Source organism: Cytobacillus pseudoceanisediminis (assembly GCF_023516215.1).
Taxonomy (GTDB): domain Bacteria; phylum Bacillota; class Bacilli; order Bacillales; family Cytobacillaceae; genus Cytobacillus; species Cytobacillus pseudoceanisediminis.
In genome coordinates, this window is sequence record NZ_CP097350.1 from 173,015 (window position 1) to 288,357 (window position 115,343).

Annotated in this window: 104 protein-coding genes and 19 pseudogenes (2 of these 123 running past the window's edge); 56 read left to right on the plus strand and 67 right to left on the minus strand. The window is 36.1% G+C overall.

Going from position 1 to position 115,343, the window contains the following annotated elements; translation table 11 throughout:
- The 5 genes and pseudogenes from M5V91_RS29325 to hutH all read left to right on the plus strand — a co-directional run.
- Positions 1-158 (plus strand): annotated as a pseudogene (locus M5V91_RS29325) (ABC transporter permease) (its annotated part extends 698 nt beyond the left edge of the window); the annotation flags it as partial.
- Between the two features lie 43 nt (positions 159-201).
- A complete protein-coding gene (locus tag M5V91_RS29330) occupies positions 202-1,224 on the plus strand; it encodes an ABC transporter ATP-binding protein (protein WP_009336038.1) in 1,023 nt (340 codons plus the stop codon).
- 120 nt (positions 1,225-1,344) lie between these two features.
- The gene (locus M5V91_RS29335; protein ID WP_009336039.1) at positions 1,345-2,331 is read left to right on the plus strand and encodes an ABC transporter ATP-binding protein; all 987 of its coding nucleotides are present in this window, start codon (positions 1,345-1,347) and stop codon (positions 2,329-2,331) included.
- A 68-nt stretch (positions 2,332-2,399) separates the two neighbouring features.
- Positions 2,400-2,852 carry a histidine utilization transcription antiterminator HutP gene (gene hutP, locus M5V91_RS29340; RefSeq protein WP_009336040.1) on the plus strand — a complete coding sequence of 151 codons (453 nt, stop codon included), beginning with the start codon at positions 2,400-2,402 and terminating at the stop codon, positions 2,850-2,852.
- A 178-nt stretch (positions 2,853-3,030) separates the two neighbouring features.
- Positions 3,031-4,560, plus strand: a complete 1,530-nt coding sequence (gene hutH, locus M5V91_RS29345) for a histidine ammonia-lyase (RefSeq protein ID WP_009336041.1) — start codon at positions 3,031-3,033, stop codon at positions 4,558-4,560.
- Positions 4,561-4,831: 271 nt separating this feature from the next.
- Here the strand turns inward: hutH and M5V91_RS29350 are convergent, their stop codons facing one another.
- Positions 4,832-5,707, minus strand: coding sequence for a LysR family transcriptional regulator (locus M5V91_RS29350; protein ID WP_009336042.1), 876 nt, complete (start codon positions 5,705-5,707; stop codon positions 4,832-4,834).
- A gap of 313 nt (positions 5,708-6,020) precedes the next feature.
- Between M5V91_RS29350 and M5V91_RS29355 the strand changes: the two genes are divergently transcribed.
- The 8 genes and pseudogenes from M5V91_RS29355 (at position 6,021) to M5V91_RS29390 (ending at position 15,799) form a co-directional block, all read left to right on the plus strand.
- Positions 6,021-6,989, plus strand: coding sequence for a pyridoxal-phosphate dependent enzyme (locus tag M5V91_RS29355; RefSeq protein ID WP_232292561.1), 969 nt, complete (start codon positions 6,021-6,023; stop codon positions 6,987-6,989).
- Between the two features lie 87 nt (positions 6,990-7,076).
- Positions 7,077-8,326 (plus strand): annotated as a pseudogene (locus M5V91_RS29360) (dicarboxylate/amino acid:cation symporter).
- Between the two features lie 979 nt (positions 8,327-9,305).
- Positions 9,306-10,712 carry a fused MFS/spermidine synthase gene (locus tag M5V91_RS29365; protein ID WP_009336045.1) on the plus strand — a complete coding sequence of 469 codons (1,407 nt, stop codon included), beginning with the start codon at positions 9,306-9,308 and terminating at the stop codon, positions 10,710-10,712.
- A gap of 341 nt (positions 10,713-11,053) precedes the next feature.
- Positions 11,054-11,509: an SRPBCC family protein gene (locus M5V91_RS29370; RefSeq protein WP_009336046.1), complete on the plus strand. Its 456-nt coding sequence runs from the start codon at positions 11,054-11,056 to the stop codon at positions 11,507-11,509.
- A 535-nt stretch (positions 11,510-12,044) separates the two neighbouring features.
- Positions 12,045-12,527 (plus strand): hypothetical protein, encoded by a 483-nt coding sequence (locus M5V91_RS29375; RefSeq protein ID WP_009336047.1) that lies wholly within the window; start codon positions 12,045-12,047, stop codon positions 12,525-12,527.
- Positions 12,528-12,654: 127 nt separating this feature from the next.
- Positions 12,655-13,338 (plus strand): hypothetical protein, encoded by a 684-nt coding sequence (locus M5V91_RS29380; RefSeq protein ID WP_009336048.1) that lies wholly within the window; start codon positions 12,655-12,657, stop codon positions 13,336-13,338.
- Positions 13,339-13,537: 199 nt separating this feature from the next.
- Positions 13,538-14,827 carry an IS110 family RNA-guided transposase gene (locus M5V91_RS29385; protein WP_009336049.1) on the plus strand — a complete coding sequence of 430 codons (1,290 nt, stop codon included), beginning with the start codon at positions 13,538-13,540 and terminating at the stop codon, positions 14,825-14,827.
- Positions 14,828-15,313: 486 nt separating this feature from the next.
- Positions 15,314-15,799, plus strand: coding sequence for a DUF4871 domain-containing protein (locus tag M5V91_RS29390; RefSeq protein WP_009336050.1), 486 nt, complete (start codon positions 15,314-15,316; stop codon positions 15,797-15,799).
- Positions 15,800-16,048: 249 nt separating this feature from the next.
- On the opposite strand, the pseudogene M5V91_RS29395 reads toward M5V91_RS29390, so the two are convergent.
- Positions 16,049-17,283, minus strand: a pseudogene (locus tag M5V91_RS29395) (IS110 family RNA-guided transposase).
- Positions 17,284-17,594: 311 nt separating this feature from the next.
- Here M5V91_RS29395 and M5V91_RS29400 point away from each other — a divergent pair.
- The 10 genes and pseudogenes from M5V91_RS29400 (at position 17,595) to hepT (ending at position 25,369) form a co-directional block, all read left to right on the plus strand.
- Positions 17,595-17,828 carry a YczI family protein gene (locus tag M5V91_RS29400; protein ID WP_009336051.1) on the plus strand — a complete coding sequence of 78 codons (234 nt, stop codon included), beginning with the start codon at positions 17,595-17,597 and terminating at the stop codon, positions 17,826-17,828.
- Positions 17,829-18,494: 666 nt separating this feature from the next.
- Positions 18,495-19,250 (plus strand): F510_1955 family glycosylhydrolase, encoded by a 756-nt coding sequence (locus M5V91_RS29405; protein ID WP_284522324.1) that lies wholly within the window; start codon positions 18,495-18,497, stop codon positions 19,248-19,250.
- A 517-nt stretch (positions 19,251-19,767) separates the two neighbouring features.
- Positions 19,768-20,475, plus strand: coding sequence for a response regulator transcription factor (locus M5V91_RS29410; RefSeq protein WP_284522325.1), 708 nt, complete (start codon positions 19,768-19,770; stop codon positions 20,473-20,475).
- A 2-nt stretch (positions 20,476-20,477) separates the two neighbouring features.
- Positions 20,478-21,542 carry a HAMP domain-containing sensor histidine kinase gene (locus tag M5V91_RS29415; RefSeq protein WP_284522423.1) on the plus strand — a complete coding sequence of 355 codons (1,065 nt, stop codon included), beginning with the start codon at positions 20,478-20,480 and terminating at the stop codon, positions 21,540-21,542.
- A gap of 204 nt (positions 21,543-21,746) precedes the next feature.
- Positions 21,747-21,959 carry a hypothetical protein gene (locus M5V91_RS29420; RefSeq protein WP_009336056.1) on the plus strand — a complete coding sequence of 71 codons (213 nt, stop codon included), beginning with the start codon at positions 21,747-21,749 and terminating at the stop codon, positions 21,957-21,959.
- On the plus strand, positions 21,959-22,483 hold the full coding sequence (locus M5V91_RS29425; RefSeq protein WP_198286744.1) for a DUF2269 domain-containing protein: 525 nt from the start codon (positions 21,959-21,961) through the stop codon (positions 22,481-22,483). Before M5V91_RS29420 ends, M5V91_RS29425 begins: the two co-directional genes overlap by 1 nt.
- A 508-nt stretch (positions 22,484-22,991) precedes the next feature.
- Positions 22,992-23,630, plus strand: a complete 639-nt coding sequence (locus M5V91_RS29430; RefSeq protein ID WP_009336058.1) for a class I SAM-dependent methyltransferase — start codon at positions 22,992-22,994, stop codon at positions 23,628-23,630.
- 277 nt (positions 23,631-23,907) lie between these two features.
- Positions 23,908-24,081, plus strand: coding sequence for a hypothetical protein (locus M5V91_RS30800; RefSeq protein ID WP_369426013.1), 174 nt, complete (start codon positions 23,908-23,910; stop codon positions 24,079-24,081).
- Between the two features lie 487 nt (positions 24,082-24,568).
- A pseudogene (gene mntA / locus M5V91_RS29435) lies at positions 24,569-24,865 on the plus strand (type VII toxin-antitoxin system MntA family adenylyltransferase antitoxin); the annotation flags it as partial.
- 99 nt (positions 24,866-24,964) lie between these two features.
- Positions 24,965-25,369: a type VII toxin-antitoxin system HepT family RNase toxin gene (hepT, locus tag M5V91_RS29440; RefSeq protein ID WP_009336060.1), complete on the plus strand. Its 405-nt coding sequence runs from the start codon at positions 24,965-24,967 to the stop codon at positions 25,367-25,369.
- Positions 25,370-26,013: 644 nt separating this feature from the next.
- On the opposite strand, the gene darG is transcribed toward hepT, so the two are convergent.
- Together darG and M5V91_RS29450 are read right to left on the minus strand one after the other, a co-directional pair.
- Positions 26,014-27,054: a type II toxin-antitoxin system antitoxin DNA ADP-ribosyl glycohydrolase DarG gene (gene darG / locus M5V91_RS29445; RefSeq protein ID WP_019380941.1), complete on the minus strand. Its 1,041-nt coding sequence runs from the start codon at positions 27,052-27,054 to the stop codon at positions 26,014-26,016.
- 32 nt (positions 27,055-27,086) lie between these two features.
- Entirely contained in the window at positions 27,087-27,680 is a 594-nt protein-coding gene (locus M5V91_RS29450) for a DarT ssDNA thymidine ADP-ribosyltransferase family protein (protein WP_019380942.1), read from the minus strand.
- A gap of 464 nt (positions 27,681-28,144) precedes the next feature.
- On the opposite strand from M5V91_RS29450, the pseudogene M5V91_RS29455 reads away from it, so the two are divergent.
- Positions 28,145-29,341: pseudogene (locus M5V91_RS29455) on the plus strand (IS110 family RNA-guided transposase).
- Positions 29,342-29,633: 292 nt separating this feature from the next.
- Here the strand turns inward: M5V91_RS29455 and M5V91_RS29460 are convergent.
- The 8 genes and pseudogenes from M5V91_RS29460 to ccsB form a co-directional block, all read right to left on the minus strand.
- Complete coding sequence (locus tag M5V91_RS29460) at positions 29,634-30,005, minus strand: ubiquitination-like system serine protease family protein (RefSeq protein WP_019380943.1); 372 nt, start codon at positions 30,003-30,005, stop codon at positions 29,634-29,636.
- Positions 29,995-31,161, minus strand: a complete 1,167-nt coding sequence (locus M5V91_RS29465) for a ThiF family adenylyltransferase (RefSeq protein ID WP_019380944.1) — start codon at positions 31,159-31,161, stop codon at positions 29,995-29,997. The genes M5V91_RS29460 and M5V91_RS29465 overlap by 11 nt, the downstream gene beginning before the upstream one ends.
- Positions 31,136-31,423 (minus strand): multiubiquitin domain-containing protein, encoded by a 288-nt coding sequence (locus M5V91_RS30805; RefSeq protein WP_369426014.1) that lies wholly within the window; start codon positions 31,421-31,423, stop codon positions 31,136-31,138. Before M5V91_RS30805 ends, M5V91_RS29465 begins: the two co-directional genes overlap by 26 nt.
- Before the next feature lie 529 nt (positions 31,424-31,952).
- Positions 31,953-32,531, minus strand: coding sequence for a MarR family transcriptional regulator (locus tag M5V91_RS29470; protein ID WP_019380947.1), 579 nt, complete (start codon positions 32,529-32,531; stop codon positions 31,953-31,955).
- 63 nt (positions 32,532-32,594) lie between these two features.
- Entirely contained in the window at positions 32,595-33,467 is an 873-nt protein-coding gene (locus M5V91_RS29475) for an ATP-binding protein (RefSeq protein ID WP_019380948.1), read from the minus strand.
- 761 nt (positions 33,468-34,228) lie between these two features.
- A complete protein-coding gene (locus M5V91_RS29480; RefSeq protein WP_019380949.1) occupies positions 34,229-34,369 on the minus strand; it encodes a hypothetical protein in 141 nt (46 codons plus the stop codon).
- Positions 34,370-35,046: 677 nt separating this feature from the next.
- A complete protein-coding gene (locus M5V91_RS29485) occupies positions 35,047-35,673 on the minus strand; it encodes a cytochrome (ubi)quinol oxidase subunit III (RefSeq protein ID WP_019380950.1) in 627 nt (208 codons plus the stop codon).
- Positions 35,674-35,802: 129 nt separating this feature from the next.
- Positions 35,803-36,977 (minus strand): annotated as a pseudogene (ccsB, locus tag M5V91_RS29490) (c-type cytochrome biogenesis protein CcsB).
- A 976-nt stretch (positions 36,978-37,953) separates the two neighbouring features.
- On the opposite strand from ccsB, the gene M5V91_RS30810 reads away from it, so the two are divergent.
- Both M5V91_RS30810 and M5V91_RS29495 read left to right on the plus strand, forming a co-directional pair.
- Entirely contained in the window at positions 37,954-38,259 is a 306-nt protein-coding gene (locus M5V91_RS30810; RefSeq protein WP_439649978.1) for a zinc dependent phospholipase C family protein, read from the plus strand.
- Positions 38,260-38,267: 8 nt separating this feature from the next.
- On the plus strand, positions 38,268-38,504 hold the full coding sequence (locus M5V91_RS29495; RefSeq protein WP_284522326.1) for a hypothetical protein: 237 nt from the start codon (positions 38,268-38,270) through the stop codon (positions 38,502-38,504).
- A 118-nt stretch (positions 38,505-38,622) separates the two neighbouring features.
- On the opposite strand, the gene M5V91_RS29500 is transcribed toward M5V91_RS29495, so the two are convergent.
- The 3 genes from M5V91_RS29500 to M5V91_RS29510 form a co-directional block, all read right to left on the minus strand.
- Positions 38,623-39,495: a peptidylprolyl isomerase gene (locus tag M5V91_RS29500; RefSeq protein WP_019380953.1), complete on the minus strand. Its 873-nt coding sequence runs from the start codon at positions 39,493-39,495 to the stop codon at positions 38,623-38,625.
- A 548-nt stretch (positions 39,496-40,043) separates the two neighbouring features.
- Positions 40,044-42,170, minus strand: coding sequence for a heavy metal translocating P-type ATPase (locus M5V91_RS29505; protein WP_019380955.1), 2,127 nt, complete (start codon positions 42,168-42,170; stop codon positions 40,044-40,046).
- Positions 42,148-42,546 carry an ArsR/SmtB family transcription factor gene (locus tag M5V91_RS29510; protein ID WP_019380956.1) on the minus strand — a complete coding sequence of 133 codons (399 nt, stop codon included), beginning with the start codon at positions 42,544-42,546 and terminating at the stop codon, positions 42,148-42,150. Before M5V91_RS29510 ends, M5V91_RS29505 begins: the two co-directional genes overlap by 23 nt.
- A 156-nt stretch (positions 42,547-42,702) precedes the next feature.
- On the opposite strand from M5V91_RS29510, the gene M5V91_RS29515 reads away from it, so the two are divergent.
- Genes M5V91_RS29515 through M5V91_RS29530 form a run of 4 tightly spaced genes read left to right on the plus strand, consistent with a single transcriptional unit; the run spans position 42,703 to position 45,519 of the window.
- On the plus strand, positions 42,703-43,266 hold the full coding sequence (locus M5V91_RS29515) for a copper resistance CopC family protein (RefSeq protein ID WP_019380957.1): 564 nt from the start codon (positions 42,703-42,705) through the stop codon (positions 43,264-43,266).
- A gap of 3 nt (positions 43,267-43,269) precedes the next feature.
- On the plus strand, positions 43,270-44,364 hold the full coding sequence (locus M5V91_RS29520) for a CopD family protein (RefSeq protein ID WP_019380958.1): 1,095 nt from the start codon (positions 43,270-43,272) through the stop codon (positions 44,362-44,364).
- A gap of 52 nt (positions 44,365-44,416) precedes the next feature.
- A complete protein-coding gene (locus tag M5V91_RS29525; RefSeq protein WP_019380959.1) occupies positions 44,417-45,097 on the plus strand; it encodes a DsbA family protein in 681 nt (226 codons plus the stop codon).
- Entirely contained in the window at positions 45,097-45,519 is a 423-nt protein-coding gene (locus M5V91_RS29530; RefSeq protein WP_019380960.1) for a disulfide oxidoreductase, read from the plus strand. Before M5V91_RS29525 ends, M5V91_RS29530 begins: the two co-directional genes overlap by 1 nt.
- A gap of 312 nt (positions 45,520-45,831) precedes the next feature.
- Here M5V91_RS29530 and M5V91_RS29535 read toward each other — a convergent pair whose 3' ends face one another.
- Positions 45,832-46,038: a capping complex subunit for YIEGIA gene (locus tag M5V91_RS29535; protein ID WP_019380961.1), complete on the minus strand. Its 207-nt coding sequence runs from the start codon at positions 46,036-46,038 to the stop codon at positions 45,832-45,834.
- Between the two features lies 1 nt (position 46,039).
- Positions 46,040-46,951, minus strand: coding sequence for a YIEGIA family protein (locus M5V91_RS29540; RefSeq protein ID WP_019380962.1), 912 nt, complete (start codon positions 46,949-46,951; stop codon positions 46,040-46,042).
- A 267-nt stretch (positions 46,952-47,218) separates the two neighbouring features.
- On the opposite strand from M5V91_RS29540, the gene resA reads away from it, so the two are divergent.
- Complete coding sequence (resA, locus tag M5V91_RS29545) at positions 47,219-47,740, plus strand: thiol-disulfide oxidoreductase ResA (protein ID WP_019380963.1); 522 nt, start codon at positions 47,219-47,221, stop codon at positions 47,738-47,740.
- 125 nt (positions 47,741-47,865) lie between these two features.
- Positions 47,866-48,576 carry a cytochrome c biogenesis CcdA family protein gene (locus tag M5V91_RS29550; protein ID WP_019380964.1) on the plus strand — a complete coding sequence of 237 codons (711 nt, stop codon included), beginning with the start codon at positions 47,866-47,868 and terminating at the stop codon, positions 48,574-48,576.
- 575 nt (positions 48,577-49,151) lie between these two features.
- Here the strand turns inward: M5V91_RS29550 and M5V91_RS29555 are convergent.
- The 5 genes and pseudogenes from M5V91_RS29555 to qoxA all read right to left on the minus strand — a co-directional run bounded on the left by M5V91_RS29555 (position 49,152) and on the right by qoxA (position 54,931).
- Positions 49,152-50,576, minus strand: coding sequence for an N-acetylmuramoyl-L-alanine amidase (locus M5V91_RS29555; RefSeq protein WP_019380965.1), 1,425 nt, complete (start codon positions 50,574-50,576; stop codon positions 49,152-49,154).
- A gap of 530 nt (positions 50,577-51,106) precedes the next feature.
- Positions 51,107-51,391 (minus strand): cytochrome aa3 quinol oxidase subunit IV, encoded by a 285-nt coding sequence (gene qoxD / locus M5V91_RS29560; protein ID WP_019380967.1) that lies wholly within the window; start codon positions 51,389-51,391, stop codon positions 51,107-51,109.
- 2 nt (positions 51,392-51,393) lie between these two features.
- Complete coding sequence (qoxC, locus tag M5V91_RS29565) at positions 51,394-51,990, minus strand: cytochrome aa3 quinol oxidase subunit III (RefSeq protein WP_019380968.1); 597 nt, start codon at positions 51,988-51,990, stop codon at positions 51,394-51,396.
- A pseudogene (gene qoxB, locus M5V91_RS29570) lies at positions 51,987-53,935 on the minus strand (cytochrome aa3 quinol oxidase subunit I). The gene qoxC and the pseudogene qoxB overlap by 4 nt, the downstream one beginning before the upstream one ends.
- Before the next feature lie 78 nt (positions 53,936-54,013).
- The gene (gene qoxA, locus M5V91_RS29580) at positions 54,014-54,931 is read right to left on the minus strand and encodes a cytochrome aa3 quinol oxidase subunit II (protein WP_019380970.1); all 918 of its coding nucleotides are present in this window, start codon (positions 54,929-54,931) and stop codon (positions 54,014-54,016) included.
- A gap of 438 nt (positions 54,932-55,369) precedes the next feature.
- Between qoxA and M5V91_RS29585 the strand changes: the two genes are divergently transcribed.
- Positions 55,370-56,230, plus strand: coding sequence for a cation diffusion facilitator family transporter (locus M5V91_RS29585; protein WP_019380971.1), 861 nt, complete (start codon positions 55,370-55,372; stop codon positions 56,228-56,230).
- A gap of 87 nt (positions 56,231-56,317) precedes the next feature.
- Here M5V91_RS29585 and M5V91_RS29590 read toward each other — a convergent pair.
- Positions 56,318-58,170 (minus strand): annotated as a pseudogene (locus tag M5V91_RS29590) (LTA synthase family protein).
- Positions 58,171-58,359: 189 nt separating this feature from the next.
- On the opposite strand from M5V91_RS29590, the gene M5V91_RS29595 reads away from it, so the two are divergent.
- Positions 58,360-58,641: a COX15/CtaA family protein gene (locus M5V91_RS29595; RefSeq protein WP_284522329.1), complete on the plus strand. Its 282-nt coding sequence runs from the start codon at positions 58,360-58,362 to the stop codon at positions 58,639-58,641.
- Between the two features lie 372 nt (positions 58,642-59,013).
- Here M5V91_RS29595 and M5V91_RS29600 read toward each other — a convergent pair whose 3' ends face one another.
- Positions 59,014-59,157, minus strand: coding sequence for a hypothetical protein (locus M5V91_RS29600; protein WP_284522330.1), 144 nt, complete (start codon positions 59,155-59,157; stop codon positions 59,014-59,016).
- A gap of 149 nt (positions 59,158-59,306) precedes the next feature.
- Between M5V91_RS29600 and M5V91_RS29605 the strand changes: the two are divergent.
- Positions 59,307-60,182 (plus strand): annotated as a pseudogene (locus M5V91_RS29605) (cation diffusion facilitator family transporter).
- A 59-nt stretch (positions 60,183-60,241) separates the two neighbouring features.
- Here M5V91_RS29605 and M5V91_RS29610 read toward each other — a convergent pair.
- Entirely contained in the window at positions 60,242-60,640 is a 399-nt protein-coding gene (locus M5V91_RS29610; protein WP_019380976.1) for a FixH family protein, read from the minus strand.
- 57 nt (positions 60,641-60,697) lie between these two features.
- A complete protein-coding gene (ctaG, locus tag M5V91_RS29615; protein WP_019380977.1) occupies positions 60,698-61,621 on the minus strand; it encodes a cytochrome c oxidase assembly factor CtaG in 924 nt (307 codons plus the stop codon).
- Positions 61,622-61,954: 333 nt separating this feature from the next.
- Between ctaG and M5V91_RS29620 the strand changes: the two genes are divergently transcribed.
- Complete coding sequence (locus tag M5V91_RS29620) at positions 61,955-63,484, plus strand: alpha-amylase family glycosyl hydrolase (protein ID WP_019380978.1); 1,530 nt, start codon at positions 61,955-61,957, stop codon at positions 63,482-63,484.
- A 188-nt stretch (positions 63,485-63,672) separates the two neighbouring features.
- Positions 63,673-65,241 carry an IS1182 family transposase gene (locus tag M5V91_RS29625; RefSeq protein ID WP_284522331.1) on the plus strand — a complete coding sequence of 523 codons (1,569 nt, stop codon included), beginning with the start codon at positions 63,673-63,675 and terminating at the stop codon, positions 65,239-65,241.
- A 361-nt stretch (positions 65,242-65,602) separates the two neighbouring features.
- Here the strand turns inward: M5V91_RS29625 and M5V91_RS29630 are convergent, their stop codons facing one another.
- From M5V91_RS29630 to M5V91_RS29645, 4 genes are all read right to left on the minus strand, one after another.
- Positions 65,603-67,003 (minus strand): nucleoside recognition domain-containing protein, encoded by a 1,401-nt coding sequence (locus M5V91_RS29630; RefSeq protein ID WP_019380980.1) that lies wholly within the window; start codon positions 67,001-67,003, stop codon positions 65,603-65,605.
- Complete coding sequence (locus M5V91_RS29635) at positions 66,963-67,694, minus strand: FeoB small GTPase domain-containing protein (RefSeq protein ID WP_019380981.1); 732 nt, start codon at positions 67,692-67,694, stop codon at positions 66,963-66,965. Before M5V91_RS29635 ends, M5V91_RS29630 begins: the two co-directional genes overlap by 41 nt.
- 1 nt (position 67,695) lies before the next feature.
- Positions 67,696-67,938 (minus strand): FeoA family protein, encoded by a 243-nt coding sequence (locus M5V91_RS29640; protein ID WP_019380982.1) that lies wholly within the window; start codon positions 67,936-67,938, stop codon positions 67,696-67,698.
- A 138-nt stretch (positions 67,939-68,076) separates the two neighbouring features.
- A complete protein-coding gene (locus M5V91_RS29645; RefSeq protein WP_019380983.1) occupies positions 68,077-68,814 on the minus strand; it encodes a ZIP family metal transporter in 738 nt (245 codons plus the stop codon).
- 812 nt (positions 68,815-69,626) lie between these two features.
- Here M5V91_RS29645 and M5V91_RS29650 point away from each other — a divergent pair.
- The 5 genes and pseudogenes from M5V91_RS29650 (at position 69,627) to M5V91_RS29670 (ending at position 73,872) form a co-directional block, all read left to right on the plus strand.
- Entirely contained in the window at positions 69,627-69,932 is a 306-nt protein-coding gene (locus tag M5V91_RS29650; RefSeq protein ID WP_019380984.1) for an ArsR/SmtB family transcription factor, read from the plus strand.
- A gap of 16 nt (positions 69,933-69,948) precedes the next feature.
- Complete coding sequence (locus M5V91_RS29655; RefSeq protein ID WP_019380985.1) at positions 69,949-70,881, plus strand: cation diffusion facilitator family transporter; 933 nt, start codon at positions 69,949-69,951, stop codon at positions 70,879-70,881.
- A gap of 227 nt (positions 70,882-71,108) precedes the next feature.
- A pseudogene (locus M5V91_RS29660) lies at positions 71,109-72,502 on the plus strand (HAMP domain-containing sensor histidine kinase).
- Positions 72,480-73,205 carry a response regulator transcription factor gene (locus M5V91_RS29665; RefSeq protein WP_284522332.1) on the plus strand — a complete coding sequence of 242 codons (726 nt, stop codon included), beginning with the start codon at positions 72,480-72,482 and terminating at the stop codon, positions 73,203-73,205. The pseudogene M5V91_RS29660 and the gene M5V91_RS29665 overlap by 23 nt, the downstream one beginning before the upstream one ends.
- 496 nt (positions 73,206-73,701) lie before the next feature.
- A complete protein-coding gene (locus M5V91_RS29670; protein ID WP_019380988.1) occupies positions 73,702-73,872 on the plus strand; it encodes a DUF2759 domain-containing protein in 171 nt (56 codons plus the stop codon).
- Between the two features lie 220 nt (positions 73,873-74,092).
- Here the strand turns inward: M5V91_RS29670 and M5V91_RS29675 are convergent, their stop codons facing one another.
- Positions 74,093-74,686 (minus strand): C39 family peptidase, encoded by a 594-nt coding sequence (locus tag M5V91_RS29675; RefSeq protein ID WP_019380989.1) that lies wholly within the window; start codon positions 74,684-74,686, stop codon positions 74,093-74,095.
- A gap of 328 nt (positions 74,687-75,014) precedes the next feature.
- Positions 75,015-75,827, minus strand: a pseudogene (lgt, locus tag M5V91_RS29680) (prolipoprotein diacylglyceryl transferase).
- A gap of 284 nt (positions 75,828-76,111) precedes the next feature.
- On the opposite strand from lgt, the gene M5V91_RS31045 reads away from it, so the two are divergent.
- From M5V91_RS31045 to M5V91_RS29690, 3 genes are read left to right on the plus strand one after another with little or no spacing between them, the layout of a single operon-like run.
- Positions 76,112-76,513 (plus strand): response regulator transcription factor, encoded by a 402-nt coding sequence (locus M5V91_RS31045; RefSeq protein ID WP_439649979.1) that lies wholly within the window; start codon positions 76,112-76,114, stop codon positions 76,511-76,513.
- Between the two features lie 40 nt (positions 76,514-76,553).
- Positions 76,554-76,784, plus strand: coding sequence for a winged helix-turn-helix domain-containing protein (locus M5V91_RS31050; protein ID WP_439649980.1), 231 nt, complete (start codon positions 76,554-76,556; stop codon positions 76,782-76,784).
- A 25-nt stretch (positions 76,785-76,809) separates the two neighbouring features.
- Positions 76,810-77,136, plus strand: a complete 327-nt coding sequence (locus M5V91_RS29690) for an AbrB/MazE/SpoVT family DNA-binding domain-containing protein (protein WP_251264586.1) — start codon at positions 76,810-76,812, stop codon at positions 77,134-77,136.
- 233 nt (positions 77,137-77,369) lie between these two features.
- Here the strand turns inward: M5V91_RS29690 and M5V91_RS29695 are convergent, their stop codons facing one another.
- From M5V91_RS29695 to M5V91_RS29720, 6 genes and pseudogenes are all read right to left on the minus strand, one after another.
- A complete protein-coding gene (locus tag M5V91_RS29695) occupies positions 77,370-78,008 on the minus strand; it encodes a TetR/AcrR family transcriptional regulator (protein WP_019380994.1) in 639 nt (212 codons plus the stop codon).
- A 159-nt stretch (positions 78,009-78,167) separates the two neighbouring features.
- Complete coding sequence (locus tag M5V91_RS29700) at positions 78,168-79,340, minus strand: D-alanyl-D-alanine carboxypeptidase family protein (RefSeq protein ID WP_082919479.1); 1,173 nt, start codon at positions 79,338-79,340, stop codon at positions 78,168-78,170.
- A gap of 327 nt (positions 79,341-79,667) precedes the next feature.
- Positions 79,668-79,853 (minus strand): annotated as a pseudogene (locus M5V91_RS29705) (YdhK family protein); the annotation flags it as partial.
- Between the two features lie 365 nt (positions 79,854-80,218).
- Positions 80,219-81,256 (minus strand): flavin-containing monooxygenase, encoded by a 1,038-nt coding sequence (locus tag M5V91_RS29710; RefSeq protein ID WP_019380997.1) that lies wholly within the window; start codon positions 81,254-81,256, stop codon positions 80,219-80,221.
- Between the two features lie 53 nt (positions 81,257-81,309).
- Positions 81,310-83,445 (minus strand): heavy metal translocating P-type ATPase, encoded by a 2,136-nt coding sequence (locus M5V91_RS29715; RefSeq protein ID WP_082919471.1) that lies wholly within the window; start codon positions 83,443-83,445, stop codon positions 81,310-81,312.
- Complete coding sequence (locus M5V91_RS29720; RefSeq protein WP_019381000.1) at positions 83,438-83,806, minus strand: ArsR/SmtB family transcription factor; 369 nt, start codon at positions 83,804-83,806, stop codon at positions 83,438-83,440. Before M5V91_RS29720 ends, M5V91_RS29715 begins: the two co-directional genes overlap by 8 nt.
- Positions 83,807-83,991: 185 nt before the next feature.
- On the opposite strand from M5V91_RS29720, the gene M5V91_RS29725 reads away from it, so the two are divergent.
- From M5V91_RS29725 to M5V91_RS29735, 3 genes are read left to right on the plus strand one after another with little or no spacing between them, the layout of a single operon-like run.
- The gene (locus M5V91_RS29725; protein WP_019381001.1) at positions 83,992-85,005 is read left to right on the plus strand and encodes a multicopper oxidase domain-containing protein; all 1,014 of its coding nucleotides are present in this window, start codon (positions 83,992-83,994) and stop codon (positions 85,003-85,005) included.
- Between the two features lie 15 nt (positions 85,006-85,020).
- The gene (locus tag M5V91_RS29730) at positions 85,021-86,190 is read left to right on the plus strand and encodes a ZIP family metal transporter (protein ID WP_019381002.1); all 1,170 of its coding nucleotides are present in this window, start codon (positions 85,021-85,023) and stop codon (positions 86,188-86,190) included.
- Positions 86,191-86,202: 12 nt separating this feature from the next.
- A complete protein-coding gene (locus tag M5V91_RS29735; RefSeq protein WP_019381003.1) occupies positions 86,203-86,379 on the plus strand; it encodes a twin-arginine translocase TatA/TatE family subunit in 177 nt (58 codons plus the stop codon).
- Positions 86,380-86,506: 127 nt separating this feature from the next.
- Here the strand turns inward: M5V91_RS29735 and M5V91_RS29740 are convergent, their stop codons facing one another.
- Positions 86,507-86,731 (minus strand): hypothetical protein, encoded by a 225-nt coding sequence (locus tag M5V91_RS29740; protein ID WP_019381004.1) that lies wholly within the window; start codon positions 86,729-86,731, stop codon positions 86,507-86,509.
- 942 nt (positions 86,732-87,673) lie between these two features.
- Here M5V91_RS29740 and M5V91_RS29745 point away from each other — a divergent pair.
- Positions 87,674-87,978, plus strand: a pseudogene (locus tag M5V91_RS29745) (JAB domain-containing protein).
- A gap of 427 nt (positions 87,979-88,405) precedes the next feature.
- Here the strand turns inward: M5V91_RS29745 and M5V91_RS29750 are convergent.
- The 3 genes from M5V91_RS29750 to M5V91_RS29760 all read right to left on the minus strand — a co-directional run bounded on the left by M5V91_RS29750 (position 88,406) and on the right by M5V91_RS29760 (position 89,286).
- Positions 88,406-88,582, minus strand: coding sequence for a hypothetical protein (locus tag M5V91_RS29750; protein WP_019381005.1), 177 nt, complete (start codon positions 88,580-88,582; stop codon positions 88,406-88,408).
- A gap of 306 nt (positions 88,583-88,888) precedes the next feature.
- Entirely contained in the window at positions 88,889-89,074 is a 186-nt protein-coding gene (locus M5V91_RS29755) for a hypothetical protein (RefSeq protein WP_369426024.1), read from the minus strand.
- Complete coding sequence (locus M5V91_RS29760) at positions 89,008-89,286, minus strand: hypothetical protein (protein ID WP_284522333.1); 279 nt, start codon at positions 89,284-89,286, stop codon at positions 89,008-89,010. Before M5V91_RS29760 ends, M5V91_RS29755 begins: the two co-directional genes overlap by 67 nt.
- A gap of 907 nt (positions 89,287-90,193) precedes the next feature.
- On the opposite strand from M5V91_RS29760, the pseudogene M5V91_RS29765 reads away from it, so the two are divergent.
- Positions 90,194-90,732 (plus strand): annotated as a pseudogene (locus M5V91_RS29765) (tyrosine-type recombinase/integrase).
- Positions 90,733-90,941: 209 nt separating this feature from the next.
- On the opposite strand, the gene M5V91_RS29770 reads toward M5V91_RS29765, so the two are convergent.
- From M5V91_RS29770 to M5V91_RS29780, 3 genes are all read right to left on the minus strand, one after another.
- Complete coding sequence (locus M5V91_RS29770) at positions 90,942-91,148, minus strand: SRPBCC domain-containing protein (protein WP_311316060.1); 207 nt, start codon at positions 91,146-91,148, stop codon at positions 90,942-90,944.
- 97 nt (positions 91,149-91,245) lie between these two features.
- Positions 91,246-91,431: a hypothetical protein gene (locus M5V91_RS29775; protein WP_284522334.1), complete on the minus strand. Its 186-nt coding sequence runs from the start codon at positions 91,429-91,431 to the stop codon at positions 91,246-91,248.
- Between the two features lie 208 nt (positions 91,432-91,639).
- Positions 91,640-92,107 (minus strand): hypothetical protein, encoded by a 468-nt coding sequence (locus M5V91_RS29780; protein ID WP_019381011.1) that lies wholly within the window; start codon positions 92,105-92,107, stop codon positions 91,640-91,642.
- Positions 92,108-92,289: 182 nt separating this feature from the next.
- On the opposite strand from M5V91_RS29780, the gene M5V91_RS29785 reads away from it, so the two are divergent.
- The gene (locus tag M5V91_RS29785; RefSeq protein ID WP_284522335.1) at positions 92,290-92,421 is read left to right on the plus strand and encodes a hypothetical protein; all 132 of its coding nucleotides are present in this window, start codon (positions 92,290-92,292) and stop codon (positions 92,419-92,421) included.
- Positions 92,422-92,893: 472 nt separating this feature from the next.
- Here M5V91_RS29785 and M5V91_RS29790 read toward each other — a convergent pair whose 3' ends face one another.
- On the minus strand, positions 92,894-93,373 hold the full coding sequence (locus M5V91_RS29790; RefSeq protein WP_019381013.1) for a restriction endonuclease: 480 nt from the start codon (positions 93,371-93,373) through the stop codon (positions 92,894-92,896).
- Between the two features lie 306 nt (positions 93,374-93,679).
- On the opposite strand from M5V91_RS29790, the gene M5V91_RS29795 reads away from it, so the two are divergent.
- Complete coding sequence (locus M5V91_RS29795; RefSeq protein ID WP_019381015.1) at positions 93,680-94,351, plus strand: SOS response-associated peptidase; 672 nt, start codon at positions 93,680-93,682, stop codon at positions 94,349-94,351.
- Positions 94,352-94,732: 381 nt separating this feature from the next.
- On the opposite strand, the gene M5V91_RS29800 is transcribed toward M5V91_RS29795, so the two are convergent.
- The 3 genes from M5V91_RS29800 to M5V91_RS29810 form a co-directional block, all read right to left on the minus strand.
- Positions 94,733-95,650, minus strand: coding sequence for an Abi family protein (locus M5V91_RS29800; protein WP_284522336.1), 918 nt, complete (start codon positions 95,648-95,650; stop codon positions 94,733-94,735).
- 248 nt (positions 95,651-95,898) lie between these two features.
- The gene (locus tag M5V91_RS29805) at positions 95,899-96,342 is read right to left on the minus strand and encodes an ArsI/CadI family heavy metal resistance metalloenzyme (protein ID WP_019381018.1); all 444 of its coding nucleotides are present in this window, start codon (positions 96,340-96,342) and stop codon (positions 95,899-95,901) included.
- Positions 96,343-96,380: 38 nt separating this feature from the next.
- Entirely contained in the window at positions 96,381-96,545 is a 165-nt protein-coding gene (locus M5V91_RS29810) for a hypothetical protein (RefSeq protein WP_157888620.1), read from the minus strand.
- A gap of 305 nt (positions 96,546-96,850) precedes the next feature.
- Between M5V91_RS29810 and M5V91_RS29815 the strand changes: the two genes are divergently transcribed.
- Positions 96,851-97,177, plus strand: a complete 327-nt coding sequence (locus tag M5V91_RS29815; RefSeq protein ID WP_019381019.1) for an ArsR/SmtB family transcription factor — start codon at positions 96,851-96,853, stop codon at positions 97,175-97,177.
- A gap of 52 nt (positions 97,178-97,229) precedes the next feature.
- A complete protein-coding gene (locus M5V91_RS29820) occupies positions 97,230-97,409 on the plus strand; it encodes a hypothetical protein (protein ID WP_284522337.1) in 180 nt (59 codons plus the stop codon).
- A gap of 383 nt (positions 97,410-97,792) precedes the next feature.
- Here the strand turns inward: M5V91_RS29820 and M5V91_RS29825 are convergent.
- From M5V91_RS29825 to M5V91_RS29860, 8 genes and pseudogenes are all read right to left on the minus strand, one after another.
- Positions 97,793-98,211 (minus strand): annotated as a pseudogene (locus tag M5V91_RS29825) (protein-tyrosine phosphatase family protein).
- A 14-nt stretch (positions 98,212-98,225) separates the two neighbouring features.
- Positions 98,226-99,173, minus strand: a complete 948-nt coding sequence (gene trxB / locus M5V91_RS29830) for a thioredoxin-disulfide reductase (RefSeq protein WP_019381023.1) — start codon at positions 99,171-99,173, stop codon at positions 98,226-98,228.
- A 13-nt stretch (positions 99,174-99,186) separates the two neighbouring features.
- Positions 99,187-100,958, minus strand: a pseudogene (arsA, locus tag M5V91_RS29835) (arsenical pump-driving ATPase).
- Positions 100,959-100,979: 21 nt separating this feature from the next.
- A complete protein-coding gene (gene arsD / locus M5V91_RS29840) occupies positions 100,980-101,333 on the minus strand; it encodes an arsenite efflux transporter metallochaperone ArsD (protein ID WP_019381025.1) in 354 nt (117 codons plus the stop codon).
- Between the two features lie 90 nt (positions 101,334-101,423).
- Positions 101,424-101,843 (minus strand): arsenate reductase (thioredoxin), encoded by a 420-nt coding sequence (arsC, locus tag M5V91_RS29845; protein WP_019381026.1) that lies wholly within the window; start codon positions 101,841-101,843, stop codon positions 101,424-101,426.
- 28 nt (positions 101,844-101,871) lie between these two features.
- Positions 101,872-103,166, minus strand: a pseudogene (locus M5V91_RS29850) (arsenic transporter).
- A 14-nt stretch (positions 103,167-103,180) separates the two neighbouring features.
- Complete coding sequence (locus M5V91_RS29855; RefSeq protein ID WP_019381028.1) at positions 103,181-103,525, minus strand: ArsR/SmtB family transcription factor; 345 nt, start codon at positions 103,523-103,525, stop codon at positions 103,181-103,183.
- Between the two features lie 250 nt (positions 103,526-103,775).
- Positions 103,776-104,186 (minus strand): MerR family transcriptional regulator, encoded by a 411-nt coding sequence (locus M5V91_RS29860; protein ID WP_284522338.1) that lies wholly within the window; start codon positions 104,184-104,186, stop codon positions 103,776-103,778.
- A gap of 317 nt (positions 104,187-104,503) precedes the next feature.
- On the opposite strand from M5V91_RS29860, the gene M5V91_RS29865 reads away from it, so the two are divergent.
- Together M5V91_RS29865 and M5V91_RS29870 are read left to right on the plus strand one after the other, a co-directional pair.
- Entirely contained in the window at positions 104,504-104,836 is a 333-nt protein-coding gene (locus M5V91_RS29865) for a hypothetical protein (protein WP_019381030.1), read from the plus strand.
- Positions 104,837-105,023: 187 nt separating this feature from the next.
- Positions 105,024-105,995, plus strand: a complete 972-nt coding sequence (locus tag M5V91_RS29870; protein ID WP_019381031.1) for an arsenic resistance protein — start codon at positions 105,024-105,026, stop codon at positions 105,993-105,995.
- 215 nt (positions 105,996-106,210) lie between these two features.
- Here the strand turns inward: M5V91_RS29870 and M5V91_RS29875 are convergent, their stop codons facing one another.
- The 10 genes and pseudogenes from M5V91_RS29875 to M5V91_RS29920 all read right to left on the minus strand — a co-directional run.
- On the minus strand, positions 106,211-106,411 hold the full coding sequence (locus M5V91_RS29875) for a hypothetical protein (protein ID WP_019381032.1): 201 nt from the start codon (positions 106,409-106,411) through the stop codon (positions 106,211-106,213).
- Between the two features lie 338 nt (positions 106,412-106,749).
- The gene (locus tag M5V91_RS29880; RefSeq protein WP_019381033.1) at positions 106,750-107,247 is read right to left on the minus strand and encodes an arsinothricin resistance N-acetyltransferase ArsN1 family A; all 498 of its coding nucleotides are present in this window, start codon (positions 107,245-107,247) and stop codon (positions 106,750-106,752) included.
- A 59-nt stretch (positions 107,248-107,306) separates the two neighbouring features.
- Entirely contained in the window at positions 107,307-108,566 is a 1,260-nt protein-coding gene (locus M5V91_RS29885; protein WP_019381034.1) for an MFS transporter, read from the minus strand.
- A 32-nt stretch (positions 108,567-108,598) separates the two neighbouring features.
- Positions 108,599-108,808 (minus strand): hypothetical protein, encoded by a 210-nt coding sequence (locus M5V91_RS29890; RefSeq protein ID WP_019381035.1) that lies wholly within the window; start codon positions 108,806-108,808, stop codon positions 108,599-108,601.
- Between the two features lie 62 nt (positions 108,809-108,870).
- Positions 108,871-110,262, minus strand: a complete 1,392-nt coding sequence (locus M5V91_RS29895) for an NAD(P)-binding domain-containing protein (protein WP_019381036.1) — start codon at positions 110,260-110,262, stop codon at positions 108,871-108,873.
- A gap of 105 nt (positions 110,263-110,367) precedes the next feature.
- Positions 110,368-111,433 (minus strand): annotated as a pseudogene (locus tag M5V91_RS29900) (NAD(P)-binding domain-containing protein).
- Between the two features lie 52 nt (positions 111,434-111,485).
- Entirely contained in the window at positions 111,486-111,935 is a 450-nt protein-coding gene (locus M5V91_RS29905) for a MarR family winged helix-turn-helix transcriptional regulator (protein WP_019381038.1), read from the minus strand.
- A 330-nt stretch (positions 111,936-112,265) separates the two neighbouring features.
- Positions 112,266-112,646 (minus strand): DUF6262 family protein, encoded by a 381-nt coding sequence (locus M5V91_RS29910; RefSeq protein ID WP_019381039.1) that lies wholly within the window; start codon positions 112,644-112,646, stop codon positions 112,266-112,268.
- Positions 112,639-114,744: a site-specific integrase gene (locus M5V91_RS29915; protein ID WP_019381040.1), complete on the minus strand. Its 2,106-nt coding sequence runs from the start codon at positions 114,742-114,744 to the stop codon at positions 112,639-112,641. Before M5V91_RS29915 ends, M5V91_RS29910 begins: the two co-directional genes overlap by 8 nt.
- Before the next feature lie 14 nt (positions 114,745-114,758).
- A pseudogene (locus tag M5V91_RS29920) lies at positions 114,759-115,343 on the minus strand (tyrosine-type recombinase/integrase); it runs 520 nt beyond the window's last position.

Sequence of the window (115,343 nt, forward strand, 5' to 3'; positions counted from 1 at the left end):
GCTGGGGAACAATGACGTCAGAAGGTCTTGTCACCTTATTAACAGGTGAGATATGGCGCTTATTTTTTCCAGCTTTATTTATCTCATTAACCATGTTTTCTTTTAACGTATTGGGAGATGGCTTAAGGGATGCACTAGATCCAAAACTTAAAAAATAAGAACCTCTAAATTTTAACTTTCATCAAAGTAAGGAGGATAAAAATGAACAAACTTCTAGAAGTAAAAGATCTTCACGTTCAATTTCACTCTAATAACCGGCATATCCAAGCGGTCCGCGGGGTTTCTTTTCATATCAATAAAGGGGAAGTTCTTGCTATCGTCGGGGAATCGGGATGCGGGAAATCAGTTACTGCAAAAAGTATTATGAAATTGCTGCCTGAGAAAACTTGCACCATCCCCAAGGGATCCATATTGTTTAACGGGAAAGAAATAACCACAATGAAGAAAAAACAGCTATCTAAGATTCGTGGGGCAAAGATAGGAATGGTATTTCAGGATCCGATGACTTCATTAAATCCGACAATGAAGGTTGGCGATCAAATTGCTGAGGGTCTTATTATTCATAAGGGCTATAATAAAAAGTTAGCAAAGGAACAAACAATTGAAATTATAAAGCTAGTAGGAATACCGAACCCTGTACATTGCTTTTCAAAATATCCTCATCAACTTAGCGGTGGAATGAGGCAGCGAATTGTCATAGCTATGGCGCTGATTTGCAAACCTGATCTTTTAATTGCAGACGAACCCACAACAGCTTTAGATGTCACCATTCAATCTCAAATTCTAGATCTATTAAAAGATCTACAGCAAAAAATGGGCATGGCGATTATTCTTATTACACATGATTTAGGGGTAGTGGCAAGATTTTCGGATCGAGTCAATATTATGTATGCTGGAAAAATAGTCGAAAGTGGTACAAAAAATGAAATCTTTTACAAACCTAAGCACCCCTACACTCTTGGATTATTAGAGTCTGTACCTAAACTTGATCACAACCGAACCCAAAAGTTAACGGCCATCGACGGTACTCCACCGGACCTTTCAGAGCCTCCAAAGGGCTGCGCCTTTTCTCCGCGATGTCCTTTTGCAATGGAAGTTTGTGATGAACATAATCCGGATAAAACAGTACTTTCACGCACACATCATCTAAATTGCTGGTTAATGGATCCGCGAGCCCCCAAAACTGCATCTAACAAAGCAGCACCTATAGCGGCTAATGAATAAGAAACCGTACATTCACTAAATTTCGATAAATATGTATTTTTCCTAATCAATGAAAGCCTATTAGCCTTGCCGATGCAGAGATTATCTATTATCTCGACTTAGAAATGAAGGGAGCACTTGATGGAAAAAATCCTGGAAGTAAAAAACCTAACAAAACAATTTCAAATAGGGAAAGGATTAGAGTTAAAAGCGGTTGATGATATTTCGTTTGATATTTATGAAGGAGAAACACTTGGATTGGTAGGCGAATCCGGATGTGGTAAATCAACACTTGGAAGGACCATCATTCGTTTATATCAGGCAACATCAGGTAACGTAGTTTATAAAGGAAAAGATGTGCATATGTTATCTAATAACGATAAAAAAGACTTTCACAAAAATATGCAAATGATATTTCAAGACCCATACGCTTCCTTAAACCCGCGGATGACGGTTGCAGATATTATAGCAGAAGGCCTCGATATTCATCGTATTAAAAAAGGTGAGGCAAGAAAAGAGGAAGTGTATCAATTACTTGAAACTGTAGGTTTAAAGCGAGAGCATGCTAATCGTTATGCTCATGAATTTAGCGGTGGTCAGAGACAAAGGATTGGCATTGCAAGGGCATTGGCTGTAAGACCACAGTTTATCATAGCGGATGAACCTATATCAGCCCTTGATGTTTCCGTCCAGGCACAAATTGTTAATCTACTAATGGAACTCCAGAAGAAGAAGAAGCTAACGTATATTTTTATTTCACATGATTTATCGATGGTGAGATTAATCAGTAATCGCATCGGTGTGATGTATTTAGGAAATATGATGGAATTAGCACCTAGTAATAACCTCTACGAAAACCCGCTTCATCCATATACTAGTTCTCTTCTAAAAGCAATCCCGATTCCTGACCCAAATATAGAGGAATCCAAAGATCAAATGACCATTTCAGGAGATTTACCAAATCCAACCGATCCTCCCAGCGGCTGTGTTTATCGAACAAGGTGTCCATATGTAACAGAGGAGTGCTATAGGGAAAAACCCATTTTAAAACAGGTAGACGATCAACATTTTGTAGCATGCCATTTAGTGGGAATGAAATTATTAGAAAATTCAGTATTGACAAAATAATGATCTGTTAATAAGATTAATATATTCCTTTAGTCATACAATTTAACAGAATTGTGAGTGTCTGCCTAATGAACGTAAGACCTGATTCAAGAATCGGAAGAAACGCAATGCTTTTGGCTCTATTGGGCCAAGAGAAGCTAGAACCAGAGTTCATCAAGGATTTAAGATTACAAGGTTATATATATTGTCAAGGAAAGACGGGATCCATGGAAACGCAGAAGGTGGTTGCCTCTATTGAAACAGCAGCCAGGCAAAATCAAGTTATTGAAAAAGACATATACCGTGAAACGCATGCACTATATCACGCAATTATGGAAGCACTTCACGGTGTCACAAGAGGGCAAGTATTATTAGGAACTGTTTTACGAACGGTTGGATTAAGTTTCGCAGTAATTAGAGGCAAGCCATATAGTTCAGAGGAAGAAGGGGAATGGATAGCAGTGGCCCTTTATGGGACAATAGGTGCTCCGGTGAAGGGTTCTGAACATGAAGCCATTGGTTTAGGCATTAATCATATTTAATTAGTCCATAGTGATCAGTTATCAGGGGACTATATCAACAGATTTCTACGCTTAGAATCTGTTGGTATAGTCCCCTATTCTTTTAAAGAATTCTATCTATTGATGCACATTTTTTTAGTTCGCAAATTCGGAGTAGCCGTATCTTATTGAAATTAATTTTCCAAAAGGGTGGTTTGTTATGATTGAATTAACAGGAAATTCGTTAACCATGGAAAAAGCATTTAAAATTGTTTTTGAAAATGAACCTATTTATGTTCCTGATTATATTTGGGACAAAGTGAAAGTAAGCAGGAAAGCTGTTGATGATATTGTTGCAAACCAACAAGTAATATACGGAATTACAACAGGGTTCGGTAAGTTCAGTAATGTTTATATACAACAAAAGAATGTAGAGGAGCTGCAATTAAATTTAATCAGAAGCCATGCTTGCGGCACTGGCAAACCTTTTTCAGAAACTGTAACAAGAGCTATGGTCTTATTTCGCATTAATGCTTTGCTGAAAGGTTTATCTGGTATCCGAAGGAACGTTATTGAATTATTAATAAACTTATTAAATTATCAAATACATCCCATTGTACCTCAACAAGGCTCATTAGGTGCAAGCGGGGATCTTGCACCTCTTTCACATATAGCACTTGTTTTAGTTGGGGAAGGTGAAGTTGTGTACCAAGATAAAAAAATGGAGACTCTAGAGGCATTTGATAAAGTAGGGCTGCAGCCTATTTACTTAAAAGCTAAAGAAGGTCTGGCGCTTATCAATGGCACGCAAGCAATGACTGCAATGGGTGCGGTTGCTTATATTGAAGCAGAAAATCTTGCATTGCAGGCAGACTATATTTCTTCACTTACAATTGAAGGACTTCATGGGATTATCGATGCATTTGATGAGGATATACATTTAGCTAGAGGGTACAAAGAACAAATAGAGGTAGCTGCAAGAATCAGGAAGATTTTGAATGGTAGTCAGCTCGTTACAAAGCAAGGGGAGTTAAGAGTTCAAGATGCTTATTCACTGCGCTGTATCCCACAGGTCCATGGAGCAACATGGCAAGTATTGTATTATGTAAAAGAAAAATTAGAAATTGAAATGAATGCAGCCACAGATAACCCGCTTATCTTCGATAATAAAATATTATCCGGCGGAAACTTTCATGGACAGCCAATTGCCTTTGCAATGGACTTTTTATCTATTGGAATGGCAGAGCTGGCAAACATTTCAGAAAGACGTGTTGAACGATTAGTGAATCCCCAATTAAATGATCTGCCGCCTTTTCTTAGTCCTGAGCCTGGGTTACAATCTGGTGCAATGATCATGCAGTATTGTGCTGCTTCTTTAGTATCTGAAAATAAGAAATTAGCTCATCCGGCTAGTGTAGATTCAATCCCTTCTTCTGCTAATCAAGAAGATCATGTAAGCATGGGAACTATAGGTTCCCGATATGCATATAAAATTATTAATAATACAAGAAAGGTTCTATCAATTGAATATATTTGTGCTATGCAGGCAGCTGAATATAGAGGTATGTCAAAACTAGCGCCAATTACTCACCAGTTATATAAATTTGGTAGAAGTATAGTTCCATCAATTAAAAAAGACCGGATTTTTTCCAAAGATATAGAGAATATGGAAGTCAGACTAAAAGCTTTAAACTTTGAACAAAACTTTGTTATGCAGGTAGAGGATGCTGTGGCAGTAAAAAGGTTTTAGCGTTTGTCCCTCCGGCATAGGTTCTTTTCTGAAACTTAAAGAATATCTAGAGTATTAATTGAATCTGTTCTTCTTGGAAAGAATTAAAAAGCAAAGAAACTAACAAAAGGAGATCTATCTGAGAAAAATATATAAAAATTCACCCTGTAGGAATGAAGTGTTTTTCTTACAGGGATTTGATTTTTAAAAAGGATGCTCTTTAGAAAATCAATAAGGTGGTTTAACCATTATGACCTCATTAAATACTAGATTGAGCACCATCAAAAATAAATCACAAAAAAGTTGCCTTTAATACCTTTATGAGTAATTCAGAGTTCTCTATTGATTTTGTCATTTTTCTTTTCAGTAGATAGATAGACCTTTTCGGCATGGCAATTTCCGTAAGAAAAGGCACATTAATTACATTCTCTTGCTGGATTAAACGTTTAGCAACTGTATTGGGAAGAAAACCAAGTCCGGTTCGTGTTTTCAAGAACTTTAATAAAAGTGAAACATGATCAACTTGTATATGGTAAAAATCTTGATTAGAAGAAATTCCTCTAAACCACTCCGTAAATGTTCCTCCCCAATTTAAATGAATGTAATTGCAGTTCCGCAGGTCTTTGTCTAAAACGAAATTATTAGGAACAGGAAAACTCGGATCGGCAACCAGAACAAAAGAATCCTCAATAATTAGCTCCATAGTAATACTGGCATGATTAATTGGATAGAACACTATAGCGATATCGATTAATCCATCAATCATTTTTCTAATTAAAATATCAGAATGCTCCGTGACTAAAGATAATGAAATTTTAGGATGTGTTTGTTGAAAATTCTCCATGGATTCAAATAGTACGTAATCCCATAGTGCGTGTGTAGTGCCTATTATTAGATGTTCACTAAAGCTATTTTCTAATTGAACAGCCTTTATCCCTTCATTGTTTAATTCCAATATTCTCTCCGCATATGCGAGAAAAATTTTACCTGATTCTGTTAATTTGATGTTTCTCTTGTCCCTTTCAAATAAGTCTTTACCCAATTGTTTTTCAAGCATTTGAATCCTGGTTGTAACAGTTGACTGTACAACATTTAGTAATTCTGCTGTACGCGTAAAGCTTTTTGTATTGGCAACAAATATAAAGGCTTTAAGCTGTTCAATATCCATTAGAGCCCTCCTTAAATATATTCAAAAAACAAATTACTGTAATTAAAAATATTCGTTTTACAAATAAATTGTCGTCCATTAATATTATCATATATTTTAATAATTCTAAATATTTTAAATTTTAGGGAGGGGTATTGTGCATATTTGGAATAATACTGTGAAAGTTTTTGAATGCATTAAATGCAACCAGCATTTTTCACCAAATGATTACTTTACGGGTTGCCCTCTATGTTTGGAAAAACATGAACCTTCAAGTCTCAGAGTTTTGTATCAAAAAGACATACCATGGAACATAAACAAGTCAGCAAAAGGTATGTTTCGGTACGCAGAACGATTGCCCTACAAATCTTTTCCTACTCTTGGTGAAGGGGAAACGCCGATTATTAATATAAAAGGCCTTGGAAGTGAACTAGGTATACCCGAACTTTGGTTGAAAAATGAGGGACAAAATCCCACTGGATCCCATAAGGACAGGATGAGCCCACTAATAGTTGCAAGAGCTGCTTCCTTGAATCGATCAACGGTAATTGCTGCTTCTAGCGGCAACGCGGGTGCATCATTGGCAGCTTATGCAGCTGCTGGAGGATTACACTGCAAAATTGTGACAACCCCAAAAATTAATGTAGCTTGGGAAAAAGCAATTCGCCTTTATGGTGCTGAAATTATTAAAGTACAAAGTTCATTCGAAAGATGGGAAACAGTCCGAAAGATGGTGGAAGAAGGCGACTATCCAGCCACAAACTACAGCATTCCTCCGGTGGGAAGCAATATGTTTGGAGTTCAAGGATACACAACGGTGGCATATGAGATCGTTGAGCAAATGAGAGAATATCAGCCTACTGCTGTTATTATACCTTGTGCAAGAGGGGACCTGCTTTGGGGGATTTGGGAAGGATTTGTTGAATCGCTACGGCTAGGATGGATTGAATCCTTACCTCGTTTATATGCCGTGGAACCTTTTCCGCGCTTGGCTCATGTTCTTCAAGGGAGGGATTACAGAGGGAAATTTAGAGGCGATTCAAGTCTTTTACCTTCTATTGGTGGAGAAACGGTTACGTACCAATCTTTAGAAGCAATAAGATCTTCAGGAGGTGGAGCTGTAGTGGTTACCAATACTGAAGTTGAAAAGGCTCAATTGGAGTTAGCTAAAAGAGGGATTTTTGCTGAAGGGTCTGCAGCTGTAACATGGCCTGCTGTCTCAAAACTGGTCAAAGAAGGGAAAATGGACGAAAGTGACCGTGTGCTTTTGATGATTACATCACATGGCTATAAAGGAGTGTAATTTAGAAGGTTGTTAATATTATTTAAACAACCTTAATCTAAAGGGGAACAAGGGGTGAAATTAGCAACCAAAACTCTTATTGCTATTATGTTGGGAGTCCTTACTGGTTTAGGTTTAAGCATCTTTGCTCCAAATCTATACGGAATTTTAAATTCCTATATTTTTAGTCCAATCGGTGAATTGTTCATAAAAGCAATAAAAATGATTGTGATTCCTCTAGTATTTTCGGCAGTTGTATTAAGTATTACCTCAATTGGAAGTCCAAAGAAATTAGGACAGTTAGGTGGGAAAACAGTTATTTTATTTGTAGTGACTACCATGATAGCCTGCTCCATCGGAATTATTGCAGCAATCATAATTGGACCTGGTAAAAATGTCGTAATCCCTGAATCTTCATCTATATCACAAAATGAGAACCATAATGGACATGGGGCTTCAGCAACTGACACTGTAGAAATACCAACACTTAAGGACACTATTTTGAACATTATACCCAGTAATCCCTTTGAAGCTTTTACTTCCGGGGATATGCTGCAAGTCCTAACATTTTCAATTTTTTTGGCATTGGCTTAGCTCTGCTAGGGGATAGGGCAGGAACTATTAATCAGTTTATAAATCAACTTAACGAGCTCATGATGAAACTTGTCCAAATAATCATGAAAGTTATCCCTTACGCGGCTTTCTCACTTGTTGCTACTTCTATTGGCACCGCAGGATTGGAGCTGGTTGGGTCAATGGTGAAGTATCTTGTTGTCATTGCTGTTGGATTGATTGTTCATGTTGCCTTTACTTATGGATCGATGATTTCTCTTTTCACAAAAATTAAGCCGGCTCATTTCTTTCATAAAATGATACCCGCTGTAGGAACCGCCTTTGCAACAAGCAGTAGTGCTGCCACACTCCCAGTCACAAAAAGCTGCTGTGAAAATGAGCTGAAAATATCTAAAGATGTAAGTTCTTTTGTTCTCCCGCTTGGAATGACCATAAATATGAACGGTGCCTCTATGAGCCATGGAGTAGCTGCCGTTTTTGTCGCCCAGCTTAACGGGATAGAGTTAGGCCTTGCTCAATATTTAACTATAGTCTTAATTTCTTTGCTAGCTTCAATTGGGGCACCTGCGATACCCGGTGGAGGAATAGTCTCCCTGTCAATGGTATTCCTTGCAGTAGGTTTACCGATTGACGGGGTAGGCATAGCAATTATCTTGGGATTATTTAGATTAGTCGATATGGCATTAACCTCTGTAAATGTACTGGGTGATGCTGTTTGTGCAAGTATAGTTGATAAGAGTAATAGGAATTCCAGTGAAGTCATTAAGCAAAATTTTGTATCTTAATTCCCCGATGAATTGAAACCCATATATTATTTTTATACCTCAAAGGAATCGGTGATTTCTAATAATATAGGAACAACGTAAAGCTAGCCTTCAAAATTATATTATCTTGGCAATCTTGGATAATCTAAAAATATTATTTCCATCACTTCTTCCTCTTGGACATTAAATGTCCAAGAGGATTTTTGGTAAGCACTGAACAAATTTAACTAGCATTTGTTACCTAGTAGGATATGACCCCAGGGAATCAATGAGTATTACAAGCTGATTTAGAGTTTTTTATCATATGTCACTTATATTGTGATGAAACTAACTCGATAATAAAAGATTTTTTCCTTCATCTCCATACTTTCTCCAAACATATATGAAATAATATTTACTTTAATATAAAGAAGAGGAATGATGTACCAAACCTTTGGGGGAATACAGCTTAACAGAGCTTGGAAATTCCATTCTCGCTTGTTCTTCACACGATTATAACTCTGAAAGGCTTATATAAGGGATAAGCAAAACAAAGAATAAATTTCTGTTATTATTGCTGATTACCATTAGAAGTGTTTTTTCAATTTTTATAGGTGCACATGCTATTAAAAAAGCGGTCACAATGAAAAGGGCAAAGAACATTTAACGCTGGGATTTTTGCGATTTAACCTAGTTAAAAGAAGAGAAACTGATATTTTATTATCAGGCTACACAAATAAATGATACCACTGAAAACTTGAACCAGATAGAAGGTTTAAATGTGGTAAAGGAAGTAATTTAACCCTTACAGCAACAAACAACAATGGAGAGATTACTTCTATTGATCCGGAGAAGTGAACCAAACAAAAAAACTGAAATTCTTTTAGGACTTAGAAGTGTTAGAAGGCAGGCTCTTTGCGTTTTTGTCATACGAAAAGATGATGGTATGCCAGAGTTTTATTTTTTAAAACTAAAAGAATTGAATACATATGAACATTATTACGTTGGAACGGAGATCTGTATGAAGTCAAAAATCTATTTAACGTTATTTGTTGTCAGCTTTGTAATAATGGGATTGGAAATGACAGCCACAAGACTTATTGCCCCGTCATTTGGAAACACTGTTTACACATGGGGAATTATTATCTCTGTTTTCCTGATTGGTTCGAGTGCAGGATACATAGTTGGCGGGTATCTAGCTGATAAAGCAAATATTCGAGAAATCATGTTATTTATCTACCTTATTGGTATTCTTTCGATAGCTATTATTCCCTGGATTAAAACTACACTCTTTCCATTACTTGAATCGCTTTCAAGTACTCCTGGTACAACGCTAGGTGTCCTCTTGCTTTATTTAATCCCCAATTTTCTTCTCAGTATCATCGGTACTATCCTTATGAAGGATGGTTTAGGAGAATTGGCAAGCGGGAAAATGATTGGCAGCTTACATTCAGCATCAGCCATCGGAAGCGTTCTTGGAACACTTGTGACGACTTTCTGGCTAATACCATGGATTAATATTAACTCCATTATTGGGCTCCTGGCTGGACTTATATATTTAACAAGCATTTTTTATTGTGATACTAAAACAAAGAAACAAGGTTTTTTATTGATCATTCCAGCTCTGTTTATTGCCCTTCCTTTTCTTCCAGTTGGAGAGAAATCCCAAGACATTCTTTTGAAAAAGACAAGTCTTTACCATGATATTTATGTATTCGAAAAGGATTTCTATCAAGGTAAAGAAGGAAGGTTTCGCTCACTTACCTTCGGCAATGAAACAACTATTCAGGGAATGATGGATATGGAACAGCCTGATAAACTTCTCTTGGATTATTCTAAAAGCGTGTGGGAGGTTTCTAAGAAATTTGCTCCAGAGAGTAAAGAAGTCTATATGATTGGCCATGGTATAGGAACATTAACACGAAAGTTTGAAAATGCGAATAAAAATGTTCTTGTAGCGGAAATCGATGAAGAGGTATTAGAGATTAGCCGTCAATATTTTCAATACAATGGAAATAGTGTAGAGATAGGGGACGGAAGAAAAATCCTGAAAGAGCAGCAAAGTAAATTTGATCTAATCTTTTTAGACGCCTATAACAACACAACTCAAATTCCGTTTCATCTAATATCAAAAGAGTTTTTTGAGCTTACAAGTGAGAAGTTAAACAGTAAAGGTATTATAGTTATTAATGCAATTGGTGAACAGAAAGGAGATTTGTTGATTGAATCGATGAATAGCACATTAAAATCAGTTTATCCCTATGTTTACATCTATGGAATGGATGATGGTAAAGGAATTCAGAACATGACGATTGTTGGAAGTAAACATCCGATTGAGGATAAAAAAATAAAGGGACACAACCTTATCAAGGTAGGAAAAGGGAAAGTGATTTTAGATGGAGACACTAAATTAATTAACCTAAATTAATTATTTTATAATTATTTATTGAGATCCAGTCATAAACCAAGAAAATTAAACTTAGTCGCCTATATATAGCCGCAAGCTTATATGGTTTGCACCTTTTCCTGAATTTACTCCGATACATGCTCTCTAACTAATAGGCAATTAGGTGATGTATGTTGTGACAGTATGTTTATTATTTTTATGAATTTTCAACAGAAACTGTATAGGTGCTATTACTTAATATTATTGTAAGAAATTATGAAGGAGAGTACTTAAACAATAGGGAAGGTTTCTTAATAAGAATAGTTAATATCGACTCCAACGAATTATAATATGTTATTAAGTGTTTGTAAAAGGAGATATCTATGCCTGTTATTGATCATCAACAATTTATTAAAGCACCGATAGAAATATGTTTTAACCTTGCAAGAAACGTCCATATTCATACTCAAACGACCTCTAATACAATGGAAAGAGCTATTGATGGAGTGACAGAAGGGTTATTAGAACAAGGCGATACCGTTACCTGGGAAGCCATTCACTATGGAATAAAACAAAGGCTAACAGCCAAAGTGACATTAATGGAAAAACCTTATAAGTTTGTAGATGTTATGGTGAGAGGAGCTTTCCATTCCTTTGTTCATACCCATCAATTTATTGAAGATACTGGCGGAACTATAATGATTGATATATTCCAGTATAAATCACCCTTTGGTCCAATTGGCATTGTAGTGGATAAGTTATTTTTGGAGAAATATATGACGGCATTTATTATTTCGCGAGCAAAGGCACTTAAAAAGATTGCAGAAAATATGGATTAACCTTCATCAACAAAAAGGTGTTTATGTTCAAGATCAGCTGCTAATCAGGCAGCTTTTTTCCTTTTCAACTTAAGGGCCAGGATGCCTACATTTCCAGAAGAAAACGACTTTCTTTCGCTATTCTAATCGGATAATGGTATTTGATTCTACTTTAAAAGGCTTACCTTTATTATAATGAAGCAACCTACAGATTCTCCAATGGAGAGGAAGCTTTTATTGTTAAGCTCTCTCCTTCCTTTGGTGAAGTTAAAATACAGGTAACTCAGCGTAGTTCAAATAGATTGATAAACTTATGAATCTAAAACGAGTCGAAAACTTTGAAAGTAAGGCAGATAAAAAAGATCGTGTTAGTGTGCTATTAACAGTAGTTAATGAGGATTCTCAACAAACTATTGAAATGATTTTAAGCCATATTTTAAACAGATTATTAAAGAACATTTAACTCGGTAACAAGAAATCTTAATTAAGCTTAACGGGTGGAAGAGTTGAAAAAAGTGTTGCCATTCCAGGCAGCACTTTTCTTAATGAACAAACGGTGCAGGTTTGTTGGATAAAGAATGAAAAACTTGGGATATTAACTGGGAAATCTAAAAATGGGGTGAATTTTATTTTTAAACAATACTTAATCATATTGGGTATTTTATTATTTGCTTTTGCTCATTTACAAACGGTTACAGCAGAATCTGTTCCAAATGCAGAAGATATCTATATTACAACAGAAGATATTGTTTCAGACCTTGTGTTTCCCATTATCGATAAAAGAATAATTAGAGAGTATGGTGGCGATTCTCTTTTTGACTGGCAATGGCAAAGAATCATCGGTATAAATTACAATGATAATCATTCTTATGATGTTACCGTAAGAATTCTTATTCCTTCAAAAAATAATGATAATGATACAGAAGATATAGTTAAGGTTAGAATATCCCCATCCTGTAACAGTGGAAAGCTGAATAAGTTGAAATGTAATCACGATTTTAAGATTGAGATATTAGATTACAAACATTTGTCAAAATAAGTAATGACCATAACAAACAGGTGCTTATGTACATGCTGCTATTCAGGCAATTTTTTCTTTTTAAACTAAAGGGGCAGTAGCTGAATAAAGTAAAGGGCTAGGAAACACTAAAAAAGAGGTGATGCCTATGAAGATCTATATTGGATTAATTTTGTCAGTTGTTCTTATAATTCAACCTACCATTGTAGGAGGAGAGATTGAAGGGTATGAAATTGTTAGCAGGAACGACAAAGAAAATATAACCCTTTATGCTAAGAAAATGAATGGATTATTTAGGGACTTCAAAATTAATTTCAAAGGGGGATTATACTCTAGACCTTTTTGGATTAGCGAAACAAACCCTACCTATGCTCCACAGATTATATACGAGGACATCAACAAAGACCAAAAGAAAGAATTAATCATAATCTTGACAAAGGGTTATGGAACGGGTGTCTTATGGGAAGATGTTTATGTTTTTCACGCACTAAATAATAGTGGTTTAAACGTAAATGAAGTGATTGTTGAAAATCCTTTAGTTATTATTCATAAGCACGTGAAAACAAAGTTAACTGTAAAAGATGCCAAGGTCATTATCGGTGACAAAGAATGTACAGTTGATATAACCGCTTTAGAAATAAAACCCGAAAACCTGTTTGATGATGTTGGTTTTGGTAGTATTGTCGACTATGAAGTTAGAAACAATCACCTGATTGTAAGTGTCGCTGGACAAATATCTCCTTCCAGCTTTGTTGGAAATATTGTAATTGTTTATGAATATCGAGATAAAATGTTTCAAGCAAAATCCATTGAATTTCAACCATGTAAATAAACATGTACTTAAATAAAAGGGTTCTTATGTACTAGATCAGTTGCTAATCAGGCAGCTTTTTCTTTTTAAACAAAAGGGGCAGCATTCCTGTAATGAAGGAAAATGGAGTTTGAACAAAAAAATAACCTCTTGGTAGAATGAGAGAGTCCTGAAGCCGGGAAGCGAAAAGGACATTACTCAAATACCAGGAGGCTTTAAAATGAATTATAACCAGAATAAGAAGATTGCTCAAATTACTCCTTACACCCTGATTATAGGGGTGGATATCGCGAAATTCAAGCATGTGGCACGTGCCCAGGATTTCAGGGGAATCGAGTTTGGATCCCCTTGTTATTTTGAAAATACAAAAGAAGGTTTTGAGCATTTTCTTCATTGGATTTCGGAAACGAAGAAAGCACATAGTATGGAGAAAGTGATTGTCGGTATGGAGCCAACAGGTCATTATTGGTTTAACCTGGCTCACATTTTAAAAGAGAACGAGATTAAAGCTGTGAACCCCTTGCACGTCAAGAAAAGCAAGGAACTTGATGATAATTCCCCAACTAAAAATGATGTAAAAGATGCCAAGGTGATTGCCCAATTGGTCAAGGATGGAAGATACGCCGAACCTACCATACCGCAAGGTGTTTATGCCGAACTCCGTGTGGCAAAGAAAATACGCGATCTTTTAACCGAGGACCTTCAAACGGTCCAGGGCCAGGTGCATAACTGGATTGACCGGTATTTTCCGGAATTCCTTAAGGTCTTTAAGAAGTGGGAGGGCAAGGCTGCCTTACAATTCTTACGGCTTTATGCTCTACCGCATGAAATAGCCAATTTCACTGAAGATCAATTGCTTATCCATTTAAGAAAATCCGTAAAAAGAAGTGTAGGTGCTAATAAGGTTCGGGAGTTAAAGCAAGCAGCGAGTCAGTCCATCGGACTTCGCCAAGGCTCTGAGATGGCAAAAATGGAGCTGAAAACTCTTCTGGCTAAATATGATTTGATTCAGAAGGAATTCGAAGAATTGGACGGAAAAATAGATTCCCTGCTTGATGAAATTCCAGGTGTAGCCCAAATGTTAGCGATCAAGGGTGTTGGAAGAGATACAGTCGCTGGTTTCTTTGCGGAAGTGGGTGACCTGCGTGAGTACACTCACCCCCGACAAATTATTAAGCTGGCTGGCTTGAGTCTGAAGGAAAATACGCCTGGAAAGCATAAGGGAAAAACCACCATCTCCAAGAGAGGACGGAAGAAGCTAAGGGCTCTGTTGTTTAGGGTTTGCATGATTCTCGTTGCCAAAAATTCAGCTTTTAAGGCCCTGCATGCTTACTTTACACAACGGCCAGACAACCCGCTAAAGAAGATGCAGTCCCTTATCGCTTTGTGTAATAAATTGATTCGTATTTTCTTTAGTATAAGTAAAAAGCAATTTGAATTTAGTGAAGAAAAGATGTTAAAAGATATCCCTCACTTGGCAGGATCAAAGAAGGCAGAACTGGCCGCTTAATTCTGGTTTCGTTTAGATTAGAAATAGGTCTTGGCTTATAGTTTTGGAGACCATTTGAAGCACGGATTAGTCGGCAAAGCAACTAAATTACGGGCATGGACCCTGTGGGGCAGCATGGCCGACATCCACCTCATGGAAAGGTTGGACGAAGGAATTTGAGAGCAAAGACTCTGTGAGGCATGGGAGGGTTGACCTCCATGAGATATGTGGACATCTACCAGTGCGGTCATATTCTTACTATTCCACCAATTTATGTAATAGATTGGTTAGTGGGTTGTAGCTCATTTTTCTCGGTGTGTCCAAATATATCCTTTTCAGTGACTATCCTCCAATTGAAACCCATTTACCGGCAGGTAAATAGCTATGAAAATCTAAGAAATCAGGAGTAATTGGGTGTGTACGCTTCTTTTATTGAGGGAGGTTAGTTAATAAAGGATATTTGAAGTTGACTGGGAATATATTCATAAAAAGAGTGGGGTGGTGTTTATGTTTATAAAAAGTTTTGTTTCAATTATTTCGATTATTGTTATCTTAACTACTGTAGGGTGTACAAATAAGAATGAGGAAAGCGTAACTACAAATGTGGAAAATAAAAATCTAGCACAAAAGTGGAATCAAAGTCCTCTATTCAAATCTGGTAATTACACTATGATTGGTGAAAAAGGGCGCTTAGGTTTCATTTATGATGATAGTGAGGCTGTTAGATTTTATCCAAATAAAACTCAAAAGTATATGTGGCATTTTTGGGGAGAAGACCAAGAGTTTAATGGAAAACTTAAAGTAGTTGCTATACATGAGAATGATGAAAAGCAAATAACTGTGGTAGAAGGCGGACTAGGTGGTGATAATAACGGAGCAGACCGACACGCCCCATCTAATATGTCATTACCAAAGAGTGGAATGTGGAAATTAGATGTTTATATTGGAGATAAACTATTCGGAAGTGTGTATGTAAAGGTCCATAAGAAATAAACTTCTAACTTAAAAAAGTGTCGGTGTTGTCTTAAAAAAGCAAAAGTTATCATCAACTAATGGGTGCACTGCTTAAAGAACGGCTGCCATTTCAACAATCCTTTTTCTTCAACAAAACCAGCTAATAGTTTGTCAATATTTTTCAATAAAAACTTAAAATATCTCATGCTATACTAAAAATGCGCATGCCAAATAACCTTCCATTATTCTGTTGTTGGAAGGTTTTGTGATATTTAGTTTAATTTGGTTTTAAGCTATATCTTGGAAAGTTGTTTTGCTTTTTAAAAGGGCAAATATCCAGTGTAAGAGCTTATTTACACAAGCAATTACAGCTACCTTAAAAGGTTTTCCTTCTTCACGTTTTTTATCATAGAACTCTCGTAATTTCTTATTTCGAGGAATAATTTCATCGCTTGTTTTACTCTTGCGACAGTCACGAATCGCACAACGAACAGCCATATATAAGGCGTGACGAAGCCTACTGGATCCTCTTTTCGTGATTCGGTTTCTGGTGGCTGTAAACTTACCAGATTCGAATACACTAGGATCAACTCCAGCGAAAGCTACGAGCTTTTTAGGATCATTAAATCGATCTATCTCCCCAATTTCTGAAATGATCGTTGCAGCGATCTTTTCACCGATACCAGGGATAGATTTGATAATATTATATTCTTCAACTTCTTTAGCGAGGGCATCTATCTCTGACTCTAACTTGGATAGGTGCTCTTTGTATTGAAGAATAATGTTTATATACATACCAAGACTCAAAATATGACTCTGATACAAAGTCTTTTCAAACGGATTTCGGTCTGCGGCAGCTTTGAGTTGAATAGCTTTTTCATTAGCCCATCTGTATGAACGGCTTTTACATAATTGAGCGATTTTGTCAGCTATGGTTTCAACGCTTGCCTCTAATATATCTTCAGATGAGGGAAACTCTGAAAGAGTTAACAGTGATACTACCGAATATAAGTCACCAAAAACCCCTCTATATTCAGGAAAGACCTGGTCCAGAATGGCTTGAAATTGTAGCTTTGTTTGGATTAATACCCCCGTTATATTCTCGTGCTGTCTGGTAAGATTTCGAAGGTTTAAAAGTTGAACTCCACGCTTTTTATATGGCTCAAGATCCTCTTTATAAAACAGCTCGCAGAGATGGTAAGCATCGACCGCATCTGTCTTTACTTTCCGAAGACTTGAACTTTTCGCCTTATAAGAAATCAGTGGATTAATGATGATCAATAAATATCCACGGTCCTCCAAGTATTGAACAACAGAGGAATGATAATGTCCTGTTGCTTCTAGGACGATAGGTGGTTTCTTACCTGTTTCTCTCTTTACGACCTCCAGAAACTCTACAAGTAAATCAAGACCTTCAATAGTATGAGAAACTTTAAAGCTCTTACGATATGGTTTGCCTTTATCCAAAAATGCCTGAACCTGACTTTCCCCTTTGAAACATCCAGACCAATGACTGGATTCATTTAAAATCCTCCTCCTAAACTAGTAATTTGCCAGTACCCCTAATTCCTCCATGCAGTGTCACAGCTTCGCTTGTTATACGAGATCTATGTCCCAACCAGCCTCAATCATGTTTCTACAAGCAGGGGGCGAACCGTTTAGTTGACGGGGTCGAAGGCCCCACGGGCAGTTACGTTCTACCCTGGCTACTGATATAATAAGACCAAATAAAAATGGTCAACCAGAAATATCTGGTGACCTTATAATACGAAAGGGCAGGATAGTTTAATAATGAATTAGGGATATGTGGTAACTTGGTTAAAGGGGTTTTTAATTGATAAAATTACTGCAAATTATATTATCAATAACAGTTATTTCACTTGCAGGGTATGGATTGATTACTGAGGATTTTAAGTTTCAACCATATATGATGTTGTTTTTAGGTTTAACGATGTTGGTAATGGGATTAAGAGAATTTCAAAAGGGACAAAAAGGTTACGGCTGGCTAAGTATAGTTGTATTTATATTTATTTTATTTGTATCTATCGAAAGTTTCTTATTGAAGTAACGGGTGCTTTCCTTAAAGATCAGGCTGGAAAAAAGTTAGCCTATTGGTCATTGAGCTAAAGGGCAGTGATTGGAGAAGGAGAGAAAGCCCAGTGTGTAGAAAACTATACTCGACTGAAATTAAAATTTAGAAGAGGTATCTAATATGGATAGTAAACACTGGGTGATAATTTATAGGCTTGCTGTGGTTGGAATTTTGATTTATATTGCTACTCGATTAAATTTATTAATTGACCTTACAAGAGTCCTAATTGAAGTTTTGTGAAAAAATGCACTTAAACAATAGGGTGCTTTTGTTCAATAATCTAAATCAATAGTGAGCTAATAATATGCAAGTTCTTAATCAAAAGTACATATTTCTGGCTTTATTTCATATAAAAAACATACTTCCATAATCAGCATTTTTGTTATGTCAGATATACTAACTACTAATAAAAAACATGTAAAACTGAAGGTCTTCATATTTTCTTGACATCTTTTTAGTAAATTTAAGTCTTAAAGCTGCGCAAAGTATTTTTTTATATTCATGCCCTCACACTCCTGCTGAAAACTTCCTTATAAAATTAATCATAAAATCACGATAAATATTGTGATATCGCCTATTTTCAGAAAGATTAAATGTATTTAGGAGGCGTTCAAAATCAATGTACTGAAATGGAGTATACTTGTGTCGGGATTAGGGGTAATGCTATTAGGGTGCTCAAAAGACCAGAATTACAATGAAGGATTTAGTTACACTGAAGTTACTGATAGAAATATAGAGCATATTCACGGTATAGGGTACACAGAGGAAAAAGAGGAACTCTTTGTTGCTACTCATTCAGGTTTATTGAAATTTTCAAAGGGACGCTGGAATGAATCCACAACCAATAATCATGATTATATAGGATTCCAAGCAACGTATGATGGATTTTACTCGAGTGGTCATCCAGATTCGGATTCTGATTTTAAGGATCCTCTTGGCCTAATCAAAAGTACGGATAATGGAAAGACATTAGAAAAATTAGCATTTTACGGGGAATCGGATTTCCATCATATGGCGGTTGGGTATTACAGCCGTGCGATTTATGTAATAAATGAAGTCCCCAATTCTAAATTATACACAGGTATCTTTTTTTCGAAGAACAATGGTGAAACTTGGGAGTTAAGTGAACTGAATGGTCTAACTTCTAAATCAATTTCTAAAATTGCCACCCATCCAAAGGAGGCTGCACTGGTTGGTATTTCTACAAAAGATGGCCTTTTTTATTCGACAGACTTTGGTGACAACTTTCAGCTAATAAGTAAAAAAGATATGATAACATCCCTATACTTCGAAGAAGAGACTCTTCTCTTTTCCTTAATAGAAGATGGGAATGCTCAATTGTATGAGTTAGATTTAGCTACTAGAATGAAAAAAATTCCTGTTACCCGAAATAAGTGAAAACGATGCAATCATTGAAATAACTTCTAACCCCTTAAATAGAAACGAAGTAGTGTTAATTACACAGACAAATGATATGTTCCTAACAATAGACAGAGGGCTTAAATGGCAACAAGTTGTGACCAAAGGAAAATTGGATGGTATCAGCTGAAAGTAGGCAAACGTACCTTTTGAGTCTAAGAAATAGAAACATCCAACCACAGAAAATAGCAATAGAAATAATATTCAGAAAGATTCAAATGCTTGAAGTGGAATTGAATCTGTGTTCCTTACTATAAACATACTGGAAGAATGCATTTCCTAGATTCCCGTCGTTTCTCCCTCAAAAAGGGTTGGTGACTATTCCTAAATTTTAGTGCTTTTTCTTAAGTCCCCTAGGAGACAAACTGAAATTGATACGTCTTAGCGAATTCGATAGATTTCAATAAAGATCCAATTAATATAAAGTGCCACATAAGTTAAATTTTTTTGTTACCATGAAAGAAAAATGAAAAAAGGAATAAAGCTGGTGAAAAAAATGGAGAAAACGATTTTAGTGGTCGATGATGAGCGTGACATTGTAAAACTAATTACAGAAAGCTTAAAGTTTGAACAATTTAATGCAATACGAGCTTACTCTGGAAAAGAAGCTTTATCTATACTGAAAGAAAACAAGATTGATTTTATTGTTTTGGATATCATGATGCCAGAAATGGACGGTTTAGAAGTATGCCGAAAAATTAGAAAGGAATACAACATTCCCATTCTATTACTAAGTGCACGCAACAGAGATATGGACAAGATTATTGGACTGGAAATTGGTGCAGACGATTATATGACTAAACCTTTCAGCATTCAAGAGCTTACCTCACGCATAAAAGCTCATTTCAGAAAGGTTGACCGTCTATTTCAGGAATGGAGTGGTCTTAGGCACGAAAAGGATATGAACTTTCAAAGTTCAAACTCGCCGCTCATATTAAATGATAAGTCGTTTGAAGCTTTTTTGAATCATGAAAAGCTCGATTTATCGACAAAAGAATTTCAAATTTTATCCTTTCTGATGAATCATCCAAATAATGTCCTCACACGTGAACAAATTTATGATAGCGTCTGGGGAGACGAGTACGGAGAATTAAACACTGTCACGGTTCATATAAAAAATATCCGCAAAAAGATTGGCGTAGAGTATGATTTTATCAAAACCGTCTGGGGTGTCGGGTACAAATATATTGAAGGGAATAGATGAACATGAAGCTAAAAACCAAGCTTCCGTTACTGTTTCTCTTAATATTTTTGCTAATGTTTCTGCTGATTGCAGCCTTTTTTGTCTTATATATAAAATCGTTATTTTCAGATGAAGGGCACGCGTTGCTAGGAAATATTTTTAGTCCGGTTCATTTTCAAATGCTTTTACTTCTTAGTTTTTTAATGGGATTGATATTTGTTGTTTTAACCATATTTTTTCACTTTAACATCACTAAACCGATCGAAACCCTCAATTCGAGGCTAAAAAAAGTAAATATCGGTAACTCCCGAACCCCATTGCATTCAAGAAGAAAGGACGAAATCGGGGACCTGTATAATCATTTCAATGAGATGGAAGAAAGATTATACCAGGCTCATAGGGAACAGGTTGATATGATCGCTGCTATCGCTCATGATTTGAAGACCCCATTAACTTCGATAACAGGATTTGTGGAACTACTCTCCATGCAAAAGAATCTAACTAAAATGGAAACACAGGATTATTATGAGCTTATTATGAAAAAATCAAGACACACGGTGGAGCTGATAGAAACTTTCTCTATGTATACCAAGAATGAGGCTATAGTTGAAACCATTGATATGAGACCGATGGAGGCTCATAGATTGTTTGAAAATATTGCAACTGAATATGAAACCGAATTATCCGGATTCAATTTCAGACTTACATGGAAGCAGAGGTTCAATTCGAACCAAATCATATGTATTAATGAAAACATGATACGGCGCGTATTTGGTAATCTTTTTAGCAATGCTGTCAGATACGGTAACAAGAAAGACCTTCATGTCTATTTGACCGGTTATGCGCAGGATAGTTATTCATATTTTCAAATAGAGGATAATGGTGTTGGAGTGCCATCTAAGGATCTATCATCGCTGTTTCTTAAATTTTTTACAGTAGATAAGTCTAGACAAATGGATAATCAAGGCTCCGGATTAGGTCTTTCCAGTTGTAAATTAATAATTGAACATCATGGCGGGCAAATTCATGCTTTTCAAGCAAATCATGGAGGATTGGGAATCCGTTTTACACTTCCACTTAAAATATAAGAATCTTTTCTGGAAAACTTTCGGTTGAAACTGAAAGTTTTTTTGGTAAGTAACTTCATACTTTTTTATATTTTTTATAACTTTTTATTTTCATATTATCAGCGTTTTAGTTTTCTCATTTACAATAAGTTTGCAAGTATGGTTATGGAACTAAGTAGGATTTTAGAAAAAGAATTCATTACATCTAAGCAGGAGGAAACCTAAATGAAAAAATCACCAGAAAACGATAATGGCCGGAATGTGACTAAAGAGCCGCCGCCAATGCCACGTTGGGTAAAGGTATCTGGGATCATCGTCATCGCCCTGGTACTATTGTTTGTTATAAAGGTGTTTTTTGGAAATGGTGACCACGGCCCTGGTCGCCACTTACCTATGGGTGAACCAACCGAACAGACAGAGCAGGGGACGGCCCAGTGATGACCATGACACCCCGCATCCGTAAATTCGCGCTTACCACACATATCACTGCGTCTGTCGGGTGGCTCGGAGCGGTCATTGCTTACCTAGCTCTCGCAGCCGTTACTCAGATCAACCACGATGCACAGATGGTGCGTGCAGCCTATCTAGCATTAGATCCGATCACCAGCTACGTCATCGTCCCAATGTCCTTCGCTTCGCTGTTAACGGGAATTGTCATGTCCCTTTTCACGCATTGGGGATTGTTTAAGCACTATTGGGTGGTTTTCAAACTTCTTTTAACTGTCTTCGCTACCATCATTTTGCTTGGTTTCACACAGACACTTAATAAAATGATCAGTTTAGCAGCAGATCCGACAACATCGATTCTTGACCTCCGTACAATGGGGGCTGGTATGAATCATGCTGTTGGAGCCCTATTGGTGTTGCTCATTATTACAATATTATCTGTCTACAAGCCTAGAGGCACAACCCGATATGGGTGGCGTAAGGAGCAGGAGAAGCGCAATTTGCCAAAACCGTGATGTAGTCTAGTAGGTGCTACCAACTTAAGTCAAATTTATTTAGTTGTTAGATAAAATGTTCAACATAAACCATTACTAGATAGGCAATCTAAAAACCTAACACAGGCAGTGTTAGGTTTATCTATAATATAAACCAATACCTAAAGGGGTTAGTGAAATTTCTTGAATTGCTCATTTCCATTCAACTCATTCTGTGAGTCTGCCGCTCTGTTATTGAAAATGTTAAATCCTCATCCCAACGCCTCTCAGTCAAATAAAAAATCTCTTATTAATAAAGTAAAATTCACCTTTCATATTCTTATGCAAATTCTCCATTGCGGGTAGATATATAGGATTCTCCTATCGACTAATGCAGGGAGTATAGAATCTGGCATAGAGATGCATTTTTTTAAATAGTAGTAATGTTGAAATAAAATCTTAATTATAATTAGAATGAGAATTGAAAATAAAAAAAGAGGTAAGTACTAAATTTGATTCCCCAAATAATACACCATTTGGAGGGGTATGTATGGGATTTAAAAAATACTTTGCTTGTCAATCTAGAAGTCCCAAAGGTTTCATTGGTAAGTTAATGGGTAAGTTGATGAATAATATCAATGCTCCGATGAATGAAAAGACAATCCAATTACTCGATATTGAAGAACAGGATCATATACTAGAAATAGGTTTTGGTAACGGAAAATATATTGCAGATATTATTAAAAGAATAAAGGGAACTCATGTGTGCGGTATAGATTATTCTGATACAATGGTCCAGGCTGCAACCAAACTCAATAAGGCTTTCATCAAGCAGGGGAGAGTACAGATCAAACAGGGAGATATAGAAAAAATTCCTTTTGACGATTCGATGTTCAATAAAATATTTTCAGTGAACACGATTTACTTTTGGTCTCGTCCAATTCTTGCCCTACGCGAGATAAGAAGAGTGCTCAAGCCGGGAGGTAGGTTGGTCATTTCGTTTCGTTCCAGGGAGATAATGACGGAAAGAGCATCTGATGACTATGATTTTAAATTATATACTCCAGCAGCAGAGGAAATCGAGAACTTACTAACAAAAACCGGTTACTCAAGTATCAGGATAGAACATTTTATCGACAAGTCCATAGACTATTATTGTGTAATAGCGGAAAAGCAAGGTACCGACTAGTCAAAAGTTATTGGCGATCCAGCTGCTAGGTGGGTAAGAGAGTCTAGATAAGGATGCGAAACCTATTGAAGCAGGCCTATATTCCGTACTTTTCAATTTGGTATATTTAATTACAATTTGTATTTATGGGTAAAATACAAATAGATAAGTCGAATATAAAGGAGAGATAAACTTGCAAAAATTGCAAATAGAATTATATTCAAGACCAACATGACTGGATTGTAAAGAAGCGAAGGAGTTTCTTTCGCAGCACGATATTAAATACATTGAATATGATTTGACCCAGGTCCCTGATAAAGAGGAGGAAATGATAGAAAGAACGGGTTCACGAATTGTACCTACTTTTGTAATAAAAGATAAAAGACTTCCCGGTTTTATTAAACGCCCTGAGATTTTTATTGGTTTCGAGGTAAATAAGGACAAAATTGTAAAGTTACTAAATGTGCAATAATATAAATTAAAAAACAGATAAGCATGTAGATAAGGATTTAGAATTATAAGTTTTTGACTGAAATTAGAAACTAATAAATTTTATTTAACCTCAAGCTCTTTTATTCAAAATTTTAATAGTTACACAAACAAGTTAATATATTATAAAGGACCGCCAATAGGTGGTCTCATTTATTTTGTTTAGTGTTGAGTTTAATTTAGTTAGGCATTTAAGATAAAAAACATAATGTTTCTATTCAATTAAGGCAATGGGGGATTACCATACAACTATTCGTATAATAACTATTTTACGAATAGTTATAATCGACATGTAAACAAGGGCCTGCTATAATTAATATACTTAGTATTCTTTATATTTTTGAATAAGAAATTAATTAGTTTATTATCACGATGAAATTATACATAATTGGAGTTATACCATCCGACATTTTCCACCTTTAAAGTTAAAGATCAATCTCAGGATTTTTAGTAAAGGAGCGGTTTAAATATTGAATCCACACCTTGAAGAAACCATTATAGATGTACTACGTGAAAAATTATCCCCCGATTGGATAGTTATATTTGGTTCAACTGTCAGTGGAAATACCCATAAGGAAAGTGACATTGATATTGCATATTTGGGTGACACAATAAAAGCGGATAAATATCAAATATTCATGATTGCTCAGGAATTAGCAGCAAAACTCAACAAAGATGTGGACCTCATTGATTTAAACCAGGCCAGCACAGTATTTCAAGCCCAAATAGTTCAATCCGGAACAACTATTTATTGTACCAATGAGCACAAAAAAGCTGAATTTGAAGTTAGAGTATTAAAAATGTATGCGAAGCTAAACGAGGAGCGATCAGAAATTTTAAAAAAATTGACGAAAGCGGGACAATTTATGAAAAGTGATGTAATTTTAAACAAAATAAATATAATTGAACGCTGTATTAAACGAATACACGAAGAATACGACAAGAACCCAAAAAATCTAGAGAATTATACAAAGCAAGATTCCATTATTTTAAATCTACAGCGGGCTTGTGAGGCAAGTATTGACTTGGGTATGCACATAGTAGCTGTTAAAAAGCTGGGACTCCCACAGCAAAGCCGGGATGCCTTTACCCTATTGGAATCTGAAGGTATTATTCCCTCCTCTCTTTCAGATAAGATGAAAGCTATGGTTGGATTTCGTAATATCGCGGTTCATGATTACCAAGAAATCAATTTAGTGATCCTTCAAAAGATACTTGATAATCATTTAGTGGATTTCTTTGAATATACAAAAACCATTTTAATGCACTGATCTAGTTTTAGATAATATTATTATGTAAATTACTATTCGTAATAATTGTATTATACGAACATTAGTTCCATTATTTTACACCCATAATCATACAGTTCTTTTCTTGCCTCATGATTTAAACGAGCATACAGCTGCGTTTGTTGTGGGCCATTATGCCCTAAAAGAACCTGTATACAGGCTAACGGCATTCTATTCCGTGCTAAATGCAGAAAAGGTAGGGCGAAATATAAACAATTCGCTCTTTTTTACGTTTCCCTTTTGGTATTGTTATCATACGTTCCGGTCAATTAATATCCTCTTTTTTCATGTCAACTAACTATATAAGGCACACAGTCCTGGCATATTGTCATAATGATAGTAAGTTGCACTCTAGAATAACCAAAGGAATGTCTCAATTCTGAAGACATTCCCTTTTCTATCAAGATATATTTAGTTCTTACCATTTTTATTTAAATACAACTCTTCACAATCTTTAAACTCATTTTCAATAATTACAGGAATGCTGATCTTATTGTCAAAAAAGCTGTCTTCTGACTGCTCTTAGAGTTTTCCCATTCAAACATTTTTATAAATCAAACTTTAGCTTCACATCTTACTAAGTCATAAAATAGCACCTCATGTGAGATGCTAAAAAGTTTTGCTATTTAACTATGATGGGAAGTACGCCTTTGGCTAAGCGTGAACCCCATTAACGTTTTTTCAATAATATCCGTTTCGAATAACTTTTCAATTCCATTGATGATTTCCTCTTTAGAAAACCTATTTGCCTTATCTTCTGACCAGCACTTAAACTCATCGACAATTTCTTCCTGAGATAGTTCTCCTTTCTCCTTTAATAAATAAGTAATTGTCGATAAGCATTCCAGTTCATGGTTAGAACTTAAATTGTTAACGTACTCTGCTGCTATTTTGATAAATGGCACTAAAGTTCCCAATTTAAATTCTACCTGACCGCTCACAATTTTATTGTAGAGAATCCCATATGCTTCTTCAGTATTCATCACACCATGATATTTCTGAAATTCTTTGATATTCCTGCTAATGATGGCAATAGAGTTATCGTATGGACCGTATTTATGTCTAGTGAAATTGAAGTAACTTTCCCTAGAAAACACATCCATATAGAAAGCTGTTTTTTGAAGTCTTAACGTATCAAATTTATTAAGGTGATGTTTAATACTCATTAATATAAGCGCTGATAAACTTAGATTAGGTTCTGCTTTTGGTTGTGATACGTAATTTTGAGATGGTTCAAAAATGTAAATTTGAACCTTTTCATCTACTACTGCCAATTTTTTCTCGATTATCGTTTTCACTTCGCTCCAAACTAGTCCTCCATTACCAGCTCCTAAAGGCGGAATAGCTATGGATTGAATACCTAAATTATCAATTAATGGTATGAGTTCATCCAGTCCTTTTTCTACATATTCTATTTTGGATTTTGCTCTCCATTTATTTTTAGTTGGGAAATTCACTATAATTTTACCGTCTTCTATAAAATAGTGAAGCTTTCCAATCTGTAGCTCACCTGTCTTACAAGCTTTGACATAATCCTTATTGTTCTCCGGAAATTTCAACTTAAATTGATATGCAATACCTTTTCCCATATACCCTTCACAGTTTACAGTATTAACCAGAGCCTCAGCTGACGATTTTAGTAAGTCACCTGTTGTATAAATAATCACGTTTTCACCTCACTTTCTTTTAGCAGATTTTTCTATAACCACCGTCCAACATCCACAAACGGTGGCGTTTTGTTAATACCTTTAGAATGCAATTTATTCATAACAACCGACCTTGTTCCTTCATTTTTCACATAAATGCAATGAAAGAGCTTAGCAGGAACAGTTAAAGGCGTCAAACATTCAGCCATTTTTACATTCTTAGTATATCGATCTTCCGTACCTAGTTTGTGCATCGTATCCCAATCGATTGCTTCAAAACCTTCTTCATAGTCATATAATTGATAATTTTCTTCAATATTAAGTGGATGTCTTGGTAATATTTTAAACTTATTATGTTTAGCTAATTCTCTTGTAATACAAATATACATAAAGTCTTCATCTTCATATGTGCTTTTTACAGCAACATCAAATGAAGAATAGGGATGAAAGTGAAATGGAGTATATACATCCAGTCCAAGTTCTGTACGTTTAGAAATAATCTTTGAATCTGCAATATCAAAGAAACGAACATCATTATCCTTAACTAATTTCCTTGATATTAAACCATGCTCCAATATGGAGTCTAAATTCGACAATCGAGTCAAATGATATAAGAGTTTTCCCTTTTTTATATTCCCTATCGCCATGTTAAAATTCCACCTTAATATAATACTATCAATATAGCAAGCATGTTAGTTTCATTCTATAATTATACCATATTGTGGAATAGCCACATTAGCAATTTTATAATAAAGCTAAGTACATTCCTTCCAGAAATAATTTTTTTGCACAGTATAGGTCTAATACGCCATAACAGATTAATTTATCTTATTCAACAAACCTGCCCCGTTAGCCATCCATGAAGCACAAAAATCAGTGCTTCACCACAGAGAATGAAAATGGTTTTGAACCGTCAATACTTATTCTACGGCTGGAGAGGAAGGTCGCTGAACTATAGTGCGTTAGAGCCCATCCGTTAGTCTAACTCCACCGACCACGGTGCACCACTGACTGTAGCTCCCTTACGGGAAGCACACATGGTAGATTAATCCTATTTCTGGTTGATGCACCAGCCTCTACTTTAATGATTGCCGTAGAAAGGATGTTTTCAATGGATGTAGTCAATGAAAGAGCTTGTGGTATGGATGTCCATAAGGACAACATTACTGCCTGTATTATCACGCCTGAAGGAAAGGAGGTTAAAACTTTTTCTACTAAGACTGTATTTCTATTGAAGTTGATTGACTGGGTTAAGCAATATAACTGTACACATGTAGCATGGAAAGCACGAGCGTTTATTGGAAATCGTAAAATTACTGGAAGCTGAGGATATCGAGTTTTTAGTGGTGAATGCCCAACACATGAAGGCTGTTCCAGGACGTAAGACAGATGTAAAAGATGCAGAATGGATTGCCAAACTGCTTCGCCACGGGCAGCTTAAAGCCAGTTATATTCCCGACCGGAATCAACGTGAACTTCGCGAGCTCGTTCGTTATCGCCGAAGCATCATTGAGGAGCGTGCAAGACAACATAACCGGATTCAAAAGGTGTTAGAAGACGCAAACATTAAGCTGGGATCAGTGTTTCGGGTGTACTAGGTGTTTCGGCGAGACATCCTTGACGCAATCGCAGATGGCGAAGAGGATCCTGAGAAACTAGCAAACTTCGTACGACGCACCATGAAAAAGAAGAAGGAAGAATTGAAACTAGCTTTAAAAGGCTATATTAACTCACATCAACGGTTAATGTTGAAAACCATTTTGGGCCACATTGATTTTCTGACTGAACAGATCGAGATGCTCGATCAAGAAGTTGCGAAAAGAGTAAGCTCTCATCAAGAGGATGTGGAAATACTTGATTCAATTCCTGGCATTGCGACAAGAATGGCTGAACAAATCCTTTCTGAAATCGGAACTGATGTAAAAAAGCAGTATCCCACTGCAGCCCATATGTGTTCCTGGGCAGGCTTGGTTCCAGGACAGAATGAAAGTGCAGGAAAAAGGAAATCGGCTAAAACTAAAAAAGGAAACAAGTATTTAAAGTCCGCTTTGACTGAGGCAGCTCATTCGGTAAGGGGATCCAAAAACTATCTCGGAGCACTGTATAGGCGTACAGCCTCAGGAAAAGGCAAGAAACGCGCTGGTATTGTCGTCGCTCACGCCATATTACGTATCTCTTATTATCTTCTAACTCGTAAAGAATTGTATGTAGACTTGGGCGAAGACCACTTTGATAAACAGAGACAACAATTAGACGACTCGAAAGCTTAGGATACACAGAAACGTTGGAAGAGCCTAAAGCATCCTAATTCCAGTCAAACTAATTACCATAGATCCTAATGTGGCGCTCTCCCCTTAAAAAAAACAAATGAGCTGCGTCTTCTTCAGTATTGCCTTTTTTTGAGAATTGCAGAAGTTAATTTCATGGTAGTGCATAATTCTATAGTACTATTTAGCGAAGAGTTCACTGTGAACACATCTTGTCTTTACCCTTAGCTGTAACAAAGATAGGTATATTTCATTTTTAACTTTCTTCAATTTAAAAAGACCTGGTAACATAACCAAGTCTTTAAATTGTTCTTATTAAAATAACATGAAGAATTAAAGCTTAAAAAGTCTTTTAATCTTATCAATTAGACGATTACTCTTTTGAACATGCTTTTTTACAGACTCTTGATCATTATTTATAACTTCTTGAATGGCAGTTTTTGATATTGATCCTGCCCAAACTATCTTATCATTTGTAATAAAGTAATGTGATTGACAAGGGTGACTCCAATTTCCTATAGATGGGGAAAGTGATACCGTTTCGCCGTCATATGTTAATTTCCATCTCGATGGTGAAAGCGAAGTGACAATGTTAGCTCCGCATCCACACGCACATTTATGTTTCGCGATATCATACTCAATCGAAATATATAATACATTTTGTTCAATTTCTGATGGGATAAACTCAACAAATTTATGTTGCATGACTTACAGCTTCTTCATCAAGAATGAATGTTGAATGATAAATTGTTTCATCGCTAAGATAAAAACCAAACATCTTCTTCCATGTAACTATACCCATTACAGCATTTAGAGCATTCAACTCCGAAATTTGAATGTTTTGAGCATACACATCATCATCTGCTGCTTGTCCCATTGCAATTTTATTCAATGATGAGCTATTGTCAGGGGTAATCAGTGTTTTTCTAACGGTTCCCCTAATGGAATCTCCTACAACTGTTAGCCCTATGCCCAAGTCAACAAACGGAATATTAGTCTTGGTAAGATATTCAGTAATAATCCTTTTAGGTTCTGCTAGGTCCAGAGCAAGAAAAACAAAATCATGTTCACCTAACATATGCACATTTGACTCATCAAGATACTCCTCATGTGCAATGATGCCATTTCTTAGTTGATCATACTTACTCTTAAGAAATGCAACTTTACTTGGTTTTTGCTGAAGCTCATCTATAGCTACTGCACCCGGCATTCTAAAGACATTATGATTGAATAAAGTATCACCGTCAAAGAGAGAAATCTGTTTTACCGGTGTTTTGCTAACAAAATCCAAAATAAATGATCCTGTGCCTCCTAATCCTACAATCGCAATTTTCTGTTCCTTAAATTTATTGGCAATATGAGATAAACCTGCTCTGGCTGTATTGGTATCAGGATACAGAAATACACTTTCGTTGTTATAGTCCTCAAAATCAAAGTTCTGTGCTGTTACGCTTGAATCGATGGACTTTGCTGGGGCAGATAACAGGTTTGCGTACTTTAGAATTTTTGTATAGAAATCCGGATATTGACCGCTTGGTGGTTTTGCCGAGAAATAGTAATTTCCCACAATATCTTGATTTAAAGGATAATGCGACTGTGAATTTACGTATGATTTGTCTTCGTTTCCAAATTGATCGCAAGGATGCTCCCCTGCGAATCGAACTGTGTGATCTTGGGGAGCTACTGTATTTAATCCAGATAGCGTCAAAGGACAAAAAATTGTCCCAAACAGGACTTTTTTATCCTTGTTAACATAAGGAATTCCTTTTACGACAAGATTATCTTTTACGAATGATACGTTATATCCTTCATCAACCAACCTTTTCAAATCTTGATTATGATCTATTAGTTGAGTCGACATTTATCCTCATTCCTTCCTTCATCTTTATTGAATCTCCGAAGGAATAATCCCGGCTGTGTTTTTCACCTTTATCGTTTTTTAGCGTAGACACCATAGTGTATGATTTTTGTGAATCATCGTAGCTTCCATATGCAAGAGTAACTATCTCTTGAAAGGAATAATCTCTTTTCTCAACTTCCTTTGGTTCACCGTTAATAATGACAGTAAAATTTTTTTCATTTTGCTTGCTCCTTCTCAATTTATTAGAAGAAAGAAGCTCCACTTTTTAGAAGATATGAATTTGATTTACATCAAAATTTACGATATAATTTAACCGACTAAAGTTTTTATTTCATATCTTTCTAAGGTGGAAAAGCTATTTTTAGCTTCTTTCCACTTTTTTCATTATATGAATTTTTATTCAAAAATACTAACAATTTTACTTTTTTTCATTAATTGTTCGTGTTTAGTCAATAAAAGATCCGTTGATGATCTTGAATGTTGGTGTAATATCGATTCCAATAGTTTTTAAAGCTTCGTGAAGAAATAGTAAACATAGAACAAAACCGGTTAGTTTCTTTACTACATTCTCATACAAAACAGTCATTTACCAAATCACCCCTTTAAATTGTAAAATACTGCTTGTTTTTTGATCCATAAATCGACTGGTAAAGGCTTTTATTTTATCCAATTTCCATTACTACGCCAATACGACCATTTCCTGTTTTTCCTTCGTTTCCATGTTTCTCACCTTCTTCTATGACCCGTTTTCAATTTCAAAATTGAAGTCCTCTTTTTAAAAAGCCTGCTATTTAAAACAAGCTTTTGTAAACAAATTGTCTTCCGCCTTCAGGCATCTGTATCTCTTCCCGTGCAATCAAACGTTTTTCATATAATTTTGAAAGTTGAGTGCTTGCGGTATTAATCTGTTTGTCAAATGCATCCACAACATCTCTGGCAGTAACTTCTTTTCTCGTATACACAAATTCTAGAATTTGCTTTAATGATCCCTTAGATCCACCGAGATAGCCTAGTATGGAGAAGGAATCCTCCTCTTTCGCCATAATACATAACTGTTCGATGTTTAACGTACTATCAATGTTATAGGCATGATCATGTACTTCTTCTGGACTTAAATTTACTAGATAAATATATTTCTCAACTTTTTTATCTATAAATTCACTAATAAGCCACTTTAATGGTTTAGCGATTACTTCGTCGATACCAGATCCATTCGTATCCCCAATATAAGACATGTCCAATACAAAGACTGTATTTATTTCTGCGTCATTCATCTTATTCATTATTGACTCTTTGAGATTTTTTAGTTGAGTACGATTTAATAATTGAATAGGTTTTTCATGAATTCTTAATAGTAATTCAGTTTTCATGTTTTTCGCCCTCTCGATTTCAATTTCAATTTTGAAATCTATAATGTTATTAAAAACTATTGTTTAAAGCCTGTCAATACTATAATTTACTTTTATGGAAAAAAAGGTTCCAAATGAAGTTTTGCCTTCTAAAGTAGGATTTACTTCATCCTTTGTAATTTCATATACAGAATTATTAGTTCGTAATGCAACTGATGCTTCAGACCACCTGAAAGCTCTTTGTTTTATATCCATTAATCCTTTACCACGATCTTCTTCACTAAGTCTAGAAGCTTTGGTAGTGATGGCCGCTTTTACGATATCATGAGGAGAATTTTCGGATAAAACATCTTTTAAACTATTGTAAATTCCTTCTCCACGATCCGCGACTGCTATTTCTATTTCGTTTTCATCTTCATTGTTTTTTACTGCAATGAAACAACTAGAATTTGTATGATCAATCACATTGTTGCCCAACTCAGTAATAAAAGATTGAATATCTGAAATACGATTCCCCTTTAGACCTTTGTTTTTAAAAATCCTTTTAATCAATGTACTTATTTCTACAATTTGAGGGTGGGTTGTTGCTACTCTAATCTCTAGCAATTTATCCTCTAGGCTATTACGGTGTCGATTATACAAGGTTGTCATATCCTTTTGTTCTTCAAATTGTTCTTTTACATTTTTACTGCAGACTTTAAAGAAATTCATTCGTTCCATATATTTAATAGGACTGATATTAAAAGGAGCGACAATACCAACTTCAAAATGGTCTTCAAGATAATCTAGCACTGACAAAAGTCCGGTGAAGCCAATAGGCGTAATATACCTCAATCTCTTCATATTTAAGGTTACAGCAGCACGTGAGTTTAATTGATCAACTACTTCCATTGTTTTATTTAGCAATTGATGAATGTCATCTATTGTTGATAATGTTCTATTTATCATTATTTCCATCTACATCAAACGCCGCCTTTAGCCTTTAGCTTTTTGTTCCAATAATTATATCACGAGTTGATAATCTGGTTAATATTTCTCATAAAATTCGGGTTAAATATTGAACCAGCCCCCAATTTAAAACATATCTAAGTAGTTGAGCTATTTTACAACCCTACCTTAGTAACACGTATGGAACTGTCGTATTTGGCTTGTTCATACTGCCCAATAATTAAAACTTACTTATTTAATATTAGCAACGAGATTGTTAAAGATTTTGTTATTATACAAATTCCTTAATATTGATACACAGTATTAGTCAAGAATGCATAAAGCAGTTTACCCTGGAAAAAGCATGGCCAATCTCTTGTCCAGAGATTACCTCAATAAGGTCCTTGCTCGCAACACCAAGCTTATTTTGTTTGGCCAAAAGTGTCAACAATGCACATAAAGCAACTTAAGCTAGGCAAACTCTTAGGAGATTTCCACAATACTAACTCTATGCTGAACATTAAATCCTTTATTTTGCAAAAAGATGATGATAAAACACTTCTTTTATTAGTACAATACACCCCGGAGAAATCGGATTTTTTATTAGAACGACTATCCGGGATATATTCTTATCTCACTCATTAGTACCCTAGTGTAGAACTTCGTCCTTTAGAATTGGTTTTACACTTTCTTCAAGTTTATGAACCCAAGTAACCCCGTAACTATATAATTACCTTTGCCCAGTTTTCTCCCTATAGGTATGTACTTAAATACTATTCAGCATAATCCACCTAATACTCCCGGAAATGAATTACCCTTAAATCTACCCCTTTAACTCTTGTTTCAGGATCTCTAATCTCCATATAACCAGATGGGTAGACAAAAAGTATCTTGTAGACTTTATCTTTATGTATCACTCTATAATTCTTCATAACTCCTCCATGTTTGTTATCAAGGTCTTATGTCTTTTTTTCATTATACTATTGATAGCCAAGTGACTTTCGTATGGACGAGTAAAATTTCATGATCAACTTCCAATGTGCTCATAAATCTATAGAATGATTAGGTGAATATTCGAAAATTATAAAGAGGATTACTGGGTACCAGAAGGATTATTACCTGGAGAAAATATGTTAATAAAACTACTTGAAATAAAAAAGACGGTTGAGATATTTCTTAAATAAGAAGAACCCACAAATTGTATCGTTAAGGTGGATTTTGTGTCGAGCTTGTAAATGTTACGGATATTCAAAAAATAAATGATGATGAAGCCCCTCTCGATTGAGGAAAGCTTCTTCATCTATTCATTTTTTATGTTTATTATGTTCAAAATTAATAAGCTGGTACTTTACAAGCTGCTTAAATGTCGATATTTTTATCAGCATTTCCATAAGTAGGTGTTATCCGGAAAGTAATGTATCAACCCCTAGCTGTTTCCTTTTTACTCTATGAAGCAAGAGTTTACTAAAAAAAGGATTCCAGAGAGAAGGAATCCTTTTTAAACCATTCGCATGGTTATAACTTCACGCGTTACATATTTATATGTGTTTCAAGTAAATTAGCATGTTTGAATAGAAAACCTTATCATTTTAAAATAAAACAATAACGATTATCCTACCAGCCCCATTAAATATACAACTGTAAAAATGAATACCCATACAACATCAATAAAATGCCAGTATAAGCTTGCTATATAAAATTTTGGAGCATTGTATAGGTTTAATCCACGTCTCGCATTTCTAACCATGAGAGTCACAATCCATAGAAGTCCAAAAGCAACGTGTGCACCGTGGAAACCAACTAGTACATAAAATGCAGAGCCGAATGCACTGCTTGTAAAAGTATGTCCCTTATGAAAATACTCTGTAAACTCGTAAATTTCCAATCCTAAAAATGCAACACCTAAAAGAACCGTAATCCCAAGCCATAATTGCATTTTCTTAAAATTAAAATTTTTCATATGATACATTGCACAAACACTTGTAAGTGAGCTAACTAGTAAAAGCATAGTCGCAACAAAAACTATTTCCATGCTGAAAAGCTCATTTGTCAAAGGGTGGTCCCCATTTGGAACCTTGTTTTTTAAAGCAAGATACGTTGCAAAGAGGGAGGCAAAAAGAACTGTCTCTCCACCTAAGAAAAACCAGAAACCTAAAAATTTATTTTTTGCTTCAAGCGTAGCTCTTTCAGGCGAAGTTGGCCATGTTTCCAATGTGAATTTCTCTTCAGTTTGCATAATATAAATTCCTCCCCTATTACTTCAAATATTTTAATTTTGATTAGTCTACCTTCTTAGCTGAGAAATTTTACTTCTTTTATGTCCCGAGCATTTATAATGCATATTAGGCCGTTTGAAAATTACACCTTACGCATATGAGTGTAGACCTGCTATAATTAGATTTACGAAAATCAAATTGAAGATAATAATTCCGAATCCGATAACTCCAAGCCAAGCTGATTTCTGACCGTGCCAGCCCTTAGAGAGACGCAAGTGTAAATACACTGCATAAAATAACCATGTAATTAATGCCCATACCTCTTTTGGATCCCATCCCCAGAAACGAGTCCACGCAATTTGAGCCCATATCATCGCAAAAACAAGAGCGCCTAGAGTGAATATTGGAAAACCTATTGTAACCGATCTATACCCAATTTCATCGACTAAATCAAGGTTGACATTCTTCGTTAATGGCTGTATAGCAGCTGAGATTCTTTTTCTTAAAATCAGTCTTAGCGACCCGTATAAAAGTAAACCAGTAACAACTGACCAGATGACTGTATTTAGTCTTCCTGCTGCAATGATTGCAGGCACCTCAACAAACGCTTCCATTTTACCTTTTGTAAGTAATTCACCTTGATTTGGCCCTATAATAGAAGGCAGATTATATATCATTTCAACCTCTTGATCATTTTTATTAACCCATTTATAGACTGCTTCATACTCCATCCCTCTGAAAATGCTTGTAATTACTACAAAAGAAAGAGTCGCCACAATCGTGTACATGATAACCTCAAGCCCAAAAGTCCCTTTTGAGCGTTGCGTCTGATCAACAGAACGAAGTAAATAAATGATCCCTGCAATGAAACTGCTAGCCAAAATAGCCGAACCTAGTGCAGTGGTTGTTACGTGGATAGCAAGCCAATCGCTTTGCAGCGCTGGTATTAATGGGGAAATGTCTCTCGGAAACATACTCCCATATGCAATGATCAATAATGTGATTGGTAAAGTAAATAAACCAATATAGCTGCCTTATATATAAGGTAAAGAATTATGAATGCCAAGACCATCATCATGCTAAAAGCTGTAATAAATTCAAACATATTACTAACAGGAGCTTGTCCAGAAGCGACCCATCGAGTAATAAAATATCCCAAGTGAGAAGCAAAGGCTACTATAGTGACCGTTATTGCAACTTTTGCCCATTGACTTGGGTTTTCGTATTGTTTTCTCTTATCTCTAATGGCTCCTCCAAATAATAGTGTTGCCAATAGATATAGGTAGAATGCTAGGTATAATAGGTTACTGCTAAGAGCTACCATCTTTATCTCCTCTACTACATTTTTTCGATTATTTGATCGGAAAGTTATTGTATGCAATTTTTTTAATGGAAAAAGTAGGTTTAAGTACCTGCCTAAATCTGTATTTAATTAAAAATGCTTTACCACTTTTTCTGGTATGTCTTCGGAAACTACTAACAAGAGAGCTTTCTCTACAACACATGTATGTCCATATTTTAGTGAATTTTTAATATGAAATCTTCATGTTTTCTTCTTAATTCAATATATTTCTCCACCTCAAAAAAATAAATAATAAAGTGAATAATTTAATTTCGGAGAATTTTAGGATTTTCATAAAGCCATTTCTCGAGATGAAAGCAAAATACTGGGTAAGAGAAATAACCGGCCTGTATTATTTGTGGAAAAAGTACAAATAGGTGTTTTACTCTTGTGAACTTGCCAAAACTAACCTACAACTAATAGTTCTATCAAAGCAAAAGAAAAAGGCTTTTTAATTCTATTGGTTAACACCCTTTCTTTACAGATGACATAAGTATAGATTATGAATTTGCAAAAACTGTGGAGATTTTTAGATAAAAACAAAAAGGAACCTAAAAGGCTCCCTTCTGTTTAGTTTGTTTACCATTCATTTTATGGTTCAAATATTAATATATCCGAAATGTATGCAGTTTATGTGAAGAGTAAGAAAATAACATTTCTTTCTTTATAGCATGCTTATTTCATACACATTTTTCAAAATTAGTAAGTCAGACCCTACAATATCTATCGCTTCCCCTTTATGTTATACTTTTATTAATCAGATTACTTAACATATATCTCTAAGAAGCCTCTTTTTGGGTAATTTTTTTCTATATATATTTAAGGGATTTAGAAATACATGATATATTCAAGTAATTTTTTTAACTTGATTTTTTTACAATTCATATTTTTGCATTGAGATAATAGAATTCTTTATCGAAAGGAATGTTTCATCCTGTTTGCTTATTCACATCATGTTATGTCTCTACAGATCCAATCGTTTGTTAAGGAAAATTCACAATACAGTGTAGATACACCCACTTTTTCTTGGGCAAATATGAAACCTGACTTTATACCTAATCTTGCAAAACGGAAACATTATATAGAAGAATCTTTTGACTTTGTTGTAGATAAAATTCTATCACTCCTTAAGTTACCTTCTTACAACCTATTAGATAAAAACAAGCGAAAAAGAATTGATGTTGAAATGGGTATTATCTGCCATTTCCTCACAGACTTTTTTGCGTCCCTCATAATCAGAGATGGGAATTTAAGCATCACATGATACCGCATGTGAAATATGAATCTATACTCGACCAAAAAGCAAAATCACTTAATATAGTAGAAAAATTAAAAATGCCGCTAATTTTGCATAACTCAAGAGAGAGTATTTCAGATTTTTTAAAAGAGCTTCTTGAAGAGTATGAACAGAAAAAAGATTATATGAGAGATGTTGTTTTTTCTGTGAATGTAAGTACAGCTATCTGCAGCTATATAATTAAAAGTATTATGTCAAATGATAAAATGTAAAATCGGTCAAAAAGAACCCCCATGTTAAGCTTTTAATGCTTACAAGGGGTTCTTTTATAATGAGAGCGATTTATTAATTACAAGTAGGGTATTGGCCTGGATTATTAAGTAAATTATTTTATTTTGAAGCACTTGACGTTTCAAGGATTCCTTTCAAGTCCTTGTCATTGATCTTCACTTTAGCATCTTCAAATTCTTTTTTCATGACTTCTTCAATTTTAGAATTATCTAACTTAGATACCTTCAATTGATATTCAAGCTCTTTTTTCATAGATTCAAAGGACTCTTTCTCTTTCTTTTCAGTAACTTGAATAATATGGTAACCATTTTGAGTTTTTACCGGATCGCTAAATTTATTAACTTCAAGGGCATAAGCGGCCTCTTCAAATTCTGGAACCATTTTTCCCGATCCAAACCAACCTAGATCTCCACCGTTTTCCGCAGAACCTGGATCCTTTGAAAATTCTTTGGCTAAATCTTCGAACTTCTCTCCATCATCTAGCCTATTTTTGATATCTTTTGCAGTTTTTTCATCCTCTAAAAGGATATGGCGTGCTTTTATTTCAGGTTTATAGTTTTCATAACTATCCTTTAGTTCTTTATCTGTAACTTTTATATCTTTAATTGCCGCTTTTTCTACAAGAAGTTGTTCCTTAAGGATTTCTTTCAGTTCCTTTTCATCTTTAATATTATTTTGCATTAATAGTGCTTCAAAGTTTGATCCTGCCTGGTCCTTGATTTCCTTTACTTTTTTATCCAATTCCTCTTTTTCCACTTTATATTTATCTTCTAGGACTTTTTTGTATAACAGCTCCTGAAGGGCTTGCTCTCCGTACTTTTCTTTCATAGCGATGTAAAGGTCATCGCTGGAGATATTGCCTGCTTTTGTTTCTGCGATCACTTCCTCGTTATCGATTCCTTGTGAGCTGCTGCATGCACTAAGTCCAATAAGCAACCCAGCTGTTGATAAGGATATTAACAGTTTTTTCATATTGTCACTCCTAGTATGGTATTAATTTTTTTACGAAGATAATTCTGGTATATAAAGATAATTACCAAATCATAAAAAGTTATATTAAATTTTATCTTACAATTTAAATATGACGATTTTATGAATAAACTATAAATTAAATAAAATATTTTTGAATCTCATTATAATTAAATCTATGTAATATAATTGTTATGCTTCTTGCATGATTTCTGCAGATTTTTATACTATATTTTAACCCTAGGACACTTTTCACCCCTTAAAATATTTACAGCGAAGTTTCCTTTTATAAGGTACTTCGCTGTAAAAAACTAAATTAAAATTTAAGGAGATTTGGTATTGCTATATACAGTAATAGTTTGTCTGGTGTTATCAATACTTTCTGTTGGAGTTATATATATTTTTAAGAAAAAATCAGATAAAGAGCTTCAGGAACTAAATTTGCACAGCTATAAGGGTGAGAATAAAACCAAAAATTAAGTTGAGCATTCAGGAATAATAAAACGGGTGGAGCTAAGGCCTTCTACCCGTTTTATTTGTTCATTTCTTATTTACTCTTTTACTTTTAAAAGTCTCATAGAATTTAATACTACTATAAGCGTTGCACCCATGTCTGCAAAAATAGCCATCCACAGGGTCAGCCAGCCGGGAACGATTAAGACTAATGCAAGAAGTTTTAAACCTAACGCAAAGGTGATATTTTGTTTAATAATCCCTAGGGTTCTCCTGCTAAGCTCGATGGTATATGGAAGTTTATTTAAATCGTCAGCCATTAATGCAATGTCAGCAGTCTCTAATGCTGTATCTGTACCTGCTCCGCCCATCGCAATTCCAACTGTTGAGCTTGCTAAAGCTGGAGCATCGTTTATTCCATCCCCGACCATAGCGACTTTCCCGTGTTGTTCCCTTAATGAATTAATGGTACTTAATTTATCCTGAGGCATTAGTTCAGCTTTTACTTCGGTTAAACCAACCGAATTACCGATAGCCTGGCCAGTTGCCTTATTGTCACCTGTCAACATAATGGTTTTCTCTATACCAATATCGTGTAATTTTCGAATCACGTTTCGGCTGCTGTCCCTCAACTGATCTGCAACGGCAATCAGTCCGATGATAGTTGTCTCAGTTCCTAAGAGCATCACTGTTTTCCCTTGGGTCTGCAATCTTTTTATCTCTTCTTCAACAGAGGAGGTGAGGTGTATTATTTCTTTAAAGAGTTTGGGGCTTCCAATAAAATAACTTTCACCGTTCACCACTGCTTTTGCACCTTTTCCAGTTATTGATTGAAAATCTTCGGCCTTAAATTCATTTGAAAAAATCCCCATCTGTTCTGCCTTCCTGATGATAGCTGATGCTAAAGGATGCTGTGAAAATTTTTCGATGGCCATAGAAATCCCTACTAATTTTCTCTCGTCTATTTCACTTAAGACTTTAAGGTCTGTTACTTCTGGTGTTCCTTTTGTTAGGGTTCCAGTTTTGTCAAATGCAATGACTTTGATGCGTCCTGCTTCCTCAAGATAAATACCGCCTTTAATCAATACTCCCTTTTTGGCAGCATTTCCGATTGCAGTAACGATAGCAACCGGTGTTGAAATAACAAGTGCACATGGGCATCCGACAACAAGTACAGCTAACCCTCGATAAATCCATTCGGACCAGTCTCCTCCCATAAATAACGGTGGAATAATTGCGATTAAAAATGCGAGCGACATGATGGCCGGCGTATAGTACTTAGCGAATTTCTCCACAAATGCTTGAGATGGAGCGCGCTCTGCCTGTGCTTCTTCTACCAAGTGGATAATTTTCGCAATGGTAGTATCTTCAACTCGTTTAGTCACCTTAACTTCCAGTGAGCCTTCTTCGTTTAAAGTTCCTGCAAACACTTCGTCTCCAATAGTCTTAAGAACCGGAATAGATTCTCCTGTAATGGCTGCTTGATTAATGGAAGATTGGCCATTTACTACTTCTCCATCCATAGCTAGCTTTTGGCCTGGCTTAATGATCAGGATGTCGCCTACAACAATATCTTCAACATCCATTTCCATTTCTTGATTGTCCCTACGGATTAATGCCTTTTTAGGTGCAATGTCCATTAGAGAGCGGATAGATTGACGGGCTTTATCCATTGAATAACTTTCCAGTGCCTCGCTTACGGCGAATAAAAAGACAACAACAGCGCCTTCACTCCATTCCCCTATAAAAGCTGCACCTATAACAGCAATCGTCATAAGGGTTTTCATATCGAATTGAAGCTTAGTAAGGTTTTTGAGACCTTCTTTAATTAATCCAGAACCACCTACTAAAATGGATGCCGCAAAGATTGCAATTGTACTTATATGGCCCTCCCCAATGGTGTACAGGGAAAAGTATCCGGCAATTAGCAAAAGTAGTGACATCAGTGTTTTTTGATTTTCGCTTTTTTTCCAAAAAGACTCATTTTCTTGAACTACTCTCTGACGTTCAGGATACACCTTGATTCCGTCAAAGGATCCTGCCTGTTCTAGCTCCTGGATAGTCGCATCACCAAAAATGGTTATCTTTGATGCTCCGAAGTTTAATTGCACATCATTAACTGTTTCAATCTCCCGGATGTTTTTTTCAAATTTAGCTGCACAACTCGTACAGGAAAGACCTTGTAATCGATAGGTTTCCTTGCTACTTGCCAGTGCTTTCCCCATCTCCTTCACCTTCCTTTGAGTGTATTAAAGCAATAGAAACTAGTTGATGGACGTGCTCATCTGATAAAGAGTAAAATACCATCTTTCCCTCTTTCCGATATTTAGCCAAGCCCATTTTACGCAGTAAACGCAAATGGTGGGAAGCGGTGGCAGTACTGGATCCGATAATATTAGCCACATCACATACACACAATTCTTCTTCAAGTGTAAGTGCGTATGCAATCTTTATTCTTGTTGAATCGGATAGCGCCTTAAACAGTTGCTCTACTCCCATTATCTCATCTATCCGCCCGCTTACTCGGCTAACCTTTTCTTCATCGTAGCAAAACGTCTCACATGTATCTTGGGAAGATTTGTTCAATACTTTATCACTCATATTTGTCACCCTTTATTCAAATATTTGTTTGAATATGTTATATCGTTAGTCTATGCTGATTTAACAAATTTGTCAAAAATTTATTCAAATGTACTTTTGAATAATTATATTTACTCTGTTAAAATAAAGTTCGTTAATACTATTAGGAGGTTTCTTATGATTAAAAAGCTATTCTTAATTACCTTTATACTTTTTATCGTTTCTGTAAACAATGCCTTTGGGCATACAGGTTTAGAGAGCTCCAGTCCACAAGATGGAGAAGTCATTACAGCTGGACCAAATGACATAAAAATGACATTTGAAACAAAGGTTGAACAAGGGAGCACATTTGAAGTAACGAATGCAAATGGTGATTCGATTTCAATCGAGAACATCACTTTAAGCAATAATCAAATGACCGGAAGACTTTCAAACGATTTAGCTAACGGTGCTTATAAGGTTAATTGGAAGATAATTGGTGCAGATGGACATCCAATAGAAGGACAATTCTCATTTTCTGTAAACGCGCCAACAACGGTGGATCCTACTGAGGAAAATGAAGATAGCGGGCAAAAGAGCACAGAAAAAAATAAAGATGACTCAGATTCACTTAATGAAGAAGAAGTTCAAACAGGACAAGAGCAGACAAAGCCAAAAACTAATTGGATCCCTTCATTAATTGGAATTTTAATTATTGCAGTAATCGGAAGCTTTTTATGGATTATGAGAAAGGGAAAATAACAAATGTTTATTGCAGGTATCATAACTGAAACCCTTTTATATCTATGTTTTTCCATTTTAATTGGAGCCTTTCTATTATCCTTAGTGCCATTTCAGTCTAAACCTGATATAAAAGTGCCTAAAGGTATTTTGATGGCTGCGACAGGTGGGGTAGCAGTATTTTCCTTTGTTCCAGTATTGCAATTGATTTTATTTCTTTACCAAGACATTGGAATGGGACAAACCTTTCAATCTGTTCTTTTTACTTTTGAAGTTGGCAAAGCATGGATTGTAACCTATCTTCTATCGAATCTATTATTTATTTATATCATCTGGTTTGACTATAGAAGGAAGCGATTATTTGCGTTAATCGGTATTTTCATTACATTCTTATTGATTTTAGCGCTTGGGTGGTCAAGCCATGCTAGCTCCCTGGACCAGTGGAAAGGTTTTATTGCACATTCGACCCACTTTACTGCTGTTAGTATCTGGATTGGAATCCTGATTACTGTCAGCTGGTTCTCAAAAAATCATCATAACTGGCTGAACTTCTTAAAATGGTTTACGCCTGTTGCTCTCGTATGTTTAATGGTAACCATAGGAACTGGTCTGGTATTAACGGCGTTTGTAATTGATTATAGAGATTATACAAATGCCTGGATGGTTCCATATGGCCAAGCGTTGTTAATCAAACATTTACTGATTATACCTTTAGTATTGTACGCGGGCATTAATAGTGTCCTAATCAGAAGGAAATTAAAAGCAGATGCAGAGTTTAACCCAGTCCCCTGGACAAGGGTTGAAAGTGCAGTGATATTAATGATTTTTGCAGTTACAGCCGCATTGGGACAGCAATCGCCTCCTCATGATATTGAGGTGACAGTTAAAAGCGGCGTCTCCAAACTATTTGCCTTGTTCTATCAAGGCCAGATTGATTCTGCCATGCCTGTCCAAATGACGGCAAACATAACTGGTATATCTCTCGGAGTAGTAGCTATTCTGTTTCTTGCTTTAACTTTACTTTCCTATATTAAGAGGTCTTCAGCTGCCCTTTCATTTCTAATGAGCATATTGTTTGTTGTTTCTGCCTATCTATCATTGCTTTTAAGCATTAAATAGAATTCTGTCTTGATAGAATACAAAAGAAAAAAGATTATTAGGAGGTAAAAGTATGTCAAAGAAAATTCAGTCCCCTATGAAATTGATTATGGTTATAACTTTGCTGGTTTTTGCGATGATTGCAGCTTTAGTGGTCATCAATAATATGAAATCTGAACAAAATGCTTCCCCTAGTTTTGAGGAAGGCCCATCCATTGAAGGACAGCCAGTATTAGGAAAATCGGATGCTCCTGTAACGGTCGTAGAGTTTGGTGATTTTAAATGTCCCGCTTGCAAGGCTTGGGGACAAAATATCTTTCCAAAGCTTGTAGAAGACTATGTTGACACTGGTAAAGTTAAGTTTTCTTACATCAACGTTCTATTTCATGGAGATGAATCCAAGCTAGGTTCAGTAGCCGCGGAAGCAGTTTATAAACAAAATCCAGACAGCTATTGGGAATTTAATAAAGCCCTTTTTAATGCGCAACCTGATGAAGACCATGATTCTTTATGGATAACAATGGAAAAAATTAAGGAGGTTGCTAGCTCAATTCCTGGGATTGATTCTGACCAGTTAGAAAAAGATATCCAAAGCCAAGAAGTCATTGATGAGGTAAATAACGATTCAGCGCTTGTGGAGAAGTTTAAAGTAAAGCAGACACCAAGTATTATGGTAAATGGCACAATGCTTGAAGATCCATTTGATTATGAGAAAATAAAGAGTCTAATAGACCAGGCATTAGAGGATAAATAATGAAAGAACTTAACGTAAATCAAGCAAACATGTATTTGGCATGGATTGTTGCTTTGACTGCAACCCTTGGCAGCCTTTATTTTAGTGAAATACGGGGGTTCATCCCCTGTGAGCTATGCTGGTACCAGCGAATTCTTATGTACCCGCTCGCCTTGATTCTGGGGGTAGGCACTTTCCAAAATGACCTTTCTGTCAAAAAGTTTGTGCTCCCGATGGCGGCTATTGGATGGTGTATTTCCTTTTATCATTACCTTGTTCAAAAAGTGCCGGGATTTGCCCCTATCAAGCCTTGCGTGAATGGAGTTCCCTGCAGTGCACAATATATTAACTGGTTTGGGATTATCACGATTCCATTTTTAGCCCTTACTGCTTTTACAATCATCATCTATCTAATGATTTTTATTAAGCAAAAGAAGAACTAGGCAATTAAGACACCCTTATCGTGTACGAATTAGACGTGAACAGTTATAAAATTCTAAAAAGAAACCAGATTATATTTTAAATTACAAATTATCGGCATCGGTTCTTTAACCGATGCCGATAATTTTTAAACCTCAAGGCTATTATCAGTGTTAGTATAGGAATTTACATAGGTAAACAATTATATAATATAGTTTGGACTCACTTTTTGTTGCAATTAAATGGACAAAAAGTATAAAAAATCGCATAAGCTGTATATTTTTATATCAAGTTGCATGTTTGGTTTTATAAGCCACATAAAGAATATTAAGTGTTTATACTCGAAGTACCAGGTAATCCCCTGACTTCATTTGCACAACATCTGCTTTCATAGCTTTAGCGATATCTACAGTTAGAGATTCAGCATCTTTCTCATCCTTGGCGAGTAGCATCAGTGGTTTTCCTCCCAGCACCCTTTCTTTATTAGTGGTTATAAATGCTAATATTTCATAATTAGGCTTTTGTGTTGATTCGCGTCCCAAATTACTCTCTCCCTGTTAAATTAGTTTTCATTACTGCATGACTTTTCTTAGAACTTTCAAGTAGTGGAGTCTCCTTTACTGTTTCAATCAATTTATTAATGTCTTTTACAATAGGAACTAACGTGATCACCACTCTTCCTGCCTCATAGTCTTTCCGTGTGAAGTGATATCTCTTTACGCCTATTGACCTGGTAGCTTCAAATAATATGGCTTGCCTTTGACCATAATTATCGAGTGTAATTCGAAAATGTTCTTCGCGTGGATAAATAACAATCGCAATGCCCTCTTTTTCGAACAGTTTACGAGCATTCTCAGTTCCAAGCTGATCCGAAACATAAATGTCGTCTACAAATAGTTCAGAATCTCTTATCTCCACTTTTCCTTCCTTAATATCCGCAATATCGCCAACAGTTTTTCCTTTTGAAAAACGCTTCAAAACATAAAATACAAAAAAGCCGACAATCACCCCACACACTACATTAATCCAAGGCGTATCATTGTTAATTAGCTGAATTGTGAGACCTGTTGAAAATGAGACAATTAAAGCAAAGTAGTTCCTTGCTTCAAAGGTCTTGGCGATACCATCAATATAAGCATCCCCTCTATAAGTTGCTTCAGTATTCTCAAGGTCTTTTAAACTATCCCTTTCGGTCTTCCGTACATCCCTGAACTGCTGTATAGCCAGTGTCAAGAAAGTTACCGCAACAAAGTTTTTAGTCATTAAAGCCGGAATAGCAACCGCTCCTAAAGCTGCTGCAACAAATCCAGTGATAAGATGTGTTAAATAGCCATTTGGATAGCTAGGATATTGCCGATAGTCTTCTTTAATGGTTAAAACTCTTGCTAGTGTTCCAACTACAATTGCAGTAGTTATTAATACAATTTGGTCTGTTGAAATAATTCCGTCTTTCATTTTCTCACTCCTTAACAACCCATTATTGCCTTTTTCAGAAAAGGTATTCTTTTGAACCAAAATTGTTGATCTACTGTACTAGCGTAGCTGGATTCTAATTAATTAATTTTTTGATTTTAATGGCCAAGTATCAAAAGAGCTTGGGGTTATTAAACACCCCATTTACAACAATATTCTAATATGCATTTGAATATTGTATTTATCTTTACTATAATAGTAATTAAAGACAATCTAAGCAAAGTTTGAATAAAAATTAAGGAGATTGATATGAAAAGAAAAAGACTTATTATTCGAAGTGTGATTTTAATCCTGCTTTTTGGTGCTGTCGGATATACTCTTTATGCGAACTTTACAAAAGACAAGACTGTGATTGCAGAAGGAACAGCTGCCCCTGACTTTTCATTAGAGACACTGGATGGAGAGCGGATAAAATTATCTGATTTAAGAGGAAAAGGAGTCTTTTTGAACTTTTGGGGAACTTGGTGTAAGCCATGTGAAAAAGAAATGCCATATATGGAGAATCAGTATAAAAAGTTTAAAGATAAAGGAGTAGAAATTCTGGCTGTTAATATTGATGAAAGTGATTTTTCTGTTTCAACATTTGTGAAAAGACATAATTTAACGTTTCCGATACTGATGGATCGTGGGAGTGTTGTAACGGAATTATACAATATTGGTCCTATCCCCACTACAATATTAATAGACAAAAGTGGGAAAGTTGTTAAAGTATTAACCGGCACAATGACGGAGGAAGATATTAGCAATTACATGGAGTCGATTGCTCCTTAGTATAAAAGCCCTTTACAGGGCTTTTATACTTTCATGCTGATTACGTTAGATACCACATTGGAAGTTATAGATAACTTATAGAATGGCCGAAGCCAACATTTAAGCTTTGATGGAGGTTGTATTTTATGGATTTAAATTTGTTCTTAGCATTTGGAGCTGGTTTGCTGTCCTTTATCTCACCATGCTCTCTTCCCTTATATCCTGCATTTATTTCCTATATAACGGGTATATCCGTTAATGACCTTAAAAGTAAAAGAGCCCAATTCTTTAAAAGCAATGCATTCTTTCATACTTTATTATTTTTGGTCGGCTTTTCGATTATTTTCTTGGCGTTAGGATGGTCAAGTTCTCTAATCGGTGTACTGTTTATTCAATATAAAGATTTGTTGGAGCAAATAGGAGCCATCATTATTTTCTTTTTCGGTCTTATTATGGTAGGTGTGCTGAAGTTTGATTTTCTGATGATGGACCATAAGGTGCAATTTAAGAAGAAACCAGCAGGGTTTTTAGGATCAATATTAATAGGAATGGGGTTTGCAGCTGGATGGACACCTTGTACAGGGCCTATTTTGGCAGCTGTTTTTGCTCTTGGAATCACTAATCCAGGGCAGGGCTTGTTGTATATGGCTGTATATTGTCTTGGATTTTCCATACCTTTTCTATTTATGTCAATGTTTATAGATAAACTGACATTCTTTAAAAGGCACAGTGATTCACTTATGAAGGCTGGTGGGATTATAATGATACTAATGGGTGTTATTTTATATTTCAATTGGCTTACAAAATTAATCTCCGTCATTACAAACAGCCTTTTTGGCGGTTTTACTGGTTTTTAATTAGAAGAATCATATAGCAGTTTGGTGTAGGAGATAAAAAAATTAAATAGTAATAAACGATTGTAGTCTAATTTATTTATTAATGTATTGGTATTATCTAAAGAATATGTACGAGTTTTTTACATATTAGGGTTAGATTATGTCTCATAATTATTGTATTCTCTAAAATCTTGAGGCTGTTAAATACCTAGTAAAAATGAAAAAAAAGACCGATTTGACCAAAAAACTAATTTGACTCAAAAAACTTAATTAGATATAAAAGGCATTGTTTATATATAATGCCTTTTTACACTAAATTTAGTATTACCTTTAGAAAAAATTAAGACATTGACTATGTTTATTGTTATCCTGTTGATTAGTATGTCAATTTCGGTGCTGCATGTACTCACATCATTTTAAGTCTGCTTTATAGACACAAAAGGTCCAAATCTTATGCGATTTGAACCTAAAATTACCTTCTATATTCATATTTTGTAATCTCAATAAAACTGTTGAGCTTGTAAAAAAGATCTATAAAAAATATTTCCATCAATAACTGTTAAGGTTAGCTGGGGCATGAATATACTTTTGATTGATTAATGGAGCTTCTCTGAGGGACTTGCTCCCAATTGCTGGTATAAAGATGCTACGTCCTTCTTTTGATAATGATGGTAATAGTCCAGGATTCCCAAATAAATAGCTTTTGCAGCCAGTTCTCTCCATTGAGGGGACCGAAGCTTGTCATTATCAGTTTTATTATCAATGAATCCGAGTTCAACTAGCACCGCGGGCATTGAATTTTCTCTGATTACATGAAAATCCCCGTTTTTCACCCCTCTGTCATTTAACTCCCATGCTTCCAATAACCTATTTTGGATATACTTAGCTGCTGCTTTACTCTGATTAACATTTGGATTTTGTGAAGCAGAATAGTAATATGTCTCAGTTCCATGGCCTGAACCGTTAAATGAGTTTGCATGGATGCTTACAAATAAATCGCCATTAGCATTTTGGGCTTTAGATACACGATCTTTTAATTCAATTTTTGTGTCCCTGTCTCTGGTCATCACTACAGCAAAAGGAGACTTTTTAATATAGGTATTTAACCTTAAAGCAGTATCTAGTACAACATCTTTTTCATATATCCCATACCCAGATGCCCCCGTATCGGGATAACCATGCCCGGGATCGATAATTATCGTCTCATCACTGAGTGGATTTTTTGTTCCAGATGAACCTTGTAAACTATTTATACTTAAGTAATCTTGATGTACGAAACCTTTTGAACCCCCTACAGATATATAAGCCCATTTTCCAATGGAATAACCAATATTTACTTGCGTTCCTGTTTCGAGCTTATTGACAACTGGATACTTTATAGAAGGGCCGCTTCTGACATTGAGTACATCAGCATTCACTAGTGCCTTTTTTGAAAAAGAAACAGACGCTCTCCTAGTTCTTAACTCTTCATTGATTGACCTAGCTAAAAACACAGCAAAATCTGATCGTATAAGTGTTTTATTAAGACCAAATGTTCCATCAGGGTATCCTTGTGCTATTCCAAGGTTCATAAGAACTGTTCCTGATGAACTCGTATTAGACCCACCGAGGTTAAATGCCCGGTTTAACATAAGTGCCATCTCACCCCTTGTTACTGACTTGTTAGGTCTAAAAGTACCATCAGGATAACCCGAAAGAATCCCGTTTTTGTATGCATCATTGATGTACCCTGAGGCAAAATAACTTGAGGACACATCCTTGAAATTGGTAGAACTATTTCCTGAGCTATACTGCAAAGCTCGTCCAATCATAGCAGCAGCCTCTCCCCTTGTAACTTGCTTATTTGGCGAAAATCGGGTAGCGCTTGTTCCGCTTACAATATCTCCAATTTTTAAGTAATTTATTTCTCTTTCAGCCCTATGATTCACTCCTAAATCTGAGAATGATTCGGCACTTCCAGGCGATGCGAATGTAAACAATAGAAAAGTAGCAGTAAACAAGAGAATTAACAAACGTTTCATTTATTAAAAAACACCCTTTTCTTTAAATTTTGATCCTTTAAATATATTATCGACATAATTATTCGCACTTTTTAATATAAAAGTCTGCTTCATCTCCTTTTGCTGTTTATGAGTGAGTATCGTTGTTATATGGATTAATAAACTCATATTTCACTAAATAAACATTGTCAGCCGAAACTGTCAATAATTTTAAATCCGAAATATTTGACAATTTTGTGAACAGGTTGAATAATATATAAAAAGGAGGTTGTTAACATATGGAATCTCGAGTAAAAATTTTAAATGCCCTAAAGTTTACAAGCGGCACTATAACTTTGATTGGCATCATTATTTTTTTCTAGGACTTTTTGAAAACGGTTACAGTGTTTTGACACCCATCGGTGTTGGCACAATAGTAGGAGCTGTTTTTATCTTCCTGATGGGTATGTTCTTGGTAGCATCTGAAGAGATGGTAAAAAAGATTGGGAGACAGCAATAAGATTCGAAGCAATAAAAAGAGCGCCCTTTCAAGACGCTCCTTTTGTTACATATTAATAATAACCCCAAATTAATGACAGTAATGTACCGAAAACTGTCACTAAGGCTATGAAAAAACCATAATACAGCGTAGTGTAGATTGACCTCTTATCTTTCGATTCACCAGCGTGCATAAAAACAACCAATTGAACAGCTGCTTGAATAAAAGCTGTTATAAGAAGAATGGTCATAGCTAACTCAAATGACATATCCAAAAAGTAAACTGAAAGAGCAATTACCGTTAGGACAATAGAGAATACAAACCCTAATACTTGTTTTGGAGGAAATAATTCTTTCATTTCTATATCATTCCTTTCAGGAAGACGAAGCTAAAGATGAAAATCCACACCACGTCCAGAAAGTGCCAGTAAAGCGAGAAGATAAATGCTTTATTCGCTGTTTCAGGTGTCAAGCCCCGCTTTATAACTTGAAGGATAATAAACGCCCCCCAGAATAAGCCAAAGGTAACGTGTGCTCCATGTGTTCCTAAAGTTAGAAACAAGATAGCTGTAAAACCGCTAGTTTGCAGTGTTGCTCCTTCGTGAACATAGACAATAAAATCATATATTTCTACTCCTAAGAAACCAAGTCCAAGTAGTAGAGTAATTGCAAAGAAAGTAATCATGGCTTTTGCCTTGCCTAACCGCATGGCATGGATCCCGAGCCCAATTGTGAAACTGCTTGTCAAAAGTAATATTGTTTCAATCAGTACCGGTGTAATCTCGAAAATCTCAGCTCCAGATGGACCGCTGCCTGTCCGATCCACCAAAGTAAAATAAGAAGCAAAAAGCGTCCCAAAGAGAGCAATTTCAGCTCCAAGAAAAATCCAAAATCCTAATATGTTAAGGCGATTTTGTTCTGTTCCATATTCTAAAGGGAGCGAGTGATCTATTTTCATTTTTTGGCACCTCCCAATTCTTCTTCTGTTTTTTCGATTTCTTCAACAGAAATATAACGGCCATGGTCTTTCTCGAATGAGCGGTGAGCCAAACACGCAGCTATGCCGATTGAAGCAAGAACCGCGAGCATCCACATGCCGAATACAAAAGCAAAGCCCCATACAAAAAAGACTAATCCCATTAAAAACGGTACGCCACTATTATTAGGCATATGAATCGGTTCATACTTGCCTTTAAATAATTTATATCCTTTTTTCTTGTAATCCCAAAATGCTTCAGTTGAATCAACTTCCGGCACGATTGCAAAATTATATTCAGGGACTGGATTATGTGTAGCCCACTCTAATGAACGCGCGTCCCATGGATCTGCAGGGATATCCCTTGATGAGTATCGAATACTGTAATAGATGTTATAAACAATTAACGCAAATCCTATTGCCAGTCCAATGGCACCAATAAACGAAATCAGATTCCATATTCCAAATCCAGTTGATTCCGAATAGGTATACATCCGGCGTGCCTGGCCATCCAATCCAGAAATAAACATAGGGAAAAAGGTTACGCATACACTGATCGCAATAAACCAGAATGACCATTTACCAAGCCTTTCATTCAGCATAAAGCCGAACATTTTCGGCCACCAGTAGAAAAGTCCAGCTATCATGGCAAAAACAACGCCAGGAATGATAACCAGATGGAAATGAGCAACCAGGAACATTGTATTATGGTATTGATAGTCGGCGCTGGCCATCCCTAGCATAACACCCGTCACCCCACCGATTGTAAATATCGGGATAAAGCCGAGCGAGTAGAGCATTGGGGTGGTAAAAACGATTTTCCCTTTTCGAAGGGTGAACAGCCAGTTAAAAATCTTAATCCCGGTAGGAACAGCAATAGCCATCGTGGTAATCGAAAAAATACTGTTTACTAATGCTCCCTGACCCATTGTAAAGAAATGGTGGACCCAAACAAGGAAAGAAAGCACAGAGATAGCGACCATTGATATAACCATAGATTTATAGCCATATAGATTACGGCGTGAAAAGGTTGAAATAATTTCACTATAAATACCAAATGCGGGCAATATTAAGATATAAACTTCGGGATGGCCCCAAACCCAGAACAAGTTAGCCCAAAGCATGTCCAATCCGCCATTACTTGTTGTGAAAAAGTTAGTAGCAAATAGACGATCCATGGTACCCATTAATAATGCTACTGTCAATACTGGAAAGGCAAAGACAATAATCAGATTAGTAATTAACGCTGACCATGTGAACATGGGCATTTTCATTAAGGTCATCCCGGGAGCTCTCATTTTCAGAATGGTCGTAATAAAGTTAATACCAGTAATTAATGTACCAAGTCCAGAGATTTGAAGAGCAAGCATGTAGTAGTTAGTACCTACAGATTTACTATATTCAGTTCCTGCCAGCGGGAAGTAAGAAGTCCAACCAGAATCTGGAGACCCCCGATAACGAACGAAATATTGAAGAGCATTGCTCCGAAAAAGTACAGCCAAAAACTTAAAGCGTTTAATCTTGGGAAAGCCACATCACGTGCACCAATTTGCAATGGAACAGCAAAATTCATTAATGCCATAATAAACGCCATTGCCATAAAGATAATCATAACAACACCATGTGTTGTAAAAATTTCATTGTATTCCTGTGCGCCAAGCAGCGTATTCTCTGGAACAGCCGTTTGGGCACGCATCATTATGGCGTCTACCCCTCCACGGAAAAGCATCAGTAAAGCTGATATTAGATACATGATTCCAATCCGTTTGTGGTCCACGGTCGTCAGCCATTCACGCCATAGGTATCCCCATTTTTTGTAATATGTCAGTCCTACAAAGATAGCGACCATTGTAAGGGCTATGGCAACCATCGATGCGTAAATTGTAGGTCCTGGATTAGGTACGGCAAATCGTGCTAAGAAATCCATACTATTTGACTCCTTTCGGAAAGTGTGTTGCTAAAATATCCAGCTAGAAATAGATTAGAAAGCTAGGCAACTCTTACTTTATTGGTTCATTTTGCTGTGATCCATTATTTCATCCGGATCTTTTTCGGATTTGCCAGGCTTCATTTCTTCTTTCTCTGAATCACCTTTCTTATGATGGCCTTTAGGCGGTGGTGAGAAAGATAAGTGAGTGCCAGTATAAGTTGATTGACCAAGATGTCCTGGCTTTAATAATTCCTCAAATTTTTCCTCTGTAAGAGGTTCTGCAGTTGCATTAATTTCCTCTACCCATTCATCGAACTCTTTGGGCGGCATTGCTTTTACATTAAACGTCTGTTGAGCAAAGCCTTCACCAGTAAAGCTGGCATTCCTACCGCTATATTCACCTGGTACATCAGCAGCAAGATTTAGGGTATTTACCATGTCAGCCATCGCATATTTTTGTCCACCGAGCTGAGGAATCCAAAAACTTGAGATTGGCCCGTAAGAATAAAGTTTGAATTCAATTGGCCGGTCTGTAGGAATGAACAGATAGTTTACAGTTTCAATGTTCTGTTCAGGATAACTAAAGTGCCATTTCCAATTAGATGATGAAGCGTAAATAACTAATGGTTCCTCGTCATATCCTTCTGGTGTTGCCTCAACTTTGTAGGTGGATACAACAGTCACTACCGATAGAAACGCAACAATTAATACCGGAATAGCGGTCCAGATGATTTCTAGTTTAAGACTGCCTTCAATGTGTGGAGGTTCATAGTCTTCACTCTGATTAGAAGCACGATACTTTCTAACAATGAAGATATATAAAGCAAATACAACCACTACAACTATAGCCATGGTCCAAATTGAGATCATGATTACATCTGCTGTTGTACGACCTTGTGGCCCTTTTGGATCTAAAACCAATAACGGTTCACATCCTGTTAACACAGTGGCAATAGTGAAAATTAATGTCAGTAAAGCCCATTTCATTTTCATAGGAGTTCCCCTTTCCGTATTTGCACAAATTTAAAGAATAAACTTAATGATTATATGTGCATGTGTTCACTTAAAGATATTTAAAATATTATCATAAATTCAGCTGCCAATTGTGACGATTTTGAAAAGGAATTATTTTACTATAATTAGAGAGAACAAGACAAACCATCCTTCCATATTTTTCAATTAGAATTATTACACCTTTAAAAAAACATTTTTATGCTCACTTAATCACATTATCTCATAATCCACATTCAATAAAAGTGACAATAAAGCAACAAATTTATGGCGAAAATATGCACTATATCAATTTCCCCTCAATTACAAACCCCCAAAACTGGACTATTTTCTTTTGGAGAGGGAATAAACGAATTGTAGTTGACTATTATTGGTTAAGATAAAACTAAGTGCTAATTATGTTAAGTGGAGGAACTGCGGATGGAAGAAAATGAAGTGAAAAAAGGAGAAAAAGGTGCCTGGATTAGTATATCAGCATATATACTCTTATCCATTATCAAGCTTATCATGGGGAATTTGGGAAATTCGGAAGCTTTAAAAGCGGATGGATTAAACAATTTAACTGATGTCATTGCTTCTGTAGCCGTATTAATTGGATTAAGGATATCTCAAAAACCGGCCGATGAGAACCATAAGTATGGACATCTTAGAGCTGAAACGATCGCTTCTTTGGTTGCTTCATTAATTATGCTTACTGTTGGTTTGCAAGTAGTGATCGATTCTTTTAGAAATTTATATAATCCTGTTGAAGAAAGACCTGATTTATATACTGGGGCTGTTGCTTTATTTAGTTCTCTTTTTATGTACCTAGTCTACAGATATAATTTGAAGCTATCTAAAAGGATTGGAAGTAAGGCCCTTTATTCAGCAGCACAGGATAACCGTTCCGACGCATTGGTAAGTATAGGCGCTGCAATAGGAATAGCTGGTGCACATCTCGGGTTGAATTGGCTGGATTCCCTCGCGGCAGCAATTGTGGGAATAATTATATGCTTAACTGCCTGGGTAATTTTTAAGGAGGCGGCTCACGATTTAACTGATGGTTTTGAAGTAAAACTCTTGAAGGAAATTGAAGAAACAATCAATCAAACGGAAGGAGTAAAATTTGTTAAAAATCTAAGAGCAAGACTTCATGGAAACCACCCAATAGTAGATGTGACTATTTTTGTTGAACCTTCACTAACCGTTATTCAAAGTCATGATATTACTGTGAAAATTGAGGATAATTTACGTAAGTTTCATAATATCCATCATACTCATGTTCATGTAGAGCCTCACTAGATTAAATTGCCTGATTACTAAGTTCAAAAAAATGAGCCGCCATTACTGACGGCTTATTTCACTTTATGAATTGGATCTACCTTTTGTTTATTTATCGGAAGTATATCCTTTCTGATTAATAAACCTTAACAGATCGCCGTAGATAACTTGATCTGATGCGTTCAATTCCTTTTGCGCCCTTTCAGCATTCTTTTTACAGTTTTGTCCATCAATTTCGAGTGCAGTCTGCTTATCATAGCATCTATTTTTTGTATACAAATATTCTTTAGTAATAAAACTACCGTCTCTGAGAACTGTAAAATTGTCAGGATCTTCGGTAAAAAGATCTGAGCCAAAAGTAACATCCGTTTTATCTTTTATACCCAATAGGTTAAGAATAGTGGGTTTAACATCAATTTGTCCTGATATATTTTCTATAGTCTGTCCTTTATTTATTCCGGGAATATGAACGATCATAGGGACTTTTTGAAGCTGTGTTTCTTGGAATGGAGTAATCTCTTTACCCAGAAATTGAGCCATGGCTTCATTATGATTTGATGAAATCCCGTAATGGTCTCCCATTAGTATGAAAATAGAATTCTCATAAAGCCCTTCTTTCTTTATCATCTCAAAGAACTTTTTCAGAGACTCATCTTCGTATCTTACGGTCGTAAAGTATCGATTTACTGTTCCATCCTCAGAATTCCATTCGGGAATTAGCTCATCCTCTTCCTCTAAGGAAAATGGAAAATGATTTGTTAAAGTAATAAATTTAGCGTAGAATGGCTGCTTTAAAGTCCTTAAATATTGCATTGACTGTGCAAAAAAGATGTCATCTTTAAGACCCCATCCAATCGAGTTTTCTTCAGTAATATCATAGTATTCATCAGAAAAATACTGATTATAGCCTAAGGATTTATACATAACATCCCTGTTCCAAAAACTTTTGTTGTTAGCATGAAAAACTGCAGTGGAGTACCCTGATTGACTTAACAACGAAGGCAACCCCACAAAGGTATTTTGAGAATGTGTGAAGAATACTGCCCCCTTGGAAGTCCGTAAAGAGAGTTTTCAAACAAAAATTCAGAATCGGAGGTTTTTCCTTGTCCGGTCTGATGATAGAAATTATTAAAATAGTAAGTGTCCGTACTTTTTATCAAACTATTTAAAAAAGGAGTGATTTCCTGGCCTTCAACTTTTTCGTTTATTATAAAGTTTTGAGTAGATTCCATAGAAATAACAAATACATTCTTCCCCTTCGCTATTCCTGCAAGTTCTTCATTGTTTGGTTTTTTAATTGCATTCGCATAATTTACGATTTCTCCTATTTGACTGCTGTCAGCAAAAGCACGATTCATACTTGTTTTTGTCTGCAAGTATGCATCATACAGTTGATAATTAAAGACTCCCAGGTTTTTCACAAGCATATTTCTATCAAATGATCTGGTTAATAACTGGGGTCTTTCAATATTGGCAAGAACTAGATTAGCTGCCATAACGAGTATGGAATAAAATAAAATCTTCCGCTTTTTAATTTTAATTTCACCAAATCGTTTTTTTAAAGGAATCAGAAATCCCAAATCTAATACTAAAAGGATGTCAAGCGGGTTAAGAAGACTGATAATACTGCTCCCCAAATCACTTGCATTGTCAGTTTGGAATAACACTGGAATTGTAATAAAATCATTAAAAAAACGATAGTAAATCAGATTAAAATATAACAATGTGGTAAGGAAGAAATTTGTAATAAAAAGCCTGGATTTAATTCCCTTTTTATTCCCAAATAAACACAAACACAATAAAAATAAAATTGAACCCCCGCAAGCTAACATTAATATGACTTCTTGGATAAAATTTTCAATTTCTAAGCTGAAAGCAAACCGGGTGACAACATATGTTTTTAAAGTTAAGGTTAACCAAATTATCCCTAAATACGAATCCTTTAATTTTTTCCCTTTCATATGGCTAGTCCCCTTTATACTTTTAATACATGTACATCCTCTCATATAGTTATCTATCTTATAATCTATCCCTATTTTTGTCAATTAATCTATAATTATTAACTGTTGAGACTCGTTATGATACATGTTAAGTTTGTATATGTCTTTAATGGGATTATTCATATTTAATAATGTTAGGATGATTATTAATTGAAGAATTTATTTTCTAAACTCACCATACTTTCAACTCTATTTGCACTTATTCTAGGGAATTTAGTTGTTGCTACAAATTCCGGGGATGCGTGTGGCACTGATTGGCCAAAATGTAATGGTCAATATGTTCCTGACTTTACTAAAATTAATATATTAATTGAATATTCACATCGGATATTTACCACTTCTCTCGGTTTTATTTTACTATTGAATGCCATTCTGGTTTCGAAAAAGCTAAAAAAAGGCATACTAAATCTTGGTGGCCTGCAGTTACTGTAATTTTACTAATCGTTCAATCCCTAGTGGGTGGAATAAATGTAATATTGGGTACCCCTATTGGTTTTACAACCATTGATGTCACAGTGAGCTTGTTATTACTTGTATCAGTTATTTATACACATACCTTATTAGAATCACCAAAAGAAGGGCCTAAAAAAGTTATAAAAAAAGTGCTCATTATTTATTAATCATAACCTTCATAGAAATAGTAATTGGAGCTTTCTTTAAACATTCTAGGATGAGCGAACTGCTCTATCCTGGTCAAACCGATGCCCTTATCAATAACCGAAATTTTTCACAGATGATTTACTCAATTCACGGTATATTAGGGCTAGCCTCTATCTTAGTGACAGCCTATCTTCTGTTTTTATCCTATAAACACAATAATTTTAAAATCCAATCAACACTGCTAATGTTTTTCTTATTAACCACAGCTATTTTTGGTCTCATTACAAAGATAAGTTTTTTGAGTCCTGTAACTTCATCTATACACATGATTTTTACTATTATATCCATTGCACTCACCTGCTCAATATCAGCTGACAGAAAGGGGATAGGAATTTAAGAAATTTAGTTATGCATGCTGATTAGCTGATTACTAACTTCTAATTGCTTGTTTTAAAAGTTAGGTTTTGGGTATTAACCCTTTTAAAAGGGGGATTACTATGAGCGCAAAAAATAACAAAACACAAAAAAATATGGGGCTGGCTTTCTTTTTGAACTTAGTCTTTACAATAATAGAAATAATTGGCGGTTTTATTACTGGTAGCATCGCTATTATATCTGATGCAGTTCATGATTTGGGGGACTCAATTTCTATAGGAGTGTCTTGGTATCTTCAAAAGAAGTCAGAAAAAGGTGCAGACTCTCATTTTACTTTTGGGCATAAAAGGCTGTCCTTAATGGGTGCACTATTAAATGCAGCTGTCTTATTAGCCGGTTCCATTTATGTTTTATACGAAGCAGGCAAGAGGTTATTTAACCCTGTTAATCCCAACTCGGAGGGTATGCTTTGGCTTGCCATTTTAGGGATTGCAGTGAATGGGTTTGCAGCTTACCGGTTAAAAAAAGGTGATAGCGGCTTAAACCAGAAAATTCTCTCCTGGCATTTAATTGAGGATGTATTAGGATAGGTAGCAGTTCTAATTGTTAGCATTATTTTGTTATTTAAAGATATTCCAATCCTGGATCCACTTTTATCTATAGGGATTACTTTTTACATTCTATACCATGTTATAAAAAACCTAAAGGATACCTTAGGTATCTTATTAGATAAAGCACCTAAGGGAATTGATACCAATATTTTAGAAGAAAAAATTCTGGGAATTTCATCGATTGAAGGTCTTCATCACTTGCATTTTTGGTCCATAGATGGAAAGGAACACGCATTTTCTGTTCATCTTGAAGTGCCAAATGACATGGACAGAGATTCTATTGTTACTATTAAAAATAAAATAAGGGAACATCTAAACGAATTTAAAGTGGCTCATTTTACAATACAATTCGATTATAGTGGAGAGAATTGTGAACAAAAAGAATAGCATGCAACTTATTCAAAAAATGAGGGGGATTTAATATCCCTCTCATTTTTTTCTATTAGTTATTCAGCGACCTCAAGTTCAACTTGAGGCATATTATGCATTCCTCTTGCTGTAACATGCGCTATAACATAATAAAGACCAGGCTCATTAAAGGTCTTTTTTACAAAGTAGGTACCTTCTTCTTTATTTAATTCACCTTTTATTTTTTCATGCTCCTGATCAGGAGCCCCTTCTTTCCAAATTTCAAACTTCATGTCATCTGCATCTGTTACCACTTCTTTTCCCTGGGTTATTTTAGCCTGAATCATTATTTCATCATTGGGCTTTAAGTCTGCAGGAACAGTTTCAACCGATACTTCTATAAGCTCCGGAATTTTTTCTTTGCTTTGTGTTTCGTTTTTATTTGAACAGCCAGCTAAAGTTAAGATTAAAAAAAGCAAAATAATTAATTTCTTCATCAGGTCGATTTTCCTCCAAATTAATAATGATTTTTTTGTTTTGTTCTTAAAACAACTTTAAAATTCCCTATGTTCTGAGTTAAGACTTCTGTTTGTTTCCATTTTATTGATTTTAAAATCTGAGGCTTCCTGATCCTTTCGGTACCATTCAAAAAATGTTGAAGCCAAAACAATCCCTAGAACTACTTCCTGTATAATTTTCATGAGGACTCCTCCAAGTTGCTGGTCCTGAACCAGAGACATTGAATTAAAGATCTCTGGGCCTGTCAATTCCAATCCTGACAGTCTATTAGATGGAACACATAACTTTAAAGCTTCTTGCCAGGCAGCAGGGTTTGAGTAAGTAGCATACAAAGAGGTATCTGCAAAAATAATCAAGGCACATGCGGGGGTTAACAATACTCCTTCAGCAAAGATATAACCCACCTTTTTTAGTCCATTCAGGGTTTGATGTTCTTCAAGCTGGTTGATTAGTGGCCACCACATATTTATTGCTAATAGGAACAGAACAAAGGTATAAGACGCATGAATTATTTTATCGGTTTTAACCATATCAAAAACCATGGGAATATGATAGATAGAGAAAAAACCATTAAAAAGTATTAATCCAATAAGCGGCTTGGTTAATAACATAAAAATCGGTTTTATTCCTGCAACATTTATTAAATTCCTCCAAATCCATTGAGGAATTCCAATTATCAATAATGGAGGAATAATCAAATATAAAATTGCCATCTGAGTCATATGAGCAGAGAACATTAGATGACCAAGCAGATCGACTGGAGCCCCTTTAATAACGTATAAGAGCAGTATCCCCAAAGAAAAAATGATTCCCTGTTTTGTCGTTAACGTCTCACTGTTTTTAAAGTTTCTACGGTAGATAACAGTAATAAGAAAATACATGGTTAATAGCATCAAAAGAAATACCAAAAAATAAGGACTCCAAAGAGCGCGAAAACCAAATATATTTAGTGTCCCCAAAGCACAGCCTCCCCTTTATAAAAAATAATAAGTACAGATCTTTCATGTGTGTCAAATTAGACTAACCATAGAAAAATTTTTAAGATTATGCTTTTCACCATTTCAAATAAAAAATTTAAAAAACCTCCTGCAAAAGGACGTGTCAATATAATTATCTATCTTAATTTTTATAGATTAATGAAAAAACCCTATATTTTTATATGCTCATATATTAAATTAATAGATAGGCTGTTAAAAGACAATCTTTATATTAAAAGTTCTTTTTTCTTCACAATTCCTTAACAATTGAATATTTACGCTGTTAATTTACAAAATTTAAAAGGAGGAAGTACTATGCTAAAAAAGTTTATTCCCCTATTCCTTATAACTTTTTTTATTCCCCATTGGGTCTCAGCTGAAGCAAATGAAAAAAATGAAAGGAAATGGCAAGATGAAACGATCTACTATATAATGGTTGACCGCTTTAATAATGGAGACATTAAAAATGATTTCAATGTTGATGCTAAAAATCCTGAATCCTATCAAGGCGGAGATTTCCAAGGAATAATAGACAAACTAGATTATCTCAAAGATATGGGATATACAACGTTGATGCTCACGCCAATTTTTAACAATGAAGAAAATGGATATCACGGTTATTGGATTAATGATTTTTATAATACCGAAGAACATTTTGGTTCTTTAAAAACGTTTAAGAGACTTATTAAGGAATCTCATAATCGTGATATGAAAATCATCCTAGAGTTTCCATTCAATAATATTGGTCCTAACCACCCCTGGCTGAAAGACCCCCAAAAACGTGATTGGTTTAAGGGGAATATGGAACCGAAGGTTACAGGTGAAAATACTAAAGAAAATGAGTTCAGCAACCTGCCAGAATTAGATATGAGAAACCCTGAGGTTCAGAAGTACTTGATTGATATAGCGAAATGGTGGATAGCAGAAACGGATATAGACGGATATCAATTAAACTTAATCCAAAATGCACCTGAAAGCTTTTGGGAAAAATTTTCAAAAGAGGTTTATGAGGTAAAAGACGATTTCTATTTAATTGCTGACACAGTTCCAAGTGATTCAAATCCTGACAAATACGAAAAAATGGGTATAAAAAGTTTAATACATGAGGCATTCAGTAAAGAGCTAAGATCAGCATTCTCAAAACCTGACCAATCGCTTGAAAACTTATTCTCAAATCAATTGAAAGCTGACCTTACTGAAGACTCCCCTTATTTAATGGGAAAGTATTTGGATAATCCACATACACCACGTTTTACCAGCGGGGCGGTAAAAAACAATCAGCATCCGGGACCAAGGTGGAAGCTGGCACTTACTTATTTATACACCACACCTGGCGTACCTATTGTGTATTATGGGAGCGAAATTGCATTAAATGGTGAAGAAGAACCTGATAACCGGAAGATAATGGACTTTAGAACTGATAAAGAATTAATTGATTTTATAACTAAGTTAGGAGAACTCCGCCAACAGCTTCCTTCCTTATCAAGAGGACAACTGGAAGTATTATATGAAGACCATGCTGCAGCAGTGTATAAACGAGTCTATAATGATGAAGTGACTGTAACGGTCATCAATAACAGCTCCCGATCAACCACCATTACTTTATCAGCTGAAAAGCTTGGAGGAAAAGACAAAGAGTTAAGAGGATTGTTAGCAGGAGATCTTATTCGTCCAAAAGATAATAAATACATCTTTGTTCCCGAACGGGAGGAAAGTGAAATATATGTACTTAAAGAGAAAACCGGACTAAACATTCCACTTATCTTATCACTGGCAGCTGTTTATACAGCATTTATAATATTTATTATTGCTCTTCGCAAGCGCGCAAAAAAGAAGAAAAACTAATCAGTTGAACTGTTGGAAATGAAATAAAAAGAAGAGGCTGGGACAAAACCCCCTCTAAGATGAAAAAGCCGTTGAAATTTTACGATGAGTAAAATTTCAACGGCTTTCATTATTTTTAAATAAAAATAAGGACCACTTCTGATAAAATAAAGTTACCACACCAAATCTTATCCGAAAGAAGGGTCCTTATGTTTAAAGATTATAACATGAATCAATTAGTTTTGCCTTTAGATTTAGAAGTGAAATTACAAGAAAATGATATTGCCTTTCCTATCCACCATTTAGTTGAAAGCATTCCTCATGAAGCCTTCAATTCCTTTATCCGCTATACAGGTTGTCCACCTTATCACCCACGCATGATGCTGAAAATTATTTTATGTGGTTACACGCAATCGGCTTTCTCTGGTCGTAAAATAGAAGGACTTTTGCATGATAGTATTCGCATGAAGTGGCTAGCACAAGGGTATGAGCCGAGCTACCGCACAATCAATCGTTTCCGTGTCCATCCCGAAATGAAGGAGTTAATTCGTCAATGCTTCGTGCAGTTTCGCTGCCAGTTAGTGCAGGAGAAACTCATCGATCAAGAAGCGATTTTTGTCGATGGTACAAAAATCGAAGCGAACGCCAATAAATTCACGTTTGTATGGAAGAAAGCCATTGAAAAATTTCATGCAAATCTCGTTAATAAGTCAAACCAGTTATACAACGAACTGCTTGAAAATGAAATCATTCCTGAAATAAAAAGAGAAAATGACGAGCAGCTTTCTATCGAAGAATTAACGCAAATCGCTGAAAAACTAGATGAAGTAGTCGATGAATATACCCAAAAGATTGACAGCTCTGACGATGTAAGCGAGCGTAAACAGCTTCGGAGTGAACGAAAATCACCGAAACAAATCGTAAAACAAATATCCGATTGGATTGCGCGGAAACAGAAGTATGAAAAGAATTTTGACATTCTTGGCACACGTAACAGCTATTCGAAAACAGACTGTGATGCCACCTTTATGCGGATGAAAGATGACTATATGCAAAATGGACAACTAAAGGCTGGCTATAATGTTCAAATTGCGACAGAAGGACAATTCGCACTAGCTTACGATGTTTTTCCAAACCCAACCGATACGAAAACGTTAATCCCGTTCCTTAATCGAATAGAAAAGGAGTTCTTTTCATTACCGGAACATATTGTCGCAGATGCCGGTTATGGAAGTGAACAAAATTACGATGACATTTTGACAAAGCGGAAGCGCACACCACTCATCACGTATAATCACTACTTAAACGAGCAAAAGAAAAAATACCAAAAAGACCCCTTCAAAACAAGTAACTGGGCATACGATGAAAAAAGTGATACGTTTACTTGTCCGAATGAACAAAAAGTCACCTTCCGGTACCATTCAACCCGTACAGATAAAACAGGATTCCAGCGTCAAATCAAAATGTATGAGTGTGAAGACTGTACAGGATGCCCGCTTCGGTCGTTATGTACGAAAGCGCAGGAAGGTACAAATCGTAAGGTCATGATCAATGAAAAATGGGAACAGCAAAAAGAATATGTGAAAACGAAGCTTTCAGAAGAAGAAATGGCTAGGATTTACCGTCAACGAAAAACAGACGTGGAGCCAGTTTTTGGATTCTTGAAGGCTAATTTAGGTTTTACACGATTTTCGCTTCGTGGGAAATCCAAGGTCGATAACGAAATCGGTCTCGCATTAATGGCCGTGAACATACGGAAATATGCGGCAAGAGGGTAGGATCTTGCCTACATATCTCTAAATTAAAAAGAAAAAAGTGAAATCGACAGCACGATTTCACTTTTTTCTTTTATGGAGACTATTTATGTCCCAGCCTCTTCTTAAAATTCTACATGTTAAGCCTCTGAGTAACCCTCCCTGAAATTATACTTCATCTATTGGCGAAATAGCCAAATTGCTAAAAGAATGAGGAAGAAAAAGCAGGTTAACCCAATGAACATCCACATCCTGCTGTTATTTGATAGGACAAAATATCCTGCTAAAAAACAAGTAAAAGCTAGTGATATTAGAAGAGTTCCTTACCTGATTAACATGTTGGATCTCCTTTTGTAGTGCTCCTTAAGCTATACCGTTACTTGATCTACACCCAATTGAAGATACGAGCTAATTGTGCAATAAGAAAAGTTACAAAAAACGCAATACCAGTAGGAATGATAAAGGACCAAAAAGTCCACTTTGCACTTTTGGTTTCCTTGTATATATTTACAAGTGTAGTGCCACAAGGATAATGCAGTAAAGAGAACAGCATCATATTTAAAGCAGTCAGCCAAGTCCAGCCTTGCTCGATAAAGATTTGTTTTAAATCCTCAATCCCATCTACATCTATTAAAGCACCAGTTGACAGGTAACCCATTAATAGGATGGGCAACACGATTTCATTAGCAGGAAGTCCAATTAAAAATGCCATTAAAATATATCCGTCTAGACCAATCGCCTGGCCAAGCGGGTCTAAAAATTGAACAATATGAAGCAGTATACTTGTATCTCCTGCCTGAATGTTTGCAAGTACCCATGTTAATATGCCTGCTGGAGCGGCGACTTTAACCGCACGGACTAAAACAGACCAGGATTTATTCAAAGAAGCACGAATAACTGTATCAAAGAATTTAGGTTTTCTGTAAGGAGGCAACTCCAAAGTGTAGTGAGTTGGCACGCCCTTCAATGCCGTTTTGGCTAGAGTCCAGGATACAAAGAATGTTATAATTATCCCGAAAAGCACGATCCCCACAATAACTGAAGTCGTAACAATTGACTTCATTCCACCGGTAAAACCTGTCGCCATAAAGAGTGAGGCCAAAACAATTAAAGTACCCCATCTACCGTTGCAAGGGACAAAATTATTTGTTAATATAGCCAGCATCCTTTCCCGGGGAGATTCGATAATCCTCGATGACATAATTGCTGCAGCGTTGCAGCCGAACCCCATCGCCATTGTCAGTGATTGCTTTCCGTGTGCCCCTACCGTTTTAAACAGCCGATCCATATTAAATGCTACACGTGGCAGATAACCGTAGTTTTCAAGCAATGCAAAGGTCGGAAAGAAAATGGCCATGGGTGGAAGCATTACGCTGATTACCCAGCTCGTTCCACGGTAGAGACCCAATACCAAAACTCCATGAAGCCAATTAGGGGCATTTAATTCAGTGAAAAATAAGGTTAAATACGCTTCCACCCAGCCAAAGAATTCAGCAAGCATGGACGAAGGGATATTTGCTCCTGCAATTGTTAAATAAAACACAACACCCAGCATAACCAACATGATTGGAAATCCAAATACAGGGGAGGTAAAAATTGCATCTAATTTTTCAGTTCTGTGGTCAAATCTATTTTTTGTAAATGAGACACCTTCTTTTACTAATTGATGGCTTTTTCTATATAACTGCTCAACTATTTGGTCACGTATCTGTGTCGAGGAAAGAAGATCTGCCTGCTGGAACAATTCATTTAATGCCTGTTTTTGTTTTGTGGATTGTAGTTCCATTGATCAAAACCTCCCTGTTTCTGGCCTTTTCTACGATTTGTTCAAATAGTTCTCTGTCTCCGTCTAATAACCTTAAAGAAAGCCATCTTGCAGATATATCATTTCCAACAGTTTTCTCAATCATAGGCTCCAAGATTTTTATTTTTCTTTCAGTCTCCTTATCATATTTCATTTGAAAAGGAGTGCACTGAATGGCTCCCGAAATAACTCGGCTCATAGTATCAAGAAGCATCGGTATCCCCGTCTTATTTCTTGCAGAAATTTTAATTACCGGTATGCCTAACCTCCTCATTAGTAATTTTTCATTAATATTAATTCCTAATTTCTCTGCCTCATCAATTAAATTAATACAAATGATTACTCGATCAGTCATCTCCAGTACCTGCAAGGCCAAATTTAAATTTCTTTCAAGAGCAGTAGCGTCCAAAATAACAATGGTGATATCGGGATTCTCAAACACAATATAATCTCGAGCGATTTCTTCGTCTAAGGAATTTGAATAAAGTGAATATGTGCCGGGTAAATCAACAATTTCATATTGATCATTTTTATAAGTGTATACACCCTTTTTCATGTCCACGGTTTTTCCTGCCCAATTTCCAGTATGTTGTTTTAGTCCTGTTAGTGCATTAAATAAGGTGCTTTTGCCTGTGTTCGGGTTGCCGCAAAGAGCAATTCGAAAGTTACCCATGCTAAACCAACTCCCCTAAAATTTTGTGACTTTCCTCTTTCCTTAAGGCTATAGAAGTGTTGCTTACCCGAAAAGCAACAGGGTCCCCCAATGGGCTTTTTCTTAGCACTTCGACATTTGCCCCCGGAACAAATCCTAAATCGAGTAGACGTCTCCTCATTATTCCTTCTATGTTTAAATCAGTTATTCTGATAATGTCCCCTTTTTCTCCTTCAAATAAAGAGAGTTTTTTAGACAACCCCATATTTTTTCCCCCTGCTTGTTTTTTTCCCTAACGCAACTTTTAGTATTATAATATGAATATATTTTCATGTTGTCAAATTTATTTTGAAAAATAAAAAAAACTGCCATCTCCATGACAGTTTTGATTGGGCTGATCTATTTAATGTCCTATGGGTACCAAAATAAAAAATAAGATTATAAGAAGTGCTCCTAATAAGGTTATGGATAGCACTTTAATTTTCGACAGGTGGAAGGAATGTTTCCAAAGTACCTCATAGATTGTTACATAACTTAATGTACCTATGGCGGTTCCGTTTAAAATAGTAGTAAACTTCTCAGATGGCGATTGCCACTCCAGTCCCCCTAAAGCATTCAAACTGACCGCAAGCGATAGGATAAAGCAAAAAACCCCAAAAATAAATAAGTTCATTTCTGTATATATGAGGGTCCCCATTAGAATAACTCCCTCAGGAATATGATGAAGAAAAACTGCTGCTAATAATATTGACGGATTGACAACCTGTTGCTGGACATTCATACCAAATGCTAACCCTGTAGGAATGCTGTGGAGAAATAATGCCGTAAAGAGTAGGAGGAACATTCCCGAGTCACGTTTGAAACGATTTTTGGTTTTATGGATTAATCCTTCCATTGCAATCATAGAAAATACACCTAATGAAATTCCAGCAAAAACTCCGATAAAATCTAAATGTTTAAGTGTTTCTGGAAGGAGTTCAAATCCAATCAAACCGATTAGTATCCCGCTGCAAAATATATTAATGTAATGGCTATTCAGCTTTAGTGTATGACAGATTAGCCACGTAAGCCCTCCTCCAATCAGAGTTCCAAAGAAAATAATTAAGAAAACATTTACAATTACCGCTAAATCACTGTTCATTAAAGAACCCCCATGTATGTTTGTACAAGTATATTCATAGAGTATTTAAATAAGAATTCATTAAAAATATAGAAAATGGAATAAGTATCAGAGATTTTCATTGACAGTATTTTCTTTTTTGTATAGGATTTATATGAGTATTTATTCATATACTTGTGACAAATTCGGGTTTTTTATGATTTATGATGCAGTTTTCTTAGATTTACTCTTATAGTCTTCTTTATTAAAATCTTCTTTCGCCTTCTTAACCTGGTTTAGTAATTAGGTGGCATCCCTAAGGGTTTCTTAATAAAATAAGATACTAAGGTTTTCAGTTGTCAATTCAGTTTAACTCTCGAGTGAACAAGGTAAATAAAGAAAAAGAAAATTTTTAGAACAAATCACTGCTCTTTCCAAGCAAAAGTATAGATTTCACAACAGGTGCATTTAACAATATGAGGATTCCATCATTTGCGAGGTGACTTCGACCAGGTTTTTAAATCCACCCTTCACAATATAGGATTTCTTAAGATGAATTGCATTGATTGTTGGTACCACAGCATCAGCAATTGATTAAAAAGTCACTATTAATTGATCAATCTTCTTTTAGTGTCATCAATATAAACTGTGCTACAGATTTTCGTCCATTTTTTAAAAGGAAAGATTACACTTTATTGAAAAATCTTATACATATACGATGATCCTCTTTAGAGGTAGCATATTTGTTGGCCTCCCTGGTAGCGGTCCCCTTTTGTTATAATATGGAAATGGGGTTAAAAGTTTGTATTATTATATAAGAATAAGAACAAAATAATTAAAAGGTGGAAATATAAATGAAGCAACAGGAACATACGTTTTTATCAACTCAGACAGTGGATGAAGCCTCTAGGATTTTTAAGGCACTAGGAGATCCCACACGAATTAAAATTCTATACTTATTATCACAAGAAGAGTGCTCGGTAAGCCATATAACCGAAGTCTTGGAAATGACTCAATCTGCAGTCTCCCACCAGCTTAGTTTACTTAGAAAGCTAAGGCTTGTTAAATACAGACGCGAAGGAACTACGCTCTTTTATACATATGATGATGAGCATGTCATCACGGTGTTAAATCAAGTTATAACCCATATTAAATGTTAGAATAGGAGGATTATTAATGGGACATCACCACGACCACGGACATGGTCACTCACACGGACATAACCAATTTGAAGAATCACGAGAAGGAAATAAAAAAGGATTAATCATTGCTCTGATTATTACAACGGGCATTATGATTTTAGAATTTTTCGGAGGACTGATTACCAATAGTTTAGCTCTACTCTCAGATTCAGGCCATATGTTGAGTGATGCAAGTTCACTGTTTTTGAGTTTAATTGCTATCTGGTTTGCTTCTAGGCCCCCATCCCCTCGCAAGACATATGGATTCTACAGATTCGAGATCTTAGCTGCATTGTTTAATGGAGTTACTCTTTTTGTAATAGCTGGCTTTATCGTCCGGGAAGCTTATGGCAGATTCTTTGAACCACCAACTGTTGCAAGTGGATCAATGATGCTGATTGCTTCTATAGGCCTAATCGCTAATTTGATTAGTGCCTGGTCCTTAATGCGGAAAGGAGATGTGAAAAATAATGTTAATTTAAGAAGTGCCTATTTGCATGTTCTGGGAGACGCTCTAGGTTCTATTGGTGCAATTATTGCAGGAATATTAATGCTATTGTTTGACTGGTATGTAGCAGATCCTATTATCTCTGTTTTGGTTGCTTTATTAATATTGAAAAGTGCCTGGGGAATTATAAAACATTCTGTTCATATTTTAATGGAAGGAACACCAATCACTATTGATCAAGAGAAAGTGAGAGAGGCTTTAACTGAAATTGATGGAGTCATTAATATTCATGATCTCCACATATGGACCATTACTTCCGGACTTGATTCACTTAGCTGCCATATCCTTATCGATGATAACAGAGACAGCCAGGAAATACTCCAACAAGCAATTAGCAAAATAAATGAAACCTTTCAAATTGAACACACTACAATACAGGTAGAAACTTCTTCTATTGCTCATAATGAGTTGAAAATATAGACAGTTAAAAATACAACTTCTAAGCCAAGAGCCTTTCTTCTTGGCTTTTTATAGTGTGTTTGGGGAAATAAAGAATTCAGGTAATAGTTAATTGAATTATTTAAAAAATATTTCTTCGTTTATAACCTTTTAAGTGGCTATAATTTTTCTAGCTGCAATTTAATTCTGCATAAAATCTTCAAATTTCAGGGATATAATTTAACTATTAGCATGAAACAGGTGATTACATGAACAAGCTATCAATAAAGCTAGGAGTAATTTTCTTTTTAATTATATTTGGCCTTGTTATTTTGATGTTTTTCTTCTTACATTCGGCTCTCGTCGACTCGAGAATAGAAGAAGAACTGCTTTCTTTACAAGCGAGAGGAAATTCTCATAGAGCAATCCTAGAAAAACACTTTGACGCAGATACTATCTCACATGTAACTCTTATGGAATCTGAAGCAAATACTGACGTGGTAATCACGGATGTAAACGGTAAAATACTTGGATCATCAGCTAATAGCGAGAGTTTTGAGAGGTATATTTATAGTTCGGGGTTTAATATTCCAAGAAAAGGTGAAATTTTAGAGGATAATTGGAAAAATGGGTCCTTTATTTCAACCGTAAGCCCAATAGAGATCGATGGCAGGACAGAAGGTCGCGTTTATATGTTTCAGGATACAGAATCACTTCACGCTTTGATAAAACGGCTGAATGGGAACTTTTTATTGGCAGGAATAATTGCTGTATGTTTGACTCTGATTATTATTGTCTTTCTTTCCAAAGGTCTTGCTAAACCTCTTATAAAAATGAAGGAGGCTACCTTTCAAATAAGCAGGGGGATTTCTCCGTGTCTCTCCCAAAAAACGGCAATGACGAACTTGGTGACCTAGCTCATTCCATATCAAGGCTTGCCAATGACCTAAAATACTTAAAACAAGAGAGAAACGATTTTTTAGCCAGCATTTCTCATGAGTTAAGGACCCCTTTAACTTATATAAAAGGGTACGCTGATATTGTCCTTAGCCGAAACCTTTCTATTGAAGACCGTGACAGATATTTAAATATAATTCATGAGGAGGCGAATCGCCTTTCTGATTTAATTAAGGACCTTTTCGACCTAGCGAAAATGGACAAAAATTCATTTATAATACAAAAAAAAGCAATAGACTTAACTGACTTTATGATGAAAATAAATCAAAAGTTCACTCCCGCTTTCCAAGAAAAAGAGATGGAACTTGAAGTAGTTTGTCCGGAAGAGTTATTTATTATGGCGGATCCATCCAGACTTGAGCAAATCATTTTTAACTTATTAGATAATGCCATAAAATATTCTCCTTCTGGAGCAAAAACACTTCTTTCTGTTAGCAGAAAGAAAAAGGATATTTACATTCAGATTCAAGATAACGGTAAAGGCATTCCAGAAGAAGACCTTCCTTACATTCTAAATCGCTTTTACCGTGTAGATAAATCCCGTACAAGATCATTAGGTGGAACAGGTCTAGGATTGGCCATTGTAAAAGAACTGGTTCTTGCTCATGGTGGTAAGATCTCTGTTAAAAGTGAAGAAGGCAAAGGAACTGAGTTTGAATTAATCTTTAAAGGAGCAGGTAAAATTGAAAACGATACTATTAGTTGATGATGAAACTAGGATGCTTGATTTATTAGCCCTATATTTAATGCCGCTTGGTTATAATTGTGTCAAAAAGCGATCAGCCATAGATGCAATCCTTTATTTAGAGTCCCATCCTGTAGACCTTATATTGTTAGATGTTATGATGCCTGAAATGGATGGGTGGACAGCATGCAAGGAAATTAAGAAATTCAGGGATATTCCAATAATCATGCTTACTGCTAGAAGTGAGAAGCCAGATATTGTAAAGGGGTTAAAAATAGGAGCTGATGATTATATTTTAAAGCCATTTGATGAGGAAGAACTCCTAGCAAGGATTGAGGCAGTTTTAAGAAGAACACAATCAGAGGAAGGAATCCTTTCTTTTAAAGGCCTTGTACTAAAGCCAAATTCTTATGAACTCTTATTTGAAGATAAAGAGATTTTGCTGACGCCAAAAGAGTTTGCAATGATGGGATTGTTTTTAGGAAATCGAAACAAAGTTTTCTCCAGAGATCATTTTATTGTGTCCGTGTGGGGAGATCGAGTTTCAATTGAAGACCGAACTATCGACTCTCATGTTAGGAACCTACGGGACAAGCTCAGAAAAGTAGGGTTTCCCGCAGATGATCATTTGCAAACTGTTTGGGGTGTTGGCTATAAATGGACTGAAAAAAATAACAAGTCAATTAGGTGTATAGTTCATTTAAATACATTTTCTTCGAATTGAAAGTAATCGGATCGTAATAATAAGTATATGATTATGCTTGAATATCAACAAGATATTACACTATGACCAATTTAAAGACTCAATCTTATATGTTCAGCTTCACTTTCTGGAAATTTTGAGCTATTTAATTTAATAATTTATTATCCATACTTTCTGCATACTTTTTAATTATAATAGGTTCGAACCTTAAGCGTCTAACTTCATTTAATATATCGTTATCCTGGTTACATTTCTGAACTTCTCCAAATAAAACTTGTTCGAGTCAGAGTGTGGACATATTTATAATTATGGAATTCGTCTAAAAGTTGCAATTTGAGGATTATGCTGTATTTTGATGGACATGCTATATATAGGGTGACAAGTTTTTAAGGTACAAGAATGCAATTTCACTAGAACATATCAGGAAATTCCATGGAGTATTTGTTTGAAATGTGACAAGGAAGTAGGAAATTATTCTAGACAGCGATATATACCATAATAGATAGGAGGTTGTCCCTTGGGTATAGTAATTATATTTGGTTTAGTAGCATTGTTATCAGGTTTTGGGACTATCACTGCGATAAAAAATAAAAATCTTCTTGGAGTCCTTTTTGGTGCTGGAAGTTTTCTTGTCTTTGGTTGGTTCTCAATCATGACTTTTATTAACTCTGGGTATCCAGCTATGTAATCGACTTGTTGGATTTTAAGGTAACAAACCCATATTTCAAGAAAACTTTTAGGATATTATAATACATACACTGAAAATTACCATCAACCTTTTTCTATAGGTAAAGTCAAGAAAAGGGCAAAATCAATAGCTAGCCCCTTCTTGACTTATCTTATTAACCACCACGTCAATAATGTTTCTAATAATCATTATTTAAATCAACTACTAATCTTCTTAAACACTAATCTGGCAGATATGTCACCGCTTGACTCCCCATTTGCTTCCAGGCAGCAAGAAATTCCCCCTTTGAAATTAGCTTATTTTTCATGCCGTCAATTGGGTCATTAAAATAAATTGCCTTTTCATCGTAGCCTGTAATAAGAACAGAATGTTCTTTATAAGTTATTTTTATCTCCCCATTAGGTGTAAACCACTTTACAAATGCAGAATCAGGCAATTCATTATAGGTAGTATTGGTTATAATCCAAATTGGAATACCAAGCGAAAGATAAGCCTGAAGTTCCACAAAATCCCTACCTGTTAAATCTATTATTTGACCTGGTATATATTTTTCGGCTAGTTCTCTTATCGGTTTATGATAAACTCCATAGCCGGGATTTTTATAGGAATACATATCACCAACGAATCCCTCATTTGGATCTCCCCAAAATATCTTCCCGCTTTCTTTTTTTAGCGGAACAGAATTCTTTTTTATATTATTGGCAAGTGTAATTTTATTTGTTTTAATTCCTTTATACTGCAGAAGCATTGCCAGACTAGTAACCTCACAACCTCTTGGCAGTTCAGGAAATTGTTTAATAATAGGTGCATCCAAAAGGACTCGGTCCTTAATCTTTACCACCTTTTTGTTATATTCTTCCGAATCTACAGATGCACGAGATGTTTGTTCAATATTATCTAAAACTTGAATATTACCAAGCTGCGTAAGCTCTTCTCTTCCTAATAAGAGAAGAACTGATAGGCTTATTAATGTGAAAACTAAAAAGTGAAGAATAAATTCATGTTATATTCCCCATTACAAAGTTTAATGTAAACAGAACTTACATTTCTTTAAATTCCTATTTAGAGAGTGGTTCTTTCCGAAAATACTTATTATCTCCGCAGAATTATGCTTAAAGCAGGTGGCCTTTATTAAAAATTCATTAATCCCTATCAGCATATCTATGAACAGCTTTTTCTAAGCGTCTTCTAAGGACAATGACTAAAACGGCTGCTGCAATCAAAGTTAAGGACATAGCTTGAGCTATTCTAACTGATTCTGTGAGCATTAAACTATCTGTTCTCAATCCTTCAACAAAGTACCTCCCAACTGAATACCAAATAATATAAGATAGAAAAACTTCACCACGTTTTATGGATAAACGTCTGAGAAAAACCAAAAGAACAAAGCCAAGAATATTCCATAATGATTCATATAGAAAAGTCGGATTATAGTATGCTCCTTCTATATACATTTGATTAATGATTAAGCCTGGGAGTAAGAGGCTTTCGAGGAATGAGCGGGACACTTCTCCCCCATGCGCTTCTTGGTTTATGAAATTCCCCCACCGTCCAATTGCCTGGCCTAATATTATGCTTGGTGCAGCAATGTCTGCAAGTCTCCAAAAAAATACCCTTTTTCTAGAAAAAATAACGGCAGTTATCACTGCTCCTAATAATCCTCCATGAATAGCAATACCACCTTCCCATATCGCTAAAATATCTCCTGGATTTTTAATATAGTATTCCCATTTGAAAATTACGTAGTACAATCTTGCACAAATAATTGAAATGGGAATTGCCCACAGCTATAGGTCTGAGAGTAGTTCTTTTTCCATTCCAACTTTTTTCGATTCTCTTGCAGCAAGAATCCATCCTAATAACAGACCACTTCCGATAATGATACCATACCAATAAATCGTTATTGGGCCTAACTCAAAGGCAATTCTATCAATCGATTCAATTTCCCCCAATATATTCACCTCTTTAATGTTTTTATATCAAAAATATTTTAAGGGAATAATATCAAGAAAGTGTGCAAGAAGATAACTTTAATGAAAATATTAATACAGAAAGCATAAATAACCAATTTGTGGATTAATGAGATTAATTTTTTAATTGGATCTATTTAATCTAATTTTAGCTTGAATTCAATTAAAATAATTTCTAGTGTTTTTTGGAAGTCTTCTAAAATGCAAAATTTCTTCATATTTTTTTAGTAAGGTAAACGTAGATTACTAATGAAAAGAGGAAAGCTAAAATGAAAAAAATTATGGTGATTGATAATGATCAAAAAACACAGAACTTATTGTCTTCCCTTCTTTCGCCATTCTATCGATGCATACAGTTCCGTTCAGCTAGTGATGCAATTTCATTTCTTTCACAGAAGAGTGTATCTCTCGTCATATTAGAGGTTGTTATGCCTGATATGCATGGTTCGTCTACTTGTGAAAAAATTCGAAGGGTTTCTAATGTTCCAATCATTATACTATCTAAAAAAAGTGAGAAAGAAGATATAGTAGATGGATTTAAACAGGGTGCCGATGATTATCTAACTAAGCCTTTTAACAAAAACGAACTTTTAGTCCGAATAGAGGCATTGTTAAGAAGGTCTTCCCTAGTAATCAGTGATTCACTTTTTTCAAGGGTTAAAATGGGATGAAACATCTTTCAATCTTTCTTTTAACGGAAACACCATATCTATGACTCCTAAGGAATTTGCACTTGTAGGGCATTTGTTAAGTAACATCAATAATGTTTTTTCTCGTGAAGCCCTTTTACAGACCATCTGGAGTCAGGAATGGAAAACAGAAAGTAGAACGATTGATTCTCACATTAGGAACATACGAGAGAAGTTAAGACAATCTGGTTTCCCAGTTGATCGCCATCTAAAGACCATTTGGGGAGTCGGCTATAAATGGGAAACAAATTAATATAGAGATTAAGGGAAAGGATGAAATGCCTTTGTATGTAAAAAAGTTAACAAAAAACGGTCAAATTTTACTTCCTGCCGCTCTATATAGAATGTTGGGCATGAAGGATGGAGAGTTCGTCTTTATTTATGAGGAAGCTAACCAGTTGGTTGTAAGCAATCATCATGAAAATGCCCATTTAAATAAATGCATTTTCAGGAATGGAAAATTATCTATTCCAATGGAATTAAGAAAAATGTTAAAAATCGATACAAATACACTATTATTATTGCAGGCATACCCAGAAAAGGGATTTATAAAAATAATGAAGTTAATTGAAGACCAGGCCAACAGCCTACATCTCGAAATATAAAGGAACCATAGCCTATGTTAAGATATTAAAAACTGAGGTGGAAGCTTCTACAATAATTCCAAAATCCTTAAAAAAATAAGCAGAAGAATGGAATTTTCCTGATTTGCCTCCCTCTTGTCCTTTAAACGAAGGGAATCAGGGGTTTTAAATTTCGTACAGGAACCTTAAGACAATCTTTTTTCCTCTACAAGATAATAATAAAAAGGAGTTAATCAACGCTGTTATAGCATTGATTAACTCCTTTTTATAAAGCTTGCAACTGAATCAATTGTCATTTCCATCATTTTCTCTGTTGATAGCGGTGAATCATTTTCTAATAAAGGCCCTCTTGCCGCAAGTCGGTGAACCATTCCCAGTAGATTATTAAATGTCCATGCCGTTAGGTCATTGGCTGTAAAATCAGTTCTTATGCTTCCTTCATTTTGTCCTTGTTCAAACACCAAAGGAATTGATTCCCCATTTATTTTAATTAATTCAAGATAATAAGCTTGCTCAATTTCTAATTTATGTGATTGATAATAAAGATCAAATTCTGCTTGAAATCGGATATGATCGTCTTTTTCTTTTAGATAAGAGTCCCATTGTTTAAGCCAATTTATGATTTGTTCATATGCAGTACTATCAGTTGATATCTCTTTGAAAAATTCCTTCATTTCAATAAAAATTTGTTGTTTAACTTCAGCAGCAATTTCATCAACAGACTTATAATATTTATATAAGGTAACCGTAGATACCCCTACCTCTTTTGAGATATCTCTCATCGTCACTCTTGGCAAACCTTTTTCCAAAAATAATTCCCTTGCTTCATCTAATATCTCTGTGCGGCGTCGTATCCTTAGTTCGTCTAACTCGCTATCCCATTTTAAACTCAAAAATAGCCCTCCATTATATTAATTAATTTTATTTCAACACTTATCATTTCTATTTAAAAAAATTGATTGCCTAGTGCAAGATCTGTCCCTTCATAATAAGTACTCCTCATCTCACCTTATATCCTAATAGTTGTTCTTCTATCTATAACTTTGAAGGTGTCATAACTGTTCTTCAATGGTTGTTTTTGCTATTTTGTTACAGGTTCTATTTCCTAATACAATAACGGAGACTAATAAAGTAATTAATATGGTGCCAAATATATAACTTCCTTTTGCCAACTTCTCATCTTTTTGATTCGTCGATTGCTTCACTATTTTCTTTACTTCTTTATTCTTTTTAATAGCATATCCTAATTGGATATCAGAAAGCAGCTTTGCACTCGGGTATAAAATTTCAATTTTCCCATCATCCTTTAAAGTACTTAGAACATTACTTTGAGTGGACTGAGTAATATAGAGTTTAGTTGTTGCATTATAAACAATATTGTTAATTTGAAAATCAATTCCTTTAGATAGACTTGATGTTTTAAAGTTATTAAATCCGAAATCAAGTAATTTCATTGTGTCATTATAAGCAATTTCTTGTGATGGTGCCTTAAGGGTGACTGCAATCAAGCTCAGATCCTTTCTTTGGGCAGCAGTTACCAAAGTATGTCCAGACTGATCAACGTATCCTGTTTTCCCACCTATAACACCCTCATATGGGAATTCCCTCATCAGTTTATGATGCGTATATAAAGTTGTATCCCAGGATACACCTTTCCACTTTAGCTCTTTGGTTCCAAAAATTTCTCTAAATATACTATTTTCCATTGCATAACGGGTTAAAAACGCTAAATCTTCTGCCGTAGTAACATGTTCAGGATCGTAAAGGCCATGTGGATTTTTAAAGTTAGTTTCCTTTAGCCCCAAATCAGCTAAATACATATTTAATTCTTTTGAAAATCGTTCATTTGATCCACTTAAGTGCTCAGCTATGGCAACGCCTGCATCATTACCGGAATTAATTAGCATTCCTTGAATAAGTTTTTGCAAATTGACTGTTTCACCTTCTTCCAAATAAACCCGTGTACCTTCAGTTACTCTTGCATTTTTCCCAACTGTAACGATATCGTTTAAATTTCCTTTTTCTATCGCGTATATTGCCGTTGCTATTTTTGTTAGACTTGCAGGATACATCCTTTTATTTGAGTTTTTTTCAAATAAAACCTCACCTGTTTTTGAGTCAATTAAAATAGCTGCTTCGCTTGAGATCGCTGGTTCTTCTTCTGCTTGAACTATTATAGAAGGGCTATTCAAAAAAACCAAAATAGAAACATATATTAGTAACATTTTCACGGAATTCCTCCTGAGGTCGATCGCTGTTAAGAGATACAGAGAATTATTCTCTTATTACCACCATTGAATTATAATAAAAAAATATGAAGAAAATATGGAGAAGCTAGTTTCCGGCTCATAGAACTAGTTTTAAATAAATCTCTAGAAAGATAATGTTTAGTAAATAATGTATCCTAGTTTCTGGATTTTACATGTATTGTCTGGAATTATCTTCTGAAAACGTTTGATTTAAGTATTAAAACATTCTCACTATAAAAAAAGCCAATTCCCCTTGTTAAGGAATTGACTGACTATCCAAACGAAAATGGTATTATCTGGTGATTACTCGCTTTCTGTTACCCATTTATGATTTTTCACTTCATCTCCGCCGGTAGTTGGAGTGAAATCAACCATATATACAGTTGTTTGTTCAGCAGAGTCAATTTTAGCTGTTACTCCGTCCATTCACTTCATATGTTCCGTAGATACAGTAACTTCTGTTCAAGGTTCAAGCGGCTCTTCTCGGGCTCCTTCTAACTTAGCTTACCCTTTTAAGTAAATAAACAAAATGTGCTTTAGGCTCCTCCTGTTAGTCCATATAATTCGCTCTTATAAAAAGTTGCTTGGCAGTTAGCTTTACTCCAAAGTGCTAGTTTTGAATATTTCTTTCAGTATCCCAGTAATATTCACTGACCACTTCCGGAATTGTAATTCAAAATTTTCACCTTTGCCCCTTGATAGGTAAATCTCTTGAAGACCTGATGTAGCCTAATAATCAGTATTTTAAGATGCACAGCAACATTGTGCAATGTATCATCTGACTAATTGAAGTTTCATCCATTAATTTGCTTTATTTTCGCTGTGGTCAGAGCGCATACTTGAATGAAACGCATCTATAGTCGCATCTGTTTTGCTAAATATTCAGCATCTGCCCCGACCCCTTGAAGCAGTGCTGAACCCCTTCTATATTGCCATGGGAGTCCTAAGAAGTATAAGCCTTGAATTTCTGTAACTCCTCTTTCATGAATCGGCAACCCCTTCTCATTAAAGATTACGGGAATCTTTATCCAGCTATAATCCGATCGAAAACCAGTGGACCAAATTAGATTTCTCACTTTCACAATGCTTTGGTCCTCAAACATGATCTCATTATCATTAGCAGATATAGCTTTCGGCTTTTGCTGTACTTTTCCGTCCATGAGCAGTCCTTTAAGTTCGAAACCAAAAATTGTATCAGGCTTATTCATTATCAACTGACCAATTTTGCTGTCTATATTTGCCTTTAATAATCCTAATTTATCAAACCACCAAAAGATGCTTTTGCCCAAAAAGTCCTGAGGCAGGAAATTAGGTTTGTGCCCAACCGACAGATATACTTCGTTATGATCCGCCAATTCTACCGCAATTTGTGCTCCAGAATTCCCTCCGCCAACAACTACTGTGGTACCGCTCAGGAGCTGATTAGGATTTTTATATTCTGAAGAATGCAGCTGAAAAACTTCATCCGAAAGGCGTTTAGAGAATTCGGGTATATTTGGCTGCTGGAAAGGTCCTGTGGCAACTACCACCTGTTTGCTTCGGTATACACCCTGGCTGGTGGACACAACAAAAAGATCCCCTTCTTTATCCAGTTTTGTAATCACTGTTTGGAGCTTTACTGGGAGCGAAAACGCCTTTGCATACTGCGACAAATAGTCACTGATCTCATCTTTTTTTGAATATCCATTCGGATCCGCGCTTAAAGATAATCCTGGAAGAGAACTGAAATAACGCGGTGTAAACAGCTTTAGAGAATCATATCTTTTTCTCCAGCTCTCGCCTATTTCGTCCCCCTGGTCCAGGAGAAGAAAAGATACATTATTCTTTTTAAGGTAATAGCCTATCGAAAGCCCGGCTTGTCCTGCGCCAATAACCAAAACATCGTATAACAAGAATATCCCTCCTAATAAAAATGAGCTTCCCATGAAAACGGGAAGCTCCTAGCTTATTTGTCTTTAATTCTGAGAAGTCGCAAGCCGTTTAATGTGACAATAAGAGTCGCACCCATATCTGCAAAAATCGCAATCCAAAGCGTCAGCCACCCTGGAATGACCAGTAGTAATGCAACAAGCTTTATCCCTAATGAAAACGTAATGTTTTGCTTAATGATGCTAAGTGCTTTCCTGCTTAACTTAACTGTAAACGGCAATTTTCCAAGGTCATCTGCCATCAAGGCAATGTCCGCTGTTTCAAGAGCCGTATCTGTTCCAGCTCCTCCCATGGCAATCCCCAACGTAGAAGCAGCTAATGCAGGGGCATCATTCACGCCGTCACCGACCATTGCCACTCGGTCATATTGATTCCTAAGATCTCTAATAAACGTTAATTTATCTTGCGGCAATAATTCAGCTTTAATATCCGATACGCCAACTTGTTCACCGATCGCGTTTGCGGTTCCTTCGTTATCACCAGTAAGCATAATAGTCTTTTGAATTCCCAAAGAATGAAGATTTTCAATAACATTTTTACTGTTTTCCCTTAACACATCCGCAACGGCAATCAAACTCAATACTTCTTCTGAGGTTCCTGCCACCATGACGGTTTTTCCTTGATTTTGAAGGCGGGCAATTGTTGTTTTTAATGCAGCCGGAATGCCGTTTGATAATAGTTCTTCAAACAAATTCGGGCTTCCAACATAATACATCTTATTTTGAAAGTTTCCTTTAATTCCTTTACCCGTAATGGAAGAAAAATCTTCAATACTGAGGTCCTGGTATGGCGCTTTTTCTTCTTCCGCTTTTTTCATGATAGCTGAAGCCAGTGGATGCTGTGATCCTTTTTCCAGCGCTGCAACAATAGACAAAAGTTCTGCCGAATTTGTATTAGACTGTGGAAGATAATCTGTTACCATTGGAATACCTTTTGTTAGTGTTCCTGTTTTATCAAAGGCAATGGCTTTGATTGCTCCCATCTCTTCCAAGTGAATGCCGCCTTTAATGAGCACGCCATTTTTTGCAGCACTCCCAATCGCTGTTACAATCGCAACAGGAGTTGAGATCACAAGCGCGCAAGGGCATCCAACCACAAGTGCAGCTAATCCTTGGTAAATCCAGGTATCCCAATCGGCTCCAAAAAACAGTGGGGGGATAACGGCAACCCCTAATGCTACAAGAATAATAAGCGGCGTATAGTATTTCGCAAATTTGTCCACAAAAGCTTGTGACGGAGCACGCTCAGCCTGAGCCTCTTCAACTAAATGGATAATCTTCGCAATGGTTGTGTCATCCACATGCTTTGTCACCTTGACTTCAAGGAGACCTTCTTCATTCAAGGTTCCTGCAAACACTTCATCATCTGGTGTTTTTGAAACAGGGACAGATTCCCCCGTAATAGCCGCCTGATTAACGGAAGACAAGCCTTTTACCACGATTCCATCCATCGCAATTTTTTGCCCAGGCTTTACGATCATAATGTCGTCTATCTGAATATCATCCACTTCAATCATCATTTCCTTATTTCCTCTTCGGATTAAGGCTTCCTTGGGAGCAATATCCATTAAGGAGCGAATGGATTGACGGGCTTTATCCATAGAATAAGTCTCTAGAGCCTCACTAATCGCAAAAAGAATTACGACAGTAGCTCCTTCTCCCCATTCCCCAATAAAAGCAGCACCGATGACAGCGATAGTCATAAGCGTTCTCATATCAAACTGAAGGCGAAGGAGATTTTTCAAGCCTGTTGTGAAGAGGCGATACCCGCCAATTAACATGGATGCACCATATGCTAAAATCGGTGTGATGCTGTCCTCCCCATTCATTTTTACAAAAACCCATCCAAGAATAAGAAAAACAAAGGATGCAATCACAGTTGCGTGTTTTATTATAAAAGGAACCTTTTTCTCAACGAATCTCTCTTTTTCAGGGATGATTTTTAAACCTTCAAAAGCTCCCGCCTTCTCCAGTTCTTCAATGGTTGCTTCTCCATGTACGGTAAGCTTTGAAGCACCAAAATTTACAACTGCATCAGAAACACCATCCAGGTGTTTTACGTTCTTTTCGAACTTTGTGGCACAGCCTGCTCAGGTGAATCCCTGCACACGATAGACCGTTTTTTCATCTGATTTCGTTAAAGCTTCATTCATAGTTCTCCACCTCCTTTTGATGTGCAAATGCGATTTGGATAAGCTGTCTGACATGATCATCATCCAGCGAATAAAAAACTAGTTTTCCTTCCTTTCGATATTTCGCTAGTCCCATATTGCGTAACAAACGCAAATGGTGTGATGCGGTTGCTGTCGTACATCCGACGATATTCGCAACATCACAGACACATAACCCCTCTTCTTCATATAGGGAAAAAGTAATCTTTACTCTAGTGTCATCAGATAATGCTTTAAATATTTGAGAAACAGCCAAGGTATTCTGCTGTTTTACCGATTCCTTAACACGCCTTACTTTCTCTTCATCCACACAGGTAACTTCACAAACATCATCTTGTTTCAAATTAAACCCCTCCATACTCAAACAATCATTTGATTATTAGTATATGTAATTCCTTTTATTTGGTCAAATAATTATTTGAATGTTTTCGTAAAATGTTTGTTGACAAAAAGGTTGTCCTTGTCATAAATTATTGGCAAGTACTAATATTTTTGGATTAAGGAAACTTTTTAAGAGGAGGTAAAACAATGTCAGAAAATAAGATATCCCGCCGTGATGTATTGAAGCTGGGGGCTACTGGGGCACTTGGGATAGCAGGAAGCATGTACTTAAATAACGTTTCGCCATTCACAACTGAGGTTCAGGCTGACAGCGGGAAAGCAAAACATAATAATCATGCTGCTAACCACACTAACATGAAGGACACAGCAAAAACAGAAGGCTATAAAATGGCTGAACAGCTCCTGACCGAGTTTGATTATGGGAAAGTGACAACGCTGCCTGACGGACGGACTTTAAGGGAATACGAGGTTGTTGCCGTCGATAAGGAAATTGAAATTGCCAAAGGCATTAAGTTTCCTGGCTGGACTTATAACGGAACCATACCTGGACCAACCTTTCGCTGCACAGAAGGAGATTTCTTGAGATTTCACTTTACAAATAAGGGAAGCCACCCCCACTCCATTCATTTTCACGGGATCCACCCACCCGAAATGGATGGGATAACTCCTATCGCTTCAGGGCAATCCTTTACGTACGAATTCGAGGCAAAGCCCTATGGCTTGCAGGTTTATCACTGCCATGTGCTGCCTTTAGCCCGCCATATTCATAAAGGCTTATACGGAAATTTTATAATTGACCCGAAAACGCCAAGGGAGCAAGCTTTGGAATTAAATATGGTCATGAATGCCTATGATTTAGATTTGGATGGTGCAAACGAATTTTATACGGTGAATGGATATGCTTTTGCTTTTATGAATCATCCCATAAAAGTCAAGAGAAATGAGCTTGTCCGAATTTACTTAAGCAACCTTACTGAATTTGATTTGCTCAATTCTTTCCACTTGCACGCGAATTATTTTACTTATATTCCGACAGGGAGAAATGAAAACCCATCTCAGTTCACAGACACCATTATGCAATGTCAAGGCGAACGCGGGATCCTAGAGATTCGTTTCCCTTATAAGGGGAAGTATATGTTTCATGCCCATGTCAGCGAATTTGCTGAGCTGGGCTGGATGGGATTCTTTGAAGTTGAATAGAGAGGAGTGTAAATGATGAAATCAAAATGGCTTTTATCAGGTATTATCCCGCTTGTTCTATTGCTTATGGTATTGGGATGGCTTTTTAAAAATGGAGCTGGGGTGGAACGAGATCCTGCTGCTCCCATTGAAGTATTGAATATTGAGCAAATCAAAGTGGTCCCTTCAGGATTTGAGCTTGATGTCAGTAATACCGGACCCGAAGCATTGACCATATCACAGGTAATCGTCGATGATTCTGTTTGGAACTTCTCCATCAAACCAGGACCAACTCTTAAACGATTCCAGGAGGGAAAAGTCACGATACCCTATCCTTGGGTTGAAGGCGACCCCCATACTATTCTATTAGTTTCAGAAAATGGAATCATTACAGAAGCAGGTATTGAGGCAGCTACTTTGACCCCTGAATTTTCATGGGTTAATGTATTGAATTATGGGTTTATCGGCTTCTATGTAGGAATTGTCCCCATTACTCTTGGTTTATTATGGTATCCATTTATGAAGCGTTTAAAAAAGAGCTGGATTAATGCCATTCTCGCGCTTACGGTTGGGCTATTATTATTCTTATTCTTTGGAACACTATTTGATGGTTTCGAAATCGGAGCAGAGGCACCTTCTGTGTTCCAGGGCAACATGGTCGTTATTATCACAACTGTTCTCACCTTCCTTCTTTTAATAGGATTTGATCAATACCAGCACCGAAAACAAGAACGAGCAGGATATTCTCCATTTGCGGTTGCATTTATGATGGCAATTGGAATTGGACTTCATAATTTTGGGGAAGGTTTGGCAATTGGCTCTTCCTTTGCACTGGGCGAAGCGGCTTTAGGAACATTCTTGGTGATTGGTTTCACTCTTCACAATATCACGGAAGGGATTGGTATAGCCGCTCCCCTTTTAAAGATTAAGCCTAAATTCCGCACCTTTTTGCTACTGGGAACTATTGCAGGCGCTCCTGCCATCCTGGGTACCTGGTTCGGCGGGTTTGTTTTTTCACCTATTTGGGGAGCTGTCTTTTTAGGAATAGGCGCAGGTGCGATTTTACAGGTGATTTACGTGATCACCAAAATGTTGATTGAAGATCAGAGGAAAAATCTTGAACCTGCTGTTTCATGGAAGAACTTCGCAGGATTCACAATCGGGATATTGATTATGTATTTCACAGCTTTCTTTGTAAAATTTTAAGGGGTGAAACATATGGCGAATATAGGTGTAAGCGGGGCGCTATTAATCTTTGTTCTTGCATTAATTATTATTGGGCCGAAGAAGCTTCCTGAACTGGGGCGTGCAGTTGGAACCACACTTAGGGAATTTAAACAGTCCACCAAAGGTATAATGGAAGATGATACCCCTAAGGGCAAAGAAAAAGAATAAAAAGAGAAGGTGGTTCAATGGATTTGATCCTGGACCACCTTTTTTGCACTTACTTATTTGTTTACTACATTTACCGTGAATTCTTTGGTAGGCATATTTTGCAACCCTCTTGCCCTCACGTGCGCTGTTACCGAATAGGTCCCCGTCTCTTGAAAAATCGTGGTAATGGAATAAACACCTTTGCCTTGATGCTCCCCAACCATTTCTTTTGATGTATCTGAGCTGCTTTTTTCACTTCCAGCTTAACCTCAATGGCGACTTCAACTTTTTCCTTCCCCTGTATAACGGCTGCCTGGATGACAATCTCTTGATTAGCTTGTATCACTTCTGGAATGTCAACTGAAACCTCCAACAATTCAGGACTTTTTCGGCAGCGTCATTCTCCTTTAAACACCCTGCCAGCAAAAATAAAACACATGCAAAAAAATGGCTTTTTTCATATATAGCACGTCTCCTTTTATCATGTTCCAATAACTGTGCACCTTTTCAATAACGCGATGGCTGATATTTTATTTATGTTTTTTCTATGAACTCACTTGCCATGTTAATTTTAATAGGCATTGAATTATGAAATATAAAATTAGAATTAGGTATTCTTACATTTCATCAGTAGATTTGCTATCAATATAAAAAGTTAATTTCTTGGGTGTATATAAGTAGGAAATTTAGCTTTAGAAACTTTAGAAAAAGTGCCCGATAATTGAAAATAACTTTACATCCATTTCTATCTATAACCCTTAATATATGTTTTAATTTTCGTTGGTTTCTTTTTCGTAATTCTTTCAAAATCATGTGTAATCCCTTTAGCCAGTCCAAGGATTAGTGTACTGTACCTTACTGCACTTACCTCCCTCAATAAAAGAAGCGAAAACAGCTGATTACTCTTGTTTTCTTAGGTTTTCATAGTTAGTGACATCCCGATAAGTCCTTTATTGTTGGAGATTATCACTTGAAAGGATATATTACCTTACCCACTTTACTCTGTATTGGTTTGGAGAATCTCTATTAACTTGTCCTATTTGTGACTTTCATCATATACATTCCATAAAAATTTATCTAATCTGAATATTGATATCATTCTAAAAGTGGGATTACAAATGAAGAAAATATATGAAGTTATTATAAAATCAAACAAGTTGTAAAAGAAATTCAAAATGAATTAATTGAAGTTATCCGTTCACCACTGGATGCCAGCCGTATTGCCCATTATTTTTTTGGGGATGATGACAGGGAAGTCTTCCTTGTCCTTTGCTAAAATACAAACCAAAACGTCATCGCCGTTCACCACTGCCATATAGGATCATTAGACTGGGCACTCATTTCACCAAGAGAAGTATTTAAAGCCTGCATCCTAAATAATGCTAGGAAGATCATCGTTGCCCACACCATCCATCCACTAAACTTAATCCGTCACATGAGGATCTCGAAATCACGCAAACATTATTAAAAGCTGGAAAAATTCTAGACATTCCCCTCCAAGACCATATAATTATCAATGCAGAAGGCGATTACTTCAGTTTTCGGGAAGAAGGATTTATATCTAGAGGACGCCTCATAAATAAATACGATGCCAAAATAAATCTGATTTTACATAAATAGCGTGCTGCATTGCGCGCTATTCTTCATCGATTTCAACACCTACAAGATCATAAAAACTAATTCTAACCAACCCCTTGTCTTTAGTTTCCAAATAGATCATTTATTGACTTCATCAAGCCTCTGCAATACCCTCTCTAAACCACTGTATATCCCCCTATCTCGAAATGCCACTTGATCCTCTCTTCCTAAATAGTCAAGACGATTCTTTCACTCACCCTTTAGTGAAAAAAATCCACCTCAAAAGGGAACTTTGATTATCGGTCACCTACAAACGTAAATTCATAAAAAAGCGTTAATCGTTCTAATGATTGTAATGCGAGTTTTAATTTACTGCTATTTTCAACGAAATAATTAATCTGCGTTATCGGCAATAAAACACAAAAAGCTGGATAAAACCAGCTTTTTAAACTTTATATTGATTGAACACCTAATCCACCACAACAACCACATCTTTTGCCACTATGACAACACGGGCAACATCCACTTGTCTGGCAGTGGTGACATCCCCTTCCACCACAACAGCAGCACATACCAGAACCGCCACAGTAACGACAACATCCTGTTCCTTGGCAGCAACGACATTTATGCATACACATACCTCCATAAGATAACTTTACTTAGATATATATATTTACGTGGTTTGAATTTGAGCATGCCTATGTCATCTAAATTAATAAAGGATTTTTAATCGAAGATCCCTTTTAAGTTGTTTGTTGATATAGATTGTAACATTTCCTAAATAGCAACTACCTTGAAGGTTTTGTTAACATATTGTTGGCATCCTATACCTACCTTATATTCTTTTTCCTTTTGATTGGTGTAATTTATTAAAAAGTTGAAATGAAGCGAAGTGTAAATAGAAATGCTAATACAAGTATATCTTAGCCGCCTTTTATATGGTAATAACAAACTACAACAGAAGCTGAAAAGGACATTCATATTCTGAAGAATGTAGAGGAAGGACTTCATTCGAAAGGAATTTTGAGAATTCGAGTATATTTGGCTTCTGGAAAGGACCTATTGCAACTATCACCTGTTTGCTTCGGTATTCCCCCTGCCTGGTGTACAGAACAAAACAATCCCCTGCTTTATCCAGTCTTGTACAACTGTTCGAATCTTTACCAGAAGGGGAAACTCCTTTGCATAATGCAACAAATAGTCACTGATTTCATCTTTAGTTGTATAACCATTGGGATCACCACCTAAAGATAAACTTGAAAGAGTACTGAAATAACATGCTTTAAACAGTTTTAAGGAATCATATCGTTTTCTCCAGCTCTCACCTATTTCATTGCCCTGATCGAACATAAGAAAAAATAAATTTTCCTTCTGATTTGCAGCTGTCCCCTGATAATAAGCACGGCAACTTGAATGAGAATCTATCTGTTAAACTGTATTGCTCGCCCCTCCATCAGTACCTAGTGTATTGGAACAAATAAGAAGACAACAAGATTTACTTCCGTTACATAGTAATCATAAAAGAAAACTAAAATATAAGTATGTTCGCACTTTACATGAGTTACTGTTATAATTAAAGAAACACGAACTCTAGTTCTATATCTAGGTCTTATAAACTTAACGCAAAAAATTACTCTTTTGAGGCGATTGCCTTCCTAATAAAACTGTAATGTGAGGTGTCCCTCTTGGCTATTACTAAACAGCATGAATACTATGAGCATCGGTTAGAAGTACTTATAAAAGACATGCCCGATTATGTGGTTAAATACGTTGATGATAAATTAGACATCCGCTCCCCCTAACCCTTTTTAATTATGTTAGAGATTTTAAGGAGTTTTTCGGCTGGTTAATTGCTGAAGGAATTGTTAAATCAGATTTAATGAAGGACATCCCTGTTGATGCATTAGAAACCCTCTCACTTGATGATGCCAATAACTATTTCAAGTTCGTTTCTAGAAAAAAATATAAAGTTTCTAATAAAGATGATGAAACAAAGAAAATAGACACAAAGACCGTTAATAGGCATAAATCATCCCTTAGATCATTATTTAAATACCTGACAGTTGAAGCTGAGCTCTCTGCTGGGAAGCCATATTTTGAAAGAAATGTGATGGAGAAGATTCCTATTAAAAAGGTATCAGAAACATTGAATGAACGGGCAAAAAAAATTACCGATAAGATTTTTATTGAAGACAAGGATGTAGATTTTCTTGAATATGTTCAAAATGAGTATGCAGAATCCCTATCCCCTGCTCAAATGAGATATTTCAAGCGTGATAAAGAGAGAGATTTTGCTATCCTCTCTCTATTCTTGGGTAGTGGTATTCGCGTAAATGAACTTACAAATTTGAGAATTAAGGATATAGACTTTAGTGCTAAAGAGATTAGCGTTATTAGAAAAGGAGGAAAAAAGATACTGTATCTATTACCCCATCCTCTCTTGAAGACGTCAAGGCGTATTTAGAGGTTAGAAAAGAAAAATATAAAGCTGGCGACGGTGAAAATGAGTATATTTTTGTGAAAAATTTAAAGGGCAATCCACAACCGCTTACTAACCGTGCTGTTGAAGATATCGTTTATAAATACACTAAGTCTTTTGATAAGCGTATGTCCCCACATAAACTTAGACACACTTATGCGACTAATTTAGCGGAGCAAACCGGTGGTGACATCCCTTTAATCATGAATCAGTTAGGCCATACACAATCTGATATTTCTCTTTTGTATATAAACACAACAAGGGAAAAACAAAGGTTAGCTTCAGAGTTGTTAGATAAACGAAGAAAGAACAAATAGAAATCCATTGGGGATTAAATAATGTAAAATGCTGGCCAAATGATGAAAAGATTCCTATTAATGTGAAAAAAAGCCCCATAAATACACGATGTATTTATGAGGCTTTTTTCTAATATTTTAAATTACTCTGGTTGGCAGCAGAGTTCACCTTCACCTTTTTCAAGAGAAGATTTTAAGCTGCTTAGTACACCGGACCATGCCATCTCATGTCACTTATATGCTTGATCCCACTCTTCTCCATTTTTCCACCCAGTGTGATTTACTTTTACTTCTGTTGTATTTTCATCAATTTCTTTGAAGCTTACTTGTACCAGTGTCAATTCACCATGGTTCATAAGTTCATCGAATTGATCAGGACCCTTCCATTGATAGTTTAATTCTTGTTGAGGAATGAGTTTCTCTATTTTACAACCTATTGAGCCAAATTAGATAGGTCACCATACATTAACATTCTATTTTTATACTAAAAAAAAAACTAGGATAATATGCCATTCTCCCACTTAAATGTAGTATTTAGAAATTCACAATCTCGAATGTGTGCCCTCGTTTTGCATAATTCACCGGAATCTTTTCTAATAACGTGGCCATAAATTCCCTCCCCCTGGTTGCAACCTCGGTAACATAAAACAAGACCTCTTTATCTGCTAAATGTTTGCCTTTGTCTCCAGCTGTTCTGGAAGAGCATCTCCTTACATTCATTACAACTGACCCCACGGTGGTACTATTTTTTATTCTACATACATTACACATTGTTATCCGCTCCCTAATGAATTGGCTGATTATTTATCCCAGTAATTATCATTGTCTAAATCGCGATCTGATCCTCCAGATTCATAATCCCAGATGTTGTCATTATCTAAGTCTCTGTCGGAACCTCCGGATTGATAATCCCACATTTTATCGTTATCTAAATCGCGATCTGATCCTCCAGATTGAAAATCCCACATGTTGTCATTATCCAAGTCCCTGTCTGTTCCCCCTGATTTATAATCCCATGATCCATCATTATCCAAGTCACGATCTGAACCGCTTCTTGGTTATAGTAGCCTCCGGCAGAAGAACCCTCCTGAGTAGATGAATCTTCTGTAGAAGTATCATAGTATTCCGAGGAGCCAATCTCATCATCTCCATAATCTATCTCGTAATCAAATTCTTCTTCAATTGGTTCAAAACCCTCTTCAAGAAATTCCTCTGTTATTAATCCATCCTCCTCCTGAATCTCATACTCTTCATAATAGGTATCTGCTTTTACTCTACCCTCTTCATAGGAATCCTCTTCTATATTGTCACTCACATTTATATTGCTCTCTGATTCACTTGAGTTGCAGCCGGATAGAAGAACAACAGCAAACGCTAAATATACTATTTTATACACTAACTAACACCTTTTTCCATTTTTCTTAATTATAACGTTTACAATTGAAAATTAGAATTTGATTTTCAATAGAAATAAATACCCTGGAACCCCTCCCTATTCAATTAAGCAAGCCGGCTCATTAACATTTGATTTTATGAAAGAATACTGGAGACACATAAAATAATAATGAGTGAGGATTTATGAAAGTAGTTATTGAAACACAGCTCAATATTGTGGGCAATAGAGGCTCAAGTCAGGGGGCTTTTTTTGTTAATAATCGTGACTTTAAAGAAGATCCCAACTTAGCGGTTGCGGTAGTCGCTTATGATTGATACAACATCAAAAAAGGGAAACTGGCCAAAGAGAAACAATAATCGAAAAAGTTACCTGGAATGAAGTGAATGATATTACAGATATTGTGAAGAAAATCCAACCTCTTTTACCTGAGGATAATTTGCCTTTTTATGCTCCCTAAAGGGGGCTTTAATTTTTTCACATAATAGACACAAGGACTTTCCCTCTTTATGACAAATTATTACATAAAGGGAGTTGATTTTATGAATGTAAACCAACTTAATGAGAAATTAAAGAATGTGGAATCTGATGAACATTGAGCTTGCTTTTCTTTAAAACCAAGAAAAAAATTGCGTGGAGTAATGCATGGGAAGGAAGTGGCAATCATTACAATTAAAGATGGGCATGCTCGATATACATATGTAGGTTCTGAAATTAAAGTGTTTGCGCAATCAATAAATTGCATAATATTTAACTTTTAAGCCCCTCTCAAATTGAGAAGGGCTTAAATTATACATACTCAGGTAATGCTTGCTTTATTTCCTGCTCAGCATATTCTAATCCAGCTAACCAAAGTTCAACAAGCTTAACACCATCAATTAATTCAATGTTTAATTCTTCTGCATATTCTTTAGCATTTTTAGTAAAGGACCCTGTAGTTACAACATATCCACCTATAGCCCCATCCTTGACCATATTAGAATGAATTATAGCAATACAGTCAAATGCTAGATCACCTTTATAACATTTTATCTGACCTAAGTATTTCCCTTCCTTAGTAATATGTTCAAAGTCAACTCCAAAGTCACCAGTTGGTGGTGATACCCAGGTACTACCTCCCCTTGCTTTTTCAAAAACATCAGCAACAAAGGATTCAAACAATAAAGGGTCTTGTTTTATAAAAATCGAATTTTCCTTTATAGAGTTTTTATCTTCCTCAAATTCTTTCCTAAACCTAAGATACAACCCCATAGCTAAAGTTCTTTTCATCTCTTCACTGCTATCAATATGACTTGCTAATAAGTAGTCTTATAATTCGTTTGCCTTTTTACTCTTTGGAATTGAATAAAGGCTGCAATTAATACTACAGCAATCATTATTTCGACTAATAACATTTTACCGCCTCCATATAGTAAGGTATCGGTAACTTAAATGGAAAATATTCAAAGATTTCTTCTTACCTTCATAAAATATTGCTCCATCTCCTATTTCGAGTAACTGATTATTTAAATGAATACAGTTTACATTTTCAAAATTATTGGTAATCATAAGTACTATAATAAGGAGGTTTACTATATGTGCGGACGATTTTCACTTGCTGAAGATATTTCAGCTTTGCAGCAATACTTTGACTTTGAAATTTCTGAGGAAATCTCTCCTCGCTTTAACATTGCCCCAAGCCAAAGAATTTTAACGGTTATTTCCGACGGCCAAAATCGAAGAGGTGGAACGATGAAATGGGGATTAGTTCCGTTCTGGGCGAAAGATGAGCGGATTGGATATAAGATGATCAACGCTCGATCTGAAGGAATCGATGAGAAGCCTAGTTTTAAACATGCATTCAAGCGAAGACGGTTATTGATACCGGTCGATGGATTTTATGAGTGGAAAAGAAAAGATGATGGTACCAAGCAACCCTATCGATTTATCATGAAAGATAAAAGACCTTTTGCCTTTGCTGGGTTATGGGAAACTTGGAAGAAGGGAGAACAGCCTTTACATAGCTGTACTGTTATAACAACTACACCAAATTCTGTCACTGAGGAAATTCATGATCGAATGCCAGTTATTCTACACCAGGATGATTATGATTTATGGCTAAATCCGAAAAATGATGACACTGAGCATCTAAAATCACTTCTGGTCCCCTATCCTGCAGAAGAAATGGATTTGTATCCTGTTTCTACTATGGTGAATTCGCCCAAAAATAATATAGCCGATATTCTTGCCCCATTGAATAGCTTGTAACATCTTCATCATACTAGGCTAAATTAGCCGTTTCAAAAAATCATTAAGGGTACTTTCTTAATATAGGTACTCTTACTTCCCATATGATATACTTTTTTTGTACAGCAAACGCAGGGTGGGCAGCGGTCTCCTCCAATCCATTAAGGAAAGGGGTGCCGCTGATGGTTACGTATGAAGCAATGAACTTGATGGTGAGCTTTATCAATACCCAAATTAAAAAAATGCACATAAAATATAGGGTTATACACATTATTCATGTTTAATATGTATAACCCTTTTTTGTACACTATCGCATCATTTTTTAAAACCATAGTAAATAAAAACCACCATCCAATGATTAGAAAACATGTCATTAAACGTGGAAAAAGGAGAGTGATTTATTCACTCTCCTGGATTATGGCTTTTTTTATTTGCTTTTTCCAAAAGTTTTTTCCAGTTTGAAGGAAATCCAATATGAACAAAGTCAATATCTGACTCATATTCAGATATAAGAGCATCCAGATCCGTAATAAATCTATTTCCTTCAGTTCTGGTTAGTAATCTTTCAGTTATATAAATACCAGAGTATATATACTGATTGCTAAAATGCTTAAATTCATCCCTGAATAATTTAGGTTTGAATGTGAGCTGCTTGTTATATAGTCGGCCATAATGAGCACAAACATTACGGACGTTGGATAAAGTTTGTAGCCAACTTTCCATATAAAGATAAGGGACATTGTAATAGTTTTTTGCTATATGTCTTTTTAAATCTTCTTTTAGATTTCGATAAAATTTAGAAAGAAATCCAAAAGAAGTGACTTCTATGGCAGCCCAAATTGGGAATTCACCGTCGTATTTTTTGAAGTGATGTTCTACAAACAGCTCACCTCTACGACTCTTTTCAATTAACATATCTAGCTCGGATAATGAATCTTGATGGAATTTTTCATTAATAAAGTTTTCTTTATCTCTATATCCCAAAGGTCCGAATTTATGTGCTGTTTCATAGGAGATATGCGTTCTAAAGGCAATTTCAATGGTTTCCATTGCTCCTAAGAGTAATAAACGTAAGCGACGATCAAAATCATATATTGAAAGCATTTTATTAAATGATGAACCTGCTACATAATCATCTTTTATTAGTGGATCCTTAAGAGTAAGTCCATAAGCTGTTAGTCGATAATAATTAACACGCTGCAGGGTATTTTCGGCATATTCTGAATCTTCAATGTAAAGTTTTCTACCCTTATATAACTCTACTTGTTCTTTAAACGTAGTAGGTGGTTTTATTTTGGACTTATCTCTTTCAGAAGTCAAAATTATTTTCTCCTTAAATAAAAAATGACCCACCTTGGTCCGCATTGATAAGAGGCGTGGTGGGTTCTGTTACCATTATAATATTTGATTTGACCACGAATGTCAACAAAATACCACTTTAGATAGGTTTAAATGATATATTTCTGAGCTGTTTTTTTGTTATCTAAAAAGACTCTTGAAGTCAATAGTATATTTAAAGAATAAATAAATATTCGGCGGGTCTGAGATTCTCAGTTTTTTATTTGTTGTTATGAACAACACGAAGAATTTTTAATTTCAATTTTGACTGGTTCCGGCGTACAGCAGGAGGAATCAGTCTTCATTGACTCCACATCAGATTTAGTATAGAAAAATTCCCATTCGTTTCCGTCTGGATCCGTCACCCAAAATTTATCCTGCGTAGCATAGCAGCAAGTAACATCCATCTCTTCACGGGCAAAGAAACCGAGTTTCTCTAATCGTTCTTTGTGTTGGACAACTTCTTCCCGATTTTCGACCTGAAAACCAAAATGCCCCACCTGGTTTCCTGAAACCTCATCCTTTAAATTCAAGGTGAAATTGAGACCTGGATCTTCAAGTAAAAACTTTGCATAATCTTCTTTTACTTTTACTGGTTCAGTATTAAATACTTTTGAGTAGAATTCAATTGATTGATTTAAGTCCGTTACATTAATTCCTACATGTACCTTCATACTAATCGCTCCTTTAGGTCCTTTAAGATTTTTTTATATTAGCAGCAAGAGGTCTGTTGTTCATCAGATGTGCCGCTGCAGGAAGACTGTACCTCCGAAGTTCCGCAGCAGTGGTCTTCCTGTGTCGTTGCCTCCTTGATTTCATTATCACAGCAGCCAGATGACTTAGAGGATTTGCCAGTAAACTTGTTAATAATATTCATCTTTAACAGCTCCCTTTTTTAAATCAATTTTTTTGATTTATAATTAAAGTATATTAGCAATTATTTCTAAATGCAACCGATTTATCAAAATAATTTGATTAATTATTTTTTAAGTAGTTAATAGTTTTTATCGATGGATTTCAAATCTGAATTAATGAAAATCCTCACCTTGAAAAATTAACATTATGATAATCATCTATTTTGCTTATTAATCAAATTATTTTGATTTTACAAATTGACATATGAAAATTTTGGATATATGATTAACTCATCAAGAATTTTTGATTAAAGAAAGAGTGGATGCAATGAAATCAGAAATAACAAACCAAAATCAATCAATGGACCATCTATTTGAGCATTATGAGGGAAAGTTTAAAGCCATAGCAGATAAAAAGCGGCTTCAAATTATGAATTTATTAACCCAGAACGGCTCCATGTGCGTGTGTGATCTCGCTCCACTAATGGAAATGAGCCAATCCAAACTGTCCTATCATTTAAAGATCTTACTGGATGCCAATATTATCAAAAAAGAAACAAAAGGCACCTGGAGTTTTTACGAACTGAATCAAGAAGAATTAAATCACCTATTATCGTCAGAGCTATGCTGCTTGTTTAAACCTACTTGCTGCTAAATTTTTTTAAAATATATATCAACTTTTTTTGATTAATAAGGAGGAGTTAAAGATGGATTATTACAATTATGAATTGATCATTAAAACAAAACAGCAGGAAACAAACGAGGAATCCTTTTTTAGAAAACTTGTCACGAAGTTCTCTTCAGTAAAAAAGCCTCAGAACCAAGCAAACAAAATCAATGTGTTTGCATTTGCGAATGCTAGAATGAATAACAATGAATTGGAGTAATTTTTGGAGGAAAAGTTAAAGGAGCTGGTGTTCACCAAGCTCCTTTAATAATCCTAGCAGCAATCACTTTCATTCCCTAATAGCACAAGTCCATTCGCTTCCTGGCTAAAATCCAAAACAAGATTTTGTGTTACGTTTTCAATGTTAGGATCGATTGCCACTGTGATGCCGTTAATCTCACTAATTTTATCCTCTTCACCTGGCTCATCCAGAGCCAGTCCTACCTTTGGCTGTCCTCAGCCAAAGCCTGCAAAATAAAAACGTACGTTTTTGGCATTGTGTTCTTCAAATAACTGTTTCAAGAAATCACGAGCCTGATCTGTAATATTCACGTTCTCCTCACCCCTAATTTATATTCAATGAAGCCTCAAACCATTTTATCATTAAGCATTGGGGAAAAGACGATGAAGGGACTCTTTCATTTCTGGTTTTACATTGATTTTAGGACGTGCGGCCTTCGCCATCTCTTCTGCTTCTTCGATTGTCTTAGCTTTTCCTAGCGATAACAATGATCCAATTGCAACAGTCCCAGTGCGGTTGCTTCCTCCCGCACAGTGGAAGTACACTTTTTCCCCTCATTATAGGCATTCACCACATGCTCAATAGACTGCTTAATGGATCCATCCTGATTTTCTGCATCATCCACAATAGGACTATGAATCCGATCATAGTCCGCTTCTGGAGCCTCTGCCCGCAAATCGAAAATTACATCTGCTTTTTCATTTCTCATCATCTCTTTTACATCATCGGCTCCGCCAATGTAGATACGATCTTTTATTAATTCATGATAGTTTTTTGTCATGATGCTCCCGCCTTTTATAGTGATTTGCTCCAATCGTGTGTTGGAGTTCCTTCTAGGTACCGTTCGGCATCAAGTGCTGACATGCATCCTGTTCCTGCAGCTGTAATTGCCTGGCGGTATTTCTTATCTTGTACATCACCGCAGGCAAAAACGCCAGGGATATTGGTTTCCGTTGTTCCAGGTACAACATTAATATAGCCTGTTTCATCCGTTTCGATTTGTCCATTGAGGAAAGCCGTATTTGGCGTATGTCCAATCGCAACGAAAATCCCGTCTGTTTCGATCACTTCTTCTTTTCCTGTCACATTGTCTCGAACTTTTAAGCCTGTCACTTTCATTCCATCGGATATCACTTCAATCGGCGTATTGTTGAGCGCCCAAGATATTTTCGCATTCTCTTTGGCACGATCCTGCATAATCTTTGAAGCCCTAAGTTCGTCACGGCGGTGAACAACGGTCACTTCTGAAGCAAACTTCGTTAAGAAATTGGCTTCTTCCATAGCCGAATCCCCACCGCCAACGATAATCACTTTCTTGCCGCGATAAAAGAATCCGTCACAAGTCGCACATGTGCTGACTCCCCGTCCAATATTTTCTAATTCACCAGGAATGCCTAGAAGTTTAGCGGATGCACCCGTGGAAAGAATCAGCGCTTCCGTCTGTATTTCTCCTAAACCGCTCACTTTTAGTGTAAATGGCTTTTTGGAAAGATCTGTTTCAGTTACCCACCCTCTTTTAAACTCAGCTCCAAATCTTTCTGCCTGCTTTCGCATATTGTCCATTAATTCAGGACCCATTACCCCGTCTGTAAACCCTGGAAAATTCTCTACTTCGGTTGTTAACGTCAATTGTCCTCCTGGCTGCGTACCCTCGATCACTATTGGCTTCATATTTGCACGCGCTAAATAAATGGCTGCTGTTAATCCTGCTGGACCTGTCCCTAAAATGACGACCTTTTCCATCTTAATCCCTCCGCTATTGGTTGATAAACTTCTTCAATTCCTGGTGTCCAGAGCCTTCTTCGCTCTGTAATGGAACAATGGCACATTTTTCGCTTAGCTCATTGGTCACTTTTTCAATCCAGTTGATCTCAGCACTTGCTCTTCCTTTTAGAACAGGATCTTTTGTTTCTGTTGCATATAGACTTTGGTTAATCAGCCACCACTTAGGCGTAATATCTGCTCGTTTTAAGTCATCCTGCAAACGGCCAGCTTCCAGTACAGGAGTTGCTTCAGCCAATGTAACAATCACGACTCCTGTTTCTTTTGGGTTTCTTAACCTTGGAAGCAGCATTTTGACACTTTCAGGCACCTCACCCGTTGAGCGCGCAAGCTCTTTATGATAGGACTGAGCCGCATCCAGCAGCAAGAGGGTATGTCCTGATGGAGCGGTATCAATGACCACCACTTCATCCTTCGATTTCTCAACGACTTCTGCAAAAGCCCGAAATACTGCAATCTCCTCTGTACATGGGGAATTTAAATCCTCTTCTATATAAGCTAAAGACTCATCATCCAGTTCACCACTTACATTGGATAGTACCTCGGCTTTATACGCCTCAACTTCTTTTTTGGATCGATGCGGCTGATGCTCAGGTTCTGATTCAGCTGGCTATTCTGGAAGACAAATTCGAGATGAGCTGCGGGATCCGTGGTGGTCAAATGGACTTTGTGACCTTTTTCTGCTAAGCCGACCGCGATAGCAGAGGCCATTGTTGTTTTGCCGACTCCACCCTTGCCCATTGTAAAGATAACTCTTGTATTAGTAGAAGAAAAATCTTCAATGACTTCACTTAGTCCAGGCAAACTGATCAAATTTTGCTCCATAGCCAATTCAGTCTGCGGAAGGATAAACTGCTTAAACAAATAGCGCAGATTTTTAATCCCTGTAAGGGAATAGGAGACAAATGGCAGTGAATAAGTCGCCACTTGCTTCAGATCGTCTGGCATCCGTTTTAAGGCGTTCCGCTGACGATGGAAGAATGACGCTGAAACCTCATCATCATGAATATGGGACTGCATTAATCCATTTATAATCAGACTCTGGTTCTTGATGCCAATCTCTTTTAATTCTTTGGCAGCACGGCTTGCTTCAACTAAAGAAGATTCATCTGGTCTTGCCACCAGAATTAATGTGGTTTGGGTCGAATCAGCAAGAGCGTCCATCGTAATGGAATAAATCTGTTTCTTTTCCGCAAGTCCTGAGAGTGGTCCCAGGCATGAAGCACCATGCGTGCTTTCTTCTAAAAATCCGCTCCAGGCGGTTGGCAGCTGAAGGAGACGAAGAGTATGGCCTGTTGGTGCGGTATCAAAAATAATGTGATCATAAGCCTCTACAACGGAGGCGTCTGAAAGCAAACTAGTGAATTCATCAAATGCGGCAATTTCAACCGTACAGGCACCTGATAGCTGTTCTTCCATTGTCGCCACAACTGAATCTGGGAGCTTGCCGCGATAAGGTCCAATCGTCTTTTCCCGATAAGCGCGGGCTGCTTCCTCTGGGTCAAGATTACAGGCAGAAAGATTCGAAACCCCAGGCACAGGCATAGGTGTGTTTGTTAGCTCTACCTCTAAAACATCCTGCAAGTTGGATGCCGGATCCGTACTGACAAGCAGAACCCGCTTTCCTTCATCCGCAAGCTTGACAGCCGAGGCACAAGCCGTTGACGTTTTCCCTACTCCTCCTTTTCCTGTAAAGAAAAGAAATTTCGTATTCGTTACCGCCCTTGTATCAAATGGTTGAAACATGCATCTTCCTCCTTCCTATTTTCAGATCAGCTTGAATTTTACGTTTGGCTTTTTAAGAGCGAGATCTTCCACTTTCACTTCAAACCATTGTGCAAGTTCATCGTTTGAAGGATACTTGCCTTCCTTCACGACTGCTCCGTTTAATAACGTGACTGGCAGTGCATCAGGTCCCTTTTCATGGAGTACCTTATTTACCTCTTTATTGTCTGCAAACACAGCTGGTTCATTGGCCAGGTTGTATCGTTTAATATCAAAGCCTTTTTTCTCCAATGCGAAGACAGCCGATGCCATTCTGGTTAGTTCTGGGTCTACACTCGGACCGCACACACCCGTTGGACAGCATAGTGCAGGGTCAAAGATTTCAATTTTATTCATGATTTTCGCTCCCTTACAATTAAATAAGCATATACTTATATATAAGATGAAAGGATAGCCAAGAGAGTGATTTCTCTTGGCTATTTTCTTTTACTTCCCTGTTTCGGCAAACGTTTTAATGCGGTCGCCAATTTCATCACGCACACGCTGGAAGAACGCCCATTTTTCTTCATCTGTTCCTTCTGCTTTTGCAGGATCATCAAATCCCCAGTGTTCGCGTTTCACGTGAGGAGGAGTCATTGGACATTTGTCAGCTGCATCTCCGCAAAGTGTGACAACTAAATCAGCATTATTAAGGATTTCAGGGTCAATAATATCAGAAGTTTGATTGGAAATATCAATGCCAGCTTCTTTCATTGCCTTTACAGCATTTGGATTCAAACCATGTGCTTCGATTCCTGCGCTATATACATTCCACTCATCACCTAAATGCTGCTTTGCCCAACCTTCAGCCATCTGGCTGCGGCAAGAGTTACCTGTACATAGAAAGTAGATTGTTTTTTTAGTCATGTTGAGATTCTCCTTTAGGTAAGTTTTTTTAAATGATCAGTAACCAAATATATAGACCAACCAATGTAATGAACAATGTTGGAATGGTTAATATAATGCCAGTTTTAAAGTAAGTACCCCAGGAGATTTTAACTCCCTTTAAAGACAACACATGAAGCCATAGTAAGGTTGCAAGGGAACCAATCGGTGTAATCTTCGGACCTAAATCAGATCCAATGACATTCGCATAAATGAGTGCTTCTCGGATCACACCGCTAGTATTGGTGTCAGCAATAGCCAGTGCGTCAATCATAACGGTTGGCATATTATTCATCACAGATGAAAGAATGGCCGCAATGAATCCCATACCGATGGTTGCCGCAAATAATCCCTGGTCAGCTGTCATTTGAATTAAATCAGCCAACACATTAGTAAGACCTACGTTTCTCAGCCCGTAAACCACTACATACATTCCGATGGAGAAGAACACAATGGCCCAAGGTGCGCCTTTGATAACGGTACGCGTATTAACTGCTGGGCTTCTGCGCGCCATTAGCAGGAAGAAAATCGCTACAATTCCTGCAATAATGGAAACTGGAACGCCAATAAATTCACTTGCAAAATAGCCGATTAATAGGATTCCTAACACAAGCCAGGACAAACGGAACATTTTGCTGTCACGAACCGCCTCAGCTGGTTTTTTCAAATGTGATAAATCATAATTCTTCGGTATGCTTTTTCTAAAGTATAAGTATAAGACGGTGATGCTTGCTGCTAGTGAAAAGAAGTTTGGAATAATCATTCTGGATGCAAATTCCACAAACCCGATTCCAAAAAAGTCAGCCGAAACGATATTAACAAGGTTGCTGACAACCAAAGGCAGTGATGTCGTATCGGCAATAAATCCGCTCGCAATGATAAATGGAAAAACCATTTTTTCTTCAAATTTCAAGTTTCTTACCATCGCAAGAACAATTGGCGTCAGAATCAATGCTGCTCCATCATTCGCGAAGAATGCCGCAACCAAAGCTCCCAATATGGAAACATACACGAACATCCTTACTCCGTTTCCTTTTGCAGCTCTTGCCATATGGAGAGCTGCCCATTCAAAAATCCAATCTCATCTAAAATAAGTGAAATGATAATGATGGCAATGAAAGCAAGCGTTGCATTCCAGACAATCGATGTAACATCTATCACATCATTGAAGTCAACTACTCCCACAAGTAAGGCAAGAATAGCGCCTCCACAGGCAGACCATCCGATTGATAAACCTTTAGGCTGCCATATTACTAATATGAGGGTGATCAAAAATATCACCGATGCTAATACAATTTGAGTCAATGTGATACCCCCTCTTACTCACAAGAAATTCTTAGTCCCTGTTCTTCCAGTTCTGTTAGTTTATAATCCTGGCTTGGAAGGTGATCCAGCAGGTTATGCACCATTGGATAGTAGTCACTGTCCTTATTCAGTGAATAAATAATCCATTGACCTCTCCTGGCTTCCCTTACCACGCCTGCATCTTTTAACTTCCGAATATGCTGGCTGATGGCAGGCTGGCTCATTTTAAATATCTCCACAAATTCACATACGCAACAATCGTTGTTGTCTAGAATTTTCACCATAGTTAGTCGTGTCTTATCGCCTAATAATTTTAAGATGGTTGCTGCTTTATCGATTTCAACTGTAGAAACTTTCATCCTGTGTTCACCTCCGACTTTCGATATCAGTATATAATAATTCACTTATATAAGTAAATGCTTTTTTCTTATTTGCAAAACCTTTACTTATAGTTTGCTTTTTTAAGTTAAATTATTAGTGGTGACCCTCTAACTGATTAGTAAACAAAGGGCTATAAAGTTCCAATACAGTTATTTAATTTTAAACCTTAAACGTGCATAACCCCGTTATAATTTTATGACGGGGTTATAATAAAGTTATTAAATTTTTTTAACTACAAGTAGCGTTTGAATTAACCTTAGTGAAACATTCTGACCAGGTTTGACATTTGCACTTTAAACCATTATTTAAAACTTCTAACATTTCTTCAATATGCTTCTTTTGTTTTTCTAAATCAACACACTTGGTAAACGCCATTTGTTCCCACCTTTCAGATGGAGTATCCTTGCTATCGAATCCCTCCAAAAGTACGGTTATTTCTTGAATACTAAAACCTGCTAACTGAGCAGTTTTTATAAACTTTAGTTGGTGCAAAACATCTATTGTATAGCGTCTCTGTCCACTTACCCTTGTAGGTATTGGCATTATTCCTATTGATTCATAAAAACGAATAGCAGAAGGACTAACATTAGCTTTTTTTGCTAACTCTCCAATTGAAAAAAGAACCCATCTAAATATCACCTCTTGACTTAAAGTTTACTTTAAGTATTACACTTTAAACAAATATTAAAGGTGGAGTTTCTTTGAAAATATATTTGCAGGCTTTGGGATCATTGAGTTATGTGCACTTTGTTGTGCGTTCCCTTTCCTTTTAGTTGGATTAACTGGGGTATTAGGAATCGGTTTGGTTTTTTTCGAATTAGGGATTCTTACTAACCGCTTTGTCCTTAGCTGTTTTTATATTTTAAAAGATCGGTGCGTGTAGTACAAATACAGGATGTAATTATAATTCAGGATCATGTAAGCATAGATAATTTCATAATGGAGGTCTTAATAATATGGCTGAATGTAATTGTTGCAAAAGGTTATCAAATGTAGTTTGCAATATTGGATCCTATAATGCAGAAGAAAGGAATCATTATGTTGAGCTACGAAGAGAGTTGACCGAAAATCGCTCAGTTGAGGAAATTCCTTTTGGATATACTTTTATTTATCCCAATCAATCGTCGTTGCTATTAAGAATTGCTGAATGGATTTCTTATGAGAATCGATGCTGTCCATTTATTAGGTTCTCACTTTATGTAAGTGGAGAAGCAGACTCGATAAGATTAGAACTAACAGGAAGTAAAGAAGTCAAAAATCTACTAAAAAAAGAATTTCACTTACCTTAATCCTCTCCCTCTAAACCTTGTCGGTTTAGGGGTTTTTAGAATAAACCAAATAATAATTATGATAATATTAAGTAAAAGTTCCTGTCCAAATTAAATATTTTCTTAACTATCACTTATTACATAAGCCTCTTATTAACAACAATGCAGAAAGTTTGTTTAGGAGACAATAAAAAGGAGCAACCAAATCATGATTTCTAGAGAACAATTAGAAAACAATCAAGTTTGGCTATATGTCATTGTACTAATGATAGCAGCTGGATTTGGATTAATAGTTCCTGATTTCGGATCACAATTAGATGCAACAATTTCTTTAGTCATTGCTATTTTAATGTATAGCATGTTTTCGCAGATTCCTTTTACTTCTTTAAAAGAGTCGTTTGCTAATCGTCGTTTTATTTGGGCTTTATTAACGGTTAACTATATTGCAGTTCCTATTGTGGTGTGGCTTCTATCAAAGTTATTACCCGAATATCCACCGTTATTACTAGGGGTTTATTTAGTTTTACTTACACCTTGTATTGATTATGTGATTGTTTTTACAGCTCTAGGGCGTGGTAATGAAAAGCTTATTCTTATTTCTACGCCTATTCTCTTCATAACTCAAATGCTACTACTACCTTTGTATTTACTATTGTTTATTGGAGATGATGCAGCAGAAATAGTAAACCCAGGTCCATTCCTTGAATCATTTTTTGGTCTTATCGTTATCCCTTTAGGACTTGCTATTGTCCTACAGATATATGCAAAAAAATCACTTGTTGGAAATAAAATAATAGATAAATCAGCATGGCTTCCCGTTCCATTCATGGCTCTTACTCTTTTTGTTGTTGTATCGTCTCAAATAGGTAAATTATCAACATATATTGACCTAATTATTAGTGTAATTCCTATATATATTGCTTTTATGATTATTATGCCTATCATTTCTAGGATTATCGCAAAGTGGTTCAAGCTTGATATTGGTTCAGGGCGTGCACTCATTTTTAGTGGAACAACACGTAATTCACTTGTAGTTCTTCCTCTTGCTTTAGCCTTACCAGATAATTTAAGCACATTAGTAGCAGCAATAATTGTGACTCAAACAATTGTTGAACTTGCAGGTGAACTAATTTATATTCGTTTAGTACCAAATATACTTTTACGTAAAGGATCACCTTAATTTTATATGTCTTTTTAAAAACCGCCTGAAATTAGTATCAGGTTCTCTTTAGGGGAGTTTTAATAAAAAAACACCCAATTTAACAACAATTTTAGCAAGGAAAATATCGGGTAACACAGTTGTAATTTCAGCAAAAAAAGAGCATCCCTGTCGATGCTCTTTTAATATTCAATATTGGTTTAAGAAGTAGCCTACTCCTTTTTAGAAGGCATTTGTCAGCCACCATCTATACAAGTTGCACTTGAACTACCTACAACAGCGTTTAATTCCTTCAGGATTACAGAAAGAGTAGACTCGTTTACTAATGTCTCCAATGTTTCATCAGAGATCGGGATGTTGTATTTGTTAAAAGTATCTGTTGTTTGTTCCCAGACTTCAACAATTGCCTTTGAGGACATGTTTTCTTGAATTACCACAATTATCACTCCTTTTTATTAATTGTACCTCTATAGGAAATCAATTTTGAAATTTAAACTCATTTTCAGTTAAAAATCTACTCCATTTTAACATCGATAGTTGCAATAAAAATCGGATTATAAGATGTGTACATAAACCTTGCACAATCTTTTCCTACTAAAATTAGTGGGGTTTTATATAAACGTATTTAACAATAGACTACCTATCAACAAAAAGACCACCTCGCCAATTACGAAATGCTCTGCTATTATTTTCCTTGTTATTTTAGGTAAAACCCCTTAAAGGGAACCCCTTAAAATATTTGCTGCATCTTTTATTAACAAATTGCCATTATAAATTAAAGAAGTTTTTCCATTGCCATTACATCAACAAATTTTCCATCTAAAACACCTTGGTTTTGAAAAATACCCACTTCTCGAAAACCCATTTTTTTATAAAGCCCTTGCCCTAATCCGTTAAAAGGGAAAGTAAATAAAACTAATTTGTGAAAGTTATTTTCTCTAGCTTTGGCTTCCAAAGTGGAAAGAAGTTTTCCTCCTACGCCTTTGCCTCTGGATTCCCTGGAGATATAAACTGAGATATCTGCAACCCCATTATATGCACTACGATTGTTATATGGATTTAAGGATGCCCAGCCAATTATGTTTCTTCCCTCTTCTGCAACCACTACACTAAATCTATCTTTATGATGCTTGAACCATTCTTTCATATATGAAGAATCTTTTATCTCTGTTTCTAACGTTGCAATCCGATCTTCTATTCCTTGATTATATATAGCCAGTATAGCTTTTAAATCTGACTCCCTGGCTCCGCGAACAACTGCTTCACTTATCATTAAAGTTCCTCCACTCGTCCCGATTAATCTTGTTTTCAAGTATATATACAATACGACCTTTAATAAGCTTTGTTAAACCCTTTATTATGGCTATTGATTAATGTATTTAACCTTTTTGCTAAAACTGACCATATAATAGCCAAAATAAGGAGTGTTACTGCACCACCCCAATATATAAAGTTAAAACCAGCCTCTAACTGTATTAAAATGAAACTAAGTGCTGGTCCTAAAGCAGCCCCTACATCTTGAGAGATGGAGTATATGGTAAGGAAAGAAACCACGTTTGCAGTCTTTGCTGTGTCCAGTGCAATCGTGTCCAGTAGGGTAGTTAAAATTGTAGCTCCAGCCATCACTAAAAGAGTAATGACTATCCATATTCCTAACGGAAGTCTAATAGATATCATTCCAAAGACAACCCCTGCAAAAATTAAGGAAACAATAAAAATTGGCAACCTTCCTCGAGAGCCATCAGACCATTGCCCAACAGTCCTTCCCAGGAAAGGCTCCCAAGCCCATCTAACTGCTTGGATTATGCCTGATAATAACGTTACACTAATAACCACACTCAATATTGAAATATGCTCTCCGTAAAAATGTTCAATCATGGGACTCAGAGTGGATGTTAGTATTCCTTGATATAACATAGCAATGAGAAAACCTGAAACGATGATGGATACTTTATACCCTGTCTTGCCAATGAAAGGCTTACTTTTATTGATGTCACCTTTCTCTTCAGAAGTCTCATTATCCTGAGTAAAATTAGATTTCAAAATTAAAGGGAGGCCCAATAGGGTCAAAATACCAAACCCAACTGAAACCGTGCTTAAGCCAATGATCGGAACTAACAAACCGCCAATCAGCATACCCACTAGACTTCCTGTTCGGTAGAGTCCATTATATAGCCCCATGGAACTTCCCCGCTTATTGTTATCAGAATATAGGGCAACAACCGATAATCCGCCGATTCGAAAAAATGACCAAGCAATCCCCCATACTGCACGCAGGATTACCCAGGCGATAAAACCTTCAAAAACACCATAACCTATCGTAGTAAATCCGCCTAATAGAACAGCTATTATCAGTCCAGTCTTCAATGAAATACGTTTATACATCCAACCAACCAAAGGATTAAAAGGCAATCTTATGAAGCGATTTATAGAAAGTAGCACACCAACTTGCCAAATTGATTCAATGCCTGCAGTTTCCCAATAGATAGGCAAGGCAATGTACAGCATGGAATCTCCTAAGAGACTTAAAGCTGTGACTAAGGCGACTATTATAATAGGATTTGAAGACATTTTATCTTTAATAGTCACCATGGTTCATCCTCTCGGAAGATATAATAAATTCTTTAATCATTAGATTGGGTCATTAATTCTTGATAAGCCAAGAGAAATTGTGTAAAGGTTTCCTGACCCATGTCATTTTCCTTTAAGCGAAACAGCCGTTCGAAGGTTCTTTCTTTAGCTTCGTCAAGTGAACATCCAAAAGCATTCATAATTAAATTCATATAAGAAATAAAATATTCTTTTTTGAGCGTTCCGGCATGATTAATTGTCATTTGCATCACCTTTAGATTCGTTTTTAGGGGAAGCGCAGGCTTCCCCTTTAATAAGATTATTATTAATTGCAGCAAGAAGACGCAGGTTCGTCACAGGAGGAAGTTTTACTATTAAGATTGACGCTGCAGACACCTGTTTCTGGTAAGTCTAACTCCACTTTTTCAGCAGCTGCCAAGTCACCACTTAAATAAGCCACAACTGACCTAACTTGTTCATATCCTGTTGCCATTAAGAAGGTTGGAGCACGCCCATAGCTTTTTGCACCTACAATATAAAAATCTTTCTCAGGCTGTCTTAATTCCTTCTCTCCATGAGGACGAACAGTTCCGCAGCTATGAATATTTGGATCGATTAACGGTGCTAAAGCTTTTACACTCTCAGTTGCAGAATCGATGGAGGTACGCAGTTCATTTATGATTAAAAAATCCGGACGGCTTCCTGTATTAACAATCATTTCGTCGATCCCCTCAAGGCTTCTCTGCTTGCCATTTTGGCTGCCTATTAACTCGATTCCCTCTTCTATCTTTTTGACCAATTGGATTCGGAATGGAGTAATGACCTTCACTTGCTGATTATCTACCAGATTGTGAATCCTGCTTCCGAGAAGGCCGCGAGCTTCAAGAGCATCCTTCTCTTCACCGCCATAGGCATCCTCAACACGCTGCCTTCTCATAATCCATATGATCTCCGTTTCAGGATAGGATTCTTTCAATTTGGCTAAATCCAATAAAGCGTTTATGGCTGAATGGCCACCTCCAACAACAGCTATTCGTTTATTTGCATAACGTTGCTGTTCCTTCCCAAGAATATCTGGTATTCCATAGAATATTTTTTCCTTGAGAGATTTTTCTTCAGTGAGCCATACACCACTTGAGACGACAGGGTTGGGGTTTCCCCATGTCCCCGTAGCATCTATCACTGCCTTGGCTTCAAATGTTTTGTACTCTGTATTACTTTCAGTATGGATGATAAATGGGACACTTTCCCGATTTGCTGTTTTCATTTTATCCATATCTTTTCTGCCAATCGATAAAACTTTAGTATTGAGATGAACGAATGGTTTAATTTCAGGTACCATAGCCAATGGCTGCAAATACTGTTCCACCAGCTCCTGCCCAGTCGGCAAACTTTCTAATCCCGGATGAATCCAACCACTGGCATTCAATAAGTCCTTAGCAACTTTATCAACATTGTATTGCCAAGGTGAGAATAAGCGTACATGGCCCCAAGTTAAAATATTTGCACCTATTTGTGAACCAGCTTCTATAAGGATAAAGGGAATCCTATTTTTTGCTAAATGGGCTGCAGCTGCCAAGCCTACAGGCCCACCTCCTATAACCGCAACAGGTAGTTTACTTGTTTCATTATTTAACGTAATACTTTGAGTTGATAAGCTAACATTTGTACCGCAGCATTCGTTTCCACTGATTAGAATATTATTTGCCTTCGTCATTTTAATCTCCTCTTTTCTTTTAATTAGATAATTGATAAATCAGTATTAGTATTACTGTATATATGACTTTTTTTGAGAAAAACAATAAAACACTTGTTTAATCTTTTAATACCTATTATTTTTCAAATGTCGCCGTAGCTTTCTAACGATAAACCGTGAATCAGGACCAACCCCTCTTAATGTTGCAGAAGCAAATGACCGCTGTCCTTCTAGCCCCACATAATATAGTCCTGGCACCGAGGTGCTTATCCCAGCGATTTCCATGGGTTTCCCCTCGTTATCGAGGGCACCTAGATCGCTTAAGTAATCAAGGTTATAACGGAAACCTGTAGCATAAATGACAGTGTCTACTTGTTCTTTTTTCCGTCTGGCCAAATTACCCCATTGTCATAAAAGGAAATAAACATGGGTTGTTGATTAGGTTTCCCAGATGCCAATCGTTCTTCGTAATTATTAAGATTGGCTACTGAACTCGAAATCAGTGGCTTTTTGCCAAATCGCCAGAAAGGGAATGTATCTATCCCAATAGCCCTTATCCAAAAGTGCAGATCCTGCCCCAAAAATCTTTGTCTTATTAATTGAACCGGCTTTCGTACAGCTAGTGTTGTTTTACTTACCTCTGCCAACTCAATAGCAATCTGCACTGCCGAATTCCTACTTCCCACAACAAGCACTCTATGATTTATAAAAGGGTCCGGATTTCTATAATCTGATGAATGAATAATACGTCCTTGAAAAGTCTCTTGCCCTTTAATAAAAGGTATAAATGGATTATTAAAAGAACCAGTTGCGTTGATAATAGTCCGAGCATGGAATGTCTCACCCGATTCTGTTAGTACCTCAAATACTTGAGCTTTGCTCTTTACGGATACGACCCTCTGATTGGCCATAACAGACAGGTTAAAGTGTTTTTTATAATCCATTAAGTAATCAATTACTTCCATTTTTGATGGATAATGATCAGGATCTCCAGGGAACTTCATCCCAGGTAATGATGAAAATCGTGCAGGAGAAAATAGTTTGAGGCTGTCATAATAATTTGGCCAGGAACCTGTAGCTTGCTCATTTGCTTCCAAGATTAAATAATCTAGTCCTTCCTTTTCCAAATAATATCCTGATGCAAGACCAGCCTGCCCCCACCAATAACTATAGCCTCCCAAACTTTACTCATATGAATCCTCCTTTCGTTTATTTGCATTTTGCAAGTATTAGGTACAAGGGAATTACCCCTGTATTGGTTTGCAACATACACTGGACTTTGCCATTGCGTTATTTAATAAATGAATTGAACGAATGACCGTCTCTCTTTCAAACTCATTCATCTGGGAAAAAACTTCATTTAAAAATGAATTCATTTGTTGTTCAATTGTCGTTGCGATATATTTTCCCTCTGTAGTCAGAGAAAGAATACTAATCCGTTTATCATCTGGGTCTGGTGTTTTCTTTACTAAGTTCATTTTTACTAATGATTGTACCTGCCGACTAAAAGTAGTAATATCAGTCCCCAAGGTTTCCGCAATTTGCTGCATAGATGGCTTATGTTGATTATCTATCTCATATAGAATGTGACTTTGAATGAGGGAAATATCGCATCCACCAACACTGCAGCAATTTTTATTAAGCAAACCAAATCGGCGTGTCATTACTTGAAACATCCCACGAAGATTTTCCAATATTTTCACCTCTTGATCACATTATATGCAATTAACTTGCAAAATGCAACTAAAAACCTCAAACTTATTTTACCTGGTTTGGCAGCTACTCATAAATAATCAACCATTGCTTCAATGACTTATAAAGACGATTTTCATAATGTTTTATTATTGGAATGGGTCTAGAAATAATGTTTTTAACTATCCCCCCTTTTAAAAAAATTAAAAAAACCCCCTTAAACTCTAATTAGACAAAGCCCCATTATCAAATAAGGAAAAAGGGCTGCTCGCAACCCTTATTGAACTCAAGCTATGAGAAAAAGAGAGTGAAAAAGATGTTGTATTTTTGAATTATAAATTTTTATATACGTCTGAATAAGCTATTTTCAATTGCTTTTTGAGTTGTTGATTTTCATCTTCTAACTTTTTATTCTTTCTCTTTAAAGAAGCAATAATTGCATCCTTGTTGCTTTCATTCATTTCTCGTTTCACCTGTTTTGGGGTCGGTACATTAGCCTGTTGCTGCCTTAAGGTTTCAATTCTGTCACGAATCTCTGGGTGATTATATAATGTGGCTTTAGAAACCCCTGATTCGTTTGCAACATTATTAAAATTAATATTCCCTTTAATCTTAATGAGTCGTTTTAAGGCATCATTAACCTTCTTTTCAGTAAGTGCTTTTCTTGATGCATGGATAGATTTTAGATGTATTTTCCGGTCGTAATTACTCATTACTCTCACCTTGCTTTCGTTTAATTCTATCCACTCGACCAAAGATTATGTTACCGGCTTTAATAGTTTCTAATATACCTCGGTAACGTTCTAAATTCTTTCTGTTTTTTTCAACGATATCATTCCTTCCACGGTGTTCTAATACATCTATTGTTTTTACTGTAGTTTTTATTAATAACTCATATTTTTGAGTATCTAAGTCCGAAAAGCCGATGGCCAAGTCTTTACATGGACTTCCTGAGTTACAAGTTAGACATGGTGGCTCTTCAGCATAAGGACAATTTCCATTTATTCGTGCATGACATGTACCATATGGATTATCAATTGCATTCAGCTTATGATCGCGCCACAATGTTTCAAAAATATTAGTTGGGATATCTTCGTTAGACTTTATTTCTTGAACCTCACCATTTAGGTCAAAACTAAATACACCTTGTCTCAATGCTTCCTCAAAAACTTTTCTCTTAGTATTATCTAACAACTTCGCATAACGCATCGTCATTTCAGGCGAAGCATGAGCTAATAAATCCTGTAAAGTAATAATATCTACACCATTATTTATCATCTTAACTGCGTATGTATGTCGGAATTGATGTGTTTTAAAGCGGAACAAATCCCCATTTTCATCGGTAATATTTTTTAATTTAGCCAACTCATTTATTTTAACACCAATCCATTGTTGTTCATACGGGCGTCCCTTTCTAGTACCTCGATAGCGAACAAATATTAATTTTTCGGGGTTGTTATCTTGATTACTATGTAAAATGGAGTTATTTATTATAGCTGCAAGTATGTCAGCCAGTTCGTCATCTATTGGAATACGATGACCTACTACATTAGTTTTCTCAATATCAGTCTCGATATAATATTTTCCGTTTAGCTTTATTAAACAGTCTTGTGTTAAACCTAAGACATCTGAGATTCTAAGACCTGTTTTAAAAGCAACCCATACTACAGGCTGTGCATCTTTGTTAAGTGAATTAATGTGTCTGAATAACTGTTCTAAAACGTAGTCAGGAATGTAGTCTACTTGATCAATGGGCTTCTTTTTTAGTGTGGGTCTATCCTCCTGAAAAACAAGAAGACTAACTGGTTTTAATGGACAATCTGCTTGATTATAAGTAGAAATATCCTCAAGAAATTGAGTAATATAATGCAAATTAGTATTTATATGATGTTCAAAGTGAGTAATTTTCTTATCTTTTCTGGTCTCGTTTTTTAACCAATCCAAATATTTCTCAATATGCTTTCTTTCTAGATATTTAAAACTTGTCCAGGAAGGTTCTGCAGCTAGTATATAATTGATAAACCTCGTTACTTGTCTTACATAGCCTATTGCACTAGTCCAAGCATAATTATCAAGCAATCTTCTTTTTGTATTCTGTTTTACAATATTTTTAAGCTGGTTTGACATAATCTTAGAAAAATTTATATAGTGGGCTGATGTACTTTTAACATAATTAATACCATAAAGTTCATTTAATTTTCTTATGTCCCACCTGTCTTTTTCCCATTCAGCTCTTAAATCTGAATACTTACAAAGATTCTTATAAATTAGTCCAAAAAAACCAGCTATAGGAGTTTGATTAGTATATCCACCATTCTTATTTGAGCCTTGCCTAGTTAATACGGAGCCATTGTCATTTAACCAACTTAGCCACATCAAATTAGCTTTATTAAAGTCAATATCCAAGATCGAATCAATATTAGGGAATTTTTCATTTAAGAATGAAGTAAGTTTGTATAACTTTGTCGCACCAACTCCATATATTGTAGATAGAGACCATTCATCTTTAAACAACCTTTTATACCAGAGATATTTAAGCTCTATATTAACTTGTGGATTGTCAATTTCAAACCTTATAATATTTTTCCGATAGTAGTACCTCTCTAATTGATCCTTAAAGTTATTGATATTTCCAATATACCTTATATCCCAATGGTCATTAACTAAAAAATATGGATCATTTACGACCTTATAAGTTACTGACCCATCTATTTCTACCGTTTTTTCCCTATAAGTTGATAATTCCTTTCTAATTTGGTCATGTAAACTAAAGGAATGCTGAAAATAACTATCTACATTTTTTCTGCTCAAATCTTTACCGCCTCTCATATTCTATTAATATCAAAAGCTGATTGCGCCTGTTCCCATGACTTTCTTATTTCCTCATCGGATGGATGAAGGTAAAAATTACTAGTAGTTTGAATTTGTGAATGACCTAACCGTTCTTGGACCTGTTTAATGTCTCTGGTTTTAAGGTAAAATAATGTAGCGTGTGTATGGCGAAACATATGTGGATTTACTTGTAACCCAGTTTTCTTGTTAAGACGCTTAAATAAAGAAGATACATCCTGGTAATTCATAGCCTCTCCTGTGTTCCTACCTCGTAACTTAACAAATAAAAAATTCGAATCAATATCAATTTCATCTAAAACTTCATATAAATAGTCATCATATGTATCCATTAATTCCTGAGATATATAAATCTCTCTTTCACCGGTTTTCAACTTACCCCCATTTTCAAGTTCTCCTCGATCTACTAAACGTAATCTATGGCCATTCTTATGATCGAAAATAAAATCCTCTATAAATAATGAAAGAACCTCTCCAATACGTAACCCTGTTTCAAAAAGGACTTGGATTAAAAGCCTATCTCTAATATTTGTGGTTGCTGCTAATAAGTTCTTAACATC

Excerpts from the sequence above, each read along its gene's own strand:
- M5V91_RS29520 (WP_019380958.1), top strand. The coding sequence starts at position 43,270 with ATGTTTATTGCAGGTATCATAACTGAAACCCTTTTATATCTATGTTTT.
- M5V91_RS29335 (WP_009336039.1), top strand. The coding sequence starts at position 1,345 with ATGGAAAAAATCCTGGAAGTAAAAAACCTAACAAAACAATTTCAAATA.
- M5V91_RS29330 (WP_009336038.1), top strand. The coding sequence starts at position 202 with ATGAACAAACTTCTAGAAGTAAAAGATCTTCACGTTCAATTTCACTCT.
- M5V91_RS29750 (WP_019381005.1), bottom strand. The coding sequence starts at position 88,582 with ATGGAGGTATGTGTATGCATAAATGTCGTTGCTGCCAAGGAACAGGAT.
- M5V91_RS29640 (WP_019380982.1), bottom strand. The coding sequence starts at position 67,938 with ATGGGGTTGTCTAAAAAACTCTCTTTATTTGAAGGAGAAAAAGGGGAC.
- resA (WP_019380963.1), top strand. The coding sequence starts at position 47,219 with ATGAAAAGAAAAAGACTTATTATTCGAAGTGTGATTTTAATCCTGCTT.
- M5V91_RS29585 (WP_019380971.1), top strand. The coding sequence starts at position 55,370 with ATGGAAGAAAATGAAGTGAAAAAAGGAGAAAAAGGTGCCTGGATTAGT.
- M5V91_RS29805 (WP_019381018.1), bottom strand. The coding sequence starts at position 96,342 with ATGAAGGTACATGTAGGAATTAATGTAACGGACTTAAATCAATCAATT.
- M5V91_RS29555 (WP_019380965.1), bottom strand. The coding sequence starts at position 50,576 with ATGAAACGTTTGTTAATTCTCTTGTTTACTGCTACTTTTCTATTGTTT.
- M5V91_RS29630 (WP_019380980.1), bottom strand. The coding sequence starts at position 67,003 with ATGGAACTACAATCCACAAAACAAAAACAGGCATTAAATGAATTGTTC.
- M5V91_RS29505 (WP_019380955.1), bottom strand. The coding sequence starts at position 42,170 with ATGGGGAAAGCACTGGCAAGTAGCAAGGAAACCTATCGATTACAAGGT.
- M5V91_RS29865 (WP_019381030.1), top strand. The coding sequence starts at position 104,504 with ATGGCTGAATGTAATTGTTGCAAAAGGTTATCAAATGTAGTTTGCAAT.
- M5V91_RS29890 (WP_019381035.1), bottom strand. The coding sequence starts at position 108,808 with ATGACAATTAATCATGCCGGAACGCTCAAAAAAGAATATTTTATTTCT.
- M5V91_RS29700 (WP_082919479.1), bottom strand. The coding sequence starts at position 79,340 with ATGTTACTAATATATGTTTCTATTTTGGTTTTTTTGAATAGCCCTTCT.
- M5V91_RS29735 (WP_019381003.1), top strand. The coding sequence starts at position 86,203 with ATGGCGAATATAGGTGTAAGCGGGGCGCTATTAATCTTTGTTCTTGCA.
- M5V91_RS29475 (WP_019380948.1), bottom strand. The coding sequence starts at position 33,467 with ATGGAAATAATGATAAATAGAACATTATCAACAATAGATGACATTCAT.
- M5V91_RS29355 (WP_232292561.1), top strand. The coding sequence starts at position 6,021 with ATGTTTCGGTACGCAGAACGATTGCCCTACAAATCTTTTCCTACTCTT.
- M5V91_RS29370 (WP_009336046.1), top strand. The coding sequence starts at position 11,054 with ATGCCTGTTATTGATCATCAACAATTTATTAAAGCACCGATAGAAATA.
- M5V91_RS29625 (WP_284522331.1), top strand. The coding sequence starts at position 63,673 with ATGTTTAAAGATTATAACATGAATCAATTAGTTTTGCCTTTAGATTTA.
- M5V91_RS29895 (WP_019381036.1), bottom strand. The coding sequence starts at position 110,262 with ATGACGAAGGCAAATAATATTCTAATCAGTGGAAACGAATGCTGCGGT.
- M5V91_RS29385 (WP_009336049.1), top strand. The coding sequence starts at position 13,538 with ATGAATTATAACCAGAATAAGAAGATTGCTCAAATTACTCCTTACACC.
- M5V91_RS29380 (WP_009336048.1), top strand. The coding sequence starts at position 12,655 with ATGAAGATCTATATTGGATTAATTTTGTCAGTTGTTCTTATAATTCAA.
- M5V91_RS29910 (WP_019381039.1), bottom strand. The coding sequence starts at position 112,646 with ATGAGTAATTACGACCGGAAAATACATCTAAAATCTATCCATGCATCA.
- trxB (WP_019381023.1), bottom strand. The coding sequence starts at position 99,173 with ATGGAAAAGGTCGTCATTTTAGGGACAGGTCCAGCAGGATTAACAGCA.
- M5V91_RS29775 (WP_284522334.1), bottom strand. The coding sequence starts at position 91,431 with ATGAATGTAAGGAGATGCTCTTCCAGAACAGCTGGAGACAAAGGCAAA.
- M5V91_RS29655 (WP_019380985.1), top strand. The coding sequence starts at position 69,949 with ATGGGACATCACCACGACCACGGACATGGTCACTCACACGGACATAAC.
- M5V91_RS29600 (WP_284522330.1), bottom strand. The coding sequence starts at position 59,157 with ATGGATATAATAGTAAAAATCATGTGTATAGATGAAGTTACAGGACTC.
- M5V91_RS29855 (WP_019381028.1), bottom strand. The coding sequence starts at position 103,525 with ATGAAAGTTTCTACAGTTGAAATCGATAAAGCAGCAACCATCTTAAAA.
- M5V91_RS29515 (WP_019380957.1), top strand. The coding sequence starts at position 42,703 with ATGATTAAAAAGCTATTCTTAATTACCTTTATACTTTTTATCGTTTCT.
- M5V91_RS31045 (WP_439649979.1), top strand. The coding sequence starts at position 76,112 with ATGAAAAAAATTATGGTGATTGATAATGATCAAAAAACACAGAACTTA.
- qoxC (WP_019380968.1), bottom strand. The coding sequence starts at position 51,990 with ATGAAAATAGATCACTCGCTCCCTTTAGAATATGGAACAGAACAAAAT.
- M5V91_RS29610 (WP_019380976.1), bottom strand. The coding sequence starts at position 60,640 with ATGAAGAAATTAATTATTTTGCTTTTTTTAATCTTAACTTTAGCTGGC.
- M5V91_RS29795 (WP_019381015.1), top strand. The coding sequence starts at position 93,680 with ATGTGCGGACGATTTTCACTTGCTGAAGATATTTCAGCTTTGCAGCAA.
- M5V91_RS29815 (WP_019381019.1), top strand. The coding sequence starts at position 96,851 with ATGAAATCAGAAATAACAAACCAAAATCAATCAATGGACCATCTATTT.
- hutP (WP_009336040.1), top strand. The coding sequence starts at position 2,400 with ATGAACGTAAGACCTGATTCAAGAATCGGAAGAAACGCAATGCTTTTG.
- M5V91_RS29530 (WP_019380960.1), top strand. The coding sequence starts at position 45,097 with ATGAAAGAACTTAACGTAAATCAAGCAAACATGTATTTGGCATGGATT.
- M5V91_RS29635 (WP_019380981.1), bottom strand. The coding sequence starts at position 67,694 with ATGGGTAACTTTCGAATTGCTCTTTGCGGCAACCCGAACACAGGCAAA.
- hutH (WP_009336041.1), top strand. The coding sequence starts at position 3,031 with ATGATTGAATTAACAGGAAATTCGTTAACCATGGAAAAAGCATTTAAA.
- M5V91_RS29870 (WP_019381031.1), top strand. The coding sequence starts at position 105,024 with ATGATTTCTAGAGAACAATTAGAAAACAATCAAGTTTGGCTATATGTC.
- M5V91_RS29810 (WP_157888620.1), bottom strand. The coding sequence starts at position 96,545 with ATGAATATTATTAACAAGTTTACTGGCAAATCCTCTAAGTCATCTGGC.
- M5V91_RS29525 (WP_019380959.1), top strand. The coding sequence starts at position 44,417 with ATGTCAAAGAAAATTCAGTCCCCTATGAAATTGATTATGGTTATAACT.
- M5V91_RS29550 (WP_019380964.1), top strand. The coding sequence starts at position 47,866 with ATGGATTTAAATTTGTTCTTAGCATTTGGAGCTGGTTTGCTGTCCTTT.
- M5V91_RS29510 (WP_019380956.1), bottom strand. The coding sequence starts at position 42,546 with ATGAGTGATAAAGTATTGAACAAATCTTCCCAAGATACATGTGAGACG.
- M5V91_RS29425 (WP_198286744.1), top strand. The coding sequence starts at position 21,959 with ATGACCATGACACCCCGCATCCGTAAATTCGCGCTTACCACACATATC.
- M5V91_RS29470 (WP_019380947.1), bottom strand. The coding sequence starts at position 32,531 with ATGAAAACTGAATTACTATTAAGAATTCATGAAAAACCTATTCAATTA.
- M5V91_RS29880 (WP_019381033.1), bottom strand. The coding sequence starts at position 107,247 with ATGATAAGTGAAGCAGTTGTTCGCGGAGCCAGGGAGTCAGATTTAAAA.
- M5V91_RS29365 (WP_009336045.1), top strand. The coding sequence starts at position 9,306 with ATGAAGTCAAAAATCTATTTAACGTTATTTGTTGTCAGCTTTGTAATA.
- M5V91_RS29430 (WP_009336058.1), top strand. The coding sequence starts at position 22,992 with ATGGGATTTAAAAAATACTTTGCTTGTCAATCTAGAAGTCCCAAAGGT.
- M5V91_RS29350 (WP_009336042.1), bottom strand. The coding sequence starts at position 5,707 with ATGGATATTGAACAGCTTAAAGCCTTTATATTTGTTGCCAATACAAAA.
- M5V91_RS29465 (WP_019380944.1), bottom strand. The coding sequence starts at position 31,161 with ATGTCGACTCAACTAATAGATCATAATCAAGATTTGAAAAGGTTGGTT.
- M5V91_RS29415 (WP_284522423.1), top strand. The coding sequence starts at position 20,478 with ATGAAGCTAAAAACCAAGCTTCCGTTACTGTTTCTCTTAATATTTTTG.
- M5V91_RS29790 (WP_019381013.1), bottom strand. The coding sequence starts at position 93,373 with ATGAAAAGAACTTTAGCTATGGGGTTGTATCTTAGGTTTAGGAAAGAA.
- M5V91_RS29730 (WP_019381002.1), top strand. The coding sequence starts at position 85,021 with ATGAAATCAAAATGGCTTTTATCAGGTATTATCCCGCTTGTTCTATTG.
- M5V91_RS29725 (WP_019381001.1), top strand. The coding sequence starts at position 83,992 with ATGTCAGAAAATAAGATATCCCGCCGTGATGTATTGAAGCTGGGGGCT.
- M5V91_RS31050 (WP_439649980.1), top strand. The coding sequence starts at position 76,554 with ATGACTCCTAAGGAATTTGCACTTGTAGGGCATTTGTTAAGTAACATC.
- M5V91_RS29500 (WP_019380953.1), bottom strand. The coding sequence starts at position 39,495 with ATGAAAAAACTGTTAATATCCTTATCAACAGCTGGGTTGCTTATTGGA.
- qoxD (WP_019380967.1), bottom strand. The coding sequence starts at position 51,391 with ATGAAAGAATTATTTCCTCCAAAACAAGTATTAGGGTTTGTATTCTCT.
- M5V91_RS29540 (WP_019380962.1), bottom strand. The coding sequence starts at position 46,951 with ATGAAAGACGGAATTATTTCAACAGACCAAATTGTATTAATAACTACT.
- M5V91_RS29450 (WP_019380942.1), bottom strand. The coding sequence starts at position 27,680 with ATGGCGATAGGGAATATAAAAAAGGGAAAACTCTTATATCATTTGACT.
- M5V91_RS29785 (WP_284522335.1), top strand. The coding sequence starts at position 92,290 with ATGAAAGTAGTTATTGAAACACAGCTCAATATTGTGGGCAATAGAGGC.
- M5V91_RS29690 (WP_251264586.1), top strand. The coding sequence starts at position 76,810 with ATGCCTTTGTATGTAAAAAAGTTAACAAAAAACGGTCAAATTTTACTT.
- hepT (WP_009336060.1), top strand. The coding sequence starts at position 24,965 with ATGAAAAGTGATGTAATTTTAAACAAAATAAATATAATTGAACGCTGT.
- M5V91_RS30810 (WP_439649978.1), top strand. The coding sequence starts at position 37,954 with ATGTCTCTACAGATCCAATCGTTTGTTAAGGAAAATTCACAATACAGT.
- M5V91_RS29650 (WP_019380984.1), top strand. The coding sequence starts at position 69,627 with ATGAAGCAACAGGAACATACGTTTTTATCAACTCAGACAGTGGATGAA.
- M5V91_RS29485 (WP_019380950.1), bottom strand. The coding sequence starts at position 35,673 with ATGCAAACTGAAGAGAAATTCACATTGGAAACATGGCCAACTTCGCCT.
- arsD (WP_019381025.1), bottom strand. The coding sequence starts at position 101,333 with ATGAATAAAATTGAAATCTTTGACCCTGCACTATGCTGTCCAACGGGT.
- M5V91_RS29645 (WP_019380983.1), bottom strand. The coding sequence starts at position 68,814 with ATGAACAGTGATTTAGCGGTAATTGTAAATGTTTTCTTAATTATTTTC.
- M5V91_RS29420 (WP_009336056.1), top strand. The coding sequence starts at position 21,747 with ATGAAAAAATCACCAGAAAACGATAATGGCCGGAATGTGACTAAAGAG.
- arsC (WP_019381026.1), bottom strand. The coding sequence starts at position 101,843 with ATGACTAAAAAAACAATCTACTTTCTATGTACAGGTAACTCTTGCCGC.
- M5V91_RS29480 (WP_019380949.1), bottom strand. The coding sequence starts at position 34,369 with ATGAAGAATTATAGAGTGATACATAAAGATAAAGTCTACAAGATACTT.
- M5V91_RS29820 (WP_284522337.1), top strand. The coding sequence starts at position 97,230 with ATGGATTATTACAATTATGAATTGATCATTAAAACAAAACAGCAGGAA.
- M5V91_RS29410 (WP_284522325.1), top strand. The coding sequence starts at position 19,768 with ATGGAGAAAACGATTTTAGTGGTCGATGATGAGCGTGACATTGTAAAA.
- M5V91_RS29885 (WP_019381034.1), bottom strand. The coding sequence starts at position 108,566 with ATGGTGACTATTAAAGATAAAATGTCTTCAAATCCTATTATAATAGTC.
- M5V91_RS29390 (WP_009336050.1), top strand. The coding sequence starts at position 15,314 with ATGTTTATAAAAAGTTTTGTTTCAATTATTTCGATTATTGTTATCTTA.
- M5V91_RS29760 (WP_284522333.1), bottom strand. The coding sequence starts at position 89,286 with ATGTTCGATCAGGGCAATGAAATAGGTGAGAGCTGGAGAAAACGATAT.
- qoxA (WP_019380970.1), bottom strand. The coding sequence starts at position 54,931 with ATGAAAATGAAATGGGCTTTACTGACATTAATTTTCACTATTGCCACT.
- M5V91_RS29460 (WP_019380943.1), bottom strand. The coding sequence starts at position 30,005 with ATGCAACATAAATTTGTTGAGTTTATCCCATCAGAAATTGAACAAAAT.
- M5V91_RS29620 (WP_019380978.1), top strand. The coding sequence starts at position 61,955 with ATGCTAAAAAAGTTTATTCCCCTATTCCTTATAACTTTTTTTATTCCC.